The organism is Halomonas sabkhae (genome assembly GCF_030409265.1).
Classification (GTDB): Bacteria; Pseudomonadota; Gammaproteobacteria; order Pseudomonadales; family Halomonadaceae; genus Halomonas; species Halomonas halmophila.
This window is the reverse complement of record NZ_JAUFPM010000006.1, coordinates 1-114,326: the sequence shown is the minus strand read 5'-3', so window position 1 is coordinate 114,326 and position 114,326 is coordinate 1. Positions and strand designations below refer to the sequence as shown.

The following is a 114,326-nucleotide window of genomic DNA, read 5'->3' as shown; positions in this document are numbered from 1 at the left end:
TCGTCATGACGATACGACCATGCCCCGCTGCTTTCATCGCGGGCCATGCGGCCTGTGTGAGCCAAAGAGGGGCCTTGGCGGTGATCGCCATCATTCGGTCAAAGGAAGTTTCTTCTATCGTCTCGATGCTTTCATAGCCAACCCAGCCTGCATTATGAATGAGGGCATCGAGCCTCCCTGTTAAGGTCAATGCTTGGTCGATGAGTCCATGGCAGCCTTCGCGGGAGCTTATATTCCCGGCAACGGCTCGTGCATCCAGTCCTTCTGCCTGCAGTCGCTGAGCTGCAGTTTCCGCCACTTCGGGTGAACTTCCATTGCCGTCAATATCTGCGCCGATATCCTGCAAGAGAACCGTGGCACCGAGCTGTCCGATACAGCGTGCATAGGCGAAACCAAGCCCTCGCCCAGACCCTGTTATGAGTACCACCTGGCCTTCGAAATTGATCATTCCATACTCCGGTCTATACATGCAGGAGAAGCATGAAATGGTTATCATGATATATAAAATATTATTTATAATGCTTTATGATATTTTCTTTGTATCATGAGGTGTTAAAGCCATTGAAACACGATCGAGGGAATGGAAATGGCGCTAGATGCCAGGGCACGAATCACTTTACGCACCATGGAGCAATTCGTTGCTGTAGCGGAAGAGCTGCATTTTCATCGGGCTGCGGAAAGGTTGAATATGTCGCAACCTCCCCTCACCAGTGCGATTCGCAAGCTGGAGGAGGATATTGGTGTAACCCTGATCAAGCGTGGGAATCGCGTGCTGGGCTTGACCCCCGCAGGAAGAAAGTTCCTGGAGGAAGCGCGTGAGACCCTTCGACAGGCGCAGCAGGCCATAACGGGTACGCAGGAGGTGGCCGCAGGGCAAACAGGTCTGGTACGCCTGGGCTATGTGGGTAGCTCCCTTTATGGTCGTTTACCGGATGCCATTCGTGCATTCAGGATGCAGTATCCAAGGGTGCGCCTTGAGCTTCGTGAAGCCACCACCGCCGCTCAGGTTGCCGCAATACGTGCTGGAACGATGGATGTCGGTGTGGTGATACCGCCACTCCATAATGCTCAAGATGTTGAGCTGGATCGCTTCGACAGTGACCGGCTATGCATGGCGATACCGAGGGATCATCCTCTCGGAGAGCAGGATAGGGTCAAACTTTCTGATTTGTCGGAGGAATCGTTCATTTTATGGCCTATGCTCGAAGGGCGAGGGTTTCATCTGCAGGTGATCCGCCTGTGCGCCAACGCAGGGTTTGTGCCGAGAGTCGAACAGGAGGCGTACGGAATGCACGCCGTGCTATCCCTAGTCGCTGTCGGGTTCGGAGTTTCCGTCGTGCCAGAGAGCATGAGCGGATTCCGTGATGACCGGATCACTTATCGATCAATATCCGATTCGGGCTCCGAGTTCGACCTCTCCTTTGTGTATCGTGACCCTTCCCCTTCGGCGGCGTCCTTCGTTGGTCATGCCTCGGGAAAAGAGAGGCAGGAGACCTTCTATAGCCAGTAGTTCGGCCAATGGCGCCCTTCGCCCAGGTTGTTGAGCAGCAGCGCTACCAGCACCAGGCTCACCGAGCCGGCCAGTACCGGCATCAGCAGGAAATCATAGCCCACTGCACCGGACATCATCACCACCAGCGGATTGGCGCCTGCCGGAGGATGCACTATCCGTAGCCCCTGCATGGCGGCGATAGCCACGCCGACGCCGATCGCCATAGCCAGCGGTCCGGTGCCCAGCAGTTGCATGACGACCAGGCCGACCAGCGCCGAGACCAAGTGACCGCCGATCACATTGCGGGGCTGGGCCAGCGGTGCCCCCGGCGCGGCAAACAGCAGCACGCAACTGGCACCGAAAGGGGCCATCAGCAGTGGCACCTCGGTGAGCTGTGTCAGCCAGGCCACCAGGCCGATACCGCTGATGCCCCCCACCAGGCCGATGAGAATCTGGAAAGTGTCGGGGCGCGCCGGCAGGGTGCCGCCGCCTTTCATTTTATGGAGCATGGAGATCGTCTCATTAAATTGTGTACAGACAGGTCTGTACAGTAGTATCATAAAGGCATTGATGCAAGACTTTCCGATGAAAAGGAGGAGTTCATGGCCAAGCGCGACGACATTCTGGCTACGGCGACCCGGTTGTTCGGGGAGCATGGTTATCATGCGGTTGGCGTGGACCGAATCCGGGATGAGGCCGAAGTCTCCAAGATGACGCTTTACCACCACTTTCCCGGTAAGGAAGCGTTGGTGGAGGCAGTGCTGGAACAGCGTCATGAGCGCTTCATGACTTCCCTGAATGCAGCAGTCGAGTCGGAACGCACGGTGGAAGCGCGGCTTCGCGCGGTCTTCGACTGGCATGCGCGCTGGTTCTCCTCCGAGCACTTCCACGGCTGCATGTTCATTAAGGCGACGGAGGAGTACGCCCGGAAGCCGGTTTCCCTGCTGGCGCTTTCGCAACGCCACAAGGTAGAGGTGAAGGCATTGGTCGAGGAGATTCTCGCCGAGCAAGAGGGCACGGCTGCGCCACGGCTGGCTCGCCTAGTCCAGGTGACGCTGGATGGTCTGATCGCCAACGCCTATTTGTTCGGCCCGGACGCCGTGGATGATGCCTGGGCGGCGCTGGCGCCTCTGTTGGAGCTGGACGCTCGGCCATTGGATCGAGAAGGCGAGGCGCACTGGGCGCAGTCCTGAGGGCCTTGTTTCGCGGATGTGACGCTGCACTGTGGTCGGCAATCGAGGGCTGCCGCTCGTCTGCTGGAAACGCTATCTTGCATACGTAAATTACGGCTTCTGGAGTAACGCATGGATATCTGGCTTTGGCTCACGTACGTGGGGGTAATCGCGGCACTGATCAGCTTTCCCGGCCCGGTTGCGCTGTTGTGTGCCACGCATGGCGTACGCTTCGGCCGCCAGAATGCCTTTGCCACAGTGATGGGCGGCACCCTGGCTTCGCTGGTCATGATGGCGCTTTCTGCCGTGGGGCTGGGCGCCATATTGTCCGCGTCGGAATCGGCGTTTTTACTGCTCAAGCTGGTGGGCGGTGCGTATCTGGTCTTTCTCGGCTTGCAGGCCTGGTTAAGGGCGCCGGAAGTGGCAGCCGTCACGCCCCCTCAGGCCCCGCAGGAGGCGCGATCCAGGCTGTTGGCTGGACAGCTGTTTCGCCGCGGCTTCACGGTGGGCATCAGCAACCCGAAGGATCTGCTGTTTTTTGCCGCGCTCTTCCCCAACTTCATTACCGTGGGAGAGCCGCAACTGATGCAGTTCATGATTCTGGCGCTGACCTGGCTGGTCGTCGATATTGCCATGATGTCGGGTTATGCCGCCGTGGGGTCTCGTGTTGGCCGCTGGCTCGGTTCTAGTCGTCGCATGCGTCTGTTCAACCGGGTGACTGGAGGCTTGTTCATTTCGTCGGGTGGGGCGCTGGCCGTTTCCAGCCAGTAATCTGATGGGTCGGCCGAAGCCTTGATAGTGCGCATGCACACGCCATACTTCAATCTCGACGCACCCATCGGCGTGATCGCCGACACTCACGGCACGCTGCGCGACGAGGCGCTGGGCATGCTGGAGGGCTGCGGGCTGATCCTGCACCTGGGCGATGTGGGCAGCCGCGATCGGGATGAGGCGATCCTCGAGCGGCTGGGCGAGCTGGCGCCGGTGTATACGGTGCGCGGCAATGTCGATACCGCCGACTGGGCCGAGCGCCTGCCGTGGCATCTCGACCTGCGGGTCAACGGCTGGCGGCTGCATCTGGTGCATGATCTCGCCGACTTCGATGCGGCCACCGCCTGCGATGCGGTGCTCCACGGCCACTCTCACAAGGCGCGCAACGAATGGCGCGATGGCCGGCTGCTGTTCAATTCCGGCGGCGCCGGTCGTCGGCGCTTTTCCCTGCCGTTGACGGTCGGCAAGCTGTGGTGCGACGAGGCGGCCCTGCGCGGTGCCATCCTGCATCTGCCGGTCTAGCCGTTGGCCGTTTCCTCGACGGCTGTCCGGGCAGGCAGGGCCCGCAGCTCGAGCCTGCCGTCGGGGCCTGCCTCGAGCTCCACCGGGTCGGTGAGCACGCCCTGAAACTCGCCGTTTTGCTGCATCAGGCAACTCATCAGTAGGTCCCGGCCGTTGGCGTGGAGCCAGCGCGGGGCATAGCGGTCGCAGTCCGGGGTGCCGTCGAGGAAATGGCCTTCGGCGATGCGCCAGGGGCCGAGCGGATGGTCGGCCATCAGGTAGTGAATGCCCGAGACCGGCTCGCCCGGGTAGGTCTCGCGGTAGGCTGCCGACCAGTAGGGAGCGCTGGTGCAGAACAGGCAATACCAGCGGCCATTCTTCTCGAATACCGTGGGGACCTCGATTTCGCCGAAGCCGCCGACGAAGACAGGCGGCTCGAGGGACCAGTGATACAGGTCGGGGGAGCGCGCCAGGCCGATGGCGCCGGCGGCCAGGGTGTCGTCGGGAAGCGGCGAGCGGGCCGTGAAGAACATCAGCCAGCCGTCACCCTCCGGGTCGCGAATGACCCAGGGGTCGCGCAGCGACTCGTCCTTCCAGCGCTCGGGCAGGTGCGGCTCGTAGCACTCGGCATTGGGGCCGCGGCGCTCCAGTGCCAGGCCCTGTTTGTGCCAGTGGTGAAGGTCCGTGCTGGTGGCATGGCCGATACGCTGATGAAGGCCGTTCTCGGCGTGACTGGTGCCGGTATAGAAGAGGTGCCAGAGGTTGTCGTCGCCTTTTACCACGGAGCCCGTCCAGACGCTGCAGTCATCGAAGGCCGGCGTGGGCGAGGGCGCAAGCACCGTGCCCTGATAGCTCCAGTGGACGAGGTCCGTGCTGGTGGCGTGGCCGTGGCTGACGTGCCAGTGGCGCTGTTCCGGATCGCCCAGCGCGCGATCCGCCTGCAGGAAGAAGGCATGCCAGAGGCCCTGATCCTCGACGTACCAGCTATCCCAGATCCATTTGTCGGCCAGTTCCAGCATGTGTCGTCCCGCAGGTAACTATCGAAAAGTGCCTGATTCTAGGGCATTGGTAATGCCGGTAACCAGAGCGCCAGGGCCACCAGCGTGGCCAGCAGCACCGGTGGGGTGATCACCAGCCCCACCTTCATGTACTGCCCCCAGCCGATGCGATAGCCCTTGCCGGCCAGCACATGCAGCCACAGCAGGGTGGCGAGGCTGCCGATGGGCGTCAGCTTGGGCCCCAGGTCGTTGCCGATGACGTTGGCGTAGACCATCAGTTGCTGGGGCTGCTGTGAGACCTCGGCCTGGTCGATGGCCAGGGCGCCGATCAGGGTAGCGGGCATGTTGTTCATCAGCGAGGCGAGGATCGCCGAGGCGAAGCCGGTGCCCACGGTGGCCACCAGGTCCCCCTGCCGACTCAACCAGACCAGCACCTCGGCGGCGGCGTCGGTCAGCCAGGCATTGCCCAGGCCGTAGACCACCAGGTACATGCCCAGCGAGAACAGCACGATCTGCCAGGGGGCGTTGCGCAGCACGCTCTTCAGCGAGATGACATGCACGTGCCCGGCACTGAACCAGCGGCCGGCGATGGCCATCAGTACCAGGGCGGCGCACCCCATGATCAGCGCGAAAGGCAGCTCCCAGTGGGCGGTCAGGAAGAGGGCTGCCAGCAGGGCCAGCAGCAACGGGAAGGCAGCACGGAAGACCTGATGGTCGCGGATCGCGTCGGCGGGGGACTCGAGGCGTTCGACGTCGTAGCGGCCGGGCACCTCGCGGCGGAAGTACCAACCAAGTACCAGCAGCGTGGCCAGCAAGGCGACCAGGTCCACCGGCACCATGACCAGTGCATAGCGGCTGAAGCCGATGTCGAAGTAGTTGGCGCTGACGATGTTCACCAGGTTGGAGATGATCAGCGGCAGGCTGGTGGAGTCGGCGACGAAGCCGGTGGCGATGATGAAGGCCAGGGCCGCGCCTGGCCGGAAGTCGAGCCGCGCCAGGATGGCCACCACGATCGGCGTGAGCAGCAGGGCGGCGCCGTCGTTGGCGAAGATCGCCGCGATCATGGCACCGAGCAGGATGATCAGCGGAAACAGCAGCCGGCCCCGGCCATTGCCCCAGCGCGCGATGTGCAGGGCGGCCCAGGCGAAGAAGCCGGCCTCGTCGAGAATCAGCGAGATGATGATCAGCGCCACGAAGGTGAAGGTGGCGTCCCACACGATGTGCCACACGGTGCCCACATCGCCCCAGTCGACCACGCCCAGCAGCAGCGCCACGCCGGCGCCGCCCAGGGCGCTCCAGCCGATGCCCAGCCCGCGGGGCTGCCAGATGACCAGCACCAGCGTGGCCACGAAGATGCCGAATGCCAGCATGAAAGGCTCCGTTGTCAGTGAGTGGCCTGGTTGACGCGCTGCGAGACCTGTTCGGCGCTTTCCACCCGCTCGGAGTAGCGGTCGGTGAGATAGGCGCTGCGGTCGCGGGTCAGCCAGGTGAACTTGACCAGCTCCTCGCAGACATCCACGACGCGCTGATAGAGCGGCGAGAGGCGCATGCGTCCGGCCTCATCGAATTCGTTGAAGGCCTTGGGTACCGAGGACTGGTTGGGGATGGTCAGCATGCGCATCCAGCGGCCGAGGACGCGCAGCTGGTTGACGGCATTGAAGCTCTGGCTGCCGCCGGAGACTTCCATGACGGCCAGTGTCTTGCCCTGGGTGGGGCGCACGCCGCCCAGCGCCAGGGGAATCCAGTCGATCTGGGCCTTCATGATGCCGGTCATGGCGCCGTGGCGCTCCGGGCTGACCCAGACCATGCCCTCGCTCCAGGTGGCCAGCTCGCGCAGTTCCTGCACCCTGGGGTGGTCGCTGTCGGCATCATCCGGCAGCGGCAGGCCGGCGGGGTTGAAGGTGCGCACTTCACAGCCGTACCAGCGCAACAGGCGGGCGGCTTCCTCGGCGAGCAGGCGCGAGTAGGAGCGTTCGCGCAGCGAGCCGTAGAGCACCAGGATACGCGGGGCATGCCGGGAGGCGTCGGGGCCGACCAGGGCGTCGATGTCGATGGGGTCGAGCTGCTCGGGGTCTATGTTGGGCAGGTCGTCTTGACTCATGGGGCTTGGGTCCTGCGGCTTCGGTGGAAGAGTCGCTCAGCTCGAGGGGGGCGAGCCCGGTTCGTCGCGGGTAGTCGGCGATGCCGCTGCTGAGGTGTCGCAGGCGTCAGGGTTGCCGGCACAGCAATCGCGCAGCAGGGCATCCAGAGTGCCTTGCAGGTGCTCGAGACAGGCGCGGTAGATGACCGAGCGACTCTGGCGGCGCGAGGTCACCAGGCCGGCCCGGGCCAGTACGCCCAGGTGTGTCGACATGGTGTTATGCGGCACATCCAGCTCACGGGCGATATCACCGGCGGGCAGGCCGTCCGGCTCGTGACGCACCAGCAGCCGGAACGTCTCGAGGCGCGTCGACTGCGACAGGGCGGAGAAAACATCGATCAAGCAGCTATTGTCCATATGTCGAGAATTACAGACATATTGAGCGAATGCAATGGAAGGTTGCATGACAGTGTATCCAGCGGTCTCGCGAGCGGGGTGCGGAGGGCGCAAGGCCCTGGCACCCCACGGCTGTCTCAGCCCAGCTCGAAGGGCACCTCGCCGGCTTCGTGGGCCAGCAGCCATTGCTTGCGGCCGATGCCGCCGGCATAGCCGGTGAGGCTGCCATCGCTGCCGATGACGCGGTGGCAGGGCACGACGATGGCCAGCGGGTTCTTGCCATTGGCGTTGCCGACGGCGCGCTGGCCGCCCTTGCAGCGGAGCTGGTCGGCGATTTCACCGTAGTTGCGCGTCTCGCCGAAGGGAATGGTCGACAGGGCGTCCCAGACACGCCGCTGGAAGTCGGTGCCGATGGGCGCGAGCGGCAGGTCGAAGGCGTGGCGCTGGCCATCGAAGTACTCGGCCAGTTGCTGGCGCGCGCGATCCGTTACCTCGCTGGGCTTGGGTTCGCCGTCCTGGCTCTGGACGAAGGCGATCTCGGTGAGGCCGCGGGCGTTGGCGGTCAGCTTGATCAGGCCCAGCGCGTCGCGCTGCGGGGGTTCGAAGTAGTCGAGCGCCTGGCTCATGGGGTTGCCTCCTTGTCCGTCGCATGCGGGACGTGAGTGTCGCGAGTCGATGCCTCCAGCGTATCGCGCGCCGGCGGCTGCGCCCATAGCTGGAGGGTCAGGTAGCTGCGCCAGGGCGCGGCCCCGGCCGGGTCGTATTCGCCCAGGTGGCCGAGCGCGCGGCGCACTCCGGCATCGCCTTCCAGCCAGATATCCGGGTGGCCGGTGCCGCGCATGGCGGCATAGCGGGCGGTCCAGGGGCCGATGCCCTTGAGGCTGGTCCACTGCAGTGGGTCCGCCATCCGCTCGGGCTCGGCAAAGGCGGCGGCCAAGCGTTGCAGGGTGGCCTTGCGGGCGCCGGGCATGCGCAGGAAGTCGAGTTCGCTGGCGGCGACCCGGGCGGGCGTGGGGAAGTATCGGCCCTGCGCGGTGGGCTCGCCGAGTTGCGCGACCAACCGGCTGACCAGCTGCCGGGCGGCGGTGATCGACACCTGCTGACCGAGGATGGCCCGCACGCCGGCCTCGAAGGGCGACCACACACCGGGCAGGCGCAATCCTTCGACCAGCGGCAGCTCGGGCAGCAGCCCTGTCAGATGCGCTTCGATGGTATGGGTGTCGGCATCCAGGTCGAGCACGCGGCGGATCTGTTGCACCACCTGGGGCAGCACGGACAGGTCGTCGAGCTCGAGTCGTACGCGGAAGGCGTGCTCCTCGGGGTGATGCTCGGCGGTGAACCAGCCGCGGGCATCGCCCCAGCTCACATGGCGGCCATAGTGATGTTCGCCGACCCACTCCAGCCCCTCGATGGCACGTTGGCGATGGAAGTCGTGGAGCGGCTGCCAGGCATAGGGTGGCCGGTAGGCGAGGCTCAGGGTCAGGCCATCGCCGGCGTCCTGTCCGCGGCGGCGCAGCTCACGCGGGGCCAGCCGGATATGCCGACGAAAGGCGTCATTGAAGCGTCGCAGACTGTGAAAGCCACTCGCATGGGCCACTTCGGTGACGGGCAGCGAGGTCTGATGCAGCAGTTGCTTGGCAAACAGGCACTGGCGGTGCAGGGCGTAGGTCTTCGGCGCGACGCCGAGGTGCTGCTGGAAGAGTTGCCGCAGGTAGCGCTCGCCGATGCCCAGCCGCTCGCACAGCTCCCCCAGGCTGCCCTCGCGCAGGGCACCCTCGTCGATCAGCCGCAGGGCGCGCTCGAAGGTCGTGCGGCTGCCTCGCCAGGCCGGGGAATGCGGGGCGCTGTCCGGCCGGCAGCGCAAACAGGGGCGGAAGCCGGCCTCGGCGGCGGCCAGGGCACTCGGATAGTAACGCACACGGCTCTCGCGGGAGGGCAGCGCCGGGCAGATCGGCCGGCAGTAGATGCCGGTGCTGTGCACCGCGACGAAGAAGCGGCCGTCGAAGCGGGCATCTCGCGCGAGCCGTGCCTGTCGGCATTGCTCCGTGGTCAGCTCGGGCAGCATCCCCGGACCGGGTGCGCTGGTGTCATCCATCCTCGGCTTCACGCCTGCTTCCTCCTGGCTCATGCGTCAGCCTGCAGTGTAGCGCGCCTGCCGGGTAAAACCGGCCGGAATCGGAGGTGATGCCAGGGAGGTCATCACTCCCGCTGGGTGCTGAGCGGGCCATTGGTCTTCAGGGTGTCCATGGCGACCTGGGTGGCGATGTCGTTAAGGCCTTCCATGGGGCTGACGACATTGGCGAGGAAGGCGGAGAGGGCGCTCAGACTCTCTACACAAACCTTGAGAATGAAGTCGTGCTGCCCGGTGACGGTATGGCATTCGATGACTTCGTCGCGTTCCAGCAGGCTGGCCACGACGCCCTGTGGGTCGCCCATCAGGCGCTTGTCCATGGAAAGAAAGATAAAGGCCGTGACGGCAAGCCCCAGGGCATCGGCGGACAAGCGCAGCGAGTAGCCCTGGATCACGCCCTCCCGCTCGAGCCGCGCCAGGCGTCGCGAGCACTGGCTGACCGAGAGGCTGACGGCTTCGGCAAGCTGGCCGAGCGTCAGGCGGGCATCACGCTGCATGTCATGCAGAATTTTCAGGTCGAATCGGTCCAGTGCAATCATTCGCTTGTTTTCAGTTGTGTGATGCAAAAGTATTGCGTTGATTCTGGCGAAAGAGCAGGAAAACGCAAGCCTCTTCCACGCCGGTTTCTCTAGAATGGTGGTCAGGTCGGCCGCAATGTTCGCGGCATGGCGTCGGGTTCCCGGCCGACCCTGTCCTGACCCTCTGGAGGCTTGCCCATGTCCGTTTCACTCGAAGATGCGCGTCAACGCGATCGCCAGGATCCGCTTGGCGCCTGGAAGGCGCACTTCGCGCTGCCGGAAGGCGTGCTCTATCTGGATGGCAATTCGCTCGGCGCTCAGCCGTTGGCGGCGCGTCAGGCCGTCGCCGGGACCCTGGATCAATGGCGCGACGAGCTGATCGGCGGCTGGAATCAGGGCTGGTTCGATGCGCCCGAACGACTCGGGCGGCTGCTCGCGCCCGTGCTGGGCGCCGGCGAAGACGAGGTGCTGGTCACCGACAACATTACCCTCAACCTCTTCAAGCTGCTGGGCTACATCCTTGGTCCGGGGAGCGAGAGCGGCCGGGCGGGGCGTGGCGTGGTATTGAGTGAGGGCGGCAATTTTCCAGCCGATGGCTACATCGCCGAGGGGTTCAGCCATCTGGCCGCTCATGAGCACCGGGTGCTGCCGGAGGGCGCACCGCTGGAGTCGCACCTCGAGGGCGTCGATGTGGTGGTGCTCAGTCAGGTCAACTATCGCACCGGGGCCCTGCGCGACATGGCGGACACCACGCGGCTGGTGCATGACCATGGCGCGGAGGTCATCTGGGACCTGGCCCACTCGGCCGGGGCGCTGCCGGTGGCACTCAACGCCTGCGATGTGCGCTACGCGGTTGGTTGTACCTACAAGTATCTGAATGGCGGGCCGGGGGCGCCGGGCTTCGTGCATGTGCGGCGCGATTATCAGACCCGCGGCTGGCAGCCGCTGTCGGGCTGGCACGGCCATGCCGCGCCGTTCGCCTTCGCGCCGGACTATGCGCCGGCCGCCGACCTGACCCGCTTTCGCACCGGTACCCACTCGGCGCTGGCCTATAGTGCGCTGGAGGCTTCGCTGGCGATGTGGGCGCGGGTCGACATGGCGGCGCTGCGCGACAAGAGCCTGGCGCTGACCGAGCTGTTCCGGGCGTGCCTGGCCGATGTCTTTGCGGCCCACGGCATCGAGGACATCACCCCGGCGCCCGAGGCGCGGGGCAGCCAGGTGTCGCTGGTGGCCGGCGAGCACGGCTTTGCCATTGTTCAGGCACTGATCGCCCGCGGGGTGATCGGCGATTATCGCGAGCCAGGCCTGATGCGCTTCGGTTTTGCGCCGCTCTACCTGAGCCACGAGGATGTCTGGCAGGCCGCGCGGCACTTCCGCGAGGTGGTGGAGAGCGGCGAATATCGGGCAGAGCGTTTTCAGGTGCGCTCGGAGGTGACCTGATGGCGGGCGCCGAGCGGGAGCAGGCTTACTTGCCGAGCCGCTGGGCGCGTGCCCCACAGGCCACGCTGGCACGCCAGGCCGAACTGGGAGTCCGCCTGCGTGAACGCCACCCACCACAGCCTTTGCGCTATGGAGCGGGGGCCGGGGAGGGGATCAACCTCTTTGTGCCGCCGTCGGGCCAGCCCCGGGGGCTGATGGTGTTTCTGCATGGCGGTTACTGGCAGGAGCTGGATGCCTCGGCAACCGACTTCCTGGCCGAGTCCTGGCTGGCGGCCGGCTGGGCCTTTGCGTCCGTGGATTATCCGCTGGCGCCCGGGGCTTCCATCGAGGCCATGGTAGAGGCCGTGCGGCGCGCGGTCACCCGCTTGCAGGACGCCCTGAGCGCCCGCTATCCCGGCATACGGGTCCATCTCGGGGGACACAGTGCCGGCGCCCACCTGGCGCTGATGAGCTGTCTGGGCGAGCCGCGGCTCACCGCGATCGACTCCTTGTGGTTGATCAGCGGCATTTACGACCTGCGGCCGCTGGTGGATACCTGTATCAATGCGCCCCTGGGGCTGGATCACGGGCGCGCCGCGCAGCTGAGTCCGCTGTGCCGGTCGCTTCAGGGACTGCCACCGCTAGGTCTGCTGTGCGGCGAACATGATCCGCCGGCCTTTCGCGCCCAGAGCGAGTGCCTCGTGCAACAGGCCAGGGCGGCGGACCTGCCCTGTCGGCTCAGACTGCGCGACGGCTGTGACCACTTCGACATTCTGGAACGGCTCGCGGATGAGCCGCACCACTTGCCCCCCGCCATACCGACAACCGGGCCGTCATGCCCGGCATCAGGAGGAGTCGCATGAGTCATTCCGACGAGAGCCCGACACCGCGGGGCGCCGTTAACCTGGAGGATGAGACCCGCGTTCACTGGGATCAGGACATGAGTTACGGCGAGTACCTGCAGCTCGAGCCCTTGCTGGCCTGTCAGCAGCCACTGTCCGGGGCGCATGATGAGATGCTGTTCGTGGTCATCCATCAGGTCTCCGAGCTGTGGCTCAAGCAGTGTCTCCACGAAGCGCATGCGGCGGCCCGGCACATTGCGGCGGACCAGCTCAGGCCGGCGTTCAAGATGCTCAGCCGGGTGGCGCGCATCCAGGAGCAGATGATTCAGGCCTGGGAGGTGCTGGTCACCATGACGCCCAGCGATTATGCGAGCTTCCGTGACAGCCTCGGTCAGAGCTCCGGCTTCCAGTCCTATCAGTATCGCGAGCTGGAGTTTCTGATGGGTAACAAGCATCCTGGCATGCTTCGCGCACATCGGGCGCATCCGGCCCGCTTCGAACGGCTCGCGGCCGTGCTGAACGCGCCGAGCCTGTATGACGTCAGCCTGCAGTTGCTGGCGCGGCGCGGCTTCGACCTGCCGGACGCGGTGCTGGAGCGCGACTGGTCGCAGCCCTATAGCGCCTCGGTCGCCGTGGAGGCCGTCTGGGCGGAGATCTACGCCGACACGGAAGGGCACTGGGAGCTTTATGAGCTGGCGGAAAAGCTCATCGATACCGAGTACAACTTCCACAAGTGGCGTTTCAGCCACATGAAAACCGTGGAGCGGATTATCGGCCACAAGAGCGGCACCGGCGGCACCTCGGGGGTGGGCTATCTGCAGAAGGCGCTCGAGTTGAAGTTCTTCCCCGAACTCTGGTCGGTCCGAACTTCCCTGTAGCCCGGCTTTGCAGGGATTTTGTTCGGCGACTTGCCTGGTGGCCCACGGCTTGCTTGACTGTGTTGAAGCCACTTCGGCCGTTGCCGATCATACGGAGATGTCAGATGTCGCAACCTCTTACCCGTCACAACCGTCCCCGCCAGGTGCTGGATGCCGTGAAGTCGGCCAATGCCGAGCTGGCCGAGGCGGATCGCGAGGCCAAGTACCTCAAGATGGCCGAGTCGCCCTACAGCTTCTTCCGGGGCACCAACCACCTCTACTGGGATGATGTCTGGCATGACTGGCGCTTCGCCCTGTATGGCGGTCTGCCGGAGACCCAGACTTGGTTGCAGGGCGATGCGCATGCCTACAACTTCGGGGCCTACGGCAGCCATGATGACAATGTGCGTTATGGCATGGACGATTTCGATGACGCCATGATCGGCGATTACCAGTACGACCTCTGGCGCCTGGCCGCCAGCCTGGTGCTGGATGCGCGGGAAAATGTCGGCCTCTCGCCCAAGGATATCTACAAGGCCCTGGCGGCCCTGACCGAGAGCTATCACGATGAGCTCGACAAGCACCAGAATGGCGAATCGCCGGACGGCGTGACCCTGGAGACGGCCAAGGGGCCGGTGGAACCCTTCCTCAAGAAGGTGGCCAAGAAGCGCAGCCGAGCCAAGATGCTCGACAAGTGGACGCAGCAGACCGATGACGGACGGCGCTTCGCGGACCGCCCGGAGAAGCTGGCCAGTCTGCCGGCGCATCTGGCCAGCCAGTTGCGCAAGGCCATCGAGGAGGAATACTGCCAGACCCTGCAGAGCGAACATGCCGAGGCCGATGCCTCGCACTTCACCATCAAGGACATGGCGCGTCGCCTGGACGCCGGCACTGGCTCGCTCGGCCTGGACCGTTTCTATGTGCTGATCGAGGGCGGGCGCGACCATGAACACGATGACGTGATTCTCGACGTCAAGCAGCAGACCGCGCCGGAGGGCTGGCACCTGCTGAGTGCCGCCGAGAAACGCACCTGGCGGCGTGCCTTTCCCCACGAAGGGGCCCGCCATGCGGCCGCCTTCCGTGCCATTGCCGAGCATCCCGACCCGTACCTCGGCTGGTTGCACCTGGGCGATACCGTCTTCTCGGTGCGCGAGCGCTCGCCCTTCAAGGACGACTTCCCGACCCACAAGCTGGACAGCAGCAAGGACTACCGCAAGCTGGTCAAGCGCTGGGGGCGGATCCTGGCCCGTGAGCATCTGCGCGGCGCCCAGGCCCTGTACCCGGATGACCCGGGCTGCTTCGCGCGCAACGTCTGCGCGCTGATCGAGGGCCAGGAAGAGCACTTTGCCGACATGATCGCCACCCTGGCCGTCAGCTATGCCCAGTGCGTTGCCCAGGACTACCGTACCTTCGTCGATAGCCTGGCCGAGCCAGCCGGGACGCCGCAGGACTGACGCCTCGGAGACGGCGGCTGGCGTTTCCGAGCCCGCCGCCGAGTGGTAGGGTGGCCGGCCCCATGCTCAAGCTGTTGAGCCCTGCTGCACAGGAGGCGTCATGTTCCCGAGCTTTTCCCTGCGTTACGCCCGCTTTCCCGATCACATGCGTGCGCTCTGCCAGCCGACGCAAGTGGCGTCGCCGCGGCTGTTTGCCTTCAATCGGCCGCTTGCCGAAGAGCTCGGTTTCGATCTTCAAGGCTATGATGACGAGCAGGCCACCCAGGTGTTCTCGGGCAATCGCACCCCGGAGGGCGCCGAGCCGGTGGCCATGGCCTATGCCGGCCACCAGTTCGCCAACTTCGTGCCGCAACTGGGCGATGGCCGTGCACTGCTGCTGGGCGAGGTGATCGATCAACACGGGCGATATCGGGATATCCAGCTCAAGGGCAGTGGGCGCACTCCCTTTTCGCGTGGTGGCGATGGCCGTTCGCCACTGGGGCCGGTGCTGCGTGAATACCTGGTCAGCGAGGCCATGCATGCGCTGGGTGTGCCGACCAGCCGGGCATTGGCGGCGGTGACCACCGGCGAGCGCGTGGTGCGCGGTGTGCCGGAGCCGGGAGCCGTCATGACGCGGGTCGCCGCCAGCCATCTGCGGGTCGGCACCTTCCAGTACTTCGCCGCGCGCGGCGATACCGAGGCGCTGCGCCTGCTGGCCGATGAAGCCATCGAGCGGCACTACCCGCATCTGCAGACGCTGACCGATGATGGCGAACGCTATCTGGCGCTGCTGGATGCCGTGGCGGAGCGTCAGGCCGAGCTGGTGGCGCGCTGGATGGGCGTCGGTTTCATTCATGGCGTCATGAACACCGATAACACCGCCATTTCCGGGGAAACCATCGATTATGGCCCCTGTGCCTTCATGGACAGGTTCAACCCGCGCACCGTCTTCAGCTCCATCGACGAGCAGGGGCGCTATGCCTACGTCAATCAGCCCGTGGTCCTGCAGTGGAACCTGGCCCGTTTCGCCGAGACCCTGGTGCCGCTGATCGACAGCGACAGTGATCGCGCCGTGGAGCGTGCCACGCCGATCATTCGCGACCTCGCCGATCGCTATGAGGCCAGCTGGCGCCAGGTCATGCGTGCCAAGCTGGGGCTTGCCACCGAGGAAGACGGCGATGGCGAGCTGGCCCAGGAGCTGCTGGATGCCATGCAGCAGGGGCGTGCCGACTTTCATCTGAGCTTTCGCTATCTGGCCGATGCCGTGGAGGCCGGCGGTGAAACGGCCAGGCTCAGCGGCGAATTCGAGCAGCGCGAGGCGCTGGACGCCTGGCTGCCGCGCTGGCGCGAACGCCTGGCGCGTGAAGGCGTGTCGCACGCCGACATCGTGGCGCGCCTGCAGGCCACCAATCCCGCCGTGGTGCCGCGCAATCACCGCGTCGCCGAGGCCATTGCCGCCGCCGAGCAGGACGACTTCGGCCCCTTCGAGGCGTTGCTGGCCGCGGTCACCAATCCCTACACGACGCCCGCCGGCGAGGTGGACTACACCCGTCCCCCGTGCGACGAAGAGCGGGTGCTGCGCACCTTCTGCGGCACCTGATAGCCCTACCGGCGGTTCCTGAGAGGGTCCCCTCTGCGCCCGATGCCCTCAGGGGAGTCGGGCGCTGTGTCATGCAGCGTCGGTGAGTCAAGCAGGCTGCCATGATGGGAATTATTTTAATAGCTAATCGATCTAAGGTTAGACTGAAAAGTTGGGTTATGCTGTCATGACGGCCTGACGGCCCGCCTCACGACACCCTGGTCGTGGCCGCAAGAGGAGTAGATCGCATGTCTCGACAGCCCATCGTCACCGCCTTTTTCGATGAACCCACGCATACCTTCAGTTACGTGGTTCAGGATCCCGACAGCCATGCCTGCGCCATTCTCGATTCGGTGTTGGACTTCGATTATGCGGCGGGGCGTACCGACGTGCGCTCGGCCAACGAGATTGTGGCCTTTGTCGAGGACAACGCCTTGCAGGTGGAGTGGGTTCTCGAGACCCATGTGCATGCCGATCATCTGTCGGCGGCGCCGTACCTGCATGAACGGCTCGGCGGTCGCACGGGCATCGGTGCCAATATCACCCTGGTGCAGGAAGTCTTCGGCAAGGCCTTCAACGCCGGCACTGCGTTTCAACGTGATGGCAGTCAGTTCGATCGCCTCTTCGAGGAAGGCGATACCCTTGCCATCGGTCAACTGGAAGGACGCGTGCTGCATACGCCGGGGCACACACCGGCCTGTCTGACCTATGTGATCGGTGATGCGGCCTTTGTCGGCGATACCCTGTTCATGACCGACTATGGCACGGCGCGCTGCGATTTCCCCGGCGGCGATGCCCGGACCCTCTACCGCTCGATTCAGAAGGTGCTGTCGCTGCCTGCCGAAACGCGTCTTTTCCTGTGTCACGACTACCCTACACCGGGACGCGACGAGTCCCGGCATTCCACCACCGTCGCCGAGCAGCGTGAGCACAACATCCATGTGCATGAGGGCGTCAGCGAGGAGGCTTTCGTCAGGATGCGCACCGAGCGAGATGCGACCCTGAACATGCCGCGCCTGATTCTGCCCGCCGTGCAGGTCAACATGCGGGCCGGCCGGATGCCGCCTGCCGAGGATAATGGTCAGGTCTATCTCAAGGTGCCGCTGAACCTGTTTTGATGCCTGGCCGAGATCTGACACAAGGCGCTCGCTGGATGACACTCGAACGATGGATACCGCTGCTGGGTTGGCTCAAGGGCTATCGCGCCGAGACCCTGGCCCGGGATGGCCTGGCGGCCGTGATCGTGACCCTGATGCTGGTGCCGCAGGCGCTGGCGTATGCATTGCTGGCCGGCCTGCCGCCGGAGGTGGGGCTCTATGCCAGCATGCTGCCACTGGTGTTGTATGCCTTGCTTGGCACCAGTGCCACTCTGGCGGTGGGCCCGGTGGCGGTCGCCTCGCTGATGACGGCGTCGGCGCTGGCCGGTATTGCCGAGCCGGGCAGTGCCGAGTATGTCGGCGCGGCGCTGGTACTGGCCGCGCTGTCCGGCCTGATGCTGGTCGGCATGGGAGTGCTGCGACTGGGCTTTCTGGCCAACTTTCTCAGCCACCCGGTGATTTCCGGGTTCGTCACGGCCTCCGGCCTGCTCATCGCCGCCAGCCAGCTGGGCCATATCCTCGGGATCGAGGCGTCCGGGCATAACCTCCTGGAGATGGCTACGTCACTGTTCGAGCGACTGGATACCCTCAACGGGGTCACGCTGATGATGGGGTTGGGGGTCTGGGCCTATCTCCTGCTGAGTCGTCGCTACCTGAAGTCCGGTCTGATGCGCCTCGGGCTGGCAGACGCTGTGGCCGGCCTGCTGACCAGGGCGGCGCCGGTCTCGGCGGTGGTCGTCACCACCCTGCTGGCCTGGTGGCTCAACCTGGGGGAGCGCGGGGTCGCGCTGGTGGGGGAGGTGCCCGGCGGCCTGCCCGCACTGGCGATGCCCTCACTGGAGGCCGACCTTTGGTCGGCTCTGCTGCCGGCGGCGTTGCTGATCAGCCTGGTGGGCTTTGTCGAATCGGTGTCGGTGGCCCAGACCCTGGCGGCCAAGCGACGCCAGCGCATCGATCCCAATCAGGAGTTGATTGCCCTGGGCATGGCCAACCTGGGGGCCGGTGTCAGTGGTGGGGCCCCGGTTTCCGGCGGCTTTTCGCGCTCGGTGGTCAACTTCGAGGCCGGGGCAGTAACTCCCCTGGCGGGCGCCTTGACGGCGCTGGGTATCGGCGTGGCGGCCCTGACCCTGACCGAGCCGCTGGCCTTTCTTCCCAGGGCGACGCTTGCCGCGACCATCATCGTGGCGGTCAGCACCCTGATCGACCTGCCGGCGATCAAGCGCACCTGGGCCTATTCGCGGGCCGATGGCATCGCCATGCTGGCGACGCTGCTGCTGACGCTCTTCCATGGCGTGGAGAGCGGCATCCTGGCGGGCGTGGTCCTGTCGCTGGGCCTGCATCTGTATCGCACCAGCCAGCCGCACAGTGCCGTGGTGGGGCGCGTGCCGGGCACCGAACACTTCCGCAATGTGCGCCGTCATGAGGTGGAAACCGATGAGCGGTTGAGCATTCTGCGGGTCGACGAGAGCCTGTATTTCGCCAATGCGCGCTATCTCGAGGATACCGTGATGGCGCTGGTCGCCCGGCAACCTGGAATCTCGCATGTCGTGCTGGCCTGTCAGGCGGTCAATCTGATCGATGCCTCGGCGCTGGAGAGCCTGGAAGCCATCAACAGTCGTCTCCGGGATGCCGGGGTGGCGCTGCATCTCGCCGAGGTCAAGGGGCCGGTCATGGATCGCCTGGAGCAGACCGATTTTCGTCATGAGCTGACGGGGCAGGTCTTCCTGAGCACCTATGAGGCCTGGCGTGCGCTGCACGAAGGTAGCCAGCCGGACCATGGCGGGTCGGGGACGGGAGTCGGCCCCTGAACGTAGAGGCGCGCGCCGAACGCCGGACCCAAAAAAGCCGCCTCGGGGTGGCGAGGCGGCTTGCGGTGGTTTCAGTCCGGCCGGCGGACGCTGTGGCGATCAGCCGAGGTCGAAGCGGTCGGCGTTCATGACCTTGTTCCAGGCGGCGACGAAGTCCCTGACGAACTTCTGCTTGGCATCGTCCTGGGCATAGACTTCGCTCAGCGCCCGCAGCTGAGCATTGGCACCGAATACCAGATCGATCCGGGTGGCGGTCCACTTGACCTCGCCGGTCTTGCGGTCGCGGCCCTCAAAGACGTCTTCTTCGTCGGAGACCGCCTGCCAGTCGGTTGCCATGTCGGTCAGGTTGACGAAGTAGTCGTTGGTCAGGCTGCCGGGGCGGTCCGTCAGGATGCCGTGCTTGACGTCACCGTAGTTGGCGCCCAACGCGCGCATGCCGCCCATCAGCACTGTCATCTCGGGGGCGCTGAGGCCCAGCAGCTGGGCGCGGTCGAGCATCATTTCCTCGTCGCGAATGGCGAACCTGGTGCGGCGATAATTGCGGAAGGCATCGGCCTCGGGACGCAGCACCTCGAAGGAGTCGGCATCGGTCTGTGCATCGGTGGCGTCGGTGCGACCCGGCGAGAAGGGCACTTCGATGTCGTGACCGGCCTCGCGGGCGGCCTTCTCGATGGCGGCGCCGCCGCCGAGCACGATCAGGTCGGCCAGCGAGATGCGCTTGTTGCCGGCCTGCGCAGCATTGAAGTCGTCCTGAATGCCTTCGAGGGTCTCGAGCACCTTGGCCAGCTGCTGCGGCTGGTTGACCTCCCAGTCCTTCTGCGGCGCCAGGCGGATGCGGGCGCCGTTGGCGCCGCCGCGCATGTCGGAGCCACGGAAGGTGCTGGCGGAGGACCAGGCGGTATAGACCAGCTCGCTGACCGTGAGGCCGGACCCCAGCAGCTTGCGCTTGAGTTCCGCGACATCCTGGGCATCGACCAGGTCATGATCCACGGGCGGTACCGGGTCCTGCCAGATCAGGTCTTCACTGGGCACTTCGGGGCCCAGGTAGCGGTCCTTGGGGCCCATGTCGCGGTGCGTCAGCTTGAACCAGGCCCGGGCGAAGGCATCGGCGAAGGCTTCCGGATTTTCGTGGAAACGCCGCGAGATCTTCTCGTAGGCCGGGTCGTAACGCAGCGACAGGTCGGTGACCAGCATGGTCGGCGCGCGACGCGGGGAGTCGGGCTCGGGCCCGGGCATTTCATCGCCCCGCGCGTCCTTGGCGATGAACTGGTAGGCGCCGGCCGGGCTCTTGGTCAGCTCCCATTCATAGCCGAAGAGGTTGTCGAAGAAGTAGTTGCTCCACTGGGTGGGGGTCTGGGACCAGATGACCTCGGGACCGCCGCCCATGGTGTCTTCGCCCATGCCCTTGCCGTGACGGCTCTTCCAGCCCAGTCCCATCTGTTCGATGGGCGCGGCTTCCGGTTCGGCCTCGACCTGCTCCTCGGTGCCCGCGCCATGGGTCTTGCCGAAGGTGTGGCCGCCGGCGATCAGGGCCACGGTCTCTTCGTCGTCCATGGCCATGCGCGAGAAGGTTTCGCGGATGTCGTGGGCGGCCTTGACCGGGTCGGGCTCGCCTTCGGGGCCCTCGGGGTTCACATAGATCAGGCCCATGTGGGTGGCGCCCAGCGGATTCTCGAGCTCCCGCTCCTGCTTGTCGACGATGCGCTCGTCACTGCCGAGCCATTCCTTTTCGGCGCCCCAGTAGATGTCGTCCTCGGGTTCCCAGGTGTCCTCGCGGCCGCCGGCGAAGCCGAAGGTCTTGAGCCCCATGGATTCCAGAGCCACATTGCCGGCCAGGACATAGAGGTCGGCCCAGGAGATTTTGTTACCGTACTTCTGCTTGATCGGCCAGAGCAGGCGACGCGCCTTGTCGAGGTTGACGTTGTCGGGCCAGCTGTTGAGCGGCGCGAAGCGTTGCTGGCCGCCACCGGCCCCGCCACGGCCATCACCCATGCGGTAGGTGCCGGCGCTGTGCCAGGCCATGCGAATCATCAGGCCGCCATAGTGGCCGAAGTCGGCCGGCCACCAGTCCTGGGAGTCGGTCATCAGTCGGGTGAGGTCCTGCTTGACCGCGGCAAGATCGAGTTTCTTGAATTCCTCGGCGTAGTTGAAGTCTTCACCCAGCGGGTTGGAGCTGCCGGTGTGCTGATGAAGGATGCCGATGTTGAGCTGGTTGGGCCACCAGTCACGATTTTCCGTGCCCTGGCCCCGAACATTGGTATTACTGCCGTGCATGACGGGGCACTGACCGGCGGCCCCGCTGTTGTGATGTTCGCTCATGGTGTATCTCCTCGATTGCTGACGGTCCTGGATGTGACGCCGCAGTTAAAGAACCTGCTGCCGGAAACCGGGGCTTTCCCGAGGAAATCGCGGTTTCCGCAGCGTGTCTTTTCATTATTAATTTATGCCGTGTTGCCGGGACGTGACCAACTGCCTTTGCCAACCATCGTGATAGTGACGTTTTATGGCGCTGGGGCGGTGCCGGCTCGACGCTCACCCGAGACGGGCGGACGCGGTACCGACTATTGGCGCGTTGTGGCGCGACACGCCGTCTGGCTAGACTCGACGTCATCAGGGGCCTGTCAGAGCGCGGCGTGATACGCCGCCTGACGAGCCCTGGCGCGTTTTCCCCTCGTTACAGGAGCATGCTCATGTCCGTGCGCGAGATCCCGATGTATATCGATGGCCAGGCTTTCCTCTCTCAGAGTCAGGATAAGCGCGATGTGGTCAATCCGGCTACCCAGGAAGTGGTGGCCCGTGTGCCTTTCTGCTCGGTGGAGGACGTCGACCGCGCCGTGGCCAGTGCCCGGCAGGCCTTCAGGAGCTGGCGCAAGGTGCCGCTGGCCCGACGTCAGCGCATCATGCTCGAGCTGCAGGCGTTGATTCGCGAGCACAGCGAGGAGCTGGCCGCGCTGATCACCGAGGAGCACGGCAAGACGCTGCCGGATGCCGCCGGCGAGGTGGGGCGTGGCCTGGAAGTGGTCGAACATGCCTGCTCCATCACCTCCCTGCAGCTTGGCGAGCTGGCCGAGAATGCCGCCAGCGAGGTGGATGTCTATACGCTCAACCAGCCGTTGGGCGTCGGTGCCGGCATCACGGCGTTCAACTTCCCGATCATGTTGCCCTGTTTCATGTTCCCGCTGGCCATCGCCACCGGCAATACCTTCGTGCTCAAGCCGTCCGAGCAGGACCCGGGTGCCACCATGCGGCTGGTCGAGCTGGCGCATGAGGCGGGGGTGCCGCCGGGCGTGCTGAATGTGGTGCATGGTGGGCCTGAGGTCGCCAATCGGCTGTGTGACCATCCGGACATCAAGGCGATGTCGTTCATCGGCTCGACCCATGTCGGCACCCAGCTGTATCGGCGTGCCAGCGAGGCCGGCAAACGCGTCCAGGCGATGATGGGCGCCAAGAACCATTGTGTCGTCATGCCGGATGCCAATCGCAGCCAGGCCATCAACAACCTGCTGGGTTCGGCCTTCGGCGCCGCCGGGCAGCGCTGCATGGCCAACTCGGTGGTGGTGTTGGTGGGCGAGGCCCGCGAGTGGCTGGCGGATCTGGCCGAGGGCGCGCGCCGCATGGTGGTAGGGCCCGGCACCCAGCGCGATGCCGACCTCGGGCCTCTGGTTTCGCCGGCGGCCAAGGCACGGGTGGAGGAACTGATTGGCGTGGGTGAGCGCGAAGGAGCCACGCTGCTGGTCGATGGTCGCGGCTGCCAGGTGGACGGGTATCCGGATGGCAACTTCGTCGGCCCGACACTGTTCAGCGATGTCACGCCGGAGATGACGATCTATCGCGAGGAGGTCTTCGGCCCGGTACTCTGTGTGGTGGCGGTCGAGACGCTGGATGAGGCCATCGACTTCATCAATGCCAACCCCAATGGCAACGGTACCTCGATCTTCACCAACTCCGGCTGGGTCGCGCGGCGCTTCGAGTCCGACATCGACGTCGGCCAGGTGGGCATCAATGTGCCGATTCCGGTGCCGGTGGCCTATTTCAGTTTCACCGGCTCGCGAGGGTCGAAGCTGGGCGACATGGGCCCCAACGGCAAGCAGGCCGTTGCCTTCTGGACGCAGACCAAGACCGTTACCGCCCGCTGGTTCGAGCCCGAAAACGTTTCCAGCGGCATCAACAGCACCATATCGCTGAGTTGATTCGGCGCGTCATGATTCGTCAGCCAAGAGAGGTTGCATGCAGGATTCGTTATCGAAGCTGGGCCACAAGGGCACACCGGAACTCGGGCCGTCATTGCTGGGCGGGGTGAGCCTGCCGGCGGCGGTGCTGCATGAGGCGGCGCTGGCGCATAACCTGGCGTGGATGCAGCGTTTTGCCGAGTCGCATGGCGCCCGGCTGGCACCACACGGCAAGACCACCATGACGCCGGCGCTGTTCCGTCGCCAGCTCGAGGCGGGGGCCTGGGGCATCACCCTGGCCACCGCGCCACAGTGCCGCGCAGCCTTTGCCAGTGGCGTCGTGCGCGTACTGATGGCCAACCAACTGGTGGGCCAGGCCAACATGGCAATCATCGCCGAATTGCTCGAGGCGGGCGCTGACTTCCATTGCGTGGTCGATAGTGAGGACAACGCCCGGGAACTCGGGCACTTTTTCGCCAAACGCAACCTGACGCTCAAGGTGCTGATCGAGCTGGGCGTCGCGGGCGGCCGTACCGGCTGCCGCTCCGTGGAGGCGGTCAGGGAACTGGCGCGGGTCGTCGATGCCGAGCCGGGCCTGGCCCTGGCCGGCATGGAGGGCTACGAGGGCGTGGTGCATGCCGAGGATCCGGTACCGGCGATTCGCGATTATGCCACGCGGCTGGTCGAGGCGGCGCGTTGCCTCGACGACGAGGGGCGGTTCGCCGTGGACCTGCCCATTATCACCGCGTCGGGGTCGGCCTGGTACGACCTGATCGCCGAGGCCTTCGATACGGCCGAGCTGCGTCGACGCTTCACGCCGGTGATTCGTCCCGGCTGCTATGTGGTGCATGATCACGGCATCTACCGCCAGGCCCAGCAGGGTGTGCTGTCACGCCGCCCCGATCTGCACGCAGGCCTGCGCCCGGCGCTCGAGGTCTTTGCTCAGGTGCAGTCCCTGCCGGAACCGGGATTGGCCATCGTGGCGCTGGGCAAGCGCGATATCGGCGCCGATCAGTTGCCCGAACCATTGCGCCGCTATCGGGAAGGCGGCGCGGTGGACGAGGTGCTGAGCGTCGACGGCTGGGAGATCACCAGGCTGATGGACCAGCATGCCTTCATCCGCCTGCCGGACTCGGCCGATGATGTGCGCATCGGCGATGTGGTGGCCTTTGGCGCCTCGCACCCCTGCCTGACCTTCGACAAGTGGCGGCGGATCTGCCGGGTCGATGAGCGGCTGGACGTCACGGAGGTCATGGACACCGCTTTCTGAGCACCAAAAAAAGGCCATGACGTCCCGGTCATGGCCATATCAAGGGAAGGTACTGCGCTTTCTTCGCCAGAGGTTGGTGTTGATGAGTGAATACCTCGCTGATGGATCAAGTGGGGGTCTCGTTGACCCTGTGTCTACTGCCGCGTTGATGATGATGTCTCATGCTCCAGATGGAATCGGGTGAGGCAAATCAGCGGTAGGTCAGTCGCATGTAACCCGGTGATTGCTGCAGGTACTGCATGATCTGGCCTTCCCCGCCTGTCAGGCGCTCACCGTCCAGTGTGTGCCAGCTTTGTTCAGCCGTGCTGGTTGCCGAAACCTCTCGAGATACACCCTGCTCACTGATGTAGCACTCTGTGCGCGGCAGCGAGTTGGTGGTCTGCATCTGCGTTTCGCAGCCCGGCTCTGAAATAGCACCCTGAAACCTGATAGTGCTGCCTGCGGCGATGGCCTGTGTCGTGATCATCAAGCCTGCCACCAGGCAGGTACCAGCTGCCATCCACATCGAGCGACCGAAATGTGCCTTCCGCTGGTGTTTCAGTTTGCCTTGCTCAATGCGCTCGGCAGCTTCAGGGCCTTCGCTGGCCGTAGCGACCTTGTGTTGGCGATGGCGAATGAGGGTAGTCATTTTGACCTCCCATGAAGCTTGGGCATTGAATACAGCTCCTGTGTGAATCTCTCCTGAGCTGTGTCTATTAACAATAGTTCATTTAGAGTATGACACAAGTAGTAATAAATGGTTTTATTGTGCTAATTCGATGATGGCGTGATTTGTGGATTATAATCATGCTTTTATGAGATGAGATGAGGTGATTGGAGAGGAGGGAGCCCTGGGGTCGCCGCAGGGCTTGCTGTACCGGGTCCGGCATCCGCGGGCCGATGGACGGGAACCAGAGTTAGCATCGGGCCGATGATGTGGCATCATGGGCACGCGTTGACGGCGGGTTCGCCATGTCATGGCCTATCCGCTCAGCGACTCACAATTCAATTCACTGTCGCCAGGGGAGCCCCACCCGCTACACCGGGGCTGAGAGAGCGTCCGACGCTGACCCTGGAACCTGATCCGGTTTGTACCGGCGGAGGAAGTGCGACATGCCTTACCTGACGTCAGCCGTGCTGGGCGCGGCTCTGTTGTGTTTTGCCTTTCTGGGCCTGCGGGCCCGCCGGGCCGAAGGCCCCCTCGATGACTATGTGACGGCGCGTAACTCCCAGAGTGCGCGCTCGTTGGGTGTTTCCTTTCTGGCCTCCGGCATGGGGGCCTGGATTCTCTTCGCCCCGCCCGAGATCGGCGCCATGGTGGGCCCCCTGGCGCTGCTCGGTTATGCGCTGGGGTCGGCCCTGCCGCTGGTGGTGCTCAGTCTGTATGGGCCGATGATCCGGCGCTACCTGCCCGAGGGGCGGAGCATCGGCGAGTTTGCCGAAGCCTGTTATGGCGCCGGGGTGCGCCGCTGGGTCACCCTGGTGTCGATTCTCTACATGGGCTGTTTCCTGGCCGCCGAGTTGACCGCCATCGGTGCCATTGCGTCGCTGCTCTCCGAAGTGCCGTCGAGCGCCGTGGTCATCGGGGTGGCCCTCGTTACCCTGACCTATACGGCGGTCGGCGGGCTGCGTGCCAGCCTGGCCACGGATAGTTGGCAGGGCTGGTTGCTGCTGGCGTTACTGATCCTGGTGACGGGGGTCGTGCTCTGGGTGCTGCCGCCCATGCCCGAGCAGGCATCCCTGCCGCAGACACCGCCGATGGATGCCCTCGCGGTGGCCCTGACCCTGGTTATCGCCGTGACCTCCGCCGAGCTCTTTCATCAGGGCTACTGGCAGCGCGTCTGGGCCGCCGAGGACCAGCGTGCCCTGGGCCGTGGCGCCCTGTTGGGTGGTGTCGGGGTGCTGTTGGTCATCATGGCCATCGGCGGCCTGGGCATGCTCGCGGTCATGCATGGGTTGTCGCTCGGTGAACCGCCCATGCCGTTCTTTGCCCTGCTGTCCGAAGCGCCGGGCTGGCTGGCCATTCCGGCGCTGGTGCTGGCCGTGACGCTGGTCGCCTCGAGTGTGGACACCCTGCAGACGGCCATTGCCTCGTTGGTGGTGGCCGGTTCCGGCCGCAGCGGCCTGTCCGTCGGCGCGGCGCGTCTGGTGACCGTGGGCCTGATGTTGCCAGTGGTGGTCATTGCGTTGCAGGAGCTTTCGGTACTGCGCCTGTTCCTGATTGCCGATCTGTTGTGCGCGGCGACCATCGTGCCGGTGCTGCTCGGCGTCTGGCGACGCATGGGCTCGCTGGCGGCAATGGTCGGCGGCATGGCGGGTCTGGTGGGTGCTGTCGTGCCCGGTTGGTGGGCCCAGGGCAGCCTGCTGGCAGGCATTCAGGCGGCGAGCTTTCCGGGCGGCATTCCGGCGCTCGCGCCCTTTGTCGGGGCCCTGCTGGCGTCGGCGCTGGTCAGCGTGGCCATCGCCATGGCCTGGCCGGCTCCGCGTGCTTCCCTGACAAGCGACGGAGGCGATGCATGAGTAGTATTGCCGAATGGACGCAGTGGGCCGAGCGTCAGGCGTCGCCGCGCCTGACTGAGTGGTTGCGGGAAGTCAGTGAGCCGGACTGGTCGCGGACCGTGCACCACCCGTTATTCGATGCGCTGGCCGCCAGGCGACTGACAGACCAGAAATTCGCCGCCTACATGGTGCAGGACTATGGCTTCGTCGACCCCTTTACCGCTTTGCTCGGACAGGCGATCGGTCACGCTCCCGGTATGCAGGATCGGGTCGTGCTCGGGCAGTTCATGGGCATGCTGACCAGTGACGAGAACAGCACCTTCCAGCGTACCTTCGAGGCCTACGGTGTGTCGGCCGAGGCCGAGTACCTGCCGGCCACGCGTGATTTTCGACAGCTGTTGAAGGATACCGCCCTGCATCAGGAGGGCGCTCGGAGTACGCGCTATGCCGAAATGCTGGCCGTGTTGGTGGTCACCGAGTGGCTGTACCTGGAGTGGGCCACGCGTGTCGAGCGCTCGGAGGGGCTTCAGCCGTTGATGGAAGAGTGGATCGACCTGCATGACAATCCTGATTTCCGAACCTTCGTTGCCTGGTTGCGGCGGCGCCTGGAGGAAGAAATGTCCCGGCTGGAGGATGAGGCGTTCGCGGGTGTGGTAAAACGTTTTCGCGAAACGGTGGCTTGTGAGCGCGCTTTTCACGATGCCGTTTATCACGCTGACTGAAGTGGCGGCGCGCTGTATGGCCTGATCGGCGGCATCGGTGCGCGGCAAATGCGCTGTTTACGGGTTGCCAGGCCGACCGCGGACAGTCACCCTTTAAAGCCTGACTAGCAATCCGAAAAGGGCCTCAGCATGAGCAATACTCCAAGTGATCCACGCCGCCGGCATTCCGCCCCGGTGGTCGATGGTGTCGGCAAGTCGGCCAGTCGCGCGATGCTGCGCGCGGTTGGCTTTTCCGATGAAGACTTCACCAAGCCCCAGGTCGGGGTGGCCTCGACCTGGAGCCAGGTGACGCCGTGCAACAGCCATATTGCCGAGCTGGCGGAGCAAGCCAGCCAAGGCGCCGATGCCGCCGGTGGCAAGGGCGTGATCTTCAACACCATCACCATTTCCGATGGCATCGCCAACGGGACCGAGGGCATGAAGTATTCCCTGGTGTCGCGGGAACTGATCGCTGACTCCATCGAAGCCGTGGCGGGCTGCGAAGGGTTCGACGGCGTGGTGGCCCTGGGCGGCTGCGACAAGAACATGCCGGGCTGCGTGATGGGACTGGCGCGTCTGAATCGCCCGGGTGTCTTCGTCTATGGCGGCACCATCATGCCCGGTGCCAACCATACCGATCTGGTGTCGGTGTTCGAGGCCATGGGAGCGCACAGCCGCGGCGACATGGACCTGATCGACGTCAAGCAGATCGAGGAAACGGCGATTCCCGGTCCCGGTTCCTGCGGCGGCATGTACACCGCCAACACCATGGCCTCGGCGATCGAGGCGCTGGGCATGAGCCTGCCGGGCAGTTCGGCGCAGAATGCCATCTCGGACGACAAGCGGGCGGACAGCCACGCGGCCGGCGAGGCGGTGCTGAACCTGCTCGACAAGGACATCAAACCGTCGGACATCATGACCCGCGAGGCCTTCGAGAACGCCATCACGGTGGTCATCGCGCTCGGTGGCTCGACCAATGCCGTGCTGCACCTGATCGCCATGGCCGACACCATCGGTGTGTCGCTGAGTCTCGAGGACTTCACCGAGATCGGCCGCCGGGTGCCGGTACTCGCGGACCTGCGCCCCAGTGGCCATTACATGATGAGCGAGCTGGTCGCCATCGGCGGCATCCTGCCGTTGATGAAGATGTTGCTCGAGGCCGGCATGCTGCATGGCGACTGCCTGACGGTGACCGGCAGGACCCTGGCCGAGAACCTGGCGGACGTGGCGCCGTATCCGGATGACCAGTCGATCATCGCGCCGCTCGACGCCCCGCTCAAGAACGAGAGCCACCTGCGCATTCTCTACGGCAATCTGGCGCCGGAAGGGGCCGTGGCCAAGATCACCGGCAAGGAAGGCACCCACTTCACCGGCACGGCGAGGGTGTTCGGCTCCGAGGAGGAGGCGCAGGCGCGCATCAATGACGGCGTGGTGGTCGCCGGCGATGTCGTGGTCATTCGCTACGAGGGGCCGCGGGGCGGTCCGGGCATGCGCGAGATGCTGACGCCGACCTCGGCGATCATGGGGCGCGGCCTGGGCGATCAGGTGGCCCTGATCACCGACGGTCGCTTCTCGGGCGGCAGCCATGGCTTCGTGGTCGGCCATGTGACGCCGGAGGCCTTCGATGGCGGCCCGCTGGCGCTGGTGGAGGATGGCGACACCATCACCATCGATGCCGAAGCCAATACCATCGATGTGAGCCTGGATGACGCGGAGCTGAAGCGGCGTCGGGCGGCCTGGCAGCGCCCCGAACCGCGCTATACCCGTGGCGCCCTGGCCAAGTATGCCAAGGTGGTCAGCTCGGCTTCCATGGGCGCGGTGACCGACCGGCTGGACTGAACCGGCAGACGCGCCACGCAACAAAAAAAGGGCCCGATGAGCGGGCCCTTTTTTATGATTGCCCGGTACCGGGCGCGCGCGGGTCGCTTACTCCGAGACGGCGGAGCGCATCATGTCCTCGAAGGACTTGGCATTCTCGGGCAGCTCGAAGATGGTCGCGTCGGGTGTGGAATCCGACAGCTCGGCGAGCTGGAAGCGGTCGCCGAAACGCAGCATGCCGAGCTCGCGATCCTGCAGCTCGGTGGCAATGGGGTCCGGCTCGCCGGTCATGCTGCGCTGGTAGTCGTGGAAGGCCGCCATCATTTCGCGGACCTGGGCGTCATCCGTCAGGACGAGTTCGTCATCATGGCGAGTGCCGCTCTTGTCGGTCCACTGAATGTTGTAGACCTCGCCTTCCAGCCCGGCGATGGTTTCGGTGCCGCCGGTGGCCTCCAGTGAGTCCACCTGCTGCGCCTGCTGGCCGGTCATGGTTTCGGCCTGGCCGCCGCCCATGTTCTCGGCCATTTCCTTCATCTTGGCCATGTCCATGACCATGGTCTGTCCCTGCATCTGGGTGACCATGTAGCCCTTGCCTTCGCGCAACAGCATGAAGCCGGCCTGGGACTGATCGGGAAAGTCCATGCGCAGCTTGTCGCCGGCCCAACGGACCTTCATGTCGACGCTGCCCTGGTTGGAATGAGCCTGCAGGGTGGCCTGACCATCGGCCAGTACAGGAGTCGCAACGGCCAGGCCCAGGCCGCAGGCGATCAGGCTGGTGGCGAGATATCGCATGGCACGTCTTCCTCTTGAAGCAGTTCGTGGCGTCGTGAATTCCCGGCGTGCAGAACGCTCGGCCGGGCCGTCAGTACGTCGAAAGTTCATGGTCAATGGTCTCTCGCAGGATCTGCAGTTCCGCAAGCGAGAGTTGCTCCAGGCGTCCGGACAGCAGGTCACTGACCTTTTGCAGGGGCAGGCCGGCGCGACGGGCGATGTCGCGGCTACCCAGATCGGAAACGGCGATCAGCCGGGTGATGATGCGCATCAAGCGCGTGCGTTGCTCCAGATCCCTGACATCGAGGTCAGGGCAACTTCGTGGAGGAGGATCGCTGGGATCCGAATCGCAGGTGTGACTTACCGTACTCATGTGGCTCCAGTTGGACGGATCGACAGGGACAGCATGACGTCTTTTTCACACGTTCGCCAGTCTTGTGCAAGCTTGTCGCGCAAGTCGGCGATGGGTAGCGTGGGCGAGGCGGCAAGCAGGCCTTTGCGCCCGGGGGATGCTAACGTGGAATTCCTGGCTGGCCCCCGCCGCACCGGGCTGCTAGCGTTTGCAGGGCAGCCGAGGCTGTCAGCGATAACACGACAACAAGATGTGATCCGATCCGATCGCAGCGAATGTACCGCAACGGAGGTTATTCATGCGCGCTATCAATTACGCTCTCGCGGCTTCACTACTGGTGGCCGCACCGGCGGCCGTCGCCCAGCAGCAGCTGTCCATTGCGACCGGTGGCACCGGTGGCACCTATTACCCCTACGGCGGTGGTCTGGCCGAGCTGATCAATGAACACATCGAGGGCTATGATGCCGTGGCCGAGGTGACCGGCGCCTCGGTGGAAAACATGGGCCTGGTCTGGCGCGGTGATTCCGACATGGCGCTGGCGCTGGCCGATACCGTCTATCAGGCCTACAACGGCACCGGCGACTTCGAGGGCCGCCAGCTGGAGAACATTCGCGCCCTGGCCTCCGTCTACCCGAATGCGGTGCAGATCGTGACCATGGCGGACTCGGACATCGAGTCGCTCAGTGACCTGACGGGCAAGGTCGTCTCGGTCGGCGCCCCCGGCAGCGGCACCGAGCTCAATGCGCGTGCCTTGCTGGAGTCCAATGACATCAGCTATGACGACTTCGAGGAACGCCGCCTCAACTTCAACGAGACGGCCGATGCCCTGCGTGACGGGGATATCGATGCCGGTTTCTGGAGCGTGGGGCCGCCCACCAGTTCCATCATGAACCTCGCCACCACCCGCGATATCCGGTTGATCGGCCTGACGGACGAGGAAATGGCCAACGCCCAGGATGAGGTGCCGGTGTTTGCTCCCTATGAGCTGCGTGCCGACCTCTATGAAGGCATGGAGTCGGCGGTGCAGACCATCGGCATTCCCAATATCCTGGCGACCAGTGCCGAGCTCGACGAGGAACTGGCCTACCAGATCACCAAGACCCTGTACGAGCACACGGATCAGCTGATCGCCATCCACCCGGCGGCCAATGACACCACCGTGAAGTTCAGTGTCGATTCCACGCCGATTGCCTTCCATCCGGGGGCACTGCGCTATTACGAAGAGCAGGATGTCGAGATCGCCGATCGCCAGCGCCCCTGATGCGCTGGGGCGCCTCGTGGCCCGGCCGGGCGGGGCCTCTCCTGCGGCCGGGCCGGTGGTTGCTGGTCGTCGCCCTGGCGGGCGCGCTGACATCCGGCCCGGCCAGCGCCGATTGCGCGGCCTACCAGCTGCGGGTCAGTGATGCCGGGGGGCGCACCCTGGTGACCCTGCCCATGCCGACCGGGGCCGGCTGGTGTCTGGCCTGGAATCATTCGGTGGAAGGTTTCACCGTGCATGATTGCTATCGCAACCGTGATGGGCGCATGGTGCTCGAACGCAGTCATCTGCCCGATTTCGCCGCCGGGCTCGATCATATCCCCGGCCGTGGCCGACAGGTATCCGATGGGCAGGGCGGCTACTGGATCGAGGATATCGACGAGCCGGTGCCCGGCGACCGGTATCGTCTGCGTGTCGGCTCCCGGCAGGTCAACCACCGCCTGATACGGCATGGCACTCCGAGTCTCCAGGCACTGATCGAGCGGGACCGGGCACAGGGCTGTCAGGTCGCCAGTGCCCGGCTCGAGGGTGAAGAGTCGGTGGTGATCAGCCTCAGTGAGCTGGCGGCCGACCAGGCCGTCACCCTGGGGCTCTATCCGAACGGCTAGGCCATGAACCGACATGGTCTGGCGATTTTCCTCGTCACTCCCTGCGCTTCGGGGGTGACCCTAGCATTCGCCGCTGCGAGAGATTCTCCATGAGTGAACCGGGTAATTCCCCCGTCATTCCCGGCAGTCAGGCCCAGCACTCGCGTCCCGTGCTGTGGCTGATCACCCTGGTTGCCGTCGCGTTGTCGTTGTTCCAGCTGTATTCCGCCGGCATCGAGCCCCTGGGGCTCTTCTACCAGCGTAGTATCCATCTGGCGTTGATCATGATGCTGGCCTTTCTGATGTTTCCGGTCTTCGGCCCTGATCGACCGCGTGGCGCCATCGGCTGGCTGGTCGATGCGCTGTTCTTCGCCGGGGCGGTGATCACCGGGGGCTATCTGGTGCTGTATCTCGACGAGATCATCAATCGCGCCGGCTTCTGGAGCCAGACCGATATCTTCATCGGCTGTATCGCCACCGTGACCGTGCTGGAAGCGAGTCGCCGGGCGGTCGGCCTGGGCATGACGATCATCGGCCTGCTGGCCATTCTCTATGCCTTTGCCGGGTCGCGCGGGGCGATGCCCTGGCTCGGCGAGTGGTTGCCGGGGATTCTCGAGCACCGCGGCTATGGCCTGGATCGCCTGGTGGGGCAGCTCTATCTGGGGCAGGAAGGCATCTTCGGGCTGCCCATCGGAGTGGCGGCCACCTATATCTTTACCTTCGTGCTCTTCGGCGCCTTCCTGGAGATCACCGGGGCCGGCAAGTTCTTCATCGACCTGGCCTATGCGGCCACCGGCAAGCAGCGTGGCGGGCCGGCCAAGGCGGCGGTCATCGCCTCGGCCGGCATGGGCTCGATCTCGGGCAGTGCCATCGCCAATGTGGTGACCACCGGCGCCTTCACCATTCCCTTGATGAAGCGCCTGGGGTATCGGCCGCACCAGGCGGGCGGCATCGAGGCGGCGGCATCCACCGGCGGGCAGATCATGCCGCCGTTGATGGGCGCCGGGGCCTTCCTGATCGCCGAGTACACCCGCATGCCCTACCTGGAGGTGGTCAAGGTCAGCATCCTCCCGGCGATCATGTATTTCGGCACCGTCTATCTGTTCGTGCACATCATCGCGCTCAAGCAGGGCATGCAGGGCATGAGCAAGGACGAGCTGCCGCAGGTGCGCGATGTCATGGGCACTGGCTGGCATTTTCTGCTGCCCCTGGCGGTGCTGATCTGGTTGCTGGCCATCAACCTGTCGCCCTCGCGGGTGGGCTACTACGCCATTCTGACGATTCTGCTGGTGACGGCCCTGCGCTTTATCATCTGGATGGTCTTCGTGGGCCCCAGGCAGGGCCAGCCGGTCACGGCGAGTGCCGTCATGCTGGCGGTGCGCAATGGGGCACTCAAGGTGATCGAGGGCCTGGAGCTCGGCGCGCGCAATGCCGTGGCGGTTTCCATGGCCTGTGCGGTGGCCGGCATCATCGTCGGGGTGGTGGGCCTGACGGGGCTCGGCCTGAAGTTCTCGGCGATGATGATGGCCTTCTCCAACGGTCATCTGCTGCTGGCCCTGGTGATGGTGCTGCTGGCCAGCCTGGTGCTGGGCATGGGACTGCCGGTGACGGCGAGCTATATCGTGCTGATCGTCCTGGTGGGCCCGGCCTTGACCTCGGAGTTCGGCGTGCCGCTGCTGATCGCGCACCTGGTGGTGTTCTGGTACTCCCAGGATTCCAATGTCACGCCACCGATTGCCCTGGCGGGCTTTGCGGGGGCCGCCATTGCCGGCAGCAAGCCCATGGATACCGGCTTCCAGGCCTGGAAGTTTGCCAAGGGGCTCTATCTGATTCCGTTGTTCATGGTCTACAACCCGGAGATCATCACCGGGGGGCCGGTGCCGTTGCTGGTGTGGACGGCGTTGACCGGCTTTCTGGCGCTGGGCGCCTTCGCCGCGGCCCTGGAAGGCTATCTGTTCACGCGCATGTCGTGGCCCGTGCGACTGGTGCTGGTGCCGGCGATGATCGCGGTCTTCTACCCGAGCCTGATGGCCGAGATAGTGGGCGCGGCGGTGATGCTGGCGCTGATCGTCGGCAACTGGCTGGCCAGTCGGCGCGAGATGGCGGTGGGCTGAGCCCTCGCCGTTGCATGGGCGGGGTCCGGTCAGCGAGTCAGTGTCACGCTGACCGGACCCCGCCCGCCGATGGTTGCCGTCTGGCGGGGCCGGGCTCTCAGGATCTGCCGCTTACTGAGCCGGTTGCTCGGAGTCGGCGGAGGCGTCCGGCGTGGGTTCCTGCATGTCGGTGGCCTGCTCGTTGACCTCGTCCAGCGAGTCGGCCGTTTCACCCTGTGCCTCGGCGTTTTCGGCTTCTTCCTTGAGCATGTCCTGCTGGGCTTCCTGCAGGCTGCTGCCATCCGGGGTGGCATTGACGGGTTCCAGGACCAGGGTCACGGATCCCGTGTCAGCCTCGGCTCCGACCTGGACGACATGCCGCGATGTCGTGGTCCACAGCAGCTCGCCCTCGTCGCCGTGCAGGGCGGCGCGCAGGCTATGGGTATGCTCGGGGTTCACCTCGCCGGTGGCGTAGTCCAGACCGAATTCGGCCGGCACCTGGTTGCCGGGTGTCACCTCGGTTTCGGCGATGGTGGTCGCCGGGGCATCGGCACGCGAGATATCGCGCAGGCTGATGGTGACACTGGCGCCCTCGGGCAGCGGGATGTCCGTGGCGGAGAACTCCAGCACACCCTCGATACGGCGTGTCACGGACTCGCCTGCCGAGCTGCCCTGTTCGTCCCCGGTGTTCGACGCTGTGTCTGCCTGTGTTGCGTCCTGCTCCGAGGAAGGGGGCTCGGCATTATCCTGCTGTGCCTCCTTGGCATCATCGCAGCCCGCCAGGGCGAGTGTCCCGGTGAGGGCGGCGATCATTAGCAGGTGACGTTTCATGAGCATACTCCATAACGGCGTGGGTGCAGGGACTCGATATGTGACCAGATATTAACAATCTAGTTCGCGATCGGCATGCATTCCGTCGGTGTCGGGCGCGCATCCCTGGCATGGCCGGGGGATCATGGCGGGGAACGGCATTCGGGTAAGGTAGGCATGGCGTGGCTCTGCTAGAATGCCCGATTTCGACTTGTCCGGGCACCGATGCGTCCTGCATGCGGTGTCATCAGTGTTGGGTGAAGCCTGTTTCGCGAGGAGCCTTGAATGCCAGCTAACGACTCGCCGCGCGTCGGCGTCATCATGGGATCCCAGTCCGACTGGCCCGTCATGGAGCATGCCGTTGATATGCTCGAACGCCTCGGGGTCGCGTACGAGACGCGGGTGGTGTCGGCCCACCGTACGCCGGACCTGCTGTTCGATTACGCCAAGTCGGCTGCCGAACGCGGCCTGCAGGTGATCATCGCCGGCGCCGGCGGGGCGGCACACCTTCCGGGCATGGTGGCGTCGCAGACGGCACTGCCGGTGCTCGGGGTGCCGGTGGAGTCCAAGTCCCTCAAGGGGATGGACTCGCTGCTCTCCATTGCCCAGATGCCCGGCGGTGTGGCCGTGGGCACTCTGGCCATCGGCAAGCCGGGCGCCATCAATGCCGGCCTGCTGGCGGCGCAGATCGTCGCCCTGCAGGATGCCGCGGTGCGTCGGGCGGTAGAGAGCTTCCGTGCCGAACAGACCGACAAGGTGCTGGACAACCCCGATCCGCGTCCCCATTCAGAGTGATCTCAGCGAGGTAAACCAAGCATGAATATCGGTGTACTGGGTGCCGGCCAATTGGGCCGCATGCTGGCCCTGGCGGGCTATCCACTGGGCAATCGCTTCACCTTTCTGGATACCACCGGCAACCCGAGTGCCGGGATCGGTGATGTCATGGTGGATACCGATCAGCAGCACCTGACGGAGTTTCTGGCCAAGGTCGATCTGGTGACCTATGAGTTTGAGCACCTGCCGGTGCCGCTGGTGCAGGCCATCGAGGAACACAAGCCGGTGCATCCCTCCAGCGAGGCGATCCGCGTCTGCCAGAACCGCGCCGAGGAAAAGGCACTGTTCGATCGGCTCGCCATTCCCACGCCGGCCTATCGTCTGGTCGAGAGTGCCGAGGCGCTCGAAGCGGCGGTACGCGAGCTGGGCACTCCGGTGGTCGCCAAGTCGGTGACCGATGGCTATGACGGCAAGGGCCAGGCGGTCATCAAGGACCCGGCCGATGCCGCCGAGGCCTGGCGCTCGATCAACCATCCCCGGCTGATCGTCGAAGCCTTTGTCGACTTCGTGCGCGAGGTATCGATCATCGCCGTGCGCGGCCGCGATGGCCAGGTAGTCTTCTATCCGATGGCCGAGAACCTGCACGTCGACGGCATCCTGCGCTATTCGCTGGCGCCCATGCCGGACCTGGACGAGGCCGTCCAGCAAACTGCCGACGAGTACATTCGCGCACTGCTTGATGAACTCGACTATGTCGGCGTTCTGACCCTGGAGCTCTTCCAGGCGCGTGACGGTAGCCTGCTGGCCAACGAGATGGCGCCGCGCGTGCACAACTCCGGCCACTGGACCATGGACGGCGCGGTGACCAGCCAGTTCGAAAATCATCTGCGCGCCATCCAGGGGCTGCCATTGGGCGACACGACGGCCCGCATGCCGTCCTGCATGGTCAACGTGATCGGCCAGGAAGGCGAACCGGCGCGCCTGCTCGAGATCGAGGATGCCCACCTGCACCGTTACGGCAAGAGTGAGCGTCCCGGCCGCAAGCTGGCCCACGTCAATCTGCTGGCACCGAGCCATGCGCAACTGGTCGACAAGGTGCAACGCTGCGCCGAGCTGCTGCCCGGTGCCCCGACACCGCGGTTCAGTTTCGAGTGACGCTGACGCCCGGGTATCCGGCCCGGGCGGCTCAGGACGAGTGACGCAGCAGGCGCAGTCCGTTGCCGATGACCAGCAGGCTGGAGCCCAGGTCGGCGAACACTGCCATCCACAGGGTCGCCTGACCGGTGAAGGCCAGGGCCATGAAGACGGCCTTGATGCCGAGTGCCAGCACGATGTTCTGGATCAGCACGCGGTGAGTGGTGCGTGCCAGGCGCAGGAAGCTCGGTAACTTGCCGAGGTCGTCGTCCATCAGCGCGACGTCGGCGGTCTCGATGGCCACATCGCTGCCGGCCGCCCCCATGGAGAAGCCGATATCGGCACGGGCCAGGGCGGGCGCATCATTGATGCCATCGCCGACCATGCCGGTCACGCCGTGGCGACTGTGTTCCTCGATGATGGTGAGCTTGTCCTCGGGCAGCAGTTCTCCCCGGGCACTGTCGATGCCGGCTTCCGCGGCGATGGCGGCCACGGCGTGGCGGTTGTCGCCGGACAGCATCAGCGTTTTCACCCCCAGCCGGTGCAGGCCCTGGATGGCGGCCAGACTGGTGGGCTTGAGCGGATCGCGCACAGCGAAGAGTGCCAGTACCCGGTCGGCTGAGCCGAGTGCCACGACGCTGGCGCCGCGTCGCTCCAGCGCCTCGAGGCGTTCGGCGAGCGTCGCGTCGAGCAGGCCCCGGGCATCGGCCAGCCGGCGATTGCCCAGCCAGAGTGCCTGGCCATCCACCCAGCCTTCGATGCCCTGGCCCGGGCGCTCGCGGACGTCGTCCACCCGGCCGTCGTTCGAGCCCGCGGCGAGGGCACGCTGAATGGCGGCGGACACCGGGTGGGTCGAGCGCCCGGCCAGCAGCGCGGCCTGCCGTGCCAGGTTCTGGTGGTGTGCCGCCGAGGCGTCGCCGAGCGCTTCCCAGTGCTCCAGTGCCGGCTCGCCCCGGGTCAGGGTGCCGGTCTTGTCCAGGGCCAGCCAGCTTAGACGCCGCCCCTGTTCGAGGAAGCGTCCGCCCTTGATCAGGATGCCGGCCCGGGCTGCGGCAGAGAGGCCGCTGACGATGGTGACCGGGGTCGAGATGACCAGCGCGCAGGGGCAGGCGATCACCAGCAGCACCAGGGCGCGGTAGATGCCGTCCAGCCAGGCCCCGCCGACGAGCCAGGGCCAGGTCAGGGCGGTGAGTATGGCCAGCACGAAGACTACCGGCGTGTAGACGGCGGCGAAGCGGTCGATGAAGCGCTGGGTGGGCGCCTGGCTGGCCTGGGCCTGCTCGACGGCATGAATGATGCGCGCCAGCGTGGTGTCGCTGGCCGCCCTGGTGGTGCGGATGTCGAAGTCGCCGTCGTGGTTGATGGCACCGGCGAAGACGCTGTCGCCCGGGGCCTTGTCGACGGGCAGGCTCTCGCCGGTGATCGGTGATTCGTCCAGGCTGGGATGGCCGCGCACGACCTCGCCGTCCAGCGGCAGGCGCTCGCCCGGCAGGATGCGCACGACCTCGCCGATGACCACGTCCTCGGCGGCCACGCTTTCCCAGTCTCCCGCCGCCGTGCGTCGCCGGGCCTGGCGGGGCGCACTGTCGAGCAGGTCGCGGATGGCGCGGCGGGCGCGTTCCAGGGAGCCGGCCTCGATGCGCTCCGCCAGGGTGAACAGGACCATGACCATGGCGGCTTCCGACCAGTGGCCGATCAAGAGGGCACCGGTCACCGCCACACTCATCAGGGCGTTGATGTTGAGAGTGCGATGACGAATCGCCACCCAGCCCTTGCGCCAGGTCGGCAGACCCACCAGGACGATGGCCAGCAGGGCAAGCAGCGGCGAGAGCCAGTCGGTCCAGGGCCAGGGCGTCCAGCCGGCGATTTCGGCCCCCAGTGCCAGCAGTCCCGCCAGTATCAGCCGCCCCCAGCGCGGCTCGTTGCTCTCCGGTGGCGCATCGGTGTCATCCTCATCGTCCAGGGGGCGGGGCGTCATGCCCAGGTCGCGCACGCGCGCCTGCAGCGCCTCGGTGTCGGCGTCGTGATGGTGAATGCTCAGCACGCGGCCCATCAGGTCGAACTCCAGGGCGGCGACGCCGGGTGCCGAGGTCAGGGCCTTGCGCAGCAGGGCTTCCTCGGTGGGGCAATCCATTTCCTGGATACGCAGGCGCAGGGTGTCGCTGTCCGCCGGGGCGGTCACGGTCTCGCCGGGCTCAGCTTGATGGCCGCCGCAGCAGCCATGTTGCGGAGAGGTGTCATCGGACATCTCGGGCTCCGTTCGTGGTATCTTGCTGTCATCACACACCCTATAGCCTGTATAGGGTCAAGCCAGGCAGGAGGTCGACGATGAAAATCGGTGAGCTGGCGACTCGCACGGGATGCCGGGTCGTGACGATTCGGTACTACGAGCGGGAAGGGGTGCTGCCGGAGCCGGCGCGAAGCGAAGCCAATTACCGACTCTACAGTGAGACGCATGTCGAGCGTCTGTCCTTCATTCGGCATTGCCGGGCGCTGGACATGACGCTGGACGAGATTCGGGCCCTGCTGGCCTGTCACGATCATCCGGCAGACGCCTGCCATCGGGCGGATGCCCTGGTCGATGAACACCTGCAGCATGTCGAGGCGCGTATCGAGCAATTGCAGACGCTCAAGGCATCGCTCGAGGGCCTGAAAGGCCGTTGCCAGGGTCAACGCCCGGCGGCGGAGTGCGGCATTCTCTCTGCGCTGGCACAGCCGCTTCAAAAGGAGGCGGTGGATGAAGGCGCCGAACACGTCCCTGGGACGCACCCTCGTGTCTGAGTAAGGGGCTGTTATACCTGCCGCTGCGATTTCTCTCGTTTATCATCCCTATAAAATCAGTCTTATGGGAAGGGTAAGGTGGTACTTAGAAAAATTTACGTTTTGTCGCATTTAGGATCATGTTGTTCGTATTTAGTGTCAGTGCTGATGTGGCTTTGTGAGACTTTCATAAAGAGTTTGCCAACTAAGGAAACTAGACATGAAAAAAACAATGTTGACGGCTAGCACCTCTGTGGCACTGATGGTGATAGCTTCTCAGGCCTGGTCGGACGTACAGACACTCAAATTTCACAGCGGGCTAGCGGAGTCTCGGCCCGAAGCGGCACATCTTGAGGATTTCGCCGACCTCGTAGATGAGTATTCCGACGGGCAGTTGCAGGTCGATGTCTACCACGCGGGGTCTCTCGGCCTGAAAGAAGCTGACATGCTGCGCATAATGCAGCGTGGCATGGTTGATATGGCGCTTATGTACGGTGAGTATTATAACCGTGATGCCCCGGAAATGGCCTCAGTCTATGCCCAAGGAGCGATTACCGAGGCAGAACAACATCTCGATATTTTGCCCACACTGCGCGAGCTGTATCGCGAAGGGTATGCCGATTGGGGTGTCCATACTATTGGTGGCGTTGTTGCCCCGGTGTTCGATGTGGGCCTGCACTGTAAGGAGCCAATCAACACCCTTGAGGGGCTGCGTGACAAAAAGGTGCGTGTCTGGTCTGGCCACCTTGTCGAAACCTTCGACCGTCTAGGTATCTCGGCTCAAGTGATTCCCCAGAACGACATGTATCTGGCCTTGCAGACCGGTGTCGTGGACTGTGCCTACTACCTCTCAACAGTGGCGAAGACGGTTTCCCTCCAAGAAGTAACCGAATATGAGGCCTACCTGCACCCTTGGGCGGCTTCACCTTGGATGTTCGGGGTCAGTGATAAAACCTGGAATAGCTTGGACAAGCAGCAGCAGGAAGTGCTGACTCGTGCTGGTGAGGAGATATGGAAAGAAACCCGCGATCAAGCGGTAGATCCGGAGCGTGAGGCAGAAGCCCGTGAAGAGAGGAAGTCCATGGGTATCAGCGTTCTTCCGGCGTTCCCGGATGATGATGTGCAGACTTTTGTGGATGCGGCTTGGAAGGCCTGGCATGAAATGGCTAGCGAGGCCGGGGATGAGGGGCTTCGTTACTACGAGATCGTTACCGGTGAGCTGCAGGGTAGCTCCAAGTAAGCTGACCCCAAAAGGAGAGGCATTTCATGAAAGTCTTGTCTGCATGGTTAGACAGGCTGGTATATGGGGTTTTTCTGATAGGTGTGTGCGGCGGGGTGTTCATGACTGGCTTAGTGCTGGTCAGCACCCTGATGAGATATCTGGCTGGAAGTCCAATCGGGTTTTCTGATGAACTTTCTGGTCTGCTTTTTCTGGCCCTCTCGTTTCTATCACTCCCCCACGTTTTGAATACCAGTCAGCACATCCGCATCGATATGTTGGTGCGTACTTTCTCTGCCCGGATGGCTGTGGTAGCCAATATTTTTGCCAATGCAATCTTTGTAAGCTTCGCTTTCATTTTTGCGTATGAAGCTTGGCATTTCATGGCCTTTTCGCTTCAAATAGGCTCGAAATCTGAAATAAGCGGGATGCTTTTATGGCCTTGGATGGCGCTAATGCCTCTTTCGATGCTGCTATGCATCCTGATCATTTTAAGAAACGGGCTGCGGGGGATTTTTAGCCACGACGCGGCCTCATCCGGGGAGAGCCTTTCATGAGCTGGGCAATTCTGAGCGCAGGCCTACTGGTTTTTCTGGGTAGCGGCGCTGTACTAGGTTCGGCCTTGGGCCTTACCGGCTTCATCTTGCTTCATTTCCAAGCTGATGGGTCGTCAGCGTTGGCGATCAATTCGGCGTGGAACTTGCTGACCGAGTTTACTCTCAGTGCCGTCCCGTTGTTCATCTTCCTGGGAGATATTTTATTAGCTAGTGGCGTTTCAACCCGCGTTTACAACGGGCTCACTCCACTATTCCGGAGGATCCCGGGACAGCTACTGCATACTAATATCGCTGTCTGCACACTGTTTGGCGCGGTGAGTGGATCCAGCACTTCTACCGCGGCGGCTATCGGGTCGGTCGGCTATCCTGAGCTGAGTCGACGCGGTTACTCACCGAGCATGGTGGTGGGCACTCTGGCAGCAGGAGGCACTCTCGGTCTGCTGATCCCCCCCAGCCTTGCGCTGTTGATCTATGGGGCCACACAAAATGTGTCGATCGGCAAGCTATTCCTTGCAGGCATGGTACCAGGCTTATTGATCGCGCTGGCGTTCTTTGGCTGGATCATGGTGCGCTCGAGCTTGGGCACATCAGTCTCGCCGCCGCGCGAAGAAAAGATGGACTGGAGTGCCGTAGGCCGTGGTCTGCTTGAGGTGTGGCCCCTGCCAATCCTGATCTTCTTTGTGCTCGGCACTATCTACATGGGTATTGCCACACCTACCGAGGCGGCGGCCTTAGGGGTGACGGCTAGTATCGTGCTCGGTATGACTTGGGGGGATCTCGACCTAAAGAAGCTTTGGGAAGCCTTCAAGCATGCTTCGGTTATGTTTGGCGCTATTGCCATGATTCTTATCGGCACCGTTATCCTTTCACAGGCGGTAAGTCTTCTGGGCATGCCTCGGGCAGCGGTCGATGTCATCTCCGGAATGGGGTTGGATCGCTACGGAATCCTGTTGATGATCGTGGTTGTCTACCTGCTGCTCGGTTGCTTTTTCGACGGCATATCCCTGTTGCTTATGACCCTGCCCATCACTTTCCCGATGGTGACTAGCTTAGGCTTCGATCCAGTATGGTTCGGCGTCATCGTAACGCTATTGATGGAAATCGGGATGATTACGCCGCCGGTGGGACTCAATTTGTTCGTGCTCTGCTCCATCACGCATAACGAGGTTACCCTTCCCGATGCTGCCAAGGCTTCGCTGCCCTACTGGTTAATCTTGTTAGGCGCGGTGGGTGCCTTTACAGCTTTTCCGGAGTTGATTCTGTGGCTCCCTAACCTGATGTAGTACGAGTGGCTCTCGGTGAGCGCTCCGAGGGCTTTCCAAGGCGCTGGGGCGTCGACATGGCTCGTATCATGTCGGTGTGCCTCTATGAGGTTTATGCCGTCAAGATGACAAGACTCACCGGTCACACGTATGGCGAAAAGTGCCCGATTCGACAGTCCCTTAATCAGCAAGAACCGGGCCTTCATCGAGGTGGAGGCTGGGGAGGTACCGATCGTGGACAGCCGGCGAGTTGCTTTTGTCCTGTTCGAGAATTTCTCCCTGATGGCCTTCACTGGAGCTATGGATGCCTTGGTGACGGCCAATCTGGTCAAGGCGCCGGTGGAATACGAGGCCACAGTCGTTAGTCTCAATGGTTGTCGGGCCATGAGCGACCTGGGCATCGAAGTCGCCGTCGATGGCCCACTGGAGGATCTTCAGGAAGAGGTACTCGATTACCTTATACTATGCGGCGGCTATCGCCTTGAGATGAATACAGATCCCACGCTCAGAGTGAAGCTTCGTGCTGCGGATTATGCAGGATGCATGCTGGGAGGACTGTGGAATGGCGCGTACTTCATTGCCGAGGCCGGCCTTCTGGACGGATACGAATGTGCATTCCATCCCGACGGACGCGCCATGATGCTGGAAGAGTTCCCCACAGTGAAAGTTTCGTCGCAGAGCTACGTTCTGGATCGTGACCGGGCGAGTTGCGCCGGCGCCAACAGCTCTCTGGACATGATGCTATCGATCATTAGTCGGGACTGCGATACTGCCTACATCAGCGCTATCGAAGAGGTGCTGAGCTGTGACAAGGCTATGGAGGCAATCGATACCTCTGTAATCAGCATCGACCGGGACTTGTCATTGCCGCAGAGCCTCAAGAATGCACTCGAGCTGATGAGCCAAAACATCGATGAACCTCTATCGATTAACGAGCTGACAACTTGTGTCGGAGTGTCGCGGCGTCAGCTGGAACGCTTATTTGGCCGTTGCCTAGAAACGACGCCGGCGCGTTATTACTTGGAGCTGCGGTTGACTCGAGCGCGCCAGTTGCTACAGCAGACAAACAAAAACCTGGCCGACATAGCAGTGTCGTCTGGGTTCGTCAGTATTTCGCACTTTCGGCGCTGCTTTAGCCAGCTGTTCGGTGTATCACCAACATGCTTTCGAAAGACGTCGCATCCTGAATGATTTAGGTCTGGAATGGTACTAGACTGGGCGCTCTTCAATCCCAAATGGAAACGGCCCCGCCGAAGCGGGGCCGCAGGGTCATGACCGAGTGGCCATGATGCCAATGCGATGAAAAATCACTCGCTGAAGTACTTGGCGTGGATTTCCTCGTAGGTGCCGTTGTCCTTCAGCGTGGCAAGGGCCTCGTTGAAGGCTTCCGCGAGGGCTTCGTCGCGCTGACGGAAGGCGATGCCGAAGCCTTCACCGAAGTATTCCTTCGGTTCGGTGATCTTCTCGCCGACGGTCTGGTAGTCACCGGCATCGCTGTCGAGCAGGGTGGACTTGCCGATCGGGAAGTCGAGGAAGACGATGTCGAGGCGACCGGAGTCCATGTCCAGCACCATGTCGTCGGCGGTGGCGTAGCGGTTGACGTCGGCCACGTCGCCGTACAGGTCGGTCACGTAGTTGTCCTGCAGGGTGCCGCGCTGCACGCCGATGGTCTTGCCTTCGAGGGTCGCCTCGCTCGGGCTCTCGATTTCGGTGTCGGTCGGCGCGAACCAGGCGGAGGGCGGCGTGATGTAGGGCTCGGAGAACAGTACCTGCTCACGACGCTGCTCGTTGATGGTCATGGACGACATGATGGCGTCGTACTTGCGTGCCTGGAGGCCGGGGATGATGCCGTCCCAGCCCTGCACGACCCACTCGCACTGAATGCCGATCTCGGCACACATGGCGTTGCCCAGCTCGATGTCGAAGCCGGTCAGTTCGCCGTCAGGGGTGCGATATTCCATGGGCTCGTAGGGAACGTCGACGCCGATACGGATATCGCGGACTTCGGCGTTGGCGACGCCGGCGATCATGCTGGCGCCGAGGACGCCGATGCTCAGGAGCTTGCTGAAGTTCATAGGTGTTATCCCTTCTTGTTGATCGTTTCACCGCTTGGGTGGTCACTTGCTTACCATAGCCGAAGGCGGGGTGGCTCGAAAGCCTGGGCGCCGACGTCTTGAACCAACGTTTGTTCGACGCCGCCTTCCCCGCCTTCGCATGCCGCTCAACCGCTGGCCGGCTTGAGGTGGGCCAGCATGCGTTTTTCCAGATGACGGAACAGATAGATGATGCCGAAGGTCAGGCACAGGTAGATGGCCGCCACGAACAGGAAGGCATCGAAAGGTGCATAGAAGCGTGCGTAGACGAAGCGCGCCGCCCCGGTCAGGTCCATGATGGTGACCACGCTGGCGATGGCACTGGCATGCAGCATGAAGATGACCTCATTGCCGTAGGCCGGCAGGGCGCGGCGGAAGGCACTGGGCAGCACGATGCGCCGCAGCATCAACGCCCAGGACATGCCGTAGGCCCGGGCCGCCTCGATCTCGCCCCGCGGCGTCGACTTGATGGCGCCACGGAAGATCTCGGTGGTGTAGGCGCCGGTATTCAGCGTGAAGGCGATCAGGGCCGGCACGAAGGGTTTTTCGAGGATGACCCAGAGCCAGGTGTCCTGAATGCCTTCGACGAAGACCACCCCGTAGTAGATCAGGTAGAGCTGCACCAGCAGTGGCGTGCCGCGGAACACATAGCAGTAGAAGAAGATCGGCAGGCGGACCCAGGCGCGCTTCGAACCGCGGCCGATGGCCAGCGGTACCGCCAGCAACAGGCCGATGATCAGCGACAGGAAGACCAGCTGTACCGTGGTGACCAGCCCCTCGCCGTAATAGGAGAGTGTCTGCAGGGTGAAGATGCTGTTGTCGGCCAGCAGGTTTTTCAGCCAGGTTGTCAGGCTTTCCATCAGTCCACCTCCTCGAAGCCGACGTCATAGCGTTTCTGCAGGCGAGCGAAGCCCCACTCGGAGACACTGGCGATCAGCAGATAAATCGCCGCGACGATAATCATGAAGGTGAAGGGTTCGCGAGTCGCCTTGGAAGCCTCCGAGGCGATTTTCACCATGTCGGAAAGGCCGATCACCGACACCAGGGCCGTGGTCTTGAGCAGCACCATCCAGTTATTGGAGAGGCCGGGCAGGGCGTGGCGCATCATCTGCGGGAAGCGAATGCGCCGGAACACCAGGGTGTGCGACATGCCATAGGCGCGGCCGGCCTCGATCTGGCCGCTGTCCACGGCCAGGAAGGCGCCGCGGAAGGTTTCGCCCATGTAGGCGCCGAAGATCAGGCCGATGGTGCACACGCCGGCGACGAATTCGTTGACGTTGATGAAGATGTCGACATCGAACTGGAAATAGAGCCAGTCGGTGAACTGGTTGATGCCGATCTGGCCGCCGAAGAACAGCAGCATCATCAGCACCAGGTCGGGAACCCCCCGGATCACCGTCGTGTAGAGCGTGGCGAAGCGGTGCAAGGCCCAGTTGCGCGACATCTTGGCGCTGGCCGTGGCCAGACCCAGCAGGATGGCCAGGATCAGCGACAGTACCGCCAGTTCGATGGTGACCAGGGCGCCTTCCATGAGGCGCGGTCCATAGCCGTGCAGGTCGATCATGTGAGTCTCCTCATCCGGGCCATGTCAGTGCTTCGGCGCCAGGAACTGCTTGAGGCGTTCGGAGCTCGGGTTGCCGAGAACCTGGTCGGGAGGGCCTGCTTCCTCGACCTGCCCCTGGTGCAGGTAGATCACCTGAGTGGAAACATCGCGGGCGAAGGCCATTTCATGCGTCACCACGATCATGGTGCGGCCTTCCTCGGCGAGATCACGCATCACCTTGAGCACGTCACCGACCAGCTCCGGATCCAGGGCCGAGGTCGGCTCGTCGAACAGCATGACTTCCGGGTCCATGGCCAGGGCCCGGGCAATGGCGCCGCGCTGTTGCTGGCCGCCGGACATCTGCGCCGGATAGTAGTCGGCCCGGTCATCCAGGCCGACACGCTGCAGTAGCTCATGGGCATGCCGGGTGGCTTCCTGCTTCGACTTGCCGAGCACATGCACCGGGGCTTCGATGACGTTCTCGAGCAGTGTCATGTGGGCCCACAGGTTGAAGCTCTGGAAGACCATGGACAGCTTGGCGCGCATGTTGACGACCTGCTTCCAGTCTTCCAGCTCGCGGCCTTTCTTGGTTTCCTTGAAGCGGATGGTCTCACCGTGAACGATCAGATCACCCTGGTCGGGCTGCTCGAGCAGGTTCATGCAGCGCAGAAAGGTACTCTTGCCGGAGCCGGATGCTCCGATGAGGGTGATGACATCGCCCTTGCTGGCCTGCAGGGACAGGCCCTTGAGAACTTCAGTATCGCCGAAGCGCTTGGTGATATTGCGCACTTCCAGCGGAATCGGGGTATCGGCCATGAAGCGGACTCCAGTTCGGGATAGATCGCCAGGGTCGGCACGGGACGGGATGCGGGCCGGCGAAAAGGTGAGCGATTCTAACAGCCCGAGCGCCACTCGGCAGGCCATGGCAGCCATGTGGCCGGGCGGTACGGGGTTCCTGCGGTAATGATGTAGTGCATGACGACTCCAGTTTGTTGTTATTCTGCGGTGTTTCTCAGCGTTTAAACAACGTTCAACGCAGTTTCATGAGGTGGGCGGCGCCTGCGTGGCAGTGACCAGCAGGGCCGCTCGGGCGCCGAGCTCGACGTTGGCGTTGGGAAAGACCACCCGCAGAGCGGTTTCACCCACCGTGAAGGGACCGGCCTGGGCATCCTCGGCGAGGCAGGTGCCGGGGGCGAACTCGGTGAAGTTGGGGGTGTCATCGTCGAAGCATAGCCGGAAGTCTTCGGCGTGGCGGATCAGCTCGTGCTCGACGCGGAAGAAGGCCATGCGCGACGCCTCGGCCGTCGCGGGCGATTGCCCCGCCAGCAGGGTGTCGAGCATTCGGCCCATGGGGGCCAGGGGCGCGAGGTCATTGTCGCCGAAGGGCAGGGCACGTCCGAGTTCGAGCGTGAAGGCCTGGGCAGCATGGTAGTGCTTGCTGTAATGCGAAAAGGTCCAGCTGTGGGTGTGCTGGTGCAGCACTGCCTGAATGTCGGCACCGGCCAGCCATTGCCACTGTTCCGGTGTGGTGATGGCATCGGCGTAGGGCTCGACCGCGAAACGGGAGTACTGGCTTCCGCGAATGGCGGTGTGCAGGTCGTAATGCAGCCGGCGGCGCGTCGCATGACGCTCGAAGAAGGCGTCCACGGCGTGCATCAGGGTGCGGGCGCGGTCCGCCTCCATGCCGGTGTCGGCCAGGTCGCGTCGAAACAGGCGATTGAGATTGGTCGCGACGAAGCGGGTACCGGCGCGGATAGCCTCGAGGTTGCCGAGTATCACCAGCACCGGACTGCCGAGCGTCATCAGGCCGGCTTCCAGCCGGGCCAGGCTGGCGCCCAGCAGTTCGATGGGCGCCGTTTCATTGCCGTGAATGCCCACCGACAAGACCAAGGCGGGCGCCTCTGGCGCAGCCTTGACGGGCATGAGTTCCAGCAGTCCCGGGCCCGGCACGCGAAAGCGGCCGCCGGGAATCTCGCCACCCCGGGGAGTCGACGCGGTCTCATTCAGGCTCTGTTCCAGCCAATCAGCCAGCATGGCGGGCCTCCGGCCGATGCTGGCGCCGGCTGGCGGTATTCCGGCGTCGCGGATAAGCCGTGGTGATCATCTTGCTCCCGGTCTGATGTTGTTGTCGGTCGCGTTACCTTCACCAGAGTCGGCTGCCGGCTCAATACCCGGCGTCGACTTGATGAAAGCCCGGGGTGCGATAATGAAAACCCTGACCCGCAAGGACGCCGGATGGAAGGAATCAAGCGCCCTGTGTGGCCGTGTACAGCGTGTAGATAGATTGGCTGGCGGTCATCAGCAGGCGGTTCCTGTTTTCTCCGGTAAAGCAGACATTGGCGCAGATCTCCGGAAGCAGGACACGACCGATGAGGGTGCCATCCACGCTAAAGACACTGACACCATCGGTGCCTTCCCCGCCTGAAGTGCCTACCCAGAGGTTGCCTTCGACGTCGCAGGTCAGGCCGTCGTAACCCGTCTGGCTGCTCTCGACGAGTCGTTCGGGTTCACTGAGGGACTGGCCGCCATCCTGCAGGTTGAAGCGGGTGATGGTTGCCGGTTGATCCGGGTGGTGGGAGGGCGCGGTGTCGGTAATGTACAGCTGGCTGCCGTCAGGGCCGAGGGCGATACCGTTGGGCTTGTAGAGTTCGGTGGTCAATACTCTGGGTTCCTTCAGGCCATCCTGCCAGTAGTAGACCGCGGTCTCGAGTTCGAGGGTCCGGCGCTTGCCCTCATAATCCACATGAGCGCCATAGCCGGGATCGGTAAAGATCACACCACCACTTTTCAGGGCCACCACATCATTGGGCGCATTGAGCGGTTTGCCGTTGTACTGATCCGCCAGCACGCTCAGGCTGCCATCCCACTCATAGCGCACCACTCTGGCCGGCGAGTGCTCGCAGGCAATCAGTCGGCCTCGGTCATCGAAGGTATGCCCGTTGGAGTGGCCGACATGGCGTCTCAGCACCGAGACCTCACCCGTAGCCTCGTCCCAGCGCATCTGCAGTGCGCGCGGGATATCACTGAATACGGCATAGCGTCCCACGGCATTCCAGGCCGGTCCTTCCAGCCAGAGGCCGCCGGTCCACTGGCGCTCCAGGGGCGTGTTGAACAGCATGTACTTTTCGAACTGCTTGTCGATGACCTGCCAGGTGGCATCCGGATAGCGCGAAGGCGTGGTGTTGCCGGCCAGCAGGCCGGGGGCGGCGGTTGCGGCCCCCAGTGCCAGGGAAGCAGTCAGAAACTGGCGTCGTTCAAGCGTCATGTCAGCATCCTCTTTTTGTGTCGTGGCTGAGGCGGGAGGGCCCCGCATCGCTTGAAGTTTATGTGGTGCTAAATCATTTGTATGTTATACATTTTTACAACGTGCATCCTCTACCGGGATTTCGAGGCTTCATGGACCATCGGGCCCTGTTGCTACGTCTTCCACGCCTCGCGGGAAATCAGCGCCACGCAGCACAGGCGTCACCCTGTTCGACCTTGATCAGCTCGTCGCTGGGGAAGTCTTGCTCGGCGGCGCGTTGCACCAGGTTGCGATAGGTAGCGTCGGGCAGTGTCGGGGTCCGCGACAGGATCCATAGATAATCGCGGTTCGGGCCGGCGACCAGGGCCCACTGGTAATCAGTGTCGAGCGCCATGATGTTGTAACCGCCGTAGAAGGGGCCGAAGAAGCTGACCTTGAGGCGGCCGACATCGGTCGAGTCGATGAAGTAGGCCTTGCCCTCGGCGACATCGGCTTCGCCTTCCTGCAGGTTGGTGCCCCGGTTGGTGACACTGACGCCACCGTCCTCGCGCATGGCGTACTCGGCGGTGACACAGTCCAGGCCGCGTTCGAAGGAGTGATCGAGGCGCGCGACTTCGTACCACTGGCCCAGGTAGCGGTCGAGCTGGAAGTCTTCGACGGGCTCCACGCCCTCCGGTATCCCGGTGCAGGCAGTCAGGCCCAGGCTGGAAGCTGCCAGCAGGGACAGCAGGTATCGGCGGGGTATCAGCATGGTGGCAAGGCTCAATGGGAATGAATGATTCGACGGCAAACGATACGCTTGCCTGCCAGGATCATGACACTGCCGGGCCTCACCGGGGAACCACCATGCTGTATCCCCTTATATTAAACCCGAGGGCGGGCCAGTGGTCCTGTCCCTGGCGATAGCGTGCCAGGAGGTCGGCGCTGGGCTCGGCCCAGGCTCGCGTCGGGCAAGCTGAAGCCAAATCGGGAGGTGCGTGAAGGCGAGGTCGCCGTGTATCATCTGCGCCGCTTGCCAGCCTGGCGGTTTGACCGCGTGCCTCCCCAGTGCGTGGAGAACATGACGGGGCTGGTGTTGTCGCAAGTAATATCCGTCGTGCCCTGACAGGAGAATCGCTTCAGTGAATGTGCTGATGTTCACCAATACCTATCACCCGATTGTCGGTGGGGTCAGCGAGTCGGTACAACGCCTCAAGTATCAACTTTGCCGGGCGGGACACCGTGTGCTGGTCGTGGCGCCGCGTCTGGAAGGACAGCCCGACGACGAGACGGATGTGGTGCGGGTGACGGCCGTTCAGCACTTCAATGGCAGTGACTTCTCCTTGCCGGTGCCGATGCCGGGGCAGCTCTATGAAGCCATCGAGGACTTCGAGCCGGATATCGTGCACTCACACCACCCCTTCCTGCTGGGCGATACCGCGGCCCGGGCCGCCGAGACCTATGGCCTGCCGCTGGTGTTCACGCACCATACTCTCTATGAGCATTACACCCACTATGTGCCCGGGGACTCGCCGCGCATGCAGCGTTTTGCCATTGCCCTGGCCACGCAGTACAGCTGGTTGTGCGACAGCGTCATTGCGCCGAGCGAGAGTATTCGCGATCTGCTCATCGAGCGTGAGGCCAACTCCGCGGTGCGGGTCGTGCCGAGCGGCGTCGATACGGCGCGTTTCTCCCTGGGCAATGGCGAGGACTGTCGGCGCCGCCACGGCATTCCGCCGGATGCGTATGTCATCGGTCACCTGGGGCGGCTGGCTCAGGAGAAGAACCTGTCGTTTCTGACCGAGGCGGTGGCCCTGGCATTGAGCAGGCGACCCGAGGCGCACTTTCTGATCGTGGGCGATGGCGAGGCCCTTGATGCCATGCAGGACATCGCCGAGCGGCATGGTGTCGCGGCGCGTGTGCATTTCACCGGTCGTCTGCATGGCGATGCTCTGATCGATGCCTATCACGCCATGGATGTCTTCGCCTTCGCCTCGCACAGCGAGACCCAGGGCATGGTCGTGGCCGAGGCCATGGCCGCCGGCTTGCCGGTAGTGGCCGTGGCGGCGCCCGGGGTGGTCGAAGTGGTCGAGGATGGCGAGAACGGACGCCTGTTGCCGGAGGACGATGCCCCGGCGATGGCCGAGGCTCTCGAGGAGCTGGCCGATGAGCGGGCGCGGGAGCCCCTGAGGGAGGGGGCGCTGTGGACCGCCGCGGATTATGACGAGCAACGCTGCGCCGGCCGTTGTCTGCTGGTCTATCGCGAAGTCATCGCACGCGGCGGGCCTTTCACGCATGCCGACGATGGCGGCTGGGATCGCGTGCGCGGGCGTCTGGGTGCCGAGTGGCAGATGCTGCGTTATCGCGGCCGTCTGCTGCGTCACATGGTGCAGGGCGAGTGGGATCAGGAACGCCCCAACTGGTGGCCGGGCGGCCGTGACGAGCCGGGCGTGCCCCCGGAGTGATCAGCCGTGGCGCTGACGGCGCTGTGACCAGCGCTTGAGGGCAAACAACACTCCGACGCCAGCCAGCAGCCCCAGCACGGATAACACCACTTCGCGAGTACTGGTCGCCGTCACCAGTTCACCCAATTGACTGCCCAGCAGCGTGACCCCCGCCAGGCCCGGTACGATGCCCAGGGTCGAGCCGATCATGTAGTCGCGAAAGCGCAGATGAAAGGCGCCGGCCATCATGTTGGTCAGGGTGAAGGGGGCCAGCGGCAGCAGGTTGACGACGGTCATGGTGCGGATGCCGCGACCGGAGAGGTAGCGTGACAGTCCCTTCAGGTGCTTGCCGCCATAGCGCATCAGGGCATCGCGCCCCAGCCGGCGGCCGACCCACCAGGTCAGCACCGAGGCCGCCAGGGTGCCGGCCAGTGAATAGGCGAAGCCCCACCAGGGGCCGAACAGCAGACCGGTCAGGGCCACCAGCAGGCTGAGCGGAAACATGACCAGCGAGGCCGCGGCATAGGCGGCCATGACCACCAGCACGGCCCAGCTGGCATCGCGCCAGGCGATCGATCCCCGGGCCAGCTTCATCAGGCTGTCGACGGTCAGCAGGTCCTGCATGGCCAGCCATTGCCAGAGCAGGCCGAGGGAGACAAGCGCGAGCAGCACGGAGGCAAGGATGCTGAGAGGCCGAGACATGAAGCTGGGGGATTCCTGGTGGACGTCTGGCGACAGCATACGGCAGATCGCCCGCTGGCCAAAGAGCTCAGCGGGCGAGCGGCAGGCGGTCAGGCGTCGTTGAACGACTCGAGCCGGCTTTCGATGACCGGCCAGGCGGGCTGGTCATCACGCGTGGTCACGCCTTTCAGCATGGTTTTCACGCGTTGCGGGTGCTCGCTGAGCCACTGCTGGGCCACGGCTTCCACCTCGCGCTCTTCCTGACCGAATTCGCGAATCATCCAGCTCTGCTCCTCGGCGGAGAAGGTGAACTGCTGGAAGAACGTCATCAGGTTGGGGTTGGCATCGGCATAGGCGCTGCGCGCGATGGTCAGGACTTCGCTGGCGCCGTTGTTGTCGCCGAACAGGTCCCTGGAGTCCTCCAGGTAGCGCATGTCCAGTTCCAGGTTCATCCAGTGCGGCGTCCAGCCGACCCAGACAATGGGTTCGTCGCGCGAGATGGCGTCGCGGGCCGCGGTGAGCATGCCGACCACGCTGGTATCGACCAGCTGCCAGTCGCCCAGGCCCCAGGTGTCGTTGTCGATGGCCTCGTTGAGGATCTCGCTGGCCGCCGAGCCGGCGCCGAAGCCGTGGATCTCGCCATTGAAGCGGTCGCGATGCGCGTCCAGGTCGGCAAAACTCTGGATGCCCTGGTCATACAGGTAGTCGGGTACTGCCAGGGTCATCTGGGCACCATCGACATTGTTGACCACCCGCTTGATGGCACCGCTGTCGATCAGCGGCGCATAGATGCTGTCCTGGGCCGGCAGCCACCCGCCAAGGAAAACATCCAGGTCCCCGCTGTCCAGGCCCTGGTAGACCACCTGCATGCCGAGTTCCTCGGAGCGTGTGGCATAGCCGAGCGGCTCGAGCAGTTGTGCGGCGATTTCGGTCTTGACGGTGATCCCCGGCCAGGCTGGAACGCCGAAATCCAGGGTGGCATCGTCGGCCATGGCGGGGCCGGCCAGCCCCATCGCCAGGGGAAGCGTCCATAGGGACGGGTTGGAACAGACTCGCATTGATTGCTCTCCTGATGGCCGGGCCCGCAGACCCGGCATGAGTACCAAGAAAAGGCCTGTGAAGGTGCCTCGGGCGAGGCACGGGTCAGGCTCAGGTGCTACGTGCCAGAACGCGCAGCCGCGATTCCAGCAGGTCGAGATCCAGGTAGGTGCCCTGCAGGTGGCGACGGCCACTGTTGGGGTTGAAGGCGTTGCGCCCGTGCAGCACGCGGCGGTTGTCGAAGGCGATCATCTCGCCGGGTTGCAGGGAAAACTCGAGGCGCATGCTCGGGTCATGGACCAGGTGCCAGAATTCGATATAGGCGCGGTACCAGGCATCGGCCTGATCCAGCGGCAGGCGCAGCGAGTCGCGGATCCAGTTGTTGAAACGGACTTCGAGCAGCTGGCCGTCATAGTCCAGTGTCAGGATCGGGGCGCGCCAGGCGATATCTTGGGTGTCGTCCTGGAACCGAAAATCGATGGGGGTCTCGCTGAGCAGGCGGAAGGCCTCCGGCGAGCGTTCACGCAGCGCCTCGGCGGCGGCAAAGCCGTCGGTGAAGGTCGACTCGCCACCCTCGGCACCGTTTTCCAGGCAGTACAGCAGCTGGATGTCCGGCGGCTGACGCCAGTTGGGCAGGTCGGTATGCAGGGGCAGACCGATGGCCGTGTAGGCGGCATTGTTGGGGTTGGGCTTGGAACGCACATCGAAGCGGGCGCCGAAGTTGGTGGCGCGCAGAGGGCCGATGCGTTCGGCCAGGCGACTGACTTCCTCGTCGGCCAGCGGGCCGTCCTCGAGCAGCACCAGGCCGTCACGCAGCAGGGCGGTCAGCCATTGGCGTTCCCCGGCGGCGTCCTCAACGAAGTCGGCGTGTGCCACGCGGGCCGGGGCGAAGTCTTCCGCCCAGGGCCGGCGGGCAGGCACGGCATCGCCTGTCGGCTGCCCGGCCTGACGCTGGCGCAGCCAGCCGGCATCGAAGGGGCTGACATGGTCATCGGCCCAGGTCAGCACCAGGTTGCCGTCCTCGAGGCGGGCGGCAGGCGCGGCTTCCGGCAGCTCGAGGGGAATGTAGAGGCGCTCGCGCGTCGTGGTGTGACGGCATTCCGTGCAGGGGCAGTGGTCGCGCAGCCAGCTCAGGGTAAAGTCGGCTTGCTGGCGGTCCTCCCAGGTCAAGGTGACGCTTGAGCTGCCGGTCGTGGCATCAATCAGAGCGGGGCCGCCGGTGTGGCTGAACAGCTCGCTCATGGACCAGGTGATACGGTCGGGTGAGGTGACGGTGGCAGCGTCGGTAGTCATCTTGGCCTCCTGTTGCAGTAGTGCGATACAGGGTGACGATTGCCTGATGAGTGCGCAAACGATTAATCTGGCCCCTATGCCCTAGAAAAACTTATGAGGTAATTAGCCATGCCGGGAGTACCATCATGACAGGATTGCCGCCGCTGGGATGGATGCAGGCCTTCGAAGCGGCAGCGCGCACCCTGAGCTTCACCGCGGCGGGTAACGAGCTGGGGGTCACCCAGGCGGCGATCAGCCAGCGCATTCGCCTGCTGGAGGATCGGCTCGGTCAGAAGCTCTTCGTGCGGCATCCGCGCAGCCTGAGCCTGACGCCCGTGGGACGTGCCTGGCTGCCTTCCATTCAGGATGCCTTCGTGCGACTCGGCGAAGGCACCAGTGAAGTCTTCGGCGGTACGCGGCAGGAGCGCCAGGTCACTCTGCGCACCACGCCCGTCATTCAGCAGAACTGGCTGGCGCCACGTTTGCCCGCGTTTCAGCGCGACTACCCGGAGATCGGCGCCCGCGTGGTGAGCGCCATCTGGCCGGACGACTTCGGTCCCGAGGGCGCGGATATCGAGATTCGTTATGGCCGTGGCGAGTGGTCCGGGGTGGAGGCCATCTCGCTCGGCGAGGAGGCCATGCTGCCGGCCTGCTCGCCGACGCTGGCGCGTCGGATCCAGACGCCCGAGGACCTGGCCGGTCAGGTCCTGCTGCATGCCGTGGGCTTTGCCGTGGGCTGGCCGACCTGGCTGGAGCAGGCCGGTGTGCCGGGCCTGGAGGACCGTTGCGCGGCGATGACCTGTGACAACCAGGTGATGACGCTGGCCCTGGCCAGTCAGTCCGGCGGAGTGGCCTTGATGCATCGTCGCCTGCTCGAGAAGCGCGACGACCTGGTGGCGCCCTTGCCGTTGGAAGTTCCCAGCGAAGAGCAGTTCTGGCTGGTGCGCCCGGCGAAGCGACAGCCCCACGAAGAGGCGGCGCGGTTGTGGGATTGGTTGCTGGAGTGCCTTTAGACCCGGGGGCCGAACCAGCCAGCCGGCTCCTGCCGGAAATACTGGGTGAGCAGGGAGTAGAGTTCGGGGTAGGCGGCCACCAGGGTGTGCGGTGAGGTGAAGAAGTACTCGCAGTTCACGGCGAAGCATTCTCCGGGGTGGGTGGCGGCGTAATCGTCGATGGGTGTGATGTCACCGCGTTCCAGCCGGGCCTGAAGGTCCTCCCAGACGGCCATGAAGACGCGGTACCACTCGCGTGGATCCATGTCGCCGGGCAAGGGCGGATAGCCATCGGCGTCCAGCGAGTTGCCCATGTCGAGCTTGTGCGACAGCTCGTGAATCAGCACGTTGAAGCCGTCCAGCCCTCCACTCGCCATCAGGTCCGGATAGGCGACCACCACCGGTCCCTGATGGGAGGTCTCGCCGGCACGCTGGTCGTCGTACTCATGCATCACGCCGAACTCATCCATTTCCTCGACGCGCCGGTGGAAAGCCTCGGGCAGGACCAGTATCTCGTGGACATTGGAGAAGGCATCAAGATGGTCGCGATCCTGCCAGCCGAGCGTCAGCAGACAGGCCTGTCCCGCCAGTGCCAGATAGCCGGCTGTGTCGAACTCGATGCCTTCCTCGCGCAGTGCCGGATGCAGGCTGATTCGCTTGTGGTGCAGAAAATACCAGGCACGGCGCCCCAGCCGCCCGGCCGGGTCGTCGGGCAGTACGCCGAGCAGGGGCACTCGCTCCCGAGCCACCTGCCAGTCGGTCTCGGGGAAGGGATGGCGGGCCTCGAAGCGCGCCATCCGCCAGCGCTTCAGGAAGGCCAGCAAGCGCTCAGTTATCCTCGGCGCCGATGCGGCCACCGGACTTCCAGGACCAGTCACGCCAGCGCAGGTCGAACAGGTCCTGACGGCGGTCCTTGAGGTTGGTCACCGAGCCCTCGTTGCGCACCACCTTGAGGCGGCTCAGGTCCAGGTCCGAGAACATGATCATCTCGGTGTTGGGCGTGGTCTCGGCGAGCACGGCATCGTGCGGGAAGGAGAAGTCCGAGGGCGAGAACACCGAGGACTGGGCGTACTGGATGTCGAGGTTCTCGATCGACGGCACATTGCCCACGCTGCCGCACAGCACTACATAGCACTCGTTCTCGATGGCGCGCGCCTGGGCGCAGTGACGCACGCGCAGATAGCCGTTCTTGGTATCCGTCCAGAAGGGCACGAACAGGATGTCCATGTCCTGATCGGCCAGCAGGCGGGAAAGTTCGGGGAACTCCACGTCGTAGCAGATCTGGATGCCGACCCGGCCGGCATCGGTCTCGAAGACCTGGAGTTCGTCACCGCCCTCGACGATCCAGTCGCGACGCTCCTGGGGCGTGATGTGCAGCTTGGCCTGGCGCTCGACCGAGCCGTCGCGGTGACACAGGTAGGAGACGTTGTAGAGCCGGTCTTCCTCGCCGACCTCGATCATCGAACCGGCCACGATGTTGATGTTGTAGGAGACCGCCATGCGCGACAGCTCGGTCTTGAAGCGCTCGGTGAAGCCGGCCAGAAAGCGGATGGCGGCCAGCTGGTCCTGCTGGGCGGCGCGGTCCTGCAGACCCATCAGCGGGGCGTTGAACAGCTCCGGGAAGACCGCGAAGTCGCTCTGGTAGTCGGCCAGGGCATCGACGAAGTATTCCACCTGCTGCAGCACCGCCTCCACCGAGGCGAATTCGCGCATCTGCCACTGCACCGCGCCGACGCGCACCTGGGTGCGGCGTGTCTCCAGCACTCGCTCGGCGGGCTCGAAGAGGATGTTGTTCCATTCCAGCAGGGTGGCATAGCCGCGTGACTTCTCGTCCTCGGGCAGGTACTTGCTGAGCAGCCGCTTGACCTGGAAGTCGTTGGCCAGCTGGAACGACAGGATGGGGTCGTGGATCTCCTTGCGCGACACCTTGTCGATGTACTCGGCGGGCGTCAGCTCATCGGCGTACTGGTGGTACTGGGGGATGCGGCCCCCTGCCAGGATGGCCCGCAGGTTCATCGAGCGGCACAGTTCGCGACGCGCTTCATAGAGCCGGCGGCCCAGCCGGTGTCCGCGATAGTCCGGATGGATCAGGACATCGAGGCCGTACATGGCGTCGCCATCGGGATCATTGAGGATGATTTCGCGCTGGTCGATCAGGTCATCGTACTTGTGCGGGTTGGAGAAGCCGTCGTAATCCACGCGCACGGTCAGCGCCACGCCGATCAGGCGCCCATCGTCCTCGATGCCGATCTGGCCGTCGGGAAACTCCTGGATCAGGCGCTCCATGGTGTGCTTGGGCCAGGCACCGCCCAGATCGTCATAGACGGCATCCATCAGCTGCTTGAGCTGGGGATAGTCTTCCGGTGTCAGGTTGCGCAGATTGAGCTGAAGATCGTCTAGCGACATGGGACGTCCTTTGTACTGATGTGACCTCGAATGCCGACCAGTTTATCACGCGGTTATAAGCGCGCCCGTGCTACTGACTAGCGGCGTCTAAACGCAGCGGATGCTCCGCCATGCCAGGGGGCCGTCCAGGTCTGGGCCATGATCACCCCGGCGAGAATCAGGACGCCGCCGAGCAGATGAAAGCCGGCTACCTGTTCGTCGAGGGCGAACATGGCGATCAGGGCACTGAACAGCGGCATCAGGTTGATGAAGATGCTGGCACGGCTGGCGCCGATATGGCGAATGGCGCGCATCCACAGGTAGGTAGTGATGATGGAGGCCGGGATACCGGCGTAGGCGATCAAGCTGATATTGTCCGGGGTCACCGGCGTCATCGGTCCGGCCAGGTAGAAGGGCAGCAGAAGCAGCACCGCGCACACCACCTGCCCGTAGAGCATCACCCAGGGCGGCAGGTCCAGCGGCCAGCGCTTGAGCATCACGCCATACAGGGCATAGCAGGTCGCGGCCAGCAGCATCAGCAGGTCGCCACGCGAGATTTCGAGTGCCAGCAACGACAGGGGATTGCCCCGGCCGAGCAGGAAGCTCACGCCCAGGAAGGCGCAGAGCCCGCCGATGATGCCGCCCATGCTGGGCGACTCGCGCAGGATGAGGGCGCTCAGCAGCACGGTGAGCAACGGCACCATGGCGGCCAGGATCCCCATGTTGGTGGCCGAGGTCGTCTCGGCGGCCACATAGGCCAGCCCTTGCCACAGTCCCATGCCGAGCATGCCCAGTACCGCCAGCTTGGGCCACTCGCGGCGCAGGCTGACACGGTGGCGCCAGGCGGCGGGCGCCACGCAGGGAGTCAGTACGGCCAGTGCCAGCAGCCAGCGCAGGAAGGCAATGCTGCTCGGGGCGATGGCGCCCACGGTCAGCTGGTTGATGGTCATGTTGCCGGACCAGATCAGCACGGCCCCCAAAGGTGGCAGGAATAGCAGCAGTGGCATGGTGGCCTCGAAATGCGCGAGCCCCGCATGGGCGGGGCTCGCAATCAGGCTGTCGATGTCCCCGCCGCTCAGGCGGGGCGGTTGCGGGTCACCGAGCGCGCAGCAGTCGCAGCTCGCTGTTCAGTGCCTTCATGATGGTGTAGCACATTAGCAGCATGAGCACCGAGAAGGGAATGGCTGTGGCCGTTACCCCGGCCTGAAGCGCCGACAGGCCGCCCCCGATCAGCAGCACGATGGCGATCAGTCCTTCCACCGTGGCCCAGAACATGCGCTGGGGACGCGGCGCATCGATCTTGCCGCCGGCGGTGATGGTGTCGATGACCAGCGAGCCCGAGTCGGATGACGTGACGAAGAAGATCAGCGCCAGAATGATCCCCAGGGTCGACATCAGGCCGGTCAGCGGCAGTTCATTGAGCATGCCGAACAGCGACAGCTCGGGGTTGTAGTTATCGATCACGTATTGCTTGACCAGGCTGGTATCGGGGCTGGCATAGAGCTGCTCGAGCCCGGTGCTGCCGAAGACCCCCATCCAGATGGCGATGAACAGGGTGGGCACGATCAGCACGGCGAGGACGAACTCGCGAACCGTGCGGCCGCGCGATACCCGGGCGATGAACATGCCGACGAAGGGTGCCCAGCTGACCCACCAGGCCCAGTAGAAGATGGTCCAGGCCTGACGGTAGGCATCATCCTCGCGGCCGAAGGGGGCCGAGAGTGCCAGGAACTCCGTGGCATAGGTCACCATGCCGTCCCAGAAACCGGTCAGGGCGGCCAGGGTCGGCCCGGCGAACAACACGAAGAAGAAAAAGCACACGGCCATCATCATGTTGAGTTCGGAGAGCCGCTTCACGCCGCCGTCGAGGCCGCGCCACACGGAGACCAGGGCCACAGCGGTCACCAGCAGGATGATGATGATCTGGGCGGTGACGCTGACCTCGAGGCCGAACACGAAGTTCATGCCGGCGTTGGCCTGCTGCGCCCCGAGGCCGAGGGAAGTGGCCAGACCGAACAGCGTCGAGAACACCGCCAGGATGTCGATGATATGGCCCCACCAGCCCCAGACTCGCTCGCCCAGGAGCGGGAAGAAGGCCGAGCGAATGGAAAACGGCATGCCCTTGTTGTAGCTGAACAGCGCCAGTGCCAGGGCCATGACCACGTAGACCGCCCAGCCGTGGATGCCCCAGTGCAGGTAAGTGCCGGCCAGCCCCATGGCGGTCGCCTCGGGTACGGCATCGGCGTTCAGGGCGCCATCGGCGAAGGGCGAGGTGATGCCCAGCGGCAATGACACATTGGCGTGATAGACCGGCTCGAGCACCCCGAAGAACAGCAGGCCAATGCCGATGCCGGCGGCAAACAGCATGGCGAACCAGGAAAGGTAGCCATACTCGGGTCTGGCATCGGGCCCGCCCAGCCGGATGGAGCCGTGGGGCAGCAGGATCAGGGCGATCGAAAACAGGATGAAGAAGTCCACCACGATCATGAAGTACCAGTCCAGCGTGCCCGTCGAAAAGGACACGATGGACTGGAACATGCTGCCGGCCGTCTCCGGAAACATCAGAGTCAGCAGGATGAAGATGATGGAAGCTGCCGCCGAGATCATGAAGACCCGGTTGTGGATGTCGAAGCCGATGGGGCCCAGGCTGCCTTCGATATTGTCCTGGCCGACGACATAATCTGTCTGCATGTCGTCGACCGGTTCGGGATGCGCTGACGCATCATTCGGACTGTTCATAAGGGGGTTGTCCTGTGTTGATAGATTCACTCGTTCAGGGGTGATTCTTGTTCACTATCCCCAAGCGCGCGACGAATTACCGTTATCTGATTAAACGCTCACCATGAGCGCCGTCGTGGAAAGCCGGCGCAGTGAGTCGTCACGCCGCTTGCGCAGGGCGTGGCGCGGACATCTTCGAGCGGGAAGGGGAGAGGAGAGTAGTGGGGCGCTAGCGTAACTGACTGTCCTTGCTGGCTCGCCGGTTAAAGCCCGTACCGGCGCTGTCACGCTTGTCCTGCTCGGCCTGGCATTCGATGCACAGGCGCACACCCGGCACGGCCGCGCGGCGTGCTTCGGGGATCGGCTCATCGCACTCCTCGCAATGCGTGAGGCTCTCGCCGCCGGGCAGGCGGCTACGCGAGCGCTCCACGGCATCCTCGACCGTGCTTTCGATCTGTTCCTGGACGCTTCCGTCCTTGGCCCAGCCTCCTGCCATGTGCGGTTGTCCTCAATGCTCTCGAGAATGATGGCTTGCGCCTGTGCAAGGCTAGCGGAGCAGGGTGGTGCGCGCCAACCTCTCAAGCCACGGCGGCGAGACCGGCGCGGGCAACCCGGGCATCCTGTTCGGGCTTGACGCCGGAGACGCCGATGGCCGCGATGGGCTGGCCATCGACGATGACGGGGATGCCGCCTTCCAGCAGCCCTTCCAGCGGCACCGACAGAAAGGCGGTGCGCCCCTCGTTGATCATGTGCTCGAAGACCCGGGTTTCCTTGCCGCTGAGGGCGGCGGTGCGTGCCTTGCGGGTGCCGATCATGGCGCTTGTCGCGGCGGCCCCATCCAGGCGACGCAGGCCGAGCAGCTCGCCGCTGTCATCGGCCACGGCAATGGTCACGGCCCACTGGTTGGCCTCGGCTTCGCGCTGCGCGGCATCCAGGATGGCGTTGACATCGGCCAGTTCTAGCATGGCTTTGGTTTTCATGTGGCTCCTTGGCATTGGCTTCGAGCCACGGATTCTAGCATCGAGCGGGCAGCATGACAGTGTGGTGGCTGGGCGTGTGGCCCGCATTGGCCAGGCCCGCCGATTCTTGGCACTATCATGGCCCCCTGTCCCCGATGCGAGGAGCCAGCATGTCCCGAGTACTCTATGATCTGTGCGGTATCGACACAGCACTACGCTTTTCCCCCTTCTGCTGGCGGGTGCGCATGGCGCTGGCGCACAAGGGGCTGGATGTCGAAACCCGACCTTGGCGCTTCACCGAGAAGGATGCCCTGAGCTTCACCGAACACGACAAGGTGCCGGTGCTGGTCGATGGTGACACGGTGGTCACCGAGAGCTATGACATTCTGTGCTATCTCGATCGCACCTATCCCGAGGCGCCGCTGGTCGGCGACGCGCTGGCCGAGTCCCGGGCGCGTTTCTTCAAGCATTACGCCGAACGCTCGCTGGCGCCTCCGATCATGGCGATCATCATCATGGATCTGCTCAATGCCATCCATCCGGATGATCGTGCCTACTTCCGCGAGACCCGCGAAAAGCGCTTCGGTCGCACCCTCGAGGAAGTGCATTCGCCGGTGAGAGGGCTGAGCCAGCTCGACACCGCCCTGGCTCCCTTGCGCGGCCGCCTCGAGGAAGCTCCCTTCCTGGACGGCGATGCCCCGGGCGCGGCCGACTACCTCGTCTTCGGCAACTTCATGTGGGCGCGCTGCGTCTCCACCGCCGACCTGGTCTCCAATGCCGATCCGGTCCATGCCTGGCTGGAGCGCATGCTCGACCTGCATGACGGCCTGGGCCGACAGGCAACCCGGATCACCGATATCCAGGACGCCTATCGCTGAACGCTCGTGCAGAGCGTGTGACCGACAAGTTGCGTATGCTGACCGATAGCGATTTTCGGCGTTGAGGAGTCTCCCATGACGGATCAGGCCTTGCCCTTCGACCCGGCCGACCCCGAGGCCGTGCGTCGTTGGCTGGTTCAGCTCGGTCACACGGCGGTTGCGGCGGTGCATCCGCAGTCACTGGTCTTTGACGTGCTGCCCGAGCCCCCGGCGGGACGCACCCTGGTGGTGGGGGCCGGCAAGGCGGCAGCGGCCATGGCGGCGGCGCTCGAGCGTGCCTGGCAGGCGCAGTATCCCGATGCGCCGCTGAGCGGTCTGGTCGTCACCCGCTACGGCCATGGGCCTCAGGGCGATGCGGAGGCCTGCGCGAACATCGAGGTGCTGGAGGCCGCGCACCCGATGCCGGATGACCTCGGCGAACGGGCGGCGCGCCGCATGCTCGAGTCGCTGGACGGGCTGGGCGAGCAGGACCTGGTGATTGCCCTGATCTCGGGGGGTGGGTCGGCGCTGATGACCTTGCCGGCACCGGGCATCGAGCTGGCCGAGAAACAGGCCCTCAACCAGGCGCTGTTGCGCTGCGGGGCGCCGATCAGCGAGATCAATACCGTGCGGCGTCATCTGTCGGCCATCAAGGGTGGACGGCTGGCGGTGGCGGCGCATCCGGCCCGCGTGCTGACCTGGCTAATCTCGGATGTGCCCGGCGATGAGCCGTCGCTGATCGCGTCCGGGCCCACTCTGCCCGATGCCAGCACACCGGCCGATGCCCTGGCGATCCTCGAGCACTATCAAATCGAGATATCGCCGAGCGTTCGCCGACACCTGAGCACGACCCGCCAGGCACCCGGCGAGGCTGATGCCGAGTTCCGGCGTGACCGACACCTGGTGCTGGCGCGGGCGCGTGATGCCCTGGAGGCGGCGCGCGATGTCGCCGCCGCCGAAGGCCTCGAGGTGCAGCTGCTGGGCGATGATCTGGAAGGCGAGGCGCGTGAACTCGGGCGGGCCCAGGCGCAGCTGGCGCTGGACACCCAGCGTGACGCTGCGCGGCCGTGCCTGCTGCTGTCCGGCGGCGAGACCAGCGTGACCATGCAGGGAGATGGCCGCGGTGGTCGCAATGTCGAGTATCTGCTCGGGCTCTTCAGTGCCCTGAAGGGGGCGCCGGGCATCCATGCCCTGGCCATCGACACCGATGGTATCGACGGCTCGGAAGACAATGCCGGTGCCATCTTCGGGCCGGGCTGCTGGCAGGAGCGTGGAAGGCTCGACCTTGATCCTGACGAATATCTGTCACGTAATGATGCGTATACTTTCTTTGCCGCCCTGGGCGACCTGATCGTGACGGGCCCGACGCGCACCAATGTCAACGACTTTCGAGCCATTCTGGTTTTACCGAGGACTTCATGACGCTGCCACCCCATGCTCCGATCCACGAGCCGATTCGCCGCACCAAGATTGTTGCCACCCTCGGCCCGGCCAGCGACCGGCCCGGCGTGCTCGAGCAGATGATCGCCGCCGGCGTCGACGTGGTACGCCTCAACTTCTCCCATGGTGCGCCCGAGGATCATCGCCGCCGCCTTACCGAGGTACGCGAAGCGGCCGCTCGACTGGGGCGCAGCGTCGCCGTGCTGGGCGACCTGCAGGGCCCCAAGATTCGCATCGCGCGCTTTCGCGACGGCCCGGTGGAGCTCGAGGATGGCCAGACCTTCGTGATCGACGTGGCCCTGGACAGCGAGGCCGGCGACGCCAACCGGGTGGGCTGTGACTACAAGGCGCTGGCCGATGACGTGGTGGCCGGGGACCGCCTGCTGCTCGACGACGGCCGGCTGGTGCTGGACGTGGCGCGCGTGGACGGCACGCAGATTCACACCACCGTGGAACAGGGCGGCAAGCTGTCCAACAACAAGGGCATCAACAAGCAGGGCGGCGGCCTCTCCGCCCCGGCCCTGACCGACAAGGACAAGACCGACCTGAAGACCGCCATGGAGATCGGCGTCGACTACCTGGCGGTGTCCTTTCCGCGCAGCGCCGCCGACATGCACGAGGCCCGCGAGCTGCTCGGCGAGGCCGGTGCCGATATCGGCCTGGTGGCCAAGCTGGAACGCGCCGAGGCGGTGGCCGATGATGACACGCTGGACGGCATCATCGAGGCCAGCCAGGCGGTGATGGTGGCCCGCGGCGATCTGGGCGTGGAAATCGGCGACGAACAGCTGATCGGCACTCAGAAGCGCATCATCAAGCACGCGCGCACCCTGAACCGGGCGGTGATCACCGCCACCCAGATGATGGAGTCGATGATCGAGTCGCCGCTGCCCACCCGAGCCGAGGTGTTCGACGTGGCCAATGCGGTGCTGGACGCCACCGACGCGGTGATGCTATCCGCCGAGACCGCCGCCGGTGACTATCCGGTGGAAACCATCGAGGCCATGGCGCGTGTCTGCCTGGGCGCCGAGCGTGAACGGGTGGCCCAGGCCTCCGGCCATCGCATCCATGAAGGCTTTTCGCGCATCGACGAGACCATTGCGCTGTCGGCCATGTATGCCGCCAATCACCTCTCCGGTGTGGCCGCCATCGTCTGCATGACCTCCACCGGCTACACGCCGCTGATTGCCTCGCGGATTCGTTCGGGGTTGCCGATCGTCGGACTGGCGCACAACCCGGTCGCCCAGCGGCGCATGGCGCTGTATCGGGGCGTGGTGTCGCTGCCCTTCGATACCAGCCAGATGACCGCCGACGAGCTCAACGACCGCGCCATGGATGTGCTGGTCCGTCACAGCATTGCCGAGCCGGGGGACCATGTCATCCTGACCCGGGGGGATCACATGAATGCGCATGGCGGCACCAATACCCTGAAGATTCTCGATGTGGGTCCACAGCATGGGCGTCGCTGAGACGCTGACCACCAGCCGGCGTACGCACACGCCGAACCCGACACGCCGCCGCTTGCTGAAAGGCATGCTGGTGGCGCCATTGGCGCTCTGGTGGCAGCCGCTGGCCTGGGCGGCCCTGCTGCCGACCCGTCCCCTGACCATTCATAGCCGCCAGGGCCCGCACCGCCTGACGGTCGAGGTGGCCAACAGCTCGTCGGAACGCAGTCAGGGGCTGATGGAGCGCGAATCCCTGGCCCGGGATGCCGGCATGCTGTTTCTCTACGACGTGGCCCAGCCCGCGCGTAGCGGCTTCTGGATGTACCGTACGCGGATTCCGCTGGACATCGCCTTTCTGGATGCCGAGGGGCGTATCAACGAGATCCATCGCATGCAGCCGTGTCGCGCTGCCTCGCCGAGCGACTGCCCGGTGACGCGGGCCGAAGCGCCGTATCATGCGGCCCTGGAGGTCAATGCGGGGTACTTCGAAGCCCGGGGCATCCAGCCGGGCGACTGCGTCAGCTGGCCGGCGCAGGACGGTAGTGCCTGCCGCTAGGGAGCTGCCTGGGAGCTGACCTCAGGGTGTCTCGCCATCGTCCTGGTCCTTGGCCCGTGGGTCCGGGGTCTCCTCGTCCAGCCAGGTGCCGCAGCGCAGGCAGTAATAGGCCTTCTGGTCGTGGCGGTCGTGGCCGCAGCCGGGGCAGGCTTCCTCGGAATAGCGATCGGCTCGAATCGAGCGGATGACCTCGGCGGAGAAGACGCCGGTGGGCACGGCGATGATCGAGTAGCCGATCAGCATCATCATCACCGAAATGGCCTGACCGAGCGGTGTGATCGGCGCGATGTCACCATAGCCGACCGTGGTCAGCGTCACCGCCGCCCAGTAGATCGAAGTGGGAATACTGGTAAAGCCGGCCTCGGCGGGCTCGATCAGATACACCAGCGAGGCGAAGATGGTGATCAGCATGCAGACGGTGAACAGAAACAGGAAGATCTGATGGGAGCTGCGTTTCAGGGCATCGATCAGTAATCGGCCTTCACCGACGAATTCCATCAGGCGCAATACGCGAAAGATGCGCAGCGTTCGCAGCAGCCGGACCACGACCAGCGACTGGGTGCCCGGCACGATCAGGGCCAGCCAGGTGGGCAGGATGGCCAGCAGGTCGATGACCCCATAGAAGCTGCGCAGGTACTGCCAGGGCCGGTCCAGGCAGTAGAGTCGCACGGCCAGCTCGGCCGTGAAGAGGATCGTGAAGCCCCATTCGAGCCAATGGAAGAGCGCGCCATGGCGCTCGCGCAGCGGCACCACGCTTTCCAGCATGACCACCAGCACACTGCACAGGATCACGCCGATCAGGGCGATATCGAAGCCCTTGGCGGCGGGCGTGTCGGACTCGAAGATGACCTGAAAGATGCGTGTGCGCAGGCCTTCCGCAGCGGGTTTCAAGTGGCTCACGAGAGGGGCGTCCTTGTGGTCGTGGGTCAGCCGAGCTGGGCATCCCCGGGCAGGCGGCGCGACAGCGCCAGCGCGTGGTCGCCAAAGGCCGCATCGAACCAGTCGGGGCCTTCCAGCGCCCCGGCCAGCCAGCGGGCATTCTCGGCTGTATCTTCGCTCAGGCGAGCCAGTTGTTGAAAGGCCTCGCGAGCCTGGTGGCGCCATGCCGGGTCGCCGGTGTCGGCCAGGGCATCCAGCGCGACATTGGCCCGATGGAACCAGGCGGCCGGGCTGCCACCCTCGGGCAGTTGCCAGCGGCCGAGCAGCAGCGCGCCGCCACGGGCCGCCTTGCTGGTGTCCGAAGGGCGCAGCGCTACCCCTTCGGCCAGACGACTGGCCAGTTCATGCAGGGCGCTCGGCTCGCCGTCCTTCAATTCCAGCTCCAGCTCGCGAATCGTCACCCGGGCGTCGCCGGCGCGAATCTCGCCGCTGTCCAGGGCGACTTCGATATCCGCGGTTTCGCTCGTCACTCGCCAGGTCCGGCGCGTGAAATCGGTCGAGAAGCGTGGCTCGAGACGGGCGATGACATCCTGGCCCAGGGCGGCCATGGGCGGAATCTCGCCGAGCCCGTCGAGGTCGAGCCCGGGGCCCGTGACAGGCCATTCCCATTCGCCGCGGCTCGACAGGCCGCCGCCGCCATGCCCTCGGGTCTTGACGGTCTGCAGCAGGCGTTCGCCGTCCCGGCGCAGGCGCAGTGCGCTGCGAGCCGCTTCCAGGTCACCCTCGGGGGTGTCGTAATAGGTATTGCCCAGCCGGCCGACCCGTGGCGTCAGCGAGGCGAGGCGAGGGTGGCGGGGAAGAGAGTCCGGCGCGGCGTCGCCGAGTGCCAGCTTGAGTTCGATTTCACTTGCCATGGCCGGGTGCCCTGTGTCGTCTGGATGAAATTTGCGTGAATTTTGCGTGAATTTTTCATGACGTCGCCACGGCCAGTCACTATACTGACGCCGCCATTTTCCAAGTGTTAGATGCTCATGGTGACATCCAATCCCTTCTCCGCGATGTTTGGCCGCTCGCCATTCCAGCCGTTGCTGGCACACATCGTCAAGGTCAATGACTGCGCTGACCAGCTGCTGCCGTTCTTCGAGGACTCGCTCAATGGCGACTGGCAGGCTGCCGGCACCCATCGCGAGACGATCACGCGTCTCGAGCACGAGGCTGACGAGCTCAAGACAGAGCTGCGTCTCAACCTCCCCAATACCATGTTTCTGCCGGTCTCGCGCTCTGATCTGCTGGACCTGATCAGCGTCCAGGACAAGATCGCCAACAAGGTGCGTGACATCACCGGCATCATGCTGGGCCGCAGCATGCAGATGCCGGAACCGCTGGCCGAGTCCATGCGCCATTACATGCAGACCTCCGTGGCCTGCGTGGCCCAGGCGCGCCAGGCGCTGGAGGAACTCAAGGATCTGCTGGAGTCCGGCTTCGGGCGCAATGTGTCCGATGTCATGCAGAACCTGATCCGTGAGCTTCACACCCTCGAACAGCAGACCGACGGCCAGCAGGTGGCCATTCGTCGCCAGCTCTTCACGCTGGAAGAGAGCCTGCCGCCGGTGGAGGTGATGTTCCTCTACAAGATCATCGACTGGGTGGGCGAGCTTTCCGATCTCGCCGAACGCGTCGGCAGTCGTCTGCAGATCATGACGGCCAACTGATCGGGAATTCCCCGCCACCACTCTGACCGCAGAAGGACAGCGTCCAATGTCGATCATCGCGCAATACGGCGACATCTTCATCCTCATGGCCTGTGCATTCGGCCTCTTCATGGCCTGGGGTGTCGGCGCCAATGACGTGGCCAACGCCATGGGCACCTCGGTGGGCTCCAAGGCCATTACCATCAAGCAGGCGATCCTGATCGCCGTCGTCTTCGAATTTCTCGGCGCCTGGCTGGCCGGCGGCGAGGTGACCAACACCATTCGCAAGGGCATCATCGACCCGACGGCACTGCAGGATGATCCGCAGTTGCTGGTCTACGGCATGCTGGCGGCCCTGCTGGCGGCGGCGACCTGGTTGCTGATCGCCTCGATGCGAGGCTGGCCGGTATCGACCACGCATTCCATCGTCGGTGCCATCGTCGGCTTTGCCATGGCCGGTCTGGGGCTGGATGCCATTGGCTGGGGCAAGGTCGGCCAGATTGCCGCCAGTTGGGTGGTCTCGCCGCTGATGGCGGGCTCCATCGCCTTCATGCTGTTCCGTTCCGTGCAGCATCTGATCTTCGAGAACCATGACCCTTTCGCGGCGGCCAAGCGCTACGTGCCCATGTATGTCTTCCTGGTGGGCTTCATCGTGGCCATGGTGACCTTTACCAAGGGGCTCAAGCATGTCGGCTTCGACCTGGGGTTCGGGGCCAGCCTGCTGTATTCCACCCTTGTAGGTGGCGTGCTGATGGCGCTGGGTATCTGGCGTGAGCGCCGGGTCGGCGCCGGCAAGCGTCAGGATGATGCCTTCGGCTTCGGCGGGGTGGAGCGCGTCTTCGGCGTGCTGATGCTGTTTACCGCCTGCGCCATGGCCTTTGCGCATGGCTCCAATGATGTGGCCAATGCCGTCGGTCCGCTGGCCGCGGTGATCAGCGTCGTGGAAAGCGGCGGGACCATCGGCGGTGAAGCCCTGGTGCCCTGGTGGGTATTGATGCTCGGTGGCGGCGGCATCGTCATCGGCCTGGTGACATACGGCCATCGCGTGATCGCCACGGTGGGCACCGGCATCACCGAGTTGACCCCCAGCCGTGGCTTCGCCGCGACCCTCGCTGCCGCCACCACCGTCGTGCTGGCCTCCGGCACCGGTCTGCCGATCTCGACCACGCAGACCCTGGTCGGTGCGGTGCTGGGCGTCGGCCTGGCCCGCGGCATGGCCGCCCTCAACATGCGCGTCATCGGCACCATCGTGATGTCGTGGTTGATCACCCTGCCGGCCGGCGCCACTCTGGCGATCATGTTCTTCTTCATGTTCAAGGGGATGTTCGGCTGACGCCGCTGAAAGAAGGAAGAACGGCGCTTAGCGCCTTTAAGAGGGAAGAAAACCCTTGATCTTGAAGAGGCTGAGGTGAAGCTGGTTCTTCCTTCTTCCTTCTTCCTTCTTCCTGCTTGTGATCGGCGACTTGCAGCCTTGCTCACCTACCGGCTTTGCGTCTGGTATAGTTCAAGCACGTGCTTTCTTTCACCTGCTGCCGGAGCGCGGCCTTGGACACTCGCTTTCCCTTCGTCGACTGGTTTCGCAATTCCTCGCCGTACATCAATGCCCACCGAGGTCGTACCTTTGTCATCCTGATCGAAGGTGAGGCGGTCGCGGAGGGCCGGGGCGAGCAGCTCATTCAGGATCTGGCGTTGCTGCATACCCTGGGCGTGCGCCTGGTGGTGGTGCAGGGCATTCGTCCTCAGGTGAACCAGGCCCTCGAGACAGCGGGTGTCACGCCGGCGCGCCATCATGGACGCTGGGTCGCGGATGAGGCTGTCATGGCGCGCGTCGAGCGGGTAGCGGCCGAACAGCGGCTGTGGCTGGAGTCGCGCTTGTCCCTGGGACTGCCCAATTCGCCCCTGCATGGCGTGGAAATGACGGTGGTGTCGGGCAATCTGGTCATGGCCAAGCCGCTGGGAGTCCGCGAGGGGGTCGATTTCGCGCGCAGCGGCGAGGTGCGTCGCGTGCGCGACACGGCCATCAGTGGGTTGCTGGAGCAGGGCTCGCTGGTCCTGTTGCCGCCGTTGGGCTATTCGAGCACCGGCGAGGTTTTCGATCTGGATGCCGCCGAGGTCGCCCAGAAAGTGGCGACGGCATTGACGGCCGACAAGCTGATCCTGCTGGGGGAGGCCAGTGGCCTGGTGGATGGCCGGGGTGAACTGCAGCGTCAGTTGACGCCGGATGAGGCGCGTGACTGGCTCGAGGATACGGCGCCGGGGGAAGAGTTGCATCGTCATCTCAAGTCGGCCAGCGCGGCCGCGCGCCATGGGGTGTCGCGCACGCACCTGCTGTCCTGGCGCGACCATGATGCGCTGCTGGGCGAGTTGTTCACTCGGGATGGTGTGGGCACCATGATCTCGCGCCACCAGTATGAGCAGTTGCGGGCCGCTCAGGTGGGCGACGTGGCGGGCCTGCTGGAGCTGCTCGAACCACTCGAGCAGCGCGGCATGCTGGTGCCGCGCTCGCGCGAACGCCTGGAATACGAGATTGACGACTATGTCGTGATCGAGCGGGATGGCATGGTCATCGGCTGTGCCGCCCTGCATGTCTTTCAGGCGGCCGGCATGGGTGAACTCGCCTGTGTGGCGGTGCATGTCGATTATCGCGGAGGCGCGCGTGGCGACCTGCTGCTCACCGAGGTGGAGAAGCGCGCCAGGCATCAGGGGCTCGGCTCGCTGTTTGCGCTGACGACGCATACGGCTCACTGGTTCTTCGAGCACGGCTTCCGTACCGCAGAACTCACGGATCTTCCCCCTCTCAAGCGTGATACCTACAATCACGCCCGGCAGTCCAAGGTGCTGGTCAAGTCGATCCGCTGACCCCTGTTGTTCGACCATGTGGTGTTGCCAGTCCGTGCAGACTGCCCTGTTACTGTCTGCAAACCCCGGGTTTCGCGGATGTGCGCCCCGTACCCCTGCGTTCGTCGGCTTTTCAGGCAGCACCGGGGCGGGTATCGGCACCCGGTGTTGCCTTTATGAGACGACATAAGCTGTTGTCATGAAAAGGTTCTTCGTTTTTTCTCGATTGCGCGTCGCTTTATGGCGACAGAATTCGTCGCCTCTCCCTCCCTGACTGCACTGTCGTGTCGCGCTCCTGGCAGCTCCTCTTATTTAATTAACTGAATTAAATGGTTTTTTAGTTTTTTGGCATGGAATTGGCAGGTATCTGGGTGAGCGACAGGAAATGATTCTTACGGCTCGAATCGTTTCCCGGCTGCAGCAAGGTACGATAAATCACTGCCCTGTGTGCCCTGCCTTGATGTGGTCATTGTCTGCTCCAGCGATGTGTGACTTTTAGGTTGCGATGAGACGGTACCGACTTGCGTCATGGAGGTGTACCGAGAAGAGCACGGAAGCTCTGGCAAGGATGCCAAACCCCGACCCCGGGGCAAGAGTCAATCAGGTATTCGCCTTGCGGCGATACCTCTGGATCGAAGCAAGGCAGTCCGCTGCCTTGATGCCTGAAGCCAGCTCCTGGTGGCAATGGAATTCAGGCGGCTTCGAGGGCCTTTTAGGGGCCCGTGAAAGCGAGCCAGCAGATTGCGGAACCAGGTCTATCTGGCTGGTGCTTTCCAACCCTTCAGTTCCCTGCGTATTGGGCCGGCTCTGCCGGCCTTTTTTTTACTGTGTTGCCGCCTGTCAGCCAGCAGGCGAACCCGCGTATCTCTGGTATCCTCGGGCGGTTGCGATAGTGTCTACCATTTCCATCTTGCAAAGCACACTAACCATGCCCTCAGTTGTTTCCCGTCGTTGGCGACCGCGCTCCTTGTTGCAGCTGGTGCTGCTGGCCTTCCTCATGGTGATGCTGCCCCTGGCCGTACTGATGTTCCAGGCCGGGCAGGCGCTTTCCGAGCTGTCGCGACTCGCTGATGTGAGTGCGCGTCAGGCGGTCGAGGAAACTCGCCGGGCCCGGACGCTGGGCGCACTGGCGCTGAAGATGGAGCGCGCCGCTCGCCAGTATGCGGTGGTCGAGGAGGAGAGCCTGCTCGAGATCTACGACCAGCGGCTGGCGGAGTTCCGCAGCCTGCTGGCCAGTCAGCGTGAGTTGCTGCCCGATGACCCGAATGTGGCGGCGTTGGGCGACCAGCTGGACGAACTGGCCGAATTGCCCGACCTGTCTCTGGAGGCATTCGAGGAGCGTCTTGCCGCCTTCCCGCCCTTTGCGGAGAAGACCGAGGCCATGCAGGCGGCCACCAACCAGCGTATCGACCAGCGTCTGGACGATATCCGTCAACGCGCCGAGGAAGTGCAGACGCGCCTGTGGTGGCAGACCGCCGCCCTGGTATCGGCCAGCCTGCTGCTGATGCTGCTGTTCACGCGTCTCATCATTCGGCCGATACGCCAGTTGGAGCGTCATATCCTGGGAATCGGCAGTGGCGACCAGCAACAGGCGCGGATGTCGGTGCAGGGGCCGGCCGAGCTGGTACGCCTCGATGACCGCCTGGACTGGTTGTCATCCCGGCTCAATGAACTGGAAGAGCAGAAACAACAGTTTCTGCGGCACATGTCGCATGAGCTGAAGACACCGCTGGCCAGTGTGCGCGAGGGCTCGTCCCTGCTCACCGATGGGGTGGCAGGCGAGCTGACCCAGCATCAGCGCGAGATACTCGAACTGATCGATGCCAGTGGTGGCGAACTGCAGCAGCTCATCGAACAATTGCTGGATTACAACCTGCTTCAGCACAACCGCCGTCTGGAACTCGAGGATCGGGATCTCGCCACCGTGGTCAAGGAGGTGCTGGCCAAGCATCGACTGGCGCTGCAGAACAAGGGCATGCAGGTCACATGTTTCGATGGACCGTTGAAATGGCGGATAGATCCCACCGCGACAAGCCGCATACTCGATAACCTGGTTTCCAATGCCATCGCCTATGGTGAAGATGGAGGCCAGCTGGAAATTCGGGCAGGTACCACGGCGTCGTGCTTGACGCTCGAGGTGGCCAACAGTGGTGAGTCAATCTCCGAGGAAGACGGTCAGCACCTCTTCGAGGCCTTCTATCAGGGACGCATTCGTCGCAAGGGAGCCTTGAAAGGGTCCGGTGTCGGTCTGTCCGTGGCGGCGGACTGCGCCCGCCTGCAGCATGGCACGCTCGAACTGGTCGACGACCGGCTGGCCGTGTGCTTTCGCCTGACGCTGCCCCAGGGCGCGGGCATGGAAGATAATAACGCATGAAGAACCACCCCTCGGGGAGCCGCAAGGAGCTGATGACATGCAAAGTAGAGCCTGGATCGTCTGTCTGGCCGCACTGTGGTTGACGGGTTGCCAGTGGCTTCCCATGACGCCCGAGCAGGACCGGGAAACCGACGCACCTGCGCAGCCGGAAGCCATGGAGTGCTATACGCAAGTCCCCGGCTTTCGTGACTCCGCCTGCCTGCTGCAAGAGTGGGTGGCCTTTGGTCTGGCCTCGCAACGCGCTGATAGCGAATGGCGCAGTGATATGCTGGAGCGATTCAATGGCACAAGGTCCGAGGCTCGGCTGGCGCGGGCGGTGGTAATGGCATGGGGCCCTGTTGCCCAGTGGAAGCAGGCCTCCGAGCTGCTCAAGGCAGACCTGCATGCGGCACCCTCAAAGCTTCAGCCCTTGTTGCGCTACTGGCTGAATGAGCTGGAGCGCCGTCGCGACCTCCAGTATCGCCAGTACCAGCTGCTGGAGGAACAGGACAACCTGGCAGCCGACAAGCAAGCGCTCGAAGACAAGCTGGATGCGCTCACCGATATTGAACGCAACATCAACTCGCGAGAGCGAAGCGAGTAACACGGAGACACGATATGACCCCTGGCGGAGCCCCGACAGCCACGACCGATCAAGCCGCACACATCCTGCTGGTGGATGATGATGTCAGTCTGTTGAAACTGCTGGGGATGCGACTCGAGAGTCGCGGCTACCGCGTCACCACTGCCGAGAGTGGCCGTGCGGCCCTCAAGCAGCTGGAAGCCGAACGACCGGACCTGGTGCTGTCCGACATGCGCATGGACGAAATGGATGGCATGGCGCTGTTCCAGGAAATCCAGCGCCGTCTGCCGGGGTTGCCAGTGATCATCCTCACCGCGCACGGTTCGATTCCCGATGCCGTCAGCGCCACGCGTCAGGGGGTTTTCGGCTTCCTGACCAAGCCGGTGGATCGCGAGGAACTGTTCGCCACCATCGAGGATGCGTTGACGCAGACCGCGGCAGGGAGCGGCGACGATGACAGCTGGCGCGCGGCGATCATCACGCGAAGCCCCGACATGGAGCGCGTGCTGGAGCAGGCCAGGATGGTGGCGGCGTCGGATGTCAGCGTGCTGGTGACCGGGCCCTCGGGCTCCGGCAAGGAGCTGATGGCAGGGGCGATTCACAAGGCCAGCCGGCGTGCCGACAAGCCGTTCATCGCCATCAACTGCGGCGCCCTGCCGGAGCAGTTGCTCGAGAGTGAGCTCTTCGGCCATGCCAAGGGCTCCTTCACCGGTGCCATCAGCGATCACGAGGGCCTCTTTCAGGCCGCCGACGGCGGCACCCTGTTCCTCGATGAGATCGGCGACATGCCGCTGACCCTGCAGATCAAGCTGCTGCGTGCCCTGCAGGAACGCCAGATTCGCCCGCTGGGGTCAACGAAGTCGATACCCGTCGACGTCCGCCTGATCTCGGCGACTCACCGTGACCTGAGTCAGGCCATGGAGAGCGGCGACTTCCGCGAGGACCTCTTCTACCGCCTGAATGTCGTCAATCTGCGCCTGCCGCCGCTCAAGGAACGTGCCGAGGATGTGCCGCTGTTGGCCAAGCATCTGGTCACCCAGGCCGCCGAACGGCACAAGCCCTTCGTCAAGGGCTTCTCCAAGGAAGCGGTCAACCTGCTGGCGTCGAGCGCCTGGCCGGGCAATGTGCGTCAACTGGTGAACGTGGTGGAGCAGTGCGTGGCACTGACCAGTTCGCCGATCATTCCCGAGGCGCTGGTCTCCCAGGCGCTGGTGGCCGAGGAAAATGCCCTGCCGACCTTCAATGACGCCCGGGCCGGCTTTGAACGCAGCTACCTGATCAAGGTATTGAAGATTACCGAGGGCAACGTCACCCAGGCGGCACGGATCGCCGGGCGTAATCGGACGGATTTCTACAAGCTGCTGGCGCGCCACGAACTCGAGCCCTCGACCTTCAAGGGTAACGTCAGTCACGCCTGACGGTGGCGGGGCACAGTCGAGGCGAGCAGTGCCCCACCGTCAGACGCCCGGGCAAGGTGCTGTCGCCCGTCTGTGACCCTCAGCCAGCCATCCAGTATCAGCGGTCCCTGGTCGAGATGACCTCCAGGGTCAGCCGCCCCTCACCCAGGCGGGCTTCCAGGTGCTGACCGGCCTGTGTTTCCCCGGCGCGCTTCACGACGCGTCCCTCTGCCGTTTCCAGTATCGAGTAACCGCGACCCAGCACGGCCAGCGGGCTGACGGCCTGTAGCTCGCGAGAAATCGCCGCCAGGCGCTCGCGGTGGCGTGTCAGTGCTCTGGGCAGGCTGCTCTCGAGCCGCCGTGCCGCCTGGGCAAGCCGATGCTCCGCCTGCTCGACCTGGCGTTGCGGTGAGCGCAGTGACAGGCGCTGGCGCAATTGCTGCTGGTGTTGACGCTGCTCGCCCAGGTGCGACTGCATGGCGCGATGCAGTCGGCCTTCGATCTGTTGCAGCTGGTGGCGTCGAAAGGTCAGGACTTCACCGGGATGGCGGAGCCGGGCGCGAAGGTGATCGAGCCGCTGGCCCTGAGCGTTCATCCGGGCCCGCTGTGCGCGACACAGTTGAGCGTCGAGCTGTGCCAGCTGCTGGCGCAGGGCTGCGGCGTCGGGGACCAGGCGCTCGGCGGCCGCCGAGGGAGTCGGGGCGCGCTGGTCGGCAGCCAGGTCGGCCAGGGTGATGTCCACTTCATGGCCGACGGCCGACATGATGGGTAGCCGAGAGTGAAAGATGGCGCGGGCCAGGTGTTCGTCATTGAAGGCCCACAGGTCCTCGAGACTGCCGCCGCCGCGCGTGATCAGGATGACATCCTGCGCCGGGTCCAGGGCCGCTTGGCGGTTGAGCAGGCCCAGCGCCGCAATCAGTGCCGGCGCCGCCTCATTGCCCTGGACGGGCACCGGGATCAGGGTGACCTGCGCCAGCGGCCAGCGCGTCTCGAGCACGGCCAGGACATCGCGAATGGCCGCCCCCGTGGCTGAGGTCAGGACCAGCAGGCGTCGCGGCGGGCATGGTAGCGTCCGGGCATTGGCGAAGACGCCCTCGGCCTGGAGTCTGGCCTTCAAGCGCTCGTAAGCGGCCAGTAGCTCGCCTTCGCCGGCCGGTTGCACGGCCTCGGCAATCAGCTGGAAGTCGCCGCGGGGTTCGAAGAGCGATACCTGGCCGCGCACCTTGACCCGGTCGCCGTCGCGCATCGGGGCCGTCACGAAGCGTGCCCGCTGGCGAAACATGGCACAGCGCAGCTGGGCGCGCTCGTCCTTCAGGGTGAAATAGACATGCCCGGAGGCCGGCCGCGAGACATTGGAGAGCTCGGCTTCGACCCAGACCTCGCCGATGCCGCCCTCGAGGAGTTGGCGAGAGCGGCGATTGAGTTCGCTGACGGATAGCGGGGCATCATCGGAGACCGTCGGCATGGGGCATTCTCGCGGCAATGGAACTGTGTGGCGTACTGTAGACGACTTCATGGGCGCCGACTACGCTGAAACTTAGGCAATGTCTGAAAACTGCCTGTGCTCGGCTATACGACGTTGAAAATCTGCTCAAATTGCTCATTTACTCCTTGTAAACTCCGCATTTTCACAGATTTTCGCCTTGTCTAACCTTCGCTCGTCGACTTTTCAGACAGTGCCTAGCGTTCAAGGATGCCGGCCAGCGAACTTTCGCGCATCCGGTAACGTGGCGACTTGTCTGCGCCGGCCATCAGGCCGTATTGCTCCAGCGGAGGAACCCCGCCATGTCGGGACTACGCGCACCTCAGCTCGGACCCATCGTCGGGCATACCGCTCATGATCGCTGCCGGTTGTGGATACGCGGTCGCGCGCCCCGGGACGAGGGGGTGCATCTGGGGGCCGAATTGCGCACAGTGGGCGTGATCGGCGTATGCAATGAGCAGGGTCGGTTGTTGAAGGATGCCTCCGGGCAGCCCTGGGCCTATTACTTCCGCCTGCATCGAGAATTCGACCGCACCGGAACCTTCGTACTGGGCCAGGACGTGAGCCTCGGGGAGCAGGATGGGCCCGGCCCCTTTCCCTTGGAGCCTGACACCGAGTACCGGGTGCGCCTGGCGACGCTGACCGTCGACGATCCCTTGCCGGACGCCGAGTCCCTCGATGATGCGGATCTGGCACGACGCCTGCCACCGCTTGTCCACATGGGCGAGCTGCTCGAGGGGCTTGAGCGCGAGACCTGCGAAGCCCGCCTGCGTACCTTTCCCGACCCGGCATCGGGCCCCGTCGAGGAGCTGAGCTTTCTGATCGGCTCCTGTCGCTACCCGGGCCTGCTGTGGAAGGTCAAGGAGGCGGACCGTATCCTGGCGCCCATGATCGCGCATTTTCAGCGCCAGGGGAGTCGCCAGCCCGCGCGCTTCACGATGATGATGGGCGATCAGATCTATGCCGATAAATTCAACCGCCACCTGCCCCTCGGCCGGGCCGACACCTTCGAGGAAATGCAGTCGCGCTATCACGAGGCGCTCGGGGCGCCCAACATGCGTCGCCTCCTGCAACGCTCCAGTGTCTTCATGATCCTCGATGACCATGAGATCGAGGACAACTGGAGTCAGGACCGCCTGCGCGACAATCATCATCTTTTCAATATCGCGATCGGCGCCTACATGAGCTATCAGTGGAGCCACGGCCCGCGTACATACGGGCGGCGGCTCTATTATCACTTCGAGTGTGGCGGCTATCCCTTCTTCGTGGTCGATACCCGAACGCAGCGCTATCGACAGCGCACTGGCCTCGATGACAACCACCTCCTGGGGCGACCGACCATCGACCCGGCGCATCCCGGCCAGCTGGATCGGCTGCTCGACTGGCTGAGTGCGCAGCAACGAGACCGGGGCAATGCCCCCAAGTTCCTGGTGACATCGAGCGTCTTCGCTCCCAGCCCCATCGATGAACGCCTGGGCGACGAATATTTCGAGGAGCCCGCAAAGCGGCGCCTTCTGGCCAATCACGAACAGCGTGAGGCAAGCGACAGCTGGCCGGCCTACCCCCGTACCCGCCAGGCGCTGCTGCAGCATATCTTCGACCACCGGATCCAGAACGTGGTCTTCCTCAGCGGTGACGTGCACTGTGCCAACATTGCCGAACTGCGCTTCGAGACCGATGCAGGGGATGCCGACCTGATTGCCTATGATGTGACATCCTCGGCGCTTTACTGGCCGTTTCCCTTCGCCGATGGCGATCCCAACGGCTTCGTGCATGATTCGCGTCAGCCAGACCAGTACGACGGCTTCCCGCTGGAGGGCGCAACACCGGACAGCCGGGGCCCGGTCGTGCATTACCGGGCCTGGGGCTTCAGCCAGGAAGATAACTTCTGTCGCCTCGAGCTCGACAAGACGCGCCATCGGCTGCGCGTCAGGGTGCTGGATTCCCGTGGCGAGACCGTCAAGGTCACTGACTCCGGTGGACGACTGGTGCAGGCCAACGACCTGCCCCTGGCGCCATGGCCGTGATCCGGGGTGGCACACAAGGCCGAACGGGCGGAGGTGGATCTCATGACGGCCGGCATTATCTTCGAAGAGACCATGCAAGGCGGATTCAGTCTGGGTGAGGTCGAGCCGTCAGCTGGTGCCGAGGCAGGCCTGAAGGCGGGCTTGCGCCTGGCCATGCATGTCGAGGTGGTGATCGATGACCTCGCGACCTTCATCTCGGACCCGGCACATCCCGGTCGGCTGAGCGGGTCCGTGGACTTCGCGCCGCTGGGTATGGGCATCACGGCGTCCTCCGGTGTCTTCCAGTTGTTCTCGCCGTCACGTGCCGATGGCATGGGGCGGCGCATGGTCTATGAGCTGGCGTTCAACGTGAAGGGAGCTGCCTACTATCTGGCGGGGGAAAAACGCGTGCTCGATGATCCGGGCCCCGACCTGTGGCGCGACACCACCACCCTGTATACCTGCCTGTACCGCGGCGACTCGGCCGAGGGCGAGATCGTCGGCGCCGGGATTCTCGAGCTCGGGGTACCCCAGCTGACCTCGCTGCTGCGGACGCTGCGCACCACGGGCGATGGTGACCTGCGCACACTGGCGACCTTCGGTGGCTTCTTCTTCGGCGAACTCTGGGAGTTGTATGCGCCCCTGGCGGGAGGCGGCCGCCCATGAGCATGAGCTTCGATGCCATCGTCATCGGTTCTGGCTTCGGTGGCGCCGTGTCCGCCTGTCGGCTGGCCGAGGCCGGTGAGCGGGTGCTGGTGCTCGAACGCGGTCGGCGCTGGGCGACGCAGGACCTGCCCCGTGGTCCCGATGATGACTGGGTCTTCGACGTCGAGAATCCCGAGCAGTGCCATGGCTGGCTGGATGTACGCCTGTTTCCGCGTGTCGGGGTGGCCCAGGGCGCCGGCGTGGGGGGCGGCTCCCTGGTCTACGCCAATGTGTTCGTCGAAGCCGAACGCTTCGTGTTCGATCATGGCTGGCCAGAGCCGATCGACTACGCGGCACTGCGGCCACACTACGCCACCACGGGGCGAATGCTCGAGGTCCAGACCCTGCCCGAAGGCCAGCGTACCGCGCGCCATCGACTGATGCGCGAGGCTGCCGAGGCCACCGGCGCCGGCGATCGCTTCCGTGATCTGCCGCTGGCGGTACGTTTCGACGAGGCCTGGCATTATGGCCTCGATGATCCGCATGCCGGGCATCACAGCCGTACCGAGTCCAATCTCTTCGGTCGTCGCCAGGGAACCTGCGTTCACTGTGGTGACTGTGATGTGGGCTGCCCGGTGGGGGCGCGCAATACGCTGGATCTGAACTATCTGGCGCGTGCCGAAGACAAGGGAGCCGAGATTCGGCCCCTGAGCCTCGTCGAGGCGGTCGAGCCGCAAGGACGAGGCTACCGGGTGCATTACCGACGCCTGGACGGTCAGGGCCAGGCCAGCGAGACGGCGCCGCGGGTCATCGTGGCGGCGGGCTCGCTGGGCTCTACCGAGCTGCTGCTGCGTTGTCGGGATCAGCACGGCACCCTGCCTGGGCTCTCATCGCGCCTCGGGCATGGCTGGTGCGCCAACGGTGACTTCCTGACCCCGGCGCTTTACAGCGAGCGTCGCGTCTCACCGACCCGCGGGCCCACCATCACCAGTGCCATCGATTACCTGGATGGCAGTGATGGCGGTGCGCGGTACTTTGTCGAGGATGGCGGTTTCCCCGACCTGGTCGCCAATGCCCTGCGTGCCGTTCTGGAGCAGCGGCCCGCGGGGGAACGCCTGTTCGATGGCTGGCAGATGCTGCTGGACGGCTTGCTGCAGGGACGGGATCCGCATACACACCTGATGCCCTGGTTCGGCCAGGGGGTCGATGCCAGTGATGGCGTCATGAGGCTGGCGCGTGACTGGCGCGATCGCGACCCGAGGCTCGAGCTCGATTATGAGGTACGACGCTCGCGCCCGGTCGTGCAGGCATTGATCGACCGGCATAAACGACTGACGGCCGCGACCGGCGGACTGGCGCTGGAGCCGCCCTCCTGGTCATTGTTCGATTACCTGCTGACCCCGCATCCGCTGGGCGGCTGCAACATGGGCACGACCGCCGAAGACGGCGTGGTGGATCACAAGGGCGAGGCGTTCGGCTACCCGGGCCTGCATGTGTTGGATGGCGCCATCGTCCCGCGCGCCCTGGGGCTCAATCCCTCGCGTACCATCGCCGCCCTGGCCGAGCGGGCCATGGCCGAGATACTGGCTTAGGCACGAGATGCGCGGTGTGAGGTGTGAGAGGTGAAAGGCACATCGCAGATAGGAGGGCAATATGACTCGCGAGATCCCGCTATACACGCTCGAGGGTGTCCGCGATGCCGACGCCAGTACTCATCACTTCACCACGGATGATGGCCTGGGCTTGTCATTGCTGCGCTTCTGTCGCGCGCCTTGCCGCGAAGTGGTGGTCATCATCCACGGTTTGACCACCTCCTCGGACATGTTCATCCAGCCCGAGCATGAAAATCTGGTGAACTGCCTGCTGGATGCCGGCTTCACCGACGTCTGGACCCTGGACTTTCGCATGAGCAACCGTCATGCCTACAACCTGCAACCCAGTGACTGGTCGATGGATGACTGTGCGCTTTATGACTACCCGGCGGCGATGGCCAAGGTGCGCGAAGCGGCGGGTGAGGACGTAAACCTGCACGTGATCTGCCATTGCCTGGGCGCCATGAGCTTCACCATGGCGCTCTTCGCCGGCACCGTCACCGGCATTCGCTCGTGCATCGCCAACAGCGTGGCGCTGACGCCGCATGTGCCGACCTGGTCGCGGATCAAGGGGCATGTCTTTCCCTTCATCATCGAGCGACTCCTTCAGCAGCCCTATGTCAGTCCGCGCTGGAGCGAAGATCCGCGGCTGACCATCGGCAAGCTGCTGTCGAAGCTGGTCTCGCTGTTCCATCGTGAGTGCGACGTGCCCGCCTGCCATATGCTGTCGCTGATGTGGGGCACCGGCTGGCCGGCGCTCTATCATCACGAGAATCTCGACGAGATCACCCATCGCCGCGGTGCCGACCTCTATGGCCCCGTAGGGCTCAACTACCACAAGCACGTCCTGAAGATGCTGGGCGAGGGGCATCGCACGGTGCGCATGAAGCCCGGGGACCCACGCTATGCCGAGTTACCCGAGGACTACATCGCCGCTGCCGCTGCCATCGAGACCCCCTGCCTGTTCATGACCGGAGCGGACAACCGCGTTTTCACCGACAGCAATATTCACTGCCACCAGGCCCTGGAAGCCGTGGTACCGGGGCGTCATCAATTGGCCATCTTCGAGGGCTATGGTCATCAGGACGTGTTCATGGGCAAGCGGATCCACGAGGACATCTTCCCGCGTTTGCAACGCTTCCTCATGGAAAACGCTGGCTAGTCATGTGGCGCTACCCGAATCATGTCCTCGGCTGTCCACCAGGCACCAGTCGGCTCAGCAGCGCCGGCAGAATCAGCACCAGCACGCTGATGCGCAGCAGGTGGTGGGTGGTGACGAAGGCCGGGTCGATGCCCAGCGTCAGCGCCACCAGACTCAGTTCGGGGGCGCCGCCGGGCATGTAGGCGAGCAGCGCCGCGGCGGCCGAGTAGCCGGTCAGCAGGTGACCGATCCAGGCGGCGACCACGGCGAGGGCCAGCAATACCAGCGCCTGGGCGGCGGCCATGACCAGGACGTGGCCGACCCGGGCCAGCGAGGTGCCGGCGAAACGCACGCCCACCGAGACGCCGATCAGTACCTGAGCCAGGGCAAGCAGCACCGGTGGTACCGCGGCATGGGTGACGCCAGTCAGGTGCAGGGCCGCCGAGATCAGCGCCGGGCCGAACAGCAGGGCGTTGGGCAGGCGCAGCCAACGTCCCAGCCACAGGCCGCCCAGGCCCGCGCCGATGAGCCAGGCCGCATCCACCGGTCCGGGTAGCCACAGCCAGCGCGACGGGTCCGGTGTGGTGCTGCCCAGCTCGACGTGACCGATCGCCTGGAGCACCGGCGGGATCGCCACCAGCAGCACCAGGATACGTACCGCATGAGTCATGCCCACCACTCGCAGGTCGGCACCGGAAGCCATCGCCATCACCGTGACCGTGGAGACGCCGCCCGGCACTCCGGCATACAACGCGGTCTCCCGCGAGTGACCGGCGATGCGCTGCGAGAACCATACCGAGAACGCCATCATCGCTGCAGTGGCCACCATCATCACCGCCAGGCTCAGGATCCACAGCCCCAGATCGCCGGACATCTGCGGGGTGAACGCCGAGCCCAGCATCACTCCGATTACCACCAGCACACCCTTGCGGCCGCGTCCCGGAGAACGCAGACGTGCGCCGGACAGGCTCGCCACGGTGGTGGCGATCATGGCGCCGAGCAGCCAGGGCAGCGGCAGGTTCACGGCAAAGGCCGCCGCACCACCGGCCAACCCCAGCGCCAGGGTGGGCAGAAAGCGAAGCAGGGAAGCGAGGGTAGGGGGCAAGGAGGCTCCTGTAGTGTTGCCGGGCGGTTCTGTGGTGGAGTGATGCTGTCTCGACGGCTTGATGAGATTCGTGAGGGAGCTAAGTATACCGGCCTTGCCCCGCTCGAGCGACATGGGACTGCCCGGCAGCGTCTCACGTTGCCCGACTTCGACTGCTCACGCTATAATGGCGGATTAATTTTACTCCCTCCCTCCACAGCTCACGGGTGTTGCCTCTATGCTACGTATGGCCCAAGAAGCTCTTACGTTCGACGACGTACTACTCCTGCCCGGCTACTCCGATGTCCTGCCCAAGGACGTCAGCCTCAGAACGCGCCTGACCCGCGACCTCTTCCTGAACATCCCGATGGCCTCCGCGGCCATGGACACCGTCACCGAAGCTCGCCTGGCCATCGCCATGGCGCAGGAAGGCGGTATCGGCATCGTTCACAAGAGCATGACCATCGCCCAGCAGGCGGCCGAGGTGCGCAAGGTCAAGAAGCACGAGAGCGTGATCGTCAAGGATCCGGTGACCGTCGGGCCCAAGGCCAAGCTGGCCGATCTGCTGTCCATGGCCAAGGAGTATGGCTTCTCGGGATTCCCCGTGGTGGAAGGGGAGACCCTGGTCGGCATCGTGACCGAGCGCGACATGCGCTTTCAGCCCAATCACGGCGATAGCGTGGCCGATATCATGACGCCGCGCGACAAGCTGGTCACCGTCCCCGAAGGCACCAGCCTCGAGGTGATCAAGTCGAGGATGCAGGAGCATCGCGTCGAGAAGATGCTGGCCGTCGATGACGCCTTCCATCTGCGCGGCCTGGTGACCTTCCAGGACATCGAGAAGGCACGGACCTTCCCGCATGCCGCCAAGGATGAAGATGGCCGTCTGCTGGTCGGCGCCGCGGTCGGCACCGGCCCGGAGACCTCCGATCGTATCGCCGCTCTGGTGGAAGCCGGTGTGGATGCGATCATCGTCGACACTGCTCATGGCCACTCTCGGGGCGTGATCGAGCGCGTGGCCTGGGTCAAGGAGCACTTCCCGCAGATCCAGGTCATCGGTGGCAACATCGCCACGGCGGATGCGGCCCGGGCGCTGGCCGAGGCGGGCGCCGATGGCGTCAAGGTCGGCATCGGCCCTGGCTCGATCTGCACCACCCGCGTCGTGGCGGGTGTCGGCGTGCCGCAGATCACCGCGGTCTCCAATGTTGCTGAAGCCCTCAAGCCCTATGACGTGCCGCTGATCGCCGACGGTGGCATTCGCTTCTCCGGCGATCTGGCCAAGGCCATGGCCGCCGGTGCCAGCTGCGTGATGGTTGGCGGCCTGCTCGCCGGCACCGAGGAAGCGCCCGGGGAAGTCGAGCTCTATCAGGGGCGTACCTACAAGGCCTACCGTGGCATGGGCTCCATGGGTGCCATGTCGCAGACTCAGGGCTCCAGCGATCGGTACTTCCAGGACAAGAGCGAAGGCGTCGAAAAGCTCGTGCCGGAAGGCATCGAAGGCCGGGTGCCCTACAAGGGCCTGATGGGTGCCATCGTGCACCAGATGATGGGCGGGCTGCGCGCTTCCATGGGCTATACCGGCTGCCGCAATATCGAGGAAATGCGCACCGTGCCCGAGTTCGTGAAGATCACGGGAGCCGGCTTCAACGAGTCGCACGTGCATGATGTGCAGATAACCAAGGAAGCCCCGAATTACCGTGCAGGGTAAGAATCATCTGCGCTCGCTCAGGCGGTGTTGAATCTCGGCTCAACGTGCTCATTTACGCGCATGTAAACTCCGCCGTTTCGCCTCGATTCGCCTGGCCTGAGCGTCGCTCGAAAGATTCTCGAACGGTTCGCCTCGTTCGCCAAATACCATTATTCAGCGGCGCTCAACTGGCGCCGTTGCTTATTTAGAGATCACCCGATGACCGACATTCACGCCCACAAGATCCTGATTCTCGACTTCGGTTCCCAGTACACCCAGTTGATCGCCCGCCGGGTTCGCGACATCGGGGTCTATTCCGAGGTTCGCGCCTTCGATATCACGGAAGAGGAAATCCGTGAGTACGCGCCCAACGGCATCATCCTCGCCGGCGGGCCGGAGTCCGTCACTGAACTGGGCTCGCCCCGTGCGCCGCAGTGCGTGTTCGAGATGGGGCTGCCGGTGCTGGGCATCTGCTATGGCATGCAGACCATGGCCGAGCAGCTCGGTGGCAGCGTGGAAGGTTCCAACAAGCGTGAATTCGGCTATGCCCAGATCCGCCTCGATGGCGAGAGCGCGCTTTTCGAAGATATCGCTGACCATCTCGAGGCCGACAGCGGCAAGCGCCTTCTGGACGTGTGGATGAGCCACGGCGACAAGGTGGCGAGCGTGCCCGAGTCCTTCAGCGTGATTGCGTCCACCGAAAGCTGCCCGATTGCCGCCATGGCCTGGGAGGAACAGCGCTTCTACGGCGTTCAGTTCCACCCCGAGGTGACGCATACCCTGCAGGGCCAGCGCATCATGGAACATTTCGTGCTGGGTATCTGCCAGGCGGAGCGTTGGTGGACGCCGGCGCAGATCATCGAGGACCAGGTCGCCCGTGTGCGCGAGCAGGTCGGTGACCGCCATGTGCTGCTGGGGCTCTCCGGAGGGGTCGATTCCTCGGTAGTTGCCGCGCTGCTGCACAAGGCCATCGGCGACCAGCTGACCTGCGTCTTCGTCGACAACGGTCTGCTGCGCAAGAACGAGGGCGATCAGGTCATGAAGACCTTTTCCAGCCACATGGGCGTGCGCGTGATCCGCATCGATGCCGAGGAGCAGTTCCTGTCGCTGCTGGAAGGCGTGGACGACCCCGAGGCCAAGCGCAAGATCATCGGTAACACCTTCATCGATGTCTTCGATACCGAGGCCGCCAAGATCGAAGGCGTGGAGTACCTGGCCCAGGGCACCATCTATCCGGACGTGATCGAGTCCGCCGACAGCAAGACCGGCAAGGCGCATGTCATCAAGTCCCACCACAATGTGGGCGGCCTACCTGAGACCATGAAGCTGCAGCTCGTCGAGCCGCTGCGCGAACTGTTCAAGGACGAGGTGCGCAAGCTCGGCGTCGAACTCGGTCTGCCCTACGACATGGTCTATCGCCACCCCTTCCCGGGACCGGGGCTCGGCGTGCGCATCCTCGGCGAGGTCAAGAAGGAATACGCCGATATCCTGCGCGAGGCCGACGCCATCTTCATCGAAGAGCTGCACAATGCCGGGTGGTATCAGAAGACCAGCCAGGCCTTTGCCGTCTTCCTGCCGGTCCGCTCGGTGGGCGTGGTCGGCGACGGCCGCCGCTACGAATGGGTCATCGCCCTGCGCGCCGTGGAGACTATCGATTTCATGACCGCCCGCTGGGCACACCTGCCCTACGAGCTGCTGGAGAAGGTCTCCAACCGCATCATCAACGAGCTCTCCGGCGTCTCCCGCGTCACCTACGACGTCAGCAGCAAGCCGCCCGCCACCATCGAGTGGGAGTGACGGCCTCGGCGGCCGTGCATTGAGTCTTGAGCCCCCGCCACTTCCGCATGGCGGGGTCTTTTTTGCACCGACGTTCCCTTCCGGCTACTCTGTTTGATCCGATTCTGCTGATCTTGCCAAGGAGCCCTTCCATGCCGACTCTCTCACGCCGCCAGGTCCTCGGGACCATGACCGCCGCCGGCGCCATGCTCGCCGCGGGCCAGCCGACGTTCGCTGCCGCTTCTTCGACGTCTGCCGATGCGACCGACCTCAAGCGGCGGCTGGCGGAGCTGGAGCGTGCGGAGGGCGACCGCGTGGGCGTGGCGCTGATGAACGTTTCCACTGGCGCGGTGGCGAGCCATCGTGGCGACGAGCGATTCCTGTTCAACAGCACCGGCAAGTTCTTCATCGCCGCGGCGGTGTTGGTGCGGGTGGATGAGGGCAGCGAGACGCTCGACCGCCGCATCGCCATCGAGGAGGGCGATCTCGTCGGCTGGACGCCGATCACCGAGAAGCGGCTGGGCGAGCCCGGCCTGACCATCGCCGAGCTGTGTCAGGCGGCGGTAGCCTGGAGCGACAACGCGGCGGCAAACGCGCTGACCGAGAGTATCGGCGGGCCCGCAGCGGTCACCGCCTTTCTGCGTTCCATCAGCGACGACACCACCCGGATGGATCGCGTCGAACCCGACCTGAACACTCACGATCACGAAGGCGACGAGCGCGACACCACGACCCCACTGGCCATGATGACGACGCTGCGCACCTTGATGCTGGGCGACGCCCTGACGCCGTCTTCCCGGCACCAGCTCGCGTCCTGGATGGTCGAGGGCAAGGTCGGCGATGCCCGGCTGCGTGCCGGCATGCCGTCATCATGGCTGGTCGGCGAGAAGACCGGCACCAATGGTGAGGGCAACGCCAGCGATATCGGCATCGCTTGGCCGGGCGACCGCGGGGCGGTGATCGCCGTCGCCTATACCCTGATGCCCGGTGCGACCGGGGAGCAGCGTGACGAGACCATCGCCGCCGTCGGCCGGCTGGCCGCCGACGTATAAGACTGCACTGCGTCGCTCGCGTTGGCCATTGTGGCTGCCGCCCAGGGCAGCCATCTGGGCCTTAACTGGAAGCGTATGGGTCTCTGTTTGCGGGGAGAGTCGATGTGCATGAAGCGTCACAGGCGTAGATCCTGCGGCGCTTTTTTTCTCAAGTCGCCTTTCCCGATGCGATAGCGGCCGGAGGCTCTGCCGAGCAGTCTGACTGACGTGTCTTATCCAAGTGCGTCAGACGAGGAGATGATGTGAGCAATAAACCGGTACTCTACGGCTATAGCCCGAGCAGCTACGTTTTCAGCGTCAGGATCCTGCTGGCGGGAAAGAGTGTCGCCTACGACCAGGTGCCGCTGGATGTGATTGCGGGAGAACCGCGTTCAGCGGAGCACCGCCGCTTGCATCCCTTCGGCAAGGTGCCCGTGCTGGTGCATGACGGCCTGCGGATGCTCGAGACCAGCGCCATCATGCGCTATATCAATGATGCGTTCGGTGGAGCGTCGTTTATTCCCGATAATCCGCGTGATCGAGCCCGCATGGACATGGCGATGGGATTGCATGAGTCATACGGCTATGCGGCCATGGCGCGTGTCGTCGGGTATCATCGCTTTCCGAAATTCGCGGGACACCCTTCCCGGGAGGATGTCGAGGGCGAACTGGAACGCTTGCACACCTTGTTCGCTGAGCTCATGCGCTTGCGTGGGGATTCGCCGTATATTGCCGGTGATCTGCCGTCGCTCGCCGATTTCTTTGTCGCCCCGGCCTGTTTTTACCTGGAGGAGGTCGGTGAGACGGGTCGTTTCCTTGACCTGCCGGGATTCGCGGAATGGTGGGCGCGTGTCAATGCCCTGCCGGAGTACCAAACGGTCCTGCCGGATCTCAGTCAGTGGGGCGAGCAGGCCGGGTAACTTGATAGGTGGCTAATGAGTCCCCATATACCTGGTGACGCGTCATTCGCGAAGATTGTTTTGATCGAGGAGATCGCATGAGCCAGGACAATAGCTATACACCGCCGAAGGTCTGGACCTGGGAGCAGGCCAGTGGTGGTCAGTTTGCCAGCATCAACCGTCCCATCGCCGGGCCGACTCACGAGAAAACACTGCCGGTGGGTAAGCACCCCTTCCAGCTCTATTCCCTGGCCACGCCGAATGGTGTCAAAGCCACGGTGCTGTTCGAGGAGCTGCTCGAGCTGGGCCACCAGGAGGCCGAGTACGACGCCTGGCTGATCAGGATCGGCGATGGCGATCAGTTCGGCAGCGGCTTCGTCGAGGTCAATCCGAACTCCAAGATCCCCGCGTTGATGGACCACAGCACCGAGACGCCAACGCGTGTCTTCGAATCCGGTTCGATTCTGCTGTACCTGGCCGAGAAGTTCGGTGAGTTCCTGCCGACAGACTTCCAGGCACGTACCGAGGCGATGAACTGGCTGTTCTGGCAGATGGGCAGCGCCCCCTTCGTGGGTGGTGGTTTTGGCCACTTCTATGCCTACGCACCGGACAAGCTGGAATATCCCATCAACCGCTACGCCATGGAAACCAAGCGTCAGCTGGATGTCCTCGACCGTCATCTGGCAGACAACCGCTACCTGGCAGGCGACGAATACAGCATTGCCGACATTGCCAACTGGACCTGGTACGGCCAGCTGGTGCTGGGCCGTCTCTACGACGCGGGCGAGTTCCTTCAGGTACACACCTACGAAAACGTGGTGCGTTGGGCGCAGGACATCGACGCCCGGCCGGCGGTCCAGCGTGGCCGTATGGTCAACCGAACCTTCGGGGAGCCGGAGATGCAGCTGCATGAGCGTCACCACGCCAGTGACTTCACGCACAAGACTCAGGATAAGCTCGAGCCCCAGTCCTGATCGCGTAACCTGACGTAGGTTGCTTGAGAGGCCGGCGTTCCACGCTGGCCTTTTGCGTCATGCGTCGTGGATAACCTGCTCAAGGGGTGAGTGGCTCAACGTTTGTGTCAGCCGTTCCATCAGTTCGCCGCTGTGACGCCAGAAGTGCCAGTACAGGGGAACCTCCAGCGCATGCTGCGGCGCCAGGCTGATCAATTCGCCACGCCGCACAGCGTCTCGGACCTGCATCATCGGCATCATGCCGTACCCCATGCCGGCGCTGGCCAGGCGGACGAAACCTTCCGACTCCGGACACAGGTGATAGGGGAAGGGGCCGTGGTAGCCGAACTGGGCGAGAAAGCGGTGCTGTAACTGGTCATTGGGGCCATAGACGATGGCGGGGGCCCGTCGGAAGGCCGCTTCGCAGGGGCCGTCGGGGAAGTGGTCGGCCGCATACTCGGGCGTGGCCATGGGGTGATAGGTCATCGAGCCCAGCGGCACGCACCGTGCGCCGGCAATTGGCTGGTCGCTGGCACACAGACAGGCGGCGACATCCCCATCTCGCAGGCGTTTGAGGCCGACGTCCTGATCCTCGACCACCAGGTCCATCAATACTTCCTCGCGCCGGCAGAAGTCGGTGACGGCCGAGGCCCACCAGGTCACCAGACTATCGGCGTTGAGGGCGATACGCAGTCGGGGCGAGGCGACTTCCAGTGTCGGCAGGGCCTGGCCGAGTTCGCGCTCGAGCAGGCAGACGCGTTGGTAGTGATTCAGCAGTCGCTGTCCGGCGGGAGTCGCCGCCAGTTGCGGGTGGCGGACCAGCACCGGCTGGCCCAGTCGGACTTCCAGTGCCTTGATGCGTTGCGATACGGCGGACTGGGAGAGACCCAGTGCCTCACCGGCGCGTTCGAAGCCACCACATTCGATGACCGTCGCCAGGGCGCTGAGCAGTTTATAGTCGAGCATAAGTAAAATTGATGCGGGCTTAGGAGAATGATTTTTTAGTATAGCGATGTCTCGCTATTCTGGCTTCACGCTGGATAGCAAAAGGACGATATCGATGTTGGAGAGTTACCTGACCGGCCTGCTGGTGAGTGGTGGCATCATCATTGCCATCGGGGCCCAGAATGCCTACGTACTGGGCCTGGCCGTGCGTCGTGAACATCACTGGTGGTCGGCCGGGCTGTGCATGAGCACCGATCTGTTGCTGATCACGGCCGGCATGTTCGGGGTCAGTGCCATGCTGGTGGCCATGCCGGAAGCCATGGCCGTGTTGCGGTGGCTGGGTGTGGCGTTCCTGACGTGGCTGGCGGTGCAGGGGTTCTATCGGGCTATCGCCGGTCGCCAGGGGCTCGAACGTGCGGAAGCTGAGAAACGCAGCCTGGTCGGAGTGATTCTGGCGACCCTGGCCGTGACGGTACTCAACCCCCAGGTCTATCTGGACACCCTGCTGCTGATACCTTCGGTCGGTGCTCAACAGGAGAGTGAGGCGGCCTTCGTGGCAGGGGCGGGCAGTGCCTCGGTTCTGTGGTTCGGGCTGCTGGCCTGGTGCGGCGCCCTGCTGTCGCCCTGGCTGGCGACGCCCAGTGCCTGGCGGCTGATCGACGGCGGGATCGCCACGATGATGGCAGTGATTGCGTTGAAGCTGGCGCTCGATACTGGTCTTCAGGCAGTTGCGTGACCCACTGTGCATCTGTGGCGGACATTCAACGCTATGTAGATTGCGTTTTCTATCAGCATTATCTTAACTCTGGGACGGATAACCTGATTTTGAAAGGTTAACGTTTTTTCACCGCGGGGGTGGGGACCCCCGCCCTCTCAGGATTGGCGTGGCTCGTCAGGCATCGCTGATACCGTCTTGGAGACTATCGAGTGCGTGCTTCACGTTTTTCCCAGTGGCTTTGGGGCTTGGGAATCGTGCTGTTGACGCTGGCATCCGTGACACCGCTGGTCATGGCGTACCTTGGTTCAGAAAAACTTCTGCATGAGTCTCAACAGCATACACTGCAGCGTGACCAGCGCCTCCTGGAAGAGGTGCTGGGCGAACGGTTCATGGATATTCGCTCCCAGAGCCGGGCGATTGCCGGTTCGCCGGATTTGCACAAAGCACTGGGGGATGCCGACTTCGACAGGATTCGGTCGGTCTTGCAGCAGCAACTGGCCAACGGGGGGCGCCGACATATCGATGCACTGGCGCTCGGGTATCGCGAAGAGCGGGTCGTGGCATCGCGGCAGATCAGCCCGGATCGGGTACAGGCGGTGCTGAATGACAATGTCACGGTCAACGAGTGGCAGAGTGTGACGGAGGCGTCCGAAGCGGACGCTGGTGAGTGGTTGGTATTGCCGGTCCAGCTGGATCATCAAGTGACCGCTACGGGACCGGCCTGGCTGTATGCTCTGGTCCGCTTGAATGACAATGACTGGCTGGCCAGCGTCCTGATGAGCACCTTCGGCGCGTCAGCGGTATCACTGCAACGCAACGACACCGTCCTGGTGTCCCGCGAGACCGGCACCGGCCAACTGGCGGCACTGGCCGGCATGCGTGACGCGCGGGGTTTGGTCGAGCAGGACTCCGGCATCCTGCGACACCATACATGGCAGGTGGGCAACAGTGCTCAATACCAGGTTCGCTCGTGGCTGCCGAACACCGCGTCGCCGCTATTGCGCGACATCCATCTCACCATGCTGCTCGTGGTCTGTCTGATGGTTGTGGTACTGGTTGGCATCTGGCTGCTTGCCGTGCGTCATTTGACGGGGCGTTTGTTGGCGGATCCGCTGAGTGACGCACAGGCAGCTCTGCGCCCCGAGACGCGGCCCGGCCGGTCATCGGTGTCGGGTGACCCGGCGTCGACCGGCCAGCGCCTGGAACGCACCAGCGACGCCGGGCTATGGCAGGCGCATGAACAGGACTCTTTCTTTTCCGGCATTATTCGATATTCCCCCGAATGCATCTTCGTCAAGGACGTTGAAGGCTACCACCGGCTGGTCAACAAGCAGTATGCGAGAACCCTCTGGTCGTCTCCCGAGGCGCTGGTCGGCAAACGCGATGAAATGGTGTTGCCGGAACACATGCTCGATCAGGCGCGTTCCTCGGACAGGGAAGTACTGGACTCCGGCAAATCGGTGAAATACGAGGCGACGGTCCGCACGCCGGAGGGAGTCAGGACCTTCCTGGTCACCAAGTTTCCGATCAGCGATGGCGGAGATACCCCTCATCTGCTGGGGGGGATCGCGACCGATATCACCGAGCTCAAGGAGACCCAGGAGCGTCTGGGGCTGGTACAGAATGTCTTCGCCGAGACCACCGAGGCCATCATCGTGCTGGACGACCGGCATAATGCGCTGATCGCCAACCGTGCCTTCAGTGAACTGAGTGGCTATGAACAGAGCCAGGCGACGCCGGCCATTCAGTCATTTCTGCTCGAGCACCCGGAAGTGGCCAGTCAACTGGACAAGCAGCGTCGCTGGCAGGGACAGTGTTTCTTTGTGCATCGCCAGGGCGGGATTCTGCCGGTACTGGTCTCGGCGACCACGCTGCCCAAGACATCCGGTGAAGCACGGTATGTCCTGCGCTTCAACGACATCACCGAGCTCAAGCTGGCCGAGCACCGTCTCGAACATCTGGCCTGGTACGACCAGTTGACGGGCCTGCCGAATCGCAGCCTGTTTTCCCAGCGCCTGGAAGAAGCACTGGAACAGGCGTCGACCATGACGGCCATCCTGTTCATCGACCTGGACCACTTCAAGGACATCAATGACAAGTACGGGCATTCCCGGGGCGACCAGGTGTTGTGCCAGGTCGCCGACCGCTTGCGCACCTGCGTTCAGGCCAAGGATGTCATCTCTCGATTCGGTGCCGATGAGTTCACCGTGATGCTACGGGATATCGATACCGAGGCACAGGTCATGTCGATTGCCTCGCGGGTGATGAATACCCTCGAGATGCCCTTCGAGGCGGGCGAGGATGAATGCCTCAACTCGGTGAGCATCGGCATCACACTGAGCATGCGGCATGGTGGTACCGCCGAGACCCTGCTGCGTAACGCCGACCAGGCCATGTACGTGGCCAAGGAGCGGGGGCGGCAGCGTATCGTGTTGTTCGACCCCAGCATCGATGCGCGGCAACAGCAGCGTCTCAATTACGAAATGGGTTTGCGTGAAGCCCTGAACAAGAATGAGCTCTTCGTGCGTTACCAGCCACGCTTCGAAATCTCGGGTCGCAGGATCGTCGGCGCCGAGGCCCTGGTGCGCTGGGAAAGCCAGGAGCATGGTCTGGTTCCCCCCGACATCTTCATTCCGATTGCCGAGGGAACGCGGCTGATCGTCGATATAGGCCGCTTCGTAATGGAGCAGGCATGCCATGAGGCGGCGCGCTGGGCCGAGCAGGGTGAGGCCGTGCCGGTATCGGTGAACCTGTCGCCCAAGCAGCTGCGTGAAGACGGCCTGTGGAGTGATATCCAGCGGATATTGCGGGAGTCCGGGTTGGCCCCGAACATGCTGGAGCTCGAGCTGACGGAGAGCATGCTGGTGGATAACATCGACCTGGTGCTGCCGCTCCTGCAGCGTATTCGCGCTCTGGGTGTCAATATTGCCATCGATGACTTTGGCACCGGCTACTCGTCACTGGCCTACCTGAAGCAGCTACCCGTCGATACCGTCAAGGTGGACCGTAGCTTCATCAATGATGTGCCCGGGTCGCCGGAAGACGAGACGCTGCTGCAGGCCATCGTCAGCATGGCTCGAAGCCTCAACTACCGTGTGGTGGCCGAAGGCGTGGAAAGCGAGCAGCAGCGCGCCTTCCTGGAGACCCTGGGGTGTGATGAGTTGCAGGGCTTTCTGCTGGGTCGGCCGGAGTCCGGCAACATGCTGATCAGCCAGGTAATACGCGCCCGTGAAGGCACGCTCGAAGGCGACCGCGGGGCCACAGGCAGCGGTGCCCATGGGGCCGAGGACTAGTCAGCGGGATGGCCAGGCAGTGCCCGGCCGGCTGAGTGACAGCGTCTACCATGGTATTGGCGCGAGCCTTGGGTAAGTTCATGGGCTGTCTGGGCTGACCTCGGCCTAGGCGAGTTCGGCGCTGTGGAAGACGTTCTGCACGTCGTCCAGGTCATTGAGCATGTCGAGCAGCTTTTCGAACAGGGCGGCATCCTCGCCTGTCACCGGCGTCGTGGTCTGCGGCACGAACTGGATCTCATCGATCTCCAGGTCCAGCTCGCCATAGGCGTCGATCAGGGCCTGCTTGGCCTTGGCATATTCGGTATGCGGGGCGAAGAGGGTGATGCGTCCATCCTCGTTCTCGATATCGGTGACATCGACATCGGCTTCCATCATGGCGTCGAGCGCGCCTTCCTCGTCCTCACCGTCGAAGGCGAAGATCGCGCAGTGATCGAACATGTGGCTGGCGCTACCGGGGGTTCCCAGCTTGCCCTTGCACTTGTTGATACAGGTACGCACATCGCCGATGGTTCGGTTCGGGTTGTCGGTCAAGCACTCGATGATGACCATGGCGCTGCCCGGGCCGAACCCTTCGTAGCGTGCCAGGGCATAGTCCTCGCCGCCGGCACCGTTGGCCTTTTCCAGCGCCTTGTCGATGACATGCGACGGCACCTGCGCCTTCTTGGCTCGTTCGATGAGCCCCCGCAGCGTCAGGTTGGAATGCGGGTCGCTGCCGCCCTGCTTGGCGCATACGTAGAGCTCGCGCCCATACTTGCCGTAGATCTTGGCCTTGGCGTCCGAGGTCTTGGCCATGGATTCCTTGCGGTTCTGGAAGGCTCTGCCCATTGTCTTGTCCTGTTGCCGCTAGTGTTGCGCAGGATTTTACGAAACACGCGAAGATGCGAACAGTCTTATTTCAGATTGTGGCCCGGCCGCATACACTGTTGGGGCCTGCCTGAACAGGCATTGTCCGTCATCAGGAGTCTTGCCATGGATTATCAGGCTTATCGCCATGCTCTCGCCGCCACTCAGGGAGGTAAGGAGCTGCCCTTTGCTCCGGCCGAGTTCGAGTCACGTCGCCGTGCCATACGCCAGCGCATGGGGGACCAGGGTTTCGATGCGTTGCTGCTGACCGATCCGGCCGATATCTACTACCTGACCGGTTACCATACGTTCGAGGTTTCGGTGCATGCCTGCCTGGTCATCAGTCAGGATCGGCTCGTGCTGCAGGTGCCCTCCATCGAGACAGGGCCTGCGGTGGTCACCGCCATGGTGGATGAGAGTCTGGGGTATCGGTGGGAAAGCATCGAGGAAGTGGTCGAGCCGCTGGCAGCGACGCTGGAGCCCCATGCGGTCATCGGGCTGGATGCCTACAATGCCGGCCTGCGTCACGGCGTGATCAGTGAACTGCAGTCACGCCTGGGGGCTCAGCGTTTTCGCCGGGATGGTGGCGCGCTGGTCGACGGCGTGCGGATCATCAAGAGTCCCGCTGAACTGGCGTGCCTGCAGGAAAGTGCGCGCTTGACCTCGCTGGGGCTGAAGGCGGCGGAGGCGGTGATTCGCCCGGGCATCACCGACAATGAAGTCGCGGCGGAGGGCGCCAGGGCGATGCTGGCGGCGGGCAGCGAATTCATGAGCCTGCAGCCCATCGTCACCACCGGGCCGCGTATCGGCACCATCCATGTCAATCACAAGCGCCACGTGATCAGGGAGGAAGAGCCCGTCTTCCTGGAGTTCGGCGCCGCCTACGAACGTTACACGGCGCCCATGATGCGCACGGCCGTTGCCGGACGCCCCAGCTCGGAAATGCTGGCCCTGGGGGATGTGTGCCGTCAGTTGAGTCTGGTGCTGCGTGATGCCATGCGCCCCGGCAACACCCTCGACCAGGCGGCGCGTGCCGCCGATGCGGTGCTGGCCCCCCATGCCGAGCGGGTGTTCTTTTCCGGCGTCTTCGGCTATGCCGTGGGCGCGCAGTTCCCGCCGAGCTGGGTCGAGGGAACCGGTTTCATCGCGCAGGGGCAGAACCGAGTGTTCGAGAACGATATGGTCTTTCATCTGCCCCTTTGTCTGCGCTTGCCGGGCGAATGGGGCATCGGCCTGAGTGATACCGTGCGCGTCACCCCCGATGGCGGCGTGGCGCTGACGGACAATGACTGGACGATCACCATGTCCTCCTGAGCGGACTGATGGTGACACCTCTGGCGCGCCCTCGGATCAGACTCTTGACCCCAGGTTAGGTTAAGGAATTATCTTGCAGGCTCGCCTTGTCCGTCCTGCCCTTCTTTCGAGAGCGTCGCCATGTTCCGTTACTTCGAAAATCTGGTTAATCCCTACCCCGAAGGCGAACCGCGGGTACCGCCGCGAGGGCTATTGCCCTTCATCGTGCATTTTTCCCGGCCGGTGGCCGGCCTGTTGTTGGCCATGTCGCTGGCCACCGCTTTGGTATCGGCCGCCGAGGTGGTGTTCTTCCACTATATGGGCGAGCTGGTCGACTGGCTGTCCAGTGCCGAGCGCGACGGCTTCCTCGCCGAGCACGGCTGGAGCCTGGCCGGCATGGGGCTGCTGGTTGTCGTGGGACTGCCCTTGCTGGTGCTGTTGCAGTCGTTGCTGACCCATCAGGGTATCTTCGGCAATTATCCGATGCTCGGTCGTTGGCTCTCGCATCGCCATATGCTGCGCCAGAGCATGGCGTTCTTTCAGGACGAGTTTGCCGGTCGTGTGTCGCAGAAGGTCATGCAGACGGCATTGGCGATCCGCGAGACGGTCATGAAGCTGATGGACCTACTGGTCTATGTGGCCGTCTATTTTACCGGGGCCATGCTGCTGCTGGGGAATGCCGAGCCCTGGCTCATGGCGCCATTGGTGGTGTGGCTGGCGGGGTACGTCGCCATCATGTGGTTCTTTGTGCCCCGGTTGCGCGATGTGTCCATGGCCCAGGCCGATGCCCGGGCGCGCATGACAGGCCGGGTGGTGGACAGCTACAGCAATATCCAGACCATCAAGCTGTTCGCCGACACACGCCGTGAACAGGCCTATGCGCGTGATGCCATGGAGGGATTCATGGACACCGTGCACCGTCAGATGCGCCTGGCCACTCGGCTGTCGGTGAGCCTGACGCTGCTCAACTCGCTGTTGCTCGTCGGCATCGCTGCGATGGCGGTGGGGGCCTGGTATCTGGAGGCGGTGTCACTGGGTGTGATCGCGGTGGCGATCGGATTGGTGATGCGTATTCGCTTCATGTCCGACTGGATTCTGTGGGAAGTGGCCAGCCTGTTCGAGAACATCGGCACCGTGCAGGACGGCATCAATACCATCGCGCGGACACCGGCGGTACTGGATTCGCCGGATGCCGGTGAGCTCGATGTGCCCCGGGGGGAGATTCGTTTCGAGGCGCTGCGGTTCGGTTATGAGCTGTCCGATGGCGAGGCGCGCCGCGTCTTCGACGGCCTGGACCTGACCATCGCGCCGGGCGAAAAGGTCGGTATCATCGGTCGCTCTGGCGCCGGCAAGTCGACGCTGGCTAACCTGTTGCTGCGTTTCTACGACCTGGAGAGCGGGGCGATCCGCATCGATGGCCAGGACATTGCCGACGTGACTCAGGAGTCGTTGCGTCGTCGCATCGGCATGGTGACCCAGGATACCTCGCTGCTGCACCGTTCGGTGCGTGACAATATTCGTTATGGTAGCCCGGAGGCCAGCGAGGAAGCGATCGAGCGTGCGGTGCGCCAGGCCCATGCCGACAGTTTCCTCGATGACCTGATCGACCCCCAGGGGCGTCGGGGACTGGATGCCCATGTCGGTGAACGTGGCGTAAAACTGTCGGGCGGACAGCGACAGCGCATCGCGATCGCTCGGGTCTTGCTCAAGGATGCTCCGCTCCTGGTACTCGACGAGGCGACTTCGGCGCTGGACTCCGAGGTCGAGGCGGCCATTCAGGAGCAGCTCTATGCGTTGATGGAAGGCAAGACGGTCATTGCGATCGCACATCGCCTGTCGACCATCGCCATGCTCGATCGCCTGGTGGTGATCGATGAAGGACGTATCGTCGAGACGGGCAGCCACGAGCAACTGCTGGCTCGGGATGGACTCTATGCCGCGCTGTGGCATCGGCAATCGGGTGGCTTCCTGGGGCTCGATGCCTCGCAGGCCACCGAGCTGGACGGTGGTCAGCCCATGGAGACGGCGACGCCATGATACGCGAGCCGTTCCACTCGAGTGCTGTCGTCGGGCACATATCAAGCCGGGCGTCAGCCGGACGGCGGCCAGCATCCACAGAGCGTGATGAAACGAGGAGACCCATATGGAGAAGCCCCCACGCATCGATGACCCCCTGACGCTTAGAATCGGCCACGAGGAACTGGTCATTCGCAGGCGCTATGAGACACTCAGCATTGCCAATGACTTTCTCGTCGCCATCTGGTTTCTGGCGGGCAGCGTCCTGTTCCTGTTTCCCCGTCATGAAACCCTGGCGATATGGCTGTTTATCATCGGTAGTGTGCAGTTTCTGCTGCGCCCGAGTATTCGGCTGACGAGCCACCTGCACTTGCAGCGCATCCCGAATAGCCAATGGCATCAGTGAGGGTGGGGTTGCGAGTGCCACCACGGGGCGTTGCCAGTAAGCCCCTCAAGAATCATTCGGCATGTCTGGCGCCGGACCGTCAGCGTCGGCCTTTGTCGGTCATTGCCTAGCCGTGGGAGGACTTCCAGTGAACATGATGCAAGTGATGAAGATCGCCCCCTGTGCCGTCTGCGTGATGGTGTCCGGGGTATTGAGTGGTTGTGCCGGCACGACGACGACGCAAGCGGCGTTCCCCGAACCGGATAATGCGTACTTCAGGCCCGGGACACTCGAGTCTCCGGAGGCGGTCATGGCCATCGAACCGGGGGATGGTCGGGACCGGGTGCGCGAGCTGTTGGGCACGCCGCATTTTTCTGCGGGATTCGCCGAGGAGCGCGCGTGGCACTATCTGTTCGACCTGGAGGCCCGAGGAGATCATGAGCCCATGCGGTGCCAGTATCGTCTGGCTTTCGATAGCGAGGGGCGTGTCGAGCGCGCCGACTGGCGCAGTGCGCGTTGCAAGTTGCGTTTCTCGAACTGGCAGGCCGAGCCGATCGAAGGTAAGGGCGTCGTCCAGAACTATCGCTTGCCGCTCGAGAGCTCCTTTACCGAAGACGGCGAACTGACGGCCGAGGGACGACGCCTGCTGGAGGAGTTCACGAGGCTGCTGAAGCGGGATTTTCGTTCGCCTTCGCTGGCTGTTGCCAGCTATCCGGAGGCTGCGACTCATTCCGAACGGAGGCGCAGTGTACAGGCCTTCCTTTCGTCCGCGTATGAGCCTGGAACCGCCGACATCACGCTGACAGACAGCGGCGTCTCGCCCTGTGATGCGGTCGAGCGAGTCAGCCGTTGCGAGCGTATGGCGCAACTCGTTATTCAGGTTCGCGGGCGTTGAGCAGGGAGCTGGGCTGTCGGTCCTTCAGGCCGGGCTTTCAGCCAGCAACTCGGGGCGCGCCGTGAAGCGCAGTCGGAAGCAGGTCCCGACATTTTCGGTGCTGTCACACTCGATGGTGCCGCCATGGCGTTCGATCACGGACTTGACCAGGGCCAGCCCGAGTCCGTAGCCGGCCGACAGGTCGGCGCCCGTACTGCGTTGATAGCTGTCGAAGATGGTCGGCAAGTCCTCTGGTGGAATACCCACCCCCTGGTCCTGGATCTCGATGCTCAAATGGTCCGATGTCTCCCTGACGGTGATCGATACAGTAGTGTCAGCCGGACTGTATTTCAGGGCGTTATCTATCAGGTTGTAGATGGCCCGTAGCAAGTAGGCGCGATCGCCCTCCATGGGGCCTTCATCCTCGACATCACTGTCGATGCGGATGCCGTGCTGGCGGGCTTTGGGCCAGGCCTGGTCGATGGCCTCGAGAACCACGTCGGAAAGCAGCAGGAAGTCACGCTCCATGGCACCGAACTCGATTCGGGTCAGCTGCATGAAGCTGTCGGTCAACGACAGCGCATTGCGGGCCTGCTGGGCGACCCGTTCCAGCAGCACTTCTTCCGTAACACGCGATTCCGGGCTCTGCTGTAGCTGTGTCAGGGCCAGGATGCTGGATTGCGGTGCCTTGAGGTCGTGGGAGAGGAAGCGCAGCAGACTGGCACGCTGTTCTTCGGCCTGGCGCTCACTGGTGACATCGACAAAACCGATCAACCAGCCGACCTCGAAAGCGTCCACGGCAGTCACCAGGGACGACACCTTGAGGTGGTAGTGGCGTTCATCCTGGCTCGTGTACAGGGTGTCCTCGAGGGCCGCGAGCTCGTCGTCTTCCGACGGTGCCTGTTGCGCAAAGGCGGGGCCTTCCGCCGTCATTCTGGCCAGCAGGTCCTTGACATTGCCGCCAGCGTTGACGTGATGCTGTTGCAGCAGGCGTCTGCCCTGGTGGCTGGGCAGGATGATACGACCCTGTACATCGACCACCAGGGTGGCAATCGGCATCGAGTCGATGGAGTCGGCGATGAACTGGCGGGTGTCGTGGATGCGGGTAATGGCGCGCTCCAGAGAGAGGAGGCGCTGATGGAGCACCAGCCCCCATTCTGCCTGCTGTGCCGGCTCGGGTTCGGGAATGAGGCTGGGCTCCTGCTCCAGGCGGTCGATTTCCTGCTGAAACCATTGCAGAGCGGTGGCCTGACAGCGCCAGCTGATCAGCACGCAGGCAATGATAACCGAGCACAGCGCAGCCAGGGGCGGCCACCACCAACCACTGGCGAGCAATGCCCAGGCGACTGCCATGACCAGGCACATGACCAGCAGCGTCAACTTGGCCATGTGACGAAACTTGCACACCCAGACCAACCCCATGAACAGCAGCAGCGGAAGGATGGAGAGCAGAGAGGTCAACCAGGCCGGGGGCTCGCGAATGATGTCGCCATTCAGCAGGCCGTTCAGGAGGTTGGCCTGGATTTCCACGCCCGGCATGCCTCCGCCATCACCGCCGAATGGCGTTGGATGCCGGTCCCCCAGGCCATTGGCGGTGGCTCCGATCATCACGATACGCTCTTCCAGCAGGGAAGGCGGGATGCGTCCCTGCAGGATATCGACATAGGAAACCCGGGGGTAATGGAGGGCCCCGGCGCGATAGGGAATGCGGACATCCGGACGCGTGTCTTGCTCCAGCAAGGACTCGGTCGCCCCTTCGGGTGACACCAGCCCCCGGGAGGCCAGGTGTTGGTAGAGGCGCAGCGTGAGCTGGGGGATGTCGTCTCGATATAGCGCGACATGGCGGACGATGCCGTCCCGGTCGGAGCGGATATTGATGTGCCCCATGCCGCGAGCCGCCTCGCGCAGGGGCGTAATGGGCGGCAGGTAGGTCGATGCCGACAGGCGGCCAGGGGAGCTGTCGTGGATGACTGGCAGGAAGGCATGGCCGTAACGCTCCAGCGCAGCAGCAAGGCGCTGATCCTGTGAGCCACTGGCGGCTTCGGCGAACACGACATCGAACAGCACGGCATTGACGTTCATGCCGTCCAGCTGGTCCAGGAAGCGGGCATGAACGTCACGGGACCATGGCCACCGGCCCAGCGCTTCCAGGCTGCGTTCGTCGATGGCCGCGATCAGGATGTCATCGTCGGTGGCGAAGTCCTGCCGGGTCAGCAGGCGGTCATACAACTCATGATCGGCCATCCAGTGCTGCTGGCCCGCCCACCAGGTGGCGGCCAGCAGTACCAGGCCGATCAATAGCCAGGTTCGGGTGAGGTCGCGAAACAGGCTATGGCTGGCTTGGTGCACCTTGCCTCCCGGAGGCCACCAGGGTGGCGCCGGTCGTGTCAGTGTCGGCAGGCGCCACCTGCAGGCGCCAGAAGAAGTCATCGATCGGCAGGTTGCGCAGCGTCACGCCCTGATTGGCGGTGAAGGAACGACTCATGATGGGGTCCTCGAATGACGCCTCTTCCGCCAGTTCCAGCCGGTAGCTCAGATCCGGGATCTCGGTCCACTCGAAGGTGTAGTCCTGGCCATCGACCCGTAGGCTTGCCTCGACAGGGCGATGCAGCACCAGGTCCCGATCGTAGCGACCTTCCAGCCCCAGTTCATCGACGGCAGAGCCGCGGACATAGTAGAAGCCCCGTGGCACCGACGCGAACGTCATCCTGGGTGACTCGCCGCGCTTGTCACGGAAGATGGTTTGAAAGTCGGGATCTCTGGCCAGTTGTACTCGGTAGGACTCGGCCTCGGGCAGAGAGGACAGGGTAACCGTCAAGGGTTGAGTGACCGAGAAGGCTTCTTCCTTCACCTCGGGGGCGGCCAGCAACTGCTTTTCCTGTATGCCGGCATCAGCGCGTGACAGGGCGCCCCGCCCGGCGGGTATGTCCCGGGAGCTGGATTCGCGGCTCAGGTTGACAGCACCCTCAAGCGTCGTGACTCGGGTGCCATCGTCCGCTCCGGCAACGCGGAAGTGGGTACCGCGCACCCCAACGATTCCGGCGGGCGTATCGATACTCAACACTTCGCCCTGGTCGCGTTGTGGTGGCACGCGGGCTTCAACCTCGCCGCGCTCCAGATACAAGCGGGAATCCTGACGGTTCTGCTGTTTCAGGGTGACTCTGGAGCGGGAGGGTAGCACCACATTTTCGCCGTGAGGCAGGTTCAGCGAGACGAAGGCCTGTGTCCCGGTTTCTACCGTCTCTCCCGGTGCCACCGTCATGTCATCGGTGAGCGCGATCCGTTGGCCGTCAGCCCTGAATAGCCAGGCTTCTCCTTCTGCATGACGCACCTCGGCCGAGAGCTCCGGCAACGGAGGGATTTCCAGAATATCGCCGGGCTGTATGTGTCGTGGCTCCACTACCTTGTTGGTGTCGCGCACGATCGTCCACTCTTCCGGGATACCGCGGTAGCGTTCCGTTATCTCCCAGAGGGTGTCGCCGGGTTGCACCCGATAGCGCTGTGTCTCCTTATCGGCGGTTGCCGCCGGGCTCAGTATCAGGGTCGCCAGACAGGAACCCGCGATACCGTATCTGTGCCAATGGCTCATCATTCTTGTCCCTGCGCACTGTGTCGCTCTAGAGAAACGTGATATCTGCGATACAGGATACGTCATGATATGGCGTTGTCATGCAGCGAGTTGATGTTTGTTCACTTTTGAGTTGAGGCTGGTGGGTTTGTCGGATGTAGGTCTGTGAGGGACACGGGCACGTGATTGGCGTTATCGTCAGCCACAGCGGGTTTACAATATTTGTTCTGGACCTGCTTAACACCCCGGATGGTGTTTTCTATCATGCTTGGGCCATGGCCTATCCATGGCTCCCTGCTTTTGCCTGACGCCTAGTCAGGCATTTTTTTCCGCCAGCGCAGTACTTCCCGGCATTTGCTGGATGTTGCCACCGCCGTTAGTTCGCTATACTGCCCGCTGTTCTATTCTATAAAGTAAACGGTTGTTACAAGGCTTGGGAGCCTATCGCGATGTTCATTGCCATCCTCGAAGATGATTCCGTGTGCCGAGAGCAGCTTGTCGACCTGTTGCGCATGGCATCCGAGCGTAGCCCGCAGGAATGGCGTGTCACCGGAAGCGAAAACGGCTGGCAGATCGACAGCTACCGGAATGCTCGTGAATTCATTCGAGGTATCAAGCGCAATACCTATAATCTGGTGTTGCTGGACTGGATGTTGCCTGACATGGATGGTCCAGATGTGCTGAGCTGGATGGGTGAGTACTTCCAGTCGCCGCCGCCCGTGATCATGGTAACCGGTCGTGATGCTGAACAGGATGTCGTCGAGGCACTCAAGGCCGGCGCAGAGGACTTCGTCAACAAGCCGTTTCGCTCCGAAGAGCTGATCGCGCGCGTCCTGGCGACTCTCCGGCGACGGCATGTTGGCGGCAAAAACCGACTCGAGCCCTTTCAATTGGGAGAAGTTCAGGTCCTGCCCAAGGAAGAGTCGATCACCGTGAGAGGTGAGCCGGTCAAGTTGACGCACCAGGAGTACCGGCTGGCCCTCCTGCTGTTGCGCAATATCAACCAGCCCTTGAGTCGCTCCTACCTGTACGAGTCGGTATGGGGGCAGGAAGAAAGCCCCATGTCGCGGACTCTGGACGTACATATCTATCGCCTGCGGCGCAAGCTGGGGTTCAATGCCGAGAATGGCTGGAAACTGGCTTCGGTCTATCGCTACGGATATCGGCTGCAGCGCCTGGAGGCTGACGGCTAGAGGCTCGAGTTCCTCTGTGTGACACAGAGACATGGCCATGACCCATGCATCCTGCAGTCATGGCCCACTACGCCGTGTTGGATGCTTCTCTGAACCATGGCGAGAAGGCTCCATCGGCTACTGTGTCGGCTTGCTGCGCTAATGCGCACCACATGTCAGCGCCGTTGACGCGACAACCTGTCATCCAGGGCCCATACCGCCTTCCCCTTGACTTAGCCCCTTTCACCTGGAGCTCAGGAGCAACCCTTGCCGGAGCTGATCCTCGGTTTCAGCAAAGGTCATGGCGATGCCCGTACTGCATCCTTTCACACAAAAATACCGGTCATGAGGTGCACAGCAGCTCATTCGCCGCTTTGTCACCAATATCTGCTTGGCCCTCACCCTTTCGTACTGATCCAGGAATAGCGTGGACGTGCCTGACTGTACGAGTCTGCAGTTTATGCAGTTTCGGGCAAGTGCCATAAGTTATGAAATATTGGTATGAGTAAAGTTGTTGCTTATTGGGGTATTCCTCCAGCCCCTTTAACCCTTTTCGTGGTGGTGCTTAAGTTTTGTGTTTGCATTTTGTAGGATTTCTCTTATAGATGTATGCGCACTTTCTATAGTTTGCTTTGATTCTGGTTTGATGTGTATGGGGAATGCGCTTGTTAGGTAAAGGGGTTATTGTTTTAGGCAAGGCTATCATATTGATAATAAAGGGTTTTAATCTTTTACTAGATAAGTTGGTGTCTTGAGTGTGAGTGTTTTTTAGTTTGTTTGTTTTAGTGAGTCTGGTACTTAATTTAACCTTTGTTAATGTTTACAGTTCCGGCTTCTATGCTAATATTTCGACGCTATTTAGTGGTCTCTTTAGATAGGCCTTCTAAGTGGCTTTATTAGCAAGGAATGCAAAGCCAGCCCATATGAAAAGTTGGGCAGGCTGGAACTCTCAAGAAGATTTTTTGAAGGTACAGACAATGCGCATGAAAATCATTTCTTCCAGCGTCATCGCGTTTGGCCTGATGGCGAGTGGCTCCGCCATGGCCCAGCAAGCCGGAACTGTCGACTTTGAAGGCGAGATCACCGACAGCACCTGCTCCGTGGCGGCTGACTCCCAGAACAAGACCGTCACGCTGCCGACCGTTTCCACCAACGCATTCGGTGGTCAGGGGACAAGCAGTGGTCTGACGGCCTTTGCCATCAACCTGGAAAACTGCAGTGTTGAAGACGACCAGCAGGTCTCGGCGTATTTCGAGCCCTACCCGAACGTTGACCTGTCCTCGGGTAACCTGGTCAATACCGATACTGGCGCAGAGGCGGCCGGCAACGTGCAGGTACAGCTGCTGAACAGCCAGACCAATGCCATTGACCTGTCCTCTCCCGTGGGCGCCAACGGTCTGCAATCCGGTGCCGAGTGGGTTGATGTCACTCCCAACGGTGCAAGCGGTGATGGAACCGCCACGATCAATTACTTTGCTCAGTATTATGCAATGAATGATCAGGTCACCGCGGGTACCGTTGCTTCCTCTGTGAACTTCACGGTCACTTACCAGTAATGGTGCGGGCCCCGGAGCCTTTCGCAGGCTCTGGGGCCTGGTCCTTGATACTTCTTTCTCTGATACAACTCGGGTGATGGCATGAAGCGTCTGCTTGTTTCGTTGATTACTGCGTCCACCGTGCTGCTGGGCATCAGCATCGCGCAGGGGAGCGTGGTGATAGGAGGCACAAGGGTTATATACCCGGCGGAAAAGCGAGAGGTTTCTGTGCAATTGCAGAACTCGAGCGAGGAGCCGGCGCTTGTTCAAGCCTGGGTTGACTCCGGTGATCCGGATGTCAGCCCGGATAATAGTGAGGCGCCCTTTGTCATTCAGCCGCCTATCTCACGGATAGAGCCCGAGCAGGGCCAGGTGCTGAGACTCTCTTATACAGGAAGCCAATCGCTTCCGAAGGATCAGGAGTCGGTCTTCTGGTTGAATGTTCTGGATGTGCCGCCCAACCCTGGCTCCACTGACGGTGAGGCTCCAGAAAACTTTCTGCAACTGGCTATTCGGTCACGCATCAAGGTGTTTTATCGGCCCGAAGGGCTCGAAGGTGACGTCTCGGATGCACGTGAAGAAGTTCAGTGGTCCGTGAGCGGTGACGTATTGCGTGGGAACAACCCGACGCCTTATCACGTGACAGTGTCTCGTCTGCTACTGCCCAATGACACAGAAGTCAGCATACCGACTGGCGAGGGGATGCTGGCACCTGGTGAGAGCAAGGCATTTGACCTGCCGTCCGGTGCGCCGAGCAGCATAAGCAGCCTCAAGATGACGACCATCAATGATTATGGCGCTCGCGTCGAAACTGATGTTTCGGTTGGCAGGTAGTGATTTATAACTGCCTTTTGCCACCCTCTCTGCCGGGTAGGGTCTTGAATGGATTATGTACGTAAAAAGGTGAGTCGCATGGAAAAGCGACAAATTATCGCTTGCTGTGCCAGCTCGTTTTTGCTCATGCCGGCGGTAACAGCAGTACATGCCCAGTCCGCTCAAAATGCGACGTTGCCTGGCCATGCGGCTGACAACTCCGTGGTTCAATCAACGAATAGCGAGAATGCAGAAGGCCGTAATGAGGCGCCTCGGGCCGGGCAGGAAGCGTCCTTCAACAGCCAGTTTCTGCGCGGAGGTTCACAAGGCGCAGATGTCTCGCGTTTTGCGACAGGCAACCCGGTAATGGCGGGCGACTACTCGCTGGACGTTTACGTCAACGATAGCTGGCAAGGACGCCAGCAGTTCACCTTTAGTGGTGGTGAGGAGGGCGGTGATGCCCACACCTGTTTCACACTGGAGGATCTGTCGGGACTGGGGGTGAAGACAGCCGAACTTGACGTTGGTGACGAGACCTCTTCTGAAGATTGTCGCCGTCTCGGTGACTGGATATCCCAGGCTGCGGTTCAAGTGGATACAAGTAAGCTTCGCCTCGACGTCAGCATTCCTCAGTCCTACATGCATCGGCAGGCCAGAGGTTATACGGATCCTTCTCTGTGGGAGCCAGGCATCAATGCCGGTTTCCTGAACTACAATTTCAATGCTCGCCATTCGGAAACCGATCAGCCCGGTGGTAGCACATCCACGACGGACACTGCCTACCTGAGTCTGGATACTGGTGTGAATCTTGGTGCCTGGCAGTTCCGGCACCGGTCGACGGTATCCAGGGTTGATGGTCAGGATACCAACCTTGATGCACAGGACACCTTTGTGCGCCGGCCCCTGCCGTCACTGAAGAGTGAGCTTCTGCTGGGTGACAGTTATACGTCTGGTGACATCTATGATGCGGTCGGTTTCCGTGGTGTCAATCTGTCATCCGACAGCCGTATGCTTCCGGACTCCCGCCAGGGGTATGCCCCCACTGTGCGTGGTACGGCGCAAACGAACGCTACCGTCGAAATCCGTCAGAACGGACAGTTAATCTATCAAACATCCGTTGCACCCGGTCCCTTCATCATCGATGACCTCTATCCGACCAGTTATGGCGGGGACCTGGAAGTGAGTGTCATTGAAGCGGACGGTACCGAGCAGAACTTTACCGTCCCCTTCGCCTCGGTTCCGGCCATGCTCCGTCCAGGTTCAAAGCGCTATAACGTAACGGCCGGTCGGGTACGCAGCGCTTCCAGTGATCAGGAGCCCTGGTTTACTCGGGGGACTTACCGTTATGGCATCACCAATAGCCTGACGGGATACAGCGGTGTCACAGTGAGTGAAGCCTATCAGTCATTTGTCGGCGGCCTGGCCTTGAGCACTCCGGTTGGTGCTTTTTCTGCCGATGTGACGCATGCGCGTTCCTACTTCGAAAGCTTTGATGATGTTCAAGGCGAGAGCTACAAGTTCACCTATAGCAAACGCCTGGCGGACCTGGGGACCAGTTTTACTCTGGCGGCGTTTCGCTACTCGACTTCCGGCTTCCTGAACCTGGAAAACTCCTTGAATGCCCGTGATTTCGAGGAAACTGGCGGCAATTTTGATGACTTGCGACGCATGAAAAGCCAGTTCCGGTTGACACTCGATCAACGACTCGCTGAAGGATGGGGCAGCCTCTATTTCACTGGCTCGACACGGAACTTCTGGAATACACAGGGCGAAGTCACGCAGTATCAGCTGGGCTATAACAATCGTTACAAGATGCTCAATTACGGGCTCAACATTGGCAAGTCCGAAAACGAGCGCGGCGAGTCGGATACCACAGTGACGCTTAGCTTGTCGATGCCGCTGGATAATGTCCCGGGTACCCCCAGCCTGAGAACCTCCACGTCGACCCTGAATGGTGAATACGACAGTAGCCGCATCGGCCTGGCCGGCAATGCGGGTGAAGATGGCAATGTGACCTACAACCTGTCCGTGAGTGATGACGCCGAAGGCGGGTCTACAGGACAGTTCAGCGGACAGTACAGCTCGCCCTATGCCTCCTTCCGCGGGTCCTATAGCCAGGGAGATAATTTCCGGCAGTTTGGCTTTGGGGTAACCGGCTCCATGGTGGCCCACAGTGGCGGTGTAACCCTGACCCCTCAGCGCGGTGAAACCATGGTTCTGGTCGAAGCGCCCGAGGCCAAGGGGGCTCGTGTGACCAACTCCGTCGGCGTGCGGGTGGATGGTAACGGCTATGCAGTAGTGCCCTATGTTACCCCTTATCGCCTCAATTCGGTGCAGCTGGATCCCAATGGCATGTCCAATAACGTCGAGCTGCTTGCCAGCAGCAAGAAGGTGGCACCCTATGCCGGGGCAATCGCCAAACTCAGCTTCAAGACGGATACTGGCCAGGCGCTATTGATCAAGGCGCATGACAGTAGTGGTGAGCCGCTACCCTTTGGTGCAGATGTCTACAATGCTCAGCAGGAACCGGTCGGGTTCGTCGCGCAGGGCGGTCGTATCTATCTGCGTACAGAGAAGAAGGAGGGCACCCTGACGGTAGATCAGGGAGATGAGTCCAGCTGCACCCTGAATTACCAGGTCCCTGAAGCGCCAGACACCGAAAACAGTGCTTCTGCCATTACCCATCTGGAGGCTCGTTGTGAATAGCCATAAAGTTTGCCGATTTGCCGCAGCCATGATGGCTTTTGGATCTGCCTTCATTCCGGGACACGCATTGGCGTCCTGCGAAATTGTCGTCGATGGGTTCCAGGCGCAGAACATCAACATGGCAGTGGGACGTGTTATCGTTCCGGCCAACTCTCAGGTTGGTGACCGTCTGGCCATCGAAGAGTTTCCTATCAATGATAAACCGGCAGATGGTGATGTCCTGACGGAGTGTGATGAGTCCGGGGGGTATTCCAGAGGCGAAATGTTGGTAGGCCAGCCATCCTCCTTGGGTCCCAATATTTACAGCACCAATGTTCCCGGTATCGGTATACGTTTGTCTCGTCGCATCCAGGGGCGTGATTTAACTGTAGAGTATCCACATACCTTGACGCTCGATCCTGAAGGTACATACTTTATAGGAAATGGTTTTTTTCGTGTTGAGGTCTTCAAGACGGCGCCTCAGACGGGATCGGGGCCTTTGGCGACTGGCCAGTATACAACTTATTATAATGACGGTGATGGGCCTTCCAAGCCCCTCTTGACCTCTTATCTTGATGCCAATGCCATCACCATTATTTCGCCGACCTGTGAAATCAATGCTGGCTCCCGTAACATACCCGTAAATTTTGGCCAGGTTCCCGAGTCCACGTTTGAAGGGGTAGGGACCACGAATACCGAGCGAAACTTCGATATTGGCATGCAATGCACTGGTCCGAATTATGGCGAGGCCTTCCTGGACCTGCGCTTCGAGTATGCCCCGGACCCGGATGGGCCTGCAGGCGTCATAGCGCTGGAGGAGACCAATGATGCTGCCTCTGGTGTCGGTATACAGCTACTCGACAGGCGTGACAACTCCACCATTGAAAACATGGAGGCGGTCCAGGTTGCTACACTGGTTCCTGGTGATAATGGCCGTATGCTTTCCTTGCCTCTCAAGGCACGCTACTACCAGACGCAAGCCAATATCGAACCCGGTAGGACCAAGGCAACTGCTGAGTTTCTTATCGAGTATCGGTAAACAATCAGAAGTTAAGGCTTAAAGTCTTAACTAGTGTTTTAGTGTTGTCAGGCTCAGGGTGTGCTGTTTAGTTCACTGAACCCCTGAGCCAATTTTATTTTTCTTCTTCTGTGGTAGTCTTTCGGCATCTAACCAGAATTTTGGGAGTGTTAGAGTAATCCGGTGAATTGATAAGTGAAGTTAAAGAGCTTCACAGGGGGTGACGATGAAAGTCGTTTCTTTTGGTGCTGGGGTGCTTGGCATGATGCTGAGTGGCTTCGCCATTGCGGCGCAAACCGGCACGGTTAATTTCGAAGGGAAAGTGGTAAACAGCACCTGCAATGTGGTGCCTGCCGACCAGGATAAAACCGTTATCCTGCCCACCGTATCGGTTTCTGCACTGGCTATAGCCGGTGCCACAGCCGGCGCCACGCCTTTCAGTATAAGCCTGGAAGACTGCACGATAGGAAATGTTACACCAGAGCCTTTCTCTCTTTCCCCTATGGCGGCGAATGCCGAAAATCAGTTCGATGTTTCCGCATACTTTGAGCCTGGTGGAACAGTCGACTCGAGCACGGGGCGTCTGATCAATACAGCCTCAGATGGCGATGGCGCGACTAATGTTCAGATCGAGCTGCTCAATAGTCAGGGCTCCCCCGTAGAGATAAGCGAGGTGGGTGGCGATGGCCTTCAGGCCGGAGCCGAGTGGTATGCCGTTGGTGGCGACGATGGCGCCGTGACGATGAACTACTTTGCCCGCTATCATGCGACCGGTGGCCCGGCGACTGCCGGTGTCGTCTCTTCCACTGTCGACTTTACGCTGATCTATCAGTAACCCTCAGGACTGACTGACGTCTTCCCCGCCTGGCCCCAGGGGCATGCTTGCCCTTGGGGCTTTTTGTTTGCCAGGTTTGCCTGCGTCCTCTGAAACACTACTGTCATCATTCTAATGGTATTAGTCTATTTCATTCTTGGCATACTCGTGTTATGACCTTGCGGTGAGCTATTTTGGCAAAATTTAATCTATGGCTATCGTTAAATATTAATCAATAGCCCTTGGTTATCGTGTGGTGTGAGTATTTTCGTTAGCACTATACCAAGTTGCGCTTTTTCATATTTGTGTTACTTTTCGTGTGTCTCATATATAAATGCTTATGTTGAGTCATGAATAAAGCATGTGAGGCTTTCATAGCCTCATGGTGTTGATATGACTCATCTAAAGTTTTTGCGCATCGCTAAAGGGATAGTTGTCAACGATGAATCATCATTACCGTAATGGCCGGGGGGCTCGGGTCATTCGCTCGGGTATTTGTGCTGCTGCTCTGGGTTCTGTCGCTTTTCTGCTGCCTGTCAACGGCGTTGCGCAGCAGCAGCTACCACCCGATACGGCATCCGCTGGCTCGTCCACGCTCCAGTCGGTGGTCAAGCAGGCCATCACCACCAACCCGGAAGTCCAGGCGGCCTGGAACGGCTTTCAGGCCGCGGGCCATGATGCGGAGGCGGCGCGCGGCGGCTTCCTGCCGCAGCTCGATGCCACCGCCGGTGTCGGCATCGAGGACCGCGAGAACGACCGGCGCGGCAGCTACGACACCGAGTACGCCGAGCTGACCCTGCGCCAGATGATCTATGACGGCTTCGCCACCAGCAATCAGGTGGAGAACCTCGAGAAGGCCGAGCTGGTGCGCTACTACGAGCTGCTGGGAGCCAGCGAGAACACCGCTCTGGAAGTCACCCGGGCCTATCTGGATGTGCAGCGGCGGCGCGAGCTGGTCGAGCTGGCCCGCGGCAACTATCAGCGCCACAAGCGCATCTACGACCAGATCCGCGAGCGCGTCGAGTCCGGCGCCGGCCGCGGCGTCGACCTGCAACAGGTCCAGGGGCGCCTGGCGCTGGCCGAGTCCAACCTGCTGACCGAGGCCTCCAACCTGCATGACGTCTCGGCCCGCTTCCAGCGCCTGGTCGGCGAGCTGCCGTCGGAGTCGCTGGCCGAGGCACCGACCTTCGACGGCCAGGTTCCCGGCGATGTCAGCCAGGCGCTGACCCTGGCCTATGAAGGCAACCCCGACTTCCACGCCGCCATGGCCGACATCCAGGCCAAGCGCGCCGAGCGTGAGGCCAGCGAAGCGGCCTTTCATCCCCAGCTCGACCTGGTGGGGCGCACCGGCACCTACCTGGGCAGCGGCAGTGGCGGCAGCTTCGTCGGCGACGAGCATCAGTCGCGCAGCAGCATCGAGCTGGTGGCCAGCATGAACCTCTACCGCGGCGGTAGCGACCTGGCCTCCTTCCGTGCCGCCAGCGAGCGCGTCGAGCAGACCGTCAGCCTGCGCCGCAAGGCCTGCGTGGATGTGCGCCAGACCACCCAGATCGCCTTCAACGACAC

At 63.3% G+C, this 114,326-nt stretch carries 99 protein-coding genes and 1 riboswitch (1 of these 100 running past the window's edge); of the genes, 60 read left to right on the top strand and 39 right to left on the bottom strand.

Going from position 1 to position 114,326, the window contains the following annotated elements; translation table 11 throughout:
* Positions 1 to 448, bottom strand: the 5' portion of a protein-coding gene (locus QWY79_RS05145) for an SDR family NAD(P)-dependent oxidoreductase (RefSeq protein WP_290270557.1). Its footprint begins 419 nt before the window's first position; only the first 448 of its 867 coding nucleotides appear in the window; its start codon is at positions 446 to 448; its stop codon lies off the left edge, out of view.
* 132 nt (positions 449 to 580) lie between these two features.
* Here QWY79_RS05145 and QWY79_RS05140 point away from each other — a divergent pair, with 132 nt between their 5' ends.
* A complete protein-coding gene (locus tag QWY79_RS05140; RefSeq protein WP_290270555.1) occupies positions 581 to 1,510 on the top strand; it encodes a LysR family transcriptional regulator in 930 nt (309 codons plus the stop codon).
* On the opposite strand, the gene QWY79_RS05135 is transcribed toward QWY79_RS05140, so the two are convergent.
* Complete coding sequence (locus tag QWY79_RS05135; protein WP_290270553.1) at positions 1,498 to 2,001, bottom strand: HPP family protein; 504 nt, start codon at positions 1,999 to 2,001, stop codon at positions 1,498 to 1,500. The two genes, QWY79_RS05140 and QWY79_RS05135, sit on opposite strands and share 13 nt — an antisense overlap.
* A 93-nt stretch (positions 2,002 to 2,094) precedes the next feature.
* On the opposite strand from QWY79_RS05135, the gene QWY79_RS05130 reads away from it, so the two are divergent.
* The 3 genes from QWY79_RS05130 (at position 2,095) to QWY79_RS05120 (ending at position 3,957) form a co-directional block, all read left to right on the top strand.
* The gene (locus tag QWY79_RS05130) at positions 2,095 to 2,685 is read left to right on the top strand and encodes a TetR/AcrR family transcriptional regulator (RefSeq protein WP_290270551.1); all 591 of its coding nucleotides are present in this window, start codon (positions 2,095 to 2,097) and stop codon (positions 2,683 to 2,685) included.
* Between the two features lie 111 nt (positions 2,686 to 2,796).
* Positions 2,797 to 3,435: a LysE family translocator gene (locus QWY79_RS05125; RefSeq protein ID WP_290270549.1), complete on the top strand. Its 639-nt coding sequence runs from the start codon at positions 2,797 to 2,799 to the stop codon at positions 3,433 to 3,435.
* A 33-nt stretch (positions 3,436 to 3,468) separates the two neighbouring features.
* On the top strand, positions 3,469 to 3,957 hold the full coding sequence (locus QWY79_RS05120) for a metallophosphoesterase family protein (RefSeq protein WP_290270547.1): 489 nt from the start codon (positions 3,469 to 3,471) through the stop codon (positions 3,955 to 3,957).
* On the opposite strand, the gene QWY79_RS05115 is transcribed toward QWY79_RS05120, so the two are convergent.
* From QWY79_RS05115 to QWY79_RS05085, 7 genes are all read right to left on the bottom strand, one after another.
* Complete coding sequence (locus QWY79_RS05115; protein ID WP_290270545.1) at positions 3,954 to 4,955, bottom strand: glycoside hydrolase family protein; 1,002 nt, start codon at positions 4,953 to 4,955, stop codon at positions 3,954 to 3,956. The genes QWY79_RS05120 and QWY79_RS05115 overlap by 4 nt on opposite strands.
* A 38-nt stretch (positions 4,956 to 4,993) precedes the next feature.
* Positions 4,994 to 6,304 (bottom strand): arsenic transporter, encoded by a 1,311-nt coding sequence (locus QWY79_RS05110; protein WP_290270543.1) that lies wholly within the window; start codon positions 6,302 to 6,304, stop codon positions 4,994 to 4,996.
* 14 nt (positions 6,305 to 6,318) lie between these two features.
* Entirely contained in the window at positions 6,319 to 7,035 is a 717-nt protein-coding gene (arsH, locus tag QWY79_RS05105) for an arsenical resistance protein ArsH (protein ID WP_290270541.1), read from the bottom strand.
* 36 nt (positions 7,036 to 7,071) lie between these two features.
* Positions 7,072 to 7,416: an ArsR/SmtB family transcription factor gene (locus tag QWY79_RS05100; protein WP_290270539.1), complete on the bottom strand. Its 345-nt coding sequence runs from the start codon at positions 7,414 to 7,416 to the stop codon at positions 7,072 to 7,074.
* Between the two features lie 131 nt (positions 7,417 to 7,547).
* Positions 7,548 to 8,036, bottom strand: a complete 489-nt coding sequence (locus tag QWY79_RS05095) for a methylated-DNA--[protein]-cysteine S-methyltransferase (RefSeq protein WP_290270537.1) — start codon at positions 8,034 to 8,036, stop codon at positions 7,548 to 7,550.
* Positions 8,033 to 9,517, bottom strand: coding sequence for a DNA-3-methyladenine glycosylase 2 family protein (locus tag QWY79_RS05090; RefSeq protein WP_290270535.1), 1,485 nt, complete (start codon positions 9,515 to 9,517; stop codon positions 8,033 to 8,035). Before QWY79_RS05090 ends, QWY79_RS05095 begins: the two co-directional genes overlap by 4 nt.
* A 92-nt stretch (positions 9,518 to 9,609) precedes the next feature.
* A complete protein-coding gene (locus tag QWY79_RS05085) occupies positions 9,610 to 10,080 on the bottom strand; it encodes an Lrp/AsnC family transcriptional regulator (protein WP_290270532.1) in 471 nt (156 codons plus the stop codon).
* A 177-nt stretch (positions 10,081 to 10,257) separates the two neighbouring features.
* Between QWY79_RS05085 and kynU the strand changes: the two genes are divergently transcribed.
* The 7 genes from kynU to QWY79_RS05050 all read left to right on the top strand — a co-directional run bounded on the left by kynU (position 10,258) and on the right by QWY79_RS05050 (position 19,094).
* A complete protein-coding gene (kynU, locus tag QWY79_RS05080; protein WP_290270530.1) occupies positions 10,258 to 11,499 on the top strand; it encodes a kynureninase in 1,242 nt (413 codons plus the stop codon).
* Positions 11,499 to 12,341 carry an alpha/beta hydrolase gene (locus QWY79_RS05075; RefSeq protein ID WP_290270529.1) on the top strand — a complete coding sequence of 281 codons (843 nt, stop codon included), beginning with the start codon at positions 11,499 to 11,501 and terminating at the stop codon, positions 12,339 to 12,341. Before kynU ends, QWY79_RS05075 begins: the two co-directional genes overlap by 1 nt.
* On the top strand, positions 12,338 to 13,198 hold the full coding sequence (gene kynA / locus QWY79_RS05070; protein ID WP_290270527.1) for a tryptophan 2,3-dioxygenase: 861 nt from the start codon (positions 12,338 to 12,340) through the stop codon (positions 13,196 to 13,198). Before QWY79_RS05075 ends, kynA begins: the two co-directional genes overlap by 4 nt.
* A 104-nt stretch (positions 13,199 to 13,302) precedes the next feature.
* Positions 13,303 to 14,631 (top strand): DUF2252 domain-containing protein, encoded by a 1,329-nt coding sequence (locus QWY79_RS05065; protein WP_290270525.1) that lies wholly within the window; start codon positions 13,303 to 13,305, stop codon positions 14,629 to 14,631.
* A gap of 100 nt (positions 14,632 to 14,731) precedes the next feature.
* Positions 14,732 to 16,210 carry a protein adenylyltransferase SelO gene (locus QWY79_RS05060; protein ID WP_290270522.1) on the top strand — a complete coding sequence of 493 codons (1,479 nt, stop codon included), beginning with the start codon at positions 14,732 to 14,734 and terminating at the stop codon, positions 16,208 to 16,210.
* A 227-nt stretch (positions 16,211 to 16,437) separates the two neighbouring features.
* On the top strand, positions 16,438 to 17,307 hold the full coding sequence (locus tag QWY79_RS05055; RefSeq protein ID WP_290270520.1) for an MBL fold metallo-hydrolase: 870 nt from the start codon (positions 16,438 to 16,440) through the stop codon (positions 17,305 to 17,307).
* 35 nt (positions 17,308 to 17,342) lie between these two features.
* The gene (locus QWY79_RS05050; RefSeq protein ID WP_290270518.1) at positions 17,343 to 19,094 is read left to right on the top strand and encodes a SulP family inorganic anion transporter; all 1,752 of its coding nucleotides are present in this window, start codon (positions 17,343 to 17,345) and stop codon (positions 19,092 to 19,094) included.
* 99 nt (positions 19,095 to 19,193) lie between these two features.
* Here the strand turns inward: QWY79_RS05050 and katG are convergent, their stop codons facing one another.
* Positions 19,194 to 21,413: a catalase/peroxidase HPI gene (gene katG, locus QWY79_RS05045; protein WP_290270515.1), complete on the bottom strand. Its 2,220-nt coding sequence runs from the start codon at positions 21,411 to 21,413 to the stop codon at positions 19,194 to 19,196.
* Between the two features lie 371 nt (positions 21,414 to 21,784).
* Here katG and QWY79_RS05040 point away from each other — a divergent pair, with 371 nt between their 5' ends.
* Positions 21,785 to 23,284, top strand: a complete 1,500-nt coding sequence (locus QWY79_RS05040; RefSeq protein WP_290270513.1) for a CoA-acylating methylmalonate-semialdehyde dehydrogenase — start codon at positions 21,785 to 21,787, stop codon at positions 23,282 to 23,284.
* Positions 23,285 to 23,321: 37 nt separating this feature from the next.
* Positions 23,322 to 24,533: an amino acid deaminase gene (locus tag QWY79_RS05035; protein WP_290270512.1), complete on the top strand. Its 1,212-nt coding sequence runs from the start codon at positions 23,322 to 23,324 to the stop codon at positions 24,531 to 24,533.
* Between the two features lie 190 nt (positions 24,534 to 24,723).
* On the opposite strand, the gene QWY79_RS05030 is transcribed toward QWY79_RS05035, so the two are convergent.
* Complete coding sequence (locus QWY79_RS05030; RefSeq protein ID WP_290270510.1) at positions 24,724 to 25,161, bottom strand: hypothetical protein; 438 nt, start codon at positions 25,159 to 25,161, stop codon at positions 24,724 to 24,726.
* A 362-nt stretch (positions 25,162 to 25,523) separates the two neighbouring features.
* Positions 25,524 to 25,636: riboswitch (TPP riboswitch) on the top strand.
* On the opposite strand from QWY79_RS05030, the gene QWY79_RS05025 reads away from it, so the two are divergent.
* The 3 genes from QWY79_RS05025 to ilvD all read left to right on the top strand — a co-directional run bounded on the left by QWY79_RS05025 (position 25,626) and on the right by ilvD (position 29,551).
* Positions 25,626 to 27,032: an SLC5/6 family protein gene (locus QWY79_RS05025; protein WP_290270508.1), complete on the top strand. Its 1,407-nt coding sequence runs from the start codon at positions 25,626 to 25,628 to the stop codon at positions 27,030 to 27,032. (Overlaps the previous riboswitch by 11 nt.)
* Complete coding sequence (locus tag QWY79_RS05020; RefSeq protein ID WP_290270506.1) at positions 27,029 to 27,733, top strand: TenA family protein; 705 nt, start codon at positions 27,029 to 27,031, stop codon at positions 27,731 to 27,733. Before QWY79_RS05025 ends, QWY79_RS05020 begins: the two co-directional genes overlap by 4 nt.
* Before the next feature lie 129 nt (positions 27,734 to 27,862).
* Positions 27,863 to 29,551: a dihydroxy-acid dehydratase gene (gene ilvD, locus QWY79_RS05015; protein WP_290270504.1), complete on the top strand. Its 1,689-nt coding sequence runs from the start codon at positions 27,863 to 27,865 to the stop codon at positions 29,549 to 29,551.
* A gap of 87 nt (positions 29,552 to 29,638) precedes the next feature.
* On the opposite strand, the gene QWY79_RS05010 is transcribed toward ilvD, so the two are convergent.
* Together QWY79_RS05010 and QWY79_RS05005 are read right to left on the bottom strand one after the other, a co-directional pair.
* Positions 29,639 to 30,322, bottom strand: coding sequence for a hypothetical protein (locus tag QWY79_RS05010; protein ID WP_290270502.1), 684 nt, complete (start codon positions 30,320 to 30,322; stop codon positions 29,639 to 29,641).
* A gap of 70 nt (positions 30,323 to 30,392) precedes the next feature.
* A complete protein-coding gene (locus tag QWY79_RS05005; RefSeq protein ID WP_290270500.1) occupies positions 30,393 to 30,674 on the bottom strand; it encodes an XRE family transcriptional regulator in 282 nt (93 codons plus the stop codon).
* A gap of 277 nt (positions 30,675 to 30,951) precedes the next feature.
* Here QWY79_RS05005 and QWY79_RS05000 point away from each other — a divergent pair, with 277 nt between their 5' ends.
* From QWY79_RS05000 to QWY79_RS04990, 3 genes are all read left to right on the top strand, one after another.
* Positions 30,952 to 31,914, top strand: a complete 963-nt coding sequence (locus tag QWY79_RS05000) for a TAXI family TRAP transporter solute-binding subunit (RefSeq protein ID WP_290270498.1) — start codon at positions 30,952 to 30,954, stop codon at positions 31,912 to 31,914.
* A 59-nt stretch (positions 31,915 to 31,973) separates the two neighbouring features.
* The gene (locus tag QWY79_RS04995) at positions 31,974 to 32,519 is read left to right on the top strand and encodes a DUF1850 domain-containing protein (protein WP_290270496.1); all 546 of its coding nucleotides are present in this window, start codon (positions 31,974 to 31,976) and stop codon (positions 32,517 to 32,519) included.
* A gap of 89 nt (positions 32,520 to 32,608) precedes the next feature.
* Complete coding sequence (locus tag QWY79_RS04990) at positions 32,609 to 34,612, top strand: TRAP transporter permease (protein ID WP_290270494.1); 2,004 nt, start codon at positions 32,609 to 32,611, stop codon at positions 34,610 to 34,612.
* A 111-nt stretch (positions 34,613 to 34,723) separates the two neighbouring features.
* On the opposite strand, the gene QWY79_RS04985 is transcribed toward QWY79_RS04990, so the two are convergent.
* Positions 34,724 to 35,422: a YbaY family lipoprotein gene (locus QWY79_RS04985; protein ID WP_290270492.1), complete on the bottom strand. Its 699-nt coding sequence runs from the start codon at positions 35,420 to 35,422 to the stop codon at positions 34,724 to 34,726.
* A 264-nt stretch (positions 35,423 to 35,686) separates the two neighbouring features.
* Between QWY79_RS04985 and purE the strand changes: the two genes are divergently transcribed.
* Both purE and QWY79_RS04975 read left to right on the top strand, forming a co-directional pair.
* Complete coding sequence (purE, locus tag QWY79_RS04980; protein WP_141319028.1) at positions 35,687 to 36,196, top strand: 5-(carboxyamino)imidazole ribonucleotide mutase; 510 nt, start codon at positions 35,687 to 35,689, stop codon at positions 36,194 to 36,196.
* A gap of 21 nt (positions 36,197 to 36,217) precedes the next feature.
* Positions 36,218 to 37,330 carry a 5-(carboxyamino)imidazole ribonucleotide synthase gene (locus QWY79_RS04975; protein WP_290270489.1) on the top strand — a complete coding sequence of 371 codons (1,113 nt, stop codon included), beginning with the start codon at positions 36,218 to 36,220 and terminating at the stop codon, positions 37,328 to 37,330.
* Positions 37,331 to 37,361: 31 nt separating this feature from the next.
* Here QWY79_RS04975 and QWY79_RS04970 read toward each other — a convergent pair whose 3' ends face one another.
* On the bottom strand, positions 37,362 to 39,557 hold the full coding sequence (locus QWY79_RS04970; RefSeq protein WP_290270487.1) for a heavy metal translocating P-type ATPase: 2,196 nt from the start codon (positions 39,555 to 39,557) through the stop codon (positions 37,362 to 37,364).
* A gap of 80 nt (positions 39,558 to 39,637) precedes the next feature.
* Here QWY79_RS04970 and cadR point away from each other — a divergent pair, with 80 nt between their 5' ends.
* From cadR to QWY79_RS04945, 5 genes are all read left to right on the top strand, one after another.
* Positions 39,638 to 40,090 carry a Cd(II)/Pb(II)-responsive transcriptional regulator gene (gene cadR, locus QWY79_RS04965; protein WP_290270485.1) on the top strand — a complete coding sequence of 151 codons (453 nt, stop codon included), beginning with the start codon at positions 39,638 to 39,640 and terminating at the stop codon, positions 40,088 to 40,090.
* Between the two features lie 199 nt (positions 40,091 to 40,289).
* Entirely contained in the window at positions 40,290 to 41,309 is a 1,020-nt protein-coding gene (locus tag QWY79_RS04960) for a TRAP transporter substrate-binding protein (protein WP_290270483.1), read from the top strand.
* Between the two features lie 26 nt (positions 41,310 to 41,335).
* Positions 41,336 to 41,845, top strand: coding sequence for a TRAP transporter small permease (locus QWY79_RS04955; protein WP_290270481.1), 510 nt, complete (start codon positions 41,336 to 41,338; stop codon positions 41,843 to 41,845).
* Positions 41,842 to 43,128, top strand: coding sequence for a TRAP transporter large permease (locus tag QWY79_RS04950; RefSeq protein WP_290270479.1), 1,287 nt, complete (start codon positions 41,842 to 41,844; stop codon positions 43,126 to 43,128). The genes QWY79_RS04955 and QWY79_RS04950 overlap by 4 nt, the downstream gene beginning before the upstream one ends.
* A 129-nt stretch (positions 43,129 to 43,257) precedes the next feature.
* Positions 43,258 to 44,298, top strand: a complete 1,041-nt coding sequence (locus QWY79_RS04945; RefSeq protein ID WP_290270477.1) for a GlxA family transcriptional regulator — start codon at positions 43,258 to 43,260, stop codon at positions 44,296 to 44,298.
* Positions 44,299 to 44,414: 116 nt separating this feature from the next.
* Here QWY79_RS04945 and QWY79_RS04940 read toward each other — a convergent pair whose 3' ends face one another.
* From QWY79_RS04940 to QWY79_RS04910, 7 genes are all read right to left on the bottom strand, one after another.
* The gene (locus QWY79_RS04940) at positions 44,415 to 45,182 is read right to left on the bottom strand and encodes a transporter substrate-binding domain-containing protein (protein ID WP_290270475.1); all 768 of its coding nucleotides are present in this window, start codon (positions 45,180 to 45,182) and stop codon (positions 44,415 to 44,417) included.
* A gap of 146 nt (positions 45,183 to 45,328) precedes the next feature.
* A complete protein-coding gene (locus QWY79_RS04935; RefSeq protein ID WP_290270473.1) occupies positions 45,329 to 46,060 on the bottom strand; it encodes an ABC transporter permease in 732 nt (243 codons plus the stop codon).
* Positions 46,060 to 46,764 carry an ABC transporter permease gene (locus QWY79_RS04930; protein WP_290270471.1) on the bottom strand — a complete coding sequence of 235 codons (705 nt, stop codon included), beginning with the start codon at positions 46,762 to 46,764 and terminating at the stop codon, positions 46,060 to 46,062. Before QWY79_RS04930 ends, QWY79_RS04935 begins: the two co-directional genes overlap by 1 nt.
* Before the next feature lie 24 nt (positions 46,765 to 46,788).
* Positions 46,789 to 47,559: an ABC transporter ATP-binding protein gene (locus QWY79_RS04925; protein WP_290270469.1), complete on the bottom strand. Its 771-nt coding sequence runs from the start codon at positions 47,557 to 47,559 to the stop codon at positions 46,789 to 46,791.
* Positions 47,560 to 47,784: 225 nt separating this feature from the next.
* Positions 47,785 to 48,777, bottom strand: a complete 993-nt coding sequence (locus QWY79_RS04920; RefSeq protein WP_290270468.1) for a succinylglutamate desuccinylase — start codon at positions 48,775 to 48,777, stop codon at positions 47,785 to 47,787.
* A 211-nt stretch (positions 48,778 to 48,988) separates the two neighbouring features.
* Positions 48,989 to 50,008, bottom strand: a complete 1,020-nt coding sequence (locus QWY79_RS04915; protein ID WP_290270466.1) for an SMP-30/gluconolactonase/LRE family protein — start codon at positions 50,006 to 50,008, stop codon at positions 48,989 to 48,991.
* 178 nt (positions 50,009 to 50,186) lie between these two features.
* Positions 50,187 to 50,738, bottom strand: coding sequence for a lipocalin family protein (locus QWY79_RS04910; protein WP_290270464.1), 552 nt, complete (start codon positions 50,736 to 50,738; stop codon positions 50,187 to 50,189).
* A gap of 370 nt (positions 50,739 to 51,108) precedes the next feature.
* On the opposite strand from QWY79_RS04910, the gene QWY79_RS04905 reads away from it, so the two are divergent.
* The gene (locus QWY79_RS04905) at positions 51,109 to 52,431 is read left to right on the top strand and encodes a glycosyltransferase (protein WP_290270462.1); all 1,323 of its coding nucleotides are present in this window, start codon (positions 51,109 to 51,111) and stop codon (positions 52,429 to 52,431) included.
* Here the strand turns inward: QWY79_RS04905 and QWY79_RS04900 are convergent, their stop codons facing one another.
* The 3 genes from QWY79_RS04900 to QWY79_RS04890 form a co-directional block, all read right to left on the bottom strand.
* Positions 52,432 to 53,112 (bottom strand): TVP38/TMEM64 family protein, encoded by a 681-nt coding sequence (locus QWY79_RS04900; protein WP_290270461.1) that lies wholly within the window; start codon positions 53,110 to 53,112, stop codon positions 52,432 to 52,434.
* Between the two features lie 89 nt (positions 53,113 to 53,201).
* A complete protein-coding gene (locus QWY79_RS04895) occupies positions 53,202 to 54,149 on the bottom strand; it encodes an ABC transporter substrate-binding protein (RefSeq protein ID WP_290270459.1) in 948 nt (315 codons plus the stop codon).
* A 91-nt stretch (positions 54,150 to 54,240) separates the two neighbouring features.
* Entirely contained in the window at positions 54,241 to 55,422 is a 1,182-nt protein-coding gene (locus QWY79_RS04890; RefSeq protein WP_290270457.1) for a TauD/TfdA family dioxygenase, read from the bottom strand.
* 125 nt (positions 55,423 to 55,547) lie between these two features.
* Here QWY79_RS04890 and QWY79_RS04885 point away from each other — a divergent pair, with 125 nt between their 5' ends.
* A complete protein-coding gene (locus QWY79_RS04885) occupies positions 55,548 to 56,414 on the top strand; it encodes a LysR substrate-binding domain-containing protein (RefSeq protein WP_290270454.1) in 867 nt (288 codons plus the stop codon).
* On the opposite strand, the gene QWY79_RS04880 is transcribed toward QWY79_RS04885, so the two are convergent.
* The 6 genes from QWY79_RS04880 to QWY79_RS04855 form a co-directional block, all read right to left on the bottom strand.
* A complete protein-coding gene (locus tag QWY79_RS04880) occupies positions 56,411 to 57,217 on the bottom strand; it encodes a M90 family metallopeptidase (RefSeq protein ID WP_290270452.1) in 807 nt (268 codons plus the stop codon). The two genes, QWY79_RS04885 and QWY79_RS04880, sit on opposite strands and share 4 nt — an antisense overlap.
* Before the next feature lie 4 nt (positions 57,218 to 57,221).
* Positions 57,222 to 58,799 carry a bifunctional GNAT family N-acetyltransferase/carbon-nitrogen hydrolase family protein gene (locus QWY79_RS04875; protein WP_290270450.1) on the bottom strand — a complete coding sequence of 526 codons (1,578 nt, stop codon included), beginning with the start codon at positions 58,797 to 58,799 and terminating at the stop codon, positions 57,222 to 57,224.
* Positions 58,800 to 58,876: 77 nt separating this feature from the next.
* Positions 58,877 to 59,785 carry a DMT family transporter gene (locus QWY79_RS04870; RefSeq protein WP_290270448.1) on the bottom strand — a complete coding sequence of 303 codons (909 nt, stop codon included), beginning with the start codon at positions 59,783 to 59,785 and terminating at the stop codon, positions 58,877 to 58,879.
* Between the two features lie 88 nt (positions 59,786 to 59,873).
* Positions 59,874 to 61,517 carry a BCCT family transporter gene (locus QWY79_RS04865; protein ID WP_290270446.1) on the bottom strand — a complete coding sequence of 548 codons (1,644 nt, stop codon included), beginning with the start codon at positions 61,515 to 61,517 and terminating at the stop codon, positions 59,874 to 59,876.
* Positions 61,518 to 61,725: 208 nt separating this feature from the next.
* Positions 61,726 to 61,992, bottom strand: coding sequence for a DksA/TraR family C4-type zinc finger protein (locus tag QWY79_RS04860; protein ID WP_290270444.1), 267 nt, complete (start codon positions 61,990 to 61,992; stop codon positions 61,726 to 61,728).
* A gap of 82 nt (positions 61,993 to 62,074) precedes the next feature.
* Entirely contained in the window at positions 62,075 to 62,476 is a 402-nt protein-coding gene (locus tag QWY79_RS04855) for a GlcG/HbpS family heme-binding protein (protein ID WP_141319062.1), read from the bottom strand.
* A gap of 149 nt (positions 62,477 to 62,625) precedes the next feature.
* Here QWY79_RS04855 and QWY79_RS04850 point away from each other — a divergent pair, with 149 nt between their 5' ends.
* The 4 genes from QWY79_RS04850 (at position 62,626) to QWY79_RS04835 (ending at position 66,750) form a co-directional block, all read left to right on the top strand.
* Positions 62,626 to 63,333, top strand: coding sequence for a glutathione S-transferase N-terminal domain-containing protein (locus QWY79_RS04850; RefSeq protein WP_290270440.1), 708 nt, complete (start codon positions 62,626 to 62,628; stop codon positions 63,331 to 63,333).
* A 75-nt stretch (positions 63,334 to 63,408) separates the two neighbouring features.
* The gene (locus tag QWY79_RS04845) at positions 63,409 to 64,734 is read left to right on the top strand and encodes a glycerate kinase type-2 family protein (RefSeq protein WP_290270438.1); all 1,326 of its coding nucleotides are present in this window, start codon (positions 63,409 to 63,411) and stop codon (positions 64,732 to 64,734) included.
* Complete coding sequence (gene pyk / locus QWY79_RS04840; protein WP_290270436.1) at positions 64,731 to 66,218, top strand: pyruvate kinase; 1,488 nt, start codon at positions 64,731 to 64,733, stop codon at positions 66,216 to 66,218. The genes QWY79_RS04845 and pyk overlap by 4 nt, the downstream gene beginning before the upstream one ends.
* The gene (locus QWY79_RS04835; RefSeq protein ID WP_353960356.1) at positions 66,190 to 66,750 is read left to right on the top strand and encodes a DUF192 domain-containing protein; all 561 of its coding nucleotides are present in this window, start codon (positions 66,190 to 66,192) and stop codon (positions 66,748 to 66,750) included. Before pyk ends, QWY79_RS04835 begins: the two co-directional genes overlap by 29 nt.
* A gap of 21 nt (positions 66,751 to 66,771) precedes the next feature.
* Here QWY79_RS04835 and QWY79_RS04830 read toward each other — a convergent pair whose 3' ends face one another.
* Complete coding sequence (locus QWY79_RS04830; protein ID WP_290270434.1) at positions 66,772 to 67,650, bottom strand: ion transporter; 879 nt, start codon at positions 67,648 to 67,650, stop codon at positions 66,772 to 66,774.
* A 26-nt stretch (positions 67,651 to 67,676) separates the two neighbouring features.
* A complete protein-coding gene (locus QWY79_RS04825; RefSeq protein ID WP_290270432.1) occupies positions 67,677 to 68,543 on the bottom strand; it encodes a CYTH domain-containing protein in 867 nt (288 codons plus the stop codon).
* Positions 68,544 to 68,660: 117 nt separating this feature from the next.
* On the opposite strand from QWY79_RS04825, the gene QWY79_RS04820 reads away from it, so the two are divergent.
* The 6 genes from QWY79_RS04820 to glrR all read left to right on the top strand — a co-directional run bounded on the left by QWY79_RS04820 (position 68,661) and on the right by glrR (position 76,512).
* The gene (locus QWY79_RS04820) at positions 68,661 to 69,341 is read left to right on the top strand and encodes a TIGR00153 family protein (RefSeq protein ID WP_290270430.1); all 681 of its coding nucleotides are present in this window, start codon (positions 68,661 to 68,663) and stop codon (positions 69,339 to 69,341) included.
* A 46-nt stretch (positions 69,342 to 69,387) separates the two neighbouring features.
* Positions 69,388 to 70,653, top strand: a complete 1,266-nt coding sequence (locus tag QWY79_RS04815; protein ID WP_290270429.1) for an inorganic phosphate transporter — start codon at positions 69,388 to 69,390, stop codon at positions 70,651 to 70,653.
* Between the two features lie 212 nt (positions 70,654 to 70,865).
* On the top strand, positions 70,866 to 72,179 hold the full coding sequence (argA, locus tag QWY79_RS04810; RefSeq protein ID WP_290270428.1) for an amino-acid N-acetyltransferase: 1,314 nt from the start codon (positions 70,866 to 70,868) through the stop codon (positions 72,177 to 72,179).
* Between the two features lie 907 nt (positions 72,180 to 73,086).
* The gene (locus QWY79_RS04805; RefSeq protein ID WP_290270427.1) at positions 73,087 to 74,532 is read left to right on the top strand and encodes a HAMP domain-containing sensor histidine kinase; all 1,446 of its coding nucleotides are present in this window, start codon (positions 73,087 to 73,089) and stop codon (positions 74,530 to 74,532) included.
* A gap of 37 nt (positions 74,533 to 74,569) precedes the next feature.
* Positions 74,570 to 75,115: a hypothetical protein gene (locus QWY79_RS04800; protein WP_290270426.1), complete on the top strand. Its 546-nt coding sequence runs from the start codon at positions 74,570 to 74,572 to the stop codon at positions 75,113 to 75,115.
* 14 nt (positions 75,116 to 75,129) lie between these two features.
* Entirely contained in the window at positions 75,130 to 76,512 is a 1,383-nt protein-coding gene (glrR, locus tag QWY79_RS04795) for a two-component system response regulator GlrR (RefSeq protein WP_290270425.1), read from the top strand.
* Positions 76,513 to 76,609: 97 nt separating this feature from the next.
* On the opposite strand, the gene xseA is transcribed toward glrR, so the two are convergent.
* A complete protein-coding gene (gene xseA / locus QWY79_RS04790; protein WP_290270424.1) occupies positions 76,610 to 77,956 on the bottom strand; it encodes an exodeoxyribonuclease VII large subunit in 1,347 nt (448 codons plus the stop codon).
* A gap of 320 nt (positions 77,957 to 78,276) precedes the next feature.
* Between xseA and QWY79_RS04785 the strand changes: the two genes are divergently transcribed.
* From QWY79_RS04785 to QWY79_RS04770, 4 genes are all read left to right on the top strand, one after another.
* Positions 78,277 to 80,001: an alkaline phosphatase D family protein gene (locus QWY79_RS04785; RefSeq protein ID WP_290270423.1), complete on the top strand. Its 1,725-nt coding sequence runs from the start codon at positions 78,277 to 78,279 to the stop codon at positions 79,999 to 80,001.
* Between the two features lie 42 nt (positions 80,002 to 80,043).
* Positions 80,044 to 80,646, top strand: coding sequence for a hypothetical protein (locus QWY79_RS04780; protein WP_290270422.1), 603 nt, complete (start codon positions 80,044 to 80,046; stop codon positions 80,644 to 80,646).
* A complete protein-coding gene (locus tag QWY79_RS04775) occupies positions 80,643 to 82,217 on the top strand; it encodes a GMC oxidoreductase (protein ID WP_290270421.1) in 1,575 nt (524 codons plus the stop codon). Before QWY79_RS04780 ends, QWY79_RS04775 begins: the two co-directional genes overlap by 4 nt.
* Positions 82,218 to 82,278: 61 nt before the next feature.
* The gene (locus QWY79_RS04770) at positions 82,279 to 83,379 is read left to right on the top strand and encodes an alpha/beta fold hydrolase (RefSeq protein ID WP_290270419.1); all 1,101 of its coding nucleotides are present in this window, start codon (positions 82,279 to 82,281) and stop codon (positions 83,377 to 83,379) included.
* 19 nt (positions 83,380 to 83,398) lie between these two features.
* Here QWY79_RS04770 and QWY79_RS04765 read toward each other — a convergent pair whose 3' ends face one another.
* Positions 83,399 to 84,463 (bottom strand): AbrB family transcriptional regulator, encoded by a 1,065-nt coding sequence (locus QWY79_RS04765; RefSeq protein WP_290270417.1) that lies wholly within the window; start codon positions 84,461 to 84,463, stop codon positions 83,399 to 83,401.
* Between the two features lie 217 nt (positions 84,464 to 84,680).
* Between QWY79_RS04765 and guaB the strand changes: the two genes are divergently transcribed.
* The 5 genes from guaB to yghU all read left to right on the top strand — a co-directional run bounded on the left by guaB (position 84,681) and on the right by yghU (position 90,809).
* Positions 84,681 to 86,150 (top strand): IMP dehydrogenase, encoded by a 1,470-nt coding sequence (gene guaB, locus QWY79_RS04760; RefSeq protein WP_141319096.1) that lies wholly within the window; start codon positions 84,681 to 84,683, stop codon positions 86,148 to 86,150.
* Between the two features lie 198 nt (positions 86,151 to 86,348).
* On the top strand, positions 86,349 to 87,926 hold the full coding sequence (gene guaA / locus QWY79_RS04755; protein WP_290270410.1) for a glutamine-hydrolyzing GMP synthase: 1,578 nt from the start codon (positions 86,349 to 86,351) through the stop codon (positions 87,924 to 87,926).
* A gap of 131 nt (positions 87,927 to 88,057) precedes the next feature.
* Complete coding sequence (gene bla / locus QWY79_RS04750) at positions 88,058 to 88,957, top strand: class A beta-lactamase (protein WP_290270408.1); 900 nt, start codon at positions 88,058 to 88,060, stop codon at positions 88,955 to 88,957.
* 242 nt (positions 88,958 to 89,199) lie between these two features.
* The gene (locus QWY79_RS04745; protein ID WP_290270405.1) at positions 89,200 to 89,856 is read left to right on the top strand and encodes a glutathione S-transferase family protein; all 657 of its coding nucleotides are present in this window, start codon (positions 89,200 to 89,202) and stop codon (positions 89,854 to 89,856) included.
* Between the two features lie 77 nt (positions 89,857 to 89,933).
* Positions 89,934 to 90,809, top strand: a complete 876-nt coding sequence (gene yghU, locus QWY79_RS04740) for a glutathione-dependent disulfide-bond oxidoreductase (RefSeq protein WP_290270403.1) — start codon at positions 89,934 to 89,936, stop codon at positions 90,807 to 90,809.
* A gap of 57 nt (positions 90,810 to 90,866) precedes the next feature.
* Here yghU and QWY79_RS04735 read toward each other — a convergent pair whose 3' ends face one another.
* Complete coding sequence (locus tag QWY79_RS04735) at positions 90,867 to 91,754, bottom strand: LysR family transcriptional regulator ArgP (protein WP_290270401.1); 888 nt, start codon at positions 91,752 to 91,754, stop codon at positions 90,867 to 90,869.
* A 94-nt stretch (positions 91,755 to 91,848) separates the two neighbouring features.
* Here QWY79_RS04735 and QWY79_RS04730 point away from each other — a divergent pair, with 94 nt between their 5' ends.
* Both QWY79_RS04730 and QWY79_RS04725 read left to right on the top strand, forming a co-directional pair.
* Complete coding sequence (locus tag QWY79_RS04730; RefSeq protein ID WP_290270399.1) at positions 91,849 to 92,469, top strand: LysE/ArgO family amino acid transporter; 621 nt, start codon at positions 91,849 to 91,851, stop codon at positions 92,467 to 92,469.
* A gap of 191 nt (positions 92,470 to 92,660) precedes the next feature.
* A complete protein-coding gene (locus QWY79_RS04725) occupies positions 92,661 to 95,744 on the top strand; it encodes a putative bifunctional diguanylate cyclase/phosphodiesterase (RefSeq protein ID WP_290270396.1) in 3,084 nt (1,027 codons plus the stop codon).
* A 105-nt stretch (positions 95,745 to 95,849) separates the two neighbouring features.
* Here QWY79_RS04725 and QWY79_RS04720 read toward each other — a convergent pair whose 3' ends face one another.
* Positions 95,850 to 96,569 carry a YebC/PmpR family DNA-binding transcriptional regulator gene (locus QWY79_RS04720; protein ID WP_290270394.1) on the bottom strand — a complete coding sequence of 240 codons (720 nt, stop codon included), beginning with the start codon at positions 96,567 to 96,569 and terminating at the stop codon, positions 95,850 to 95,852.
* A gap of 144 nt (positions 96,570 to 96,713) precedes the next feature.
* Here QWY79_RS04720 and QWY79_RS04715 point away from each other — a divergent pair, with 144 nt between their 5' ends.
* From QWY79_RS04715 to QWY79_RS04700, 4 genes are all read left to right on the top strand, one after another.
* On the top strand, positions 96,714 to 97,901 hold the full coding sequence (locus QWY79_RS04715; RefSeq protein ID WP_290270391.1) for a M24 family metallopeptidase: 1,188 nt from the start codon (positions 96,714 to 96,716) through the stop codon (positions 97,899 to 97,901).
* A 120-nt stretch (positions 97,902 to 98,021) separates the two neighbouring features.
* Positions 98,022 to 99,917: an ABC transporter ATP-binding protein gene (locus QWY79_RS04710; RefSeq protein WP_290270389.1), complete on the top strand. Its 1,896-nt coding sequence runs from the start codon at positions 98,022 to 98,024 to the stop codon at positions 99,915 to 99,917.
* 106 nt (positions 99,918 to 100,023) lie between these two features.
* The gene (locus tag QWY79_RS04705) at positions 100,024 to 100,302 is read left to right on the top strand and encodes a YrhK family protein (protein WP_290270387.1); all 279 of its coding nucleotides are present in this window, start codon (positions 100,024 to 100,026) and stop codon (positions 100,300 to 100,302) included.
* 133 nt (positions 100,303 to 100,435) lie between these two features.
* The gene (locus tag QWY79_RS04700; protein WP_290270385.1) at positions 100,436 to 101,176 is read left to right on the top strand and encodes an outer membrane protein assembly factor BamE; all 741 of its coding nucleotides are present in this window, start codon (positions 100,436 to 100,438) and stop codon (positions 101,174 to 101,176) included.
* A gap of 24 nt (positions 101,177 to 101,200) precedes the next feature.
* Here the strand turns inward: QWY79_RS04700 and QWY79_RS04695 are convergent, their stop codons facing one another.
* Positions 101,201 to 103,504, bottom strand: a complete 2,304-nt coding sequence (locus QWY79_RS04695) for a CHASE2 and HATPase_c domain-containing protein (RefSeq protein ID WP_290270383.1) — start codon at positions 103,502 to 103,504, stop codon at positions 101,201 to 101,203.
* On the bottom strand, positions 103,485 to 104,744 hold the full coding sequence (locus tag QWY79_RS04690; protein WP_290270382.1) for a FecR family protein: 1,260 nt from the start codon (positions 104,742 to 104,744) through the stop codon (positions 103,485 to 103,487). The genes QWY79_RS04695 and QWY79_RS04690 overlap by 20 nt, the downstream gene beginning before the upstream one ends.
* A gap of 428 nt (positions 104,745 to 105,172) precedes the next feature.
* Between QWY79_RS04690 and QWY79_RS04685 the strand changes: the two genes are divergently transcribed.
* From QWY79_RS04685 to QWY79_RS04655, 7 genes are all read left to right on the top strand, one after another.
* Positions 105,173 to 105,916, top strand: a complete 744-nt coding sequence (locus QWY79_RS04685; protein ID WP_290270380.1) for a response regulator transcription factor — start codon at positions 105,173 to 105,175, stop codon at positions 105,914 to 105,916.
* 962 nt (positions 105,917 to 106,878) lie between these two features.
* Positions 106,879 to 107,451 (top strand): fimbrial protein, encoded by a 573-nt coding sequence (locus QWY79_RS04680; RefSeq protein ID WP_290270378.1) that lies wholly within the window; start codon positions 106,879 to 106,881, stop codon positions 107,449 to 107,451.
* Between the two features lie 81 nt (positions 107,452 to 107,532).
* Positions 107,533 to 108,264, top strand: coding sequence for a fimbrial biogenesis chaperone (locus tag QWY79_RS04675; RefSeq protein WP_290270376.1), 732 nt, complete (start codon positions 107,533 to 107,535; stop codon positions 108,262 to 108,264).
* Positions 108,265 to 108,342: 78 nt separating this feature from the next.
* Positions 108,343 to 110,949: a fimbria/pilus outer membrane usher protein gene (locus QWY79_RS04670; protein ID WP_290270375.1), complete on the top strand. Its 2,607-nt coding sequence runs from the start codon at positions 108,343 to 108,345 to the stop codon at positions 110,947 to 110,949.
* Positions 110,942 to 111,967 carry a fimbrial protein gene (locus tag QWY79_RS04665; RefSeq protein ID WP_290270373.1) on the top strand — a complete coding sequence of 342 codons (1,026 nt, stop codon included), beginning with the start codon at positions 110,942 to 110,944 and terminating at the stop codon, positions 111,965 to 111,967. Before QWY79_RS04670 ends, QWY79_RS04665 begins: the two co-directional genes overlap by 8 nt.
* Positions 111,968 to 112,172: 205 nt before the next feature.
* On the top strand, positions 112,173 to 112,781 hold the full coding sequence (locus QWY79_RS04660) for a fimbrial protein (RefSeq protein WP_290270371.1): 609 nt from the start codon (positions 112,173 to 112,175) through the stop codon (positions 112,779 to 112,781).
* Positions 112,782 to 113,202: 421 nt separating this feature from the next.
* The coding region (locus tag QWY79_RS04655) for a TolC family outer membrane protein (RefSeq protein WP_290270369.1) at positions 113,203 to 114,326 on the top strand (1,124 nt) is incomplete at its 3' end.

What these genes read in the sequence shown, in the direction of transcription:
- QWY79_RS04715 (WP_290270391.1), top strand. Translation starts at nt 96,714, where the DNA reads ATGGATTATCAGGCTTATCGCCATGCTCTCGCCGCCACTCAGGGAGGT.
- QWY79_RS05125 (WP_290270549.1), top strand. Translation starts at nt 2,797, where the DNA reads ATGGATATCTGGCTTTGGCTCACGTACGTGGGGGTAATCGCGGCACTG.
- QWY79_RS04825 (WP_290270432.1), bottom strand. Translation starts at nt 68,543, where the DNA reads ATGGCAAGTGAAATCGAACTCAAGCTGGCACTCGGCGACGCCGCGCCG.
- QWY79_RS04945 (WP_290270477.1), top strand. Translation starts at nt 43,258, where the DNA reads ATGGCGAAAAGTGCCCGATTCGACAGTCCCTTAATCAGCAAGAACCGG.
- QWY79_RS05110 (WP_290270543.1), bottom strand. Translation starts at nt 6,304, where the DNA reads ATGCTGGCATTCGGCATCTTCGTGGCCACGCTGGTGCTGGTCATCTGG.
- QWY79_RS04900 (WP_290270461.1), bottom strand. Translation starts at nt 53,112, where the DNA reads ATGTCTCGGCCTCTCAGCATCCTTGCCTCCGTGCTGCTCGCGCTTGTC.
- QWY79_RS04970 (WP_290270487.1), bottom strand. Translation starts at nt 39,557, where the DNA reads ATGTCCGATGACACCTCTCCGCAACATGGCTGCTGCGGCGGCCATCAA.
- QWY79_RS04975 (WP_290270489.1), top strand. Translation starts at nt 36,218, where the DNA reads ATGAATATCGGTGTACTGGGTGCCGGCCAATTGGGCCGCATGCTGGCC.
- QWY79_RS05025 (WP_290270508.1), top strand. Translation starts at nt 25,626, where the DNA reads ATGCCTTACCTGACGTCAGCCGTGCTGGGCGCGGCTCTGTTGTGTTTT.
- QWY79_RS05055 (WP_290270520.1), top strand. Translation starts at nt 16,438, where the DNA reads ATGTCTCGACAGCCCATCGTCACCGCCTTTTTCGATGAACCCACGCAT.
- QWY79_RS04920 (WP_290270468.1), bottom strand. Translation starts at nt 48,777, where the DNA reads ATGCTGGCTGATTGGCTGGAACAGAGCCTGAATGAGACCGCGTCGACT.
- QWY79_RS04850 (WP_290270440.1), top strand. Translation starts at nt 62,626, where the DNA reads ATGTCCCGAGTACTCTATGATCTGTGCGGTATCGACACAGCACTACGC.
- QWY79_RS04660 (WP_290270371.1), top strand. Translation starts at nt 112,173, where the DNA reads ATGAAAGTCGTTTCTTTTGGTGCTGGGGTGCTTGGCATGATGCTGAGT.
- QWY79_RS04895 (WP_290270459.1), bottom strand. Translation starts at nt 54,149, where the DNA reads ATGCGAGTCTGTTCCAACCCGTCCCTATGGACGCTTCCCCTGGCGATG.
- QWY79_RS04785 (WP_290270423.1), top strand. Translation starts at nt 78,277, where the DNA reads ATGTCGGGACTACGCGCACCTCAGCTCGGACCCATCGTCGGGCATACC.
- pyk (WP_290270436.1), top strand. Translation starts at nt 64,731, where the DNA reads ATGACGCTGCCACCCCATGCTCCGATCCACGAGCCGATTCGCCGCACC.
- QWY79_RS04865 (WP_290270446.1), bottom strand. Translation starts at nt 61,517, where the DNA reads ATGAACAGTCCGAATGATGCGTCAGCGCATCCCGAACCGGTCGACGAC.
- guaA (WP_290270410.1), top strand. Translation starts at nt 86,349, where the DNA reads ATGACCGACATTCACGCCCACAAGATCCTGATTCTCGACTTCGGTTCC.
- QWY79_RS04890 (WP_290270457.1), bottom strand. Translation starts at nt 55,422, where the DNA reads ATGACTACCGACGCTGCCACCGTCACCTCACCCGACCGTATCACCTGG.
- QWY79_RS04730 (WP_290270399.1), top strand. Translation starts at nt 91,849, where the DNA reads ATGTTGGAGAGTTACCTGACCGGCCTGCTGGTGAGTGGTGGCATCATC.
- QWY79_RS04985 (WP_290270492.1), bottom strand. Translation starts at nt 35,422, where the DNA reads ATGAAACGTCACCTGCTAATGATCGCCGCCCTCACCGGGACACTCGCC.
- QWY79_RS04860 (WP_290270444.1), bottom strand. Translation starts at nt 61,992, where the DNA reads ATGGCAGGAGGCTGGGCCAAGGACGGAAGCGTCCAGGAACAGATCGAA.
- QWY79_RS04710 (WP_290270389.1), top strand. Translation starts at nt 98,022, where the DNA reads ATGTTCCGTTACTTCGAAAATCTGGTTAATCCCTACCCCGAAGGCGAA.
- bla (WP_290270408.1), top strand. Translation starts at nt 88,058, where the DNA reads ATGCCGACTCTCTCACGCCGCCAGGTCCTCGGGACCATGACCGCCGCC.
- QWY79_RS04990 (WP_290270494.1), top strand. Translation starts at nt 32,609, where the DNA reads ATGAGTGAACCGGGTAATTCCCCCGTCATTCCCGGCAGTCAGGCCCAG.
- QWY79_RS05140 (WP_290270555.1), top strand. Translation starts at nt 581, where the DNA reads ATGGAAATGGCGCTAGATGCCAGGGCACGAATCACTTTACGCACCATG.
- arsH (WP_290270541.1), bottom strand. Translation starts at nt 7,035, where the DNA reads ATGAGTCAAGACGACCTGCCCAACATAGACCCCGAGCAGCTCGACCCC.
- QWY79_RS05120 (WP_290270547.1), top strand. Translation starts at nt 3,469, where the DNA reads ATGCACACGCCATACTTCAATCTCGACGCACCCATCGGCGTGATCGCC.
- QWY79_RS04805 (WP_290270427.1), top strand. Translation starts at nt 73,087, where the DNA reads ATGCCCTCAGTTGTTTCCCGTCGTTGGCGACCGCGCTCCTTGTTGCAG.
- ilvD (WP_290270504.1), top strand. Translation starts at nt 27,863, where the DNA reads ATGAGCAATACTCCAAGTGATCCACGCCGCCGGCATTCCGCCCCGGTG.
- QWY79_RS04835 (WP_353960356.1), top strand. Translation starts at nt 66,190, where the DNA reads ATGTGGGTCCACAGCATGGGCGTCGCTGAGACGCTGACCACCAGCCGG.
- QWY79_RS04845 (WP_290270438.1), top strand. Translation starts at nt 63,409, where the DNA reads ATGACGGATCAGGCCTTGCCCTTCGACCCGGCCGACCCCGAGGCCGTG.
- kynU (WP_290270530.1), top strand. Translation starts at nt 10,258, where the DNA reads ATGTCCGTTTCACTCGAAGATGCGCGTCAACGCGATCGCCAGGATCCG.
- QWY79_RS04800 (WP_290270426.1), top strand. Translation starts at nt 74,570, where the DNA reads ATGCAAAGTAGAGCCTGGATCGTCTGTCTGGCCGCACTGTGGTTGACG.
- QWY79_RS04870 (WP_290270448.1), bottom strand. Translation starts at nt 59,785, where the DNA reads ATGCCACTGCTGCTATTCCTGCCACCTTTGGGGGCCGTGCTGATCTGG.
- QWY79_RS04705 (WP_290270387.1), top strand. Translation starts at nt 100,024, where the DNA reads ATGGAGAAGCCCCCACGCATCGATGACCCCCTGACGCTTAGAATCGGC.
- QWY79_RS04690 (WP_290270382.1), bottom strand. Translation starts at nt 104,744, where the DNA reads ATGAGCCATTGGCACAGATACGGTATCGCGGGTTCCTGTCTGGCGACC.
- QWY79_RS04910 (WP_290270464.1), bottom strand. Translation starts at nt 50,738, where the DNA reads ATGCTGATACCCCGCCGATACCTGCTGTCCCTGCTGGCAGCTTCCAGC.
- QWY79_RS04720 (WP_290270394.1), bottom strand. Translation starts at nt 96,569, where the DNA reads ATGGGCAGAGCCTTCCAGAACCGCAAGGAATCCATGGCCAAGACCTCG.
- QWY79_RS04935 (WP_290270473.1), bottom strand. Translation starts at nt 46,060, where the DNA reads ATGGAAAGCCTGACAACCTGGCTGAAAAACCTGCTGGCCGACAACAGC.
- guaB (WP_141319096.1), top strand. Translation starts at nt 84,681, where the DNA reads ATGCTACGTATGGCCCAAGAAGCTCTTACGTTCGACGACGTACTACTC.
- QWY79_RS04780 (WP_290270422.1), top strand. Translation starts at nt 80,044, where the DNA reads ATGACGGCCGGCATTATCTTCGAAGAGACCATGCAAGGCGGATTCAGT.
- QWY79_RS04815 (WP_290270429.1), top strand. Translation starts at nt 69,388, where the DNA reads ATGTCGATCATCGCGCAATACGGCGACATCTTCATCCTCATGGCCTGT.
- cadR (WP_290270485.1), top strand. Translation starts at nt 39,638, where the DNA reads ATGAAAATCGGTGAGCTGGCGACTCGCACGGGATGCCGGGTCGTGACG.
- QWY79_RS05075 (WP_290270529.1), top strand. Translation starts at nt 11,499, where the DNA reads ATGGCGGGCGCCGAGCGGGAGCAGGCTTACTTGCCGAGCCGCTGGGCG.
- katG (WP_290270515.1), bottom strand. Translation starts at nt 21,413, where the DNA reads ATGAGCGAACATCACAACAGCGGGGCCGCCGGTCAGTGCCCCGTCATG.
- QWY79_RS05135 (WP_290270553.1), bottom strand. Translation starts at nt 2,001, where the DNA reads ATGCTCCATAAAATGAAAGGCGGCGGCACCCTGCCGGCGCGCCCCGAC.
- QWY79_RS04875 (WP_290270450.1), bottom strand. Translation starts at nt 58,799, where the DNA reads ATGTCGCTAGACGATCTTCAGCTCAATCTGCGCAACCTGACACCGGAA.
- QWY79_RS04820 (WP_290270430.1), top strand. Translation starts at nt 68,661, where the DNA reads ATGGTGACATCCAATCCCTTCTCCGCGATGTTTGGCCGCTCGCCATTC.
- QWY79_RS04940 (WP_290270475.1), bottom strand. Translation starts at nt 45,182, where the DNA reads ATGAACTTCAGCAAGCTCCTGAGCATCGGCGTCCTCGGCGCCAGCATG.
- QWY79_RS04680 (WP_290270378.1), top strand. Translation starts at nt 106,879, where the DNA reads ATGAAAATCATTTCTTCCAGCGTCATCGCGTTTGGCCTGATGGCGAGT.
- QWY79_RS05005 (WP_290270500.1), bottom strand. Translation starts at nt 30,674, where the DNA reads ATGAGTACGGTAAGTCACACCTGCGATTCGGATCCCAGCGATCCTCCT.
- QWY79_RS04930 (WP_290270471.1), bottom strand. Translation starts at nt 46,764, where the DNA reads ATGATCGACCTGCACGGCTATGGACCGCGCCTCATGGAAGGCGCCCTG.
- QWY79_RS04915 (WP_290270466.1), bottom strand. Translation starts at nt 50,008, where the DNA reads ATGACGCTTGAACGACGCCAGTTTCTGACTGCTTCCCTGGCACTGGGG.
- QWY79_RS05040 (WP_290270513.1), top strand. Translation starts at nt 21,785, where the DNA reads ATGTCCGTGCGCGAGATCCCGATGTATATCGATGGCCAGGCTTTCCTC.
- QWY79_RS05065 (WP_290270525.1), top strand. Translation starts at nt 13,303, where the DNA reads ATGTCGCAACCTCTTACCCGTCACAACCGTCCCCGCCAGGTGCTGGAT.
- QWY79_RS05095 (WP_290270537.1), bottom strand. Translation starts at nt 8,036, where the DNA reads ATGAGCCAGGCGCTCGACTACTTCGAACCCCCGCAGCGCGACGCGCTG.
- QWY79_RS05060 (WP_290270522.1), top strand. Translation starts at nt 14,732, where the DNA reads ATGTTCCCGAGCTTTTCCCTGCGTTACGCCCGCTTTCCCGATCACATG.
- QWY79_RS05000 (WP_290270498.1), top strand. Translation starts at nt 30,952, where the DNA reads ATGCGCGCTATCAATTACGCTCTCGCGGCTTCACTACTGGTGGCCGCA.
- QWY79_RS04925 (WP_290270469.1), bottom strand. Translation starts at nt 47,559, where the DNA reads ATGGCCGATACCCCGATTCCGCTGGAAGTGCGCAATATCACCAAGCGC.
- QWY79_RS05010 (WP_290270502.1), bottom strand. Translation starts at nt 30,322, where the DNA reads ATGCGATATCTCGCCACCAGCCTGATCGCCTGCGGCCTGGGCCTGGCC.
- QWY79_RS04960 (WP_290270483.1), top strand. Translation starts at nt 40,290, where the DNA reads ATGAAAAAAACAATGTTGACGGCTAGCACCTCTGTGGCACTGATGGTG.
- QWY79_RS04700 (WP_290270385.1), top strand. Translation starts at nt 100,436, where the DNA reads ATGATGCAAGTGATGAAGATCGCCCCCTGTGCCGTCTGCGTGATGGTG.
- QWY79_RS04955 (WP_290270481.1), top strand. Translation starts at nt 41,336, where the DNA reads ATGAAAGTCTTGTCTGCATGGTTAGACAGGCTGGTATATGGGGTTTTT.
- QWY79_RS04670 (WP_290270375.1), top strand. Translation starts at nt 108,343, where the DNA reads ATGGAAAAGCGACAAATTATCGCTTGCTGTGCCAGCTCGTTTTTGCTC.
- QWY79_RS04885 (WP_290270454.1), top strand. Translation starts at nt 55,548, where the DNA reads ATGACAGGATTGCCGCCGCTGGGATGGATGCAGGCCTTCGAAGCGGCA.
- QWY79_RS05030 (WP_290270510.1), bottom strand. Translation starts at nt 25,161, where the DNA reads ATGACTACCCTCATTCGCCATCGCCAACACAAGGTCGCTACGGCCAGC.
- QWY79_RS04775 (WP_290270421.1), top strand. Translation starts at nt 80,643, where the DNA reads ATGAGCATGAGCTTCGATGCCATCGTCATCGGTTCTGGCTTCGGTGGC.
- QWY79_RS04675 (WP_290270376.1), top strand. Translation starts at nt 107,533, where the DNA reads ATGAAGCGTCTGCTTGTTTCGTTGATTACTGCGTCCACCGTGCTGCTG.
- purE (WP_141319028.1), top strand. Translation starts at nt 35,687, where the DNA reads ATGCCAGCTAACGACTCGCCGCGCGTCGGCGTCATCATGGGATCCCAG.
- QWY79_RS04950 (WP_290270479.1), top strand. Translation starts at nt 41,842, where the DNA reads ATGAGCTGGGCAATTCTGAGCGCAGGCCTACTGGTTTTTCTGGGTAGC.
- kynA (WP_290270527.1), top strand. Translation starts at nt 12,338, where the DNA reads ATGAGTCATTCCGACGAGAGCCCGACACCGCGGGGCGCCGTTAACCTG.
- xseA (WP_290270424.1), bottom strand. Translation starts at nt 77,956, where the DNA reads ATGCCGACGGTCTCCGATGATGCCCCGCTATCCGTCAGCGAACTCAAT.
- QWY79_RS05115 (WP_290270545.1), bottom strand. Translation starts at nt 4,955, where the DNA reads ATGCTGGAACTGGCCGACAAATGGATCTGGGATAGCTGGTACGTCGAG.
- yghU (WP_290270403.1), top strand. Translation starts at nt 89,934, where the DNA reads ATGAGCCAGGACAATAGCTATACACCGCCGAAGGTCTGGACCTGGGAG.
- QWY79_RS05050 (WP_290270518.1), top strand. Translation starts at nt 17,343, where the DNA reads ATGACACTCGAACGATGGATACCGCTGCTGGGTTGGCTCAAGGGCTAT.
- QWY79_RS05020 (WP_290270506.1), top strand. Translation starts at nt 27,029, where the DNA reads ATGAGTAGTATTGCCGAATGGACGCAGTGGGCCGAGCGTCAGGCGTCG.
- QWY79_RS05035 (WP_290270512.1), top strand. Translation starts at nt 23,322, where the DNA reads ATGCAGGATTCGTTATCGAAGCTGGGCCACAAGGGCACACCGGAACTC.
- QWY79_RS05085 (WP_290270532.1), bottom strand. Translation starts at nt 10,080, where the DNA reads ATGATTGCACTGGACCGATTCGACCTGAAAATTCTGCATGACATGCAG.
- QWY79_RS04685 (WP_290270380.1), top strand. Translation starts at nt 105,173, where the DNA reads ATGTTCATTGCCATCCTCGAAGATGATTCCGTGTGCCGAGAGCAGCTT.
- QWY79_RS04855 (WP_141319062.1), bottom strand. Translation starts at nt 62,476, where the DNA reads ATGAAAACCAAAGCCATGCTAGAACTGGCCGATGTCAACGCCATCCTG.
- QWY79_RS05130 (WP_290270551.1), top strand. Translation starts at nt 2,095, where the DNA reads ATGGCCAAGCGCGACGACATTCTGGCTACGGCGACCCGGTTGTTCGGG.
- glrR (WP_290270425.1), top strand. Translation starts at nt 75,130, where the DNA reads ATGACCCCTGGCGGAGCCCCGACAGCCACGACCGATCAAGCCGCACAC.
- QWY79_RS04735 (WP_290270401.1), bottom strand. Translation starts at nt 91,754, where the DNA reads ATGCTCGACTATAAACTGCTCAGCGCCCTGGCGACGGTCATCGAATGT.
- QWY79_RS04770 (WP_290270419.1), top strand. Translation starts at nt 82,279, where the DNA reads ATGACTCGCGAGATCCCGCTATACACGCTCGAGGGTGTCCGCGATGCC.